This window comes from Granulicella mallensis MP5ACTX8 (assembly GCF_000178955.2).
Lineage (GTDB): Bacteria > Acidobacteriota > Terriglobia > Terriglobales > Acidobacteriaceae > Granulicella > Granulicella mallensis.
In genome coordinates, this window is record NC_016631.1 from 3,273,954 (window position 1) to 3,389,296 (window position 115,343).

At 58.5% G+C, this 115,343-nt stretch carries 94 protein-coding genes and 1 tRNA gene (2 of these 95 cut by a window edge); 46 read left to right on the top strand and 49 right to left on the bottom strand.

The window, feature by feature from the left end; translation table 11 throughout:
- From ACIX8_RS13245 to ACIX8_RS13255, 3 genes are all read right to left on the bottom strand, one after another.
- Nucleotides 1-729: the 5' portion of a CAP domain-containing protein gene (locus ACIX8_RS13245; protein WP_014265852.1), read on the bottom strand. The gene continues 51 nt to the left of window position 1, outside the view; the window shows 729 of its 780 coding nt (coding positions 1-729); it begins with the start codon at nt 727-729; its stop codon lies off the left edge, out of view.
- A gap of 35 nt (nt 730-764) precedes the next feature.
- Complete coding sequence (locus tag ACIX8_RS13250; protein ID WP_223295326.1) at nt 765-1,376, bottom strand: WecB/TagA/CpsF family glycosyltransferase; 612 nt, start codon at nt 1,374-1,376, stop codon at nt 765-767.
- A gap of 201 nt (nt 1,377-1,577) precedes the next feature.
- On the bottom strand, nt 1,578-2,570 hold the full coding sequence (locus ACIX8_RS13255) for an NAD-dependent epimerase/dehydratase family protein (protein ID WP_014265854.1): 993 nt from the start codon (nt 2,568-2,570) through the stop codon (nt 1,578-1,580).
- 273 nt (nt 2,571-2,843) lie between these two features.
- Between ACIX8_RS13255 and ACIX8_RS13260 the strand changes: the two genes are divergently transcribed.
- Together ACIX8_RS13260 and ACIX8_RS13265 are read left to right on the top strand one after the other, a co-directional pair.
- Nucleotides 2,844-3,683 (top strand): ABC transporter permease, encoded by an 840-nt coding sequence (locus ACIX8_RS13260; RefSeq protein WP_014265856.1) that lies wholly within the window; start codon nt 2,844-2,846, stop codon nt 3,681-3,683.
- A gap of 4 nt (nt 3,684-3,687) precedes the next feature.
- Nucleotides 3,688-4,146: a metallophosphoesterase family protein gene (locus tag ACIX8_RS13265; RefSeq protein WP_014265857.1), complete on the top strand. Its 459-nt coding sequence runs from the start codon at nt 3,688-3,690 to the stop codon at nt 4,144-4,146.
- On the opposite strand, the gene ACIX8_RS13270 is transcribed toward ACIX8_RS13265, so the two are convergent.
- On the bottom strand, nt 4,147-5,112 hold the full coding sequence (locus tag ACIX8_RS13270; protein WP_014265858.1) for an ABC transporter permease: 966 nt from the start codon (nt 5,110-5,112) through the stop codon (nt 4,147-4,149).
- Entirely contained in the window at nt 5,109-6,518 is a 1,410-nt protein-coding gene (locus ACIX8_RS13275) for a hemolysin family protein (protein ID WP_014265859.1), read from the bottom strand. The genes ACIX8_RS13270 and ACIX8_RS13275 overlap by 4 nt, the downstream gene beginning before the upstream one ends.
- Before the next feature lie 87 nt (nt 6,519-6,605).
- On the opposite strand from ACIX8_RS13275, the gene ACIX8_RS13280 reads away from it, so the two are divergent.
- On the top strand, nt 6,606-6,848 hold the full coding sequence (locus ACIX8_RS13280) for a DUF433 domain-containing protein (RefSeq protein WP_223295328.1): 243 nt from the start codon (nt 6,606-6,608) through the stop codon (nt 6,846-6,848).
- A gap of 69 nt (nt 6,849-6,917) precedes the next feature.
- Here the strand turns inward: ACIX8_RS13280 and trxA are convergent, their stop codons facing one another.
- The 3 genes from trxA to thrC all read right to left on the bottom strand — a co-directional run bounded on the left by trxA (nt 6,918) and on the right by thrC (nt 9,700).
- Nucleotides 6,918-7,274, bottom strand: coding sequence for a thioredoxin (trxA, locus tag ACIX8_RS13285; RefSeq protein ID WP_014265861.1), 357 nt, complete (start codon nt 7,272-7,274; stop codon nt 6,918-6,920).
- A gap of 102 nt (nt 7,275-7,376) precedes the next feature.
- Nucleotides 7,377-8,300, bottom strand: coding sequence for a homoserine kinase (gene thrB / locus ACIX8_RS13290; RefSeq protein WP_014265862.1), 924 nt, complete (start codon nt 8,298-8,300; stop codon nt 7,377-7,379).
- Complete coding sequence (thrC, locus tag ACIX8_RS13295) at nt 8,297-9,700, bottom strand: threonine synthase (RefSeq protein ID WP_014265863.1); 1,404 nt, start codon at nt 9,698-9,700, stop codon at nt 8,297-8,299. The genes thrB and thrC overlap by 4 nt, the downstream gene beginning before the upstream one ends.
- A gap of 41 nt (nt 9,701-9,741) precedes the next feature.
- Between thrC and modA the strand changes: the two genes are divergently transcribed.
- Genes modA through ACIX8_RS13310 form a run of 3 tightly spaced genes read left to right on the top strand, consistent with a single transcriptional unit; the run spans nt 9,742 to nt 11,935 of the window.
- The gene (modA, locus tag ACIX8_RS13300; RefSeq protein ID WP_014265864.1) at nt 9,742-10,515 is read left to right on the top strand and encodes a molybdate ABC transporter substrate-binding protein; all 774 of its coding nucleotides are present in this window, start codon (nt 9,742-9,744) and stop codon (nt 10,513-10,515) included.
- Nucleotides 10,516-10,527: 12 nt separating this feature from the next.
- Nucleotides 10,528-11,199, top strand: a complete 672-nt coding sequence (gene modB / locus ACIX8_RS13305; RefSeq protein WP_014265865.1) for a molybdate ABC transporter permease subunit — start codon at nt 10,528-10,530, stop codon at nt 11,197-11,199.
- Between the two features lies 1 nt (nt 11,200).
- Nucleotides 11,201-11,935: an ATP-binding cassette domain-containing protein gene (locus ACIX8_RS13310; RefSeq protein ID WP_014265866.1), complete on the top strand. Its 735-nt coding sequence runs from the start codon at nt 11,201-11,203 to the stop codon at nt 11,933-11,935.
- A 171-nt stretch (nt 11,936-12,106) separates the two neighbouring features.
- Here the strand turns inward: ACIX8_RS13310 and ACIX8_RS13315 are convergent, their stop codons facing one another.
- On the bottom strand, nt 12,107-13,156 hold the full coding sequence (locus tag ACIX8_RS13315) for a UDP-N-acetylmuramate dehydrogenase (protein WP_014265867.1): 1,050 nt from the start codon (nt 13,154-13,156) through the stop codon (nt 12,107-12,109).
- Between the two features lie 109 nt (nt 13,157-13,265).
- Between ACIX8_RS13315 and ACIX8_RS13320 the strand changes: the two genes are divergently transcribed.
- From ACIX8_RS13320 to ACIX8_RS13330, 3 genes are all read left to right on the top strand, one after another.
- A complete protein-coding gene (locus ACIX8_RS13320) occupies nt 13,266-13,691 on the top strand; it encodes a BrxA/BrxB family bacilliredoxin (protein ID WP_014265868.1) in 426 nt (141 codons plus the stop codon).
- 116 nt (nt 13,692-13,807) lie between these two features.
- A complete protein-coding gene (gene proC / locus ACIX8_RS13325; protein ID WP_014265869.1) occupies nt 13,808-14,632 on the top strand; it encodes a pyrroline-5-carboxylate reductase in 825 nt (274 codons plus the stop codon).
- Nucleotides 14,633-14,650: 18 nt separating this feature from the next.
- Nucleotides 14,651-15,565, top strand: a complete 915-nt coding sequence (locus tag ACIX8_RS13330) for a COX15/CtaA family protein (protein WP_014265870.1) — start codon at nt 14,651-14,653, stop codon at nt 15,563-15,565.
- A gap of 254 nt (nt 15,566-15,819) precedes the next feature.
- Here the strand turns inward: ACIX8_RS13330 and ACIX8_RS13335 are convergent, their stop codons facing one another.
- From ACIX8_RS13335 to ACIX8_RS13360, 6 genes are all read right to left on the bottom strand, one after another.
- Nucleotides 15,820-17,190, bottom strand: coding sequence for an aminotransferase family protein (locus ACIX8_RS13335; protein WP_014265871.1), 1,371 nt, complete (start codon nt 17,188-17,190; stop codon nt 15,820-15,822).
- On the bottom strand, nt 17,187-18,659 hold the full coding sequence (locus ACIX8_RS13340; RefSeq protein ID WP_014265872.1) for an NCS1 family nucleobase:cation symporter-1: 1,473 nt from the start codon (nt 18,657-18,659) through the stop codon (nt 17,187-17,189). Before ACIX8_RS13340 ends, ACIX8_RS13335 begins: the two co-directional genes overlap by 4 nt.
- Entirely contained in the window at nt 18,656-20,071 is a 1,416-nt protein-coding gene (gene hydA, locus ACIX8_RS13345) for a dihydropyrimidinase (protein ID WP_014265873.1), read from the bottom strand. The genes ACIX8_RS13340 and hydA overlap by 4 nt, the downstream gene beginning before the upstream one ends.
- Nucleotides 20,072-20,122: 51 nt before the next feature.
- The gene (gene preA, locus ACIX8_RS13350; protein ID WP_014265874.1) at nt 20,123-21,538 is read right to left on the bottom strand and encodes an NAD-dependent dihydropyrimidine dehydrogenase subunit PreA; all 1,416 of its coding nucleotides are present in this window, start codon (nt 21,536-21,538) and stop codon (nt 20,123-20,125) included.
- Entirely contained in the window at nt 21,525-22,883 is a 1,359-nt protein-coding gene (locus ACIX8_RS13355; RefSeq protein WP_014265875.1) for an NAD(P)-dependent oxidoreductase, read from the bottom strand. The genes preA and ACIX8_RS13355 overlap by 14 nt, the downstream gene beginning before the upstream one ends.
- 189 nt (nt 22,884-23,072) lie before the next feature.
- Nucleotides 23,073-24,311, bottom strand: a complete 1,239-nt coding sequence (locus ACIX8_RS13360; protein WP_014265876.1) for a Zn-dependent hydrolase — start codon at nt 24,309-24,311, stop codon at nt 23,073-23,075.
- A gap of 163 nt (nt 24,312-24,474) precedes the next feature.
- Between ACIX8_RS13360 and ACIX8_RS13365 the strand changes: the two genes are divergently transcribed.
- On the top strand, nt 24,475-27,042 hold the full coding sequence (locus ACIX8_RS13365) for a beta-glucosidase (protein ID WP_014265877.1): 2,568 nt from the start codon (nt 24,475-24,477) through the stop codon (nt 27,040-27,042).
- A gap of 255 nt (nt 27,043-27,297) precedes the next feature.
- Here the strand turns inward: ACIX8_RS13365 and ACIX8_RS13370 are convergent, their stop codons facing one another.
- From ACIX8_RS13370 to ACIX8_RS13390, 5 genes are all read right to left on the bottom strand, one after another.
- Nucleotides 27,298-27,990 carry an SGNH/GDSL hydrolase family protein gene (locus tag ACIX8_RS13370; protein ID WP_014265878.1) on the bottom strand — a complete coding sequence of 231 codons (693 nt, stop codon included), beginning with the start codon at nt 27,988-27,990 and terminating at the stop codon, nt 27,298-27,300.
- Between the two features lie 24 nt (nt 27,991-28,014).
- Nucleotides 28,015-30,411 carry a glycosyl hydrolase family 95 catalytic domain-containing protein gene (locus tag ACIX8_RS13375; protein WP_223295330.1) on the bottom strand — a complete coding sequence of 799 codons (2,397 nt, stop codon included), beginning with the start codon at nt 30,409-30,411 and terminating at the stop codon, nt 28,015-28,017.
- Between the two features lie 28 nt (nt 30,412-30,439).
- The gene (locus ACIX8_RS13380) at nt 30,440-32,602 is read right to left on the bottom strand and encodes a carbohydrate binding family 6 (protein ID WP_014265880.1); all 2,163 of its coding nucleotides are present in this window, start codon (nt 32,600-32,602) and stop codon (nt 30,440-30,442) included.
- 364 nt (nt 32,603-32,966) lie between these two features.
- Nucleotides 32,967-36,551: a carboxypeptidase regulatory-like domain-containing protein gene (locus ACIX8_RS13385; protein ID WP_014265881.1), complete on the bottom strand. Its 3,585-nt coding sequence runs from the start codon at nt 36,549-36,551 to the stop codon at nt 32,967-32,969.
- 596 nt (nt 36,552-37,147) lie between these two features.
- A complete protein-coding gene (locus ACIX8_RS13390) occupies nt 37,148-40,720 on the bottom strand; it encodes a TonB-dependent receptor (RefSeq protein ID WP_014265882.1) in 3,573 nt (1,190 codons plus the stop codon).
- Nucleotides 40,721-41,000: 280 nt separating this feature from the next.
- On the opposite strand from ACIX8_RS13390, the gene ACIX8_RS13395 reads away from it, so the two are divergent.
- Nucleotides 41,001-42,599 (top strand): sodium:solute symporter family protein, encoded by a 1,599-nt coding sequence (locus ACIX8_RS13395; protein WP_014265883.1) that lies wholly within the window; start codon nt 41,001-41,003, stop codon nt 42,597-42,599.
- A 93-nt stretch (nt 42,600-42,692) separates the two neighbouring features.
- Nucleotides 42,693-44,969: an alpha-galactosidase gene (locus tag ACIX8_RS13400; RefSeq protein ID WP_014265884.1), complete on the top strand. Its 2,277-nt coding sequence runs from the start codon at nt 42,693-42,695 to the stop codon at nt 44,967-44,969.
- 50 nt (nt 44,970-45,019) lie between these two features.
- Here the strand turns inward: ACIX8_RS13400 and ACIX8_RS13405 are convergent, their stop codons facing one another.
- Complete coding sequence (locus ACIX8_RS13405; RefSeq protein ID WP_014265885.1) at nt 45,020-47,560, bottom strand: alpha-galactosidase D; 2,541 nt, start codon at nt 47,558-47,560, stop codon at nt 45,020-45,022.
- Nucleotides 47,561-47,951: 391 nt separating this feature from the next.
- On the opposite strand from ACIX8_RS13405, the gene ACIX8_RS13410 reads away from it, so the two are divergent.
- The 7 genes from ACIX8_RS13410 to ACIX8_RS13440 all read left to right on the top strand — a co-directional run bounded on the left by ACIX8_RS13410 (nt 47,952) and on the right by ACIX8_RS13440 (nt 55,838).
- Nucleotides 47,952-48,962: a LacI family DNA-binding transcriptional regulator gene (locus tag ACIX8_RS13410; protein ID WP_014265886.1), complete on the top strand. Its 1,011-nt coding sequence runs from the start codon at nt 47,952-47,954 to the stop codon at nt 48,960-48,962.
- 437 nt (nt 48,963-49,399) lie between these two features.
- Nucleotides 49,400-50,167 (top strand): SDR family NAD(P)-dependent oxidoreductase, encoded by a 768-nt coding sequence (locus tag ACIX8_RS13415; RefSeq protein ID WP_014265887.1) that lies wholly within the window; start codon nt 49,400-49,402, stop codon nt 50,165-50,167.
- A complete protein-coding gene (locus ACIX8_RS13420) occupies nt 50,164-51,384 on the top strand; it encodes an enolase C-terminal domain-like protein (RefSeq protein ID WP_014265888.1) in 1,221 nt (406 codons plus the stop codon). Before ACIX8_RS13415 ends, ACIX8_RS13420 begins: the two co-directional genes overlap by 4 nt.
- Nucleotides 51,381-52,379 carry an L-rhamnose/proton symporter RhaT gene (locus tag ACIX8_RS13425; protein ID WP_014265889.1) on the top strand — a complete coding sequence of 333 codons (999 nt, stop codon included), beginning with the start codon at nt 51,381-51,383 and terminating at the stop codon, nt 52,377-52,379. Before ACIX8_RS13420 ends, ACIX8_RS13425 begins: the two co-directional genes overlap by 4 nt.
- 61 nt (nt 52,380-52,440) lie before the next feature.
- Nucleotides 52,441-53,112, top strand: a complete 672-nt coding sequence (locus ACIX8_RS13430) for a GntR family transcriptional regulator (RefSeq protein ID WP_014265890.1) — start codon at nt 52,441-52,443, stop codon at nt 53,110-53,112.
- A 382-nt stretch (nt 53,113-53,494) separates the two neighbouring features.
- Nucleotides 53,495-54,508: an ROK family protein gene (locus ACIX8_RS13435; RefSeq protein WP_014265891.1), complete on the top strand. Its 1,014-nt coding sequence runs from the start codon at nt 53,495-53,497 to the stop codon at nt 54,506-54,508.
- A complete protein-coding gene (locus ACIX8_RS13440) occupies nt 54,495-55,838 on the top strand; it encodes a sugar porter family MFS transporter (RefSeq protein WP_014265892.1) in 1,344 nt (447 codons plus the stop codon). Before ACIX8_RS13435 ends, ACIX8_RS13440 begins: the two co-directional genes overlap by 14 nt.
- Before the next feature lie 370 nt (nt 55,839-56,208).
- Here ACIX8_RS13440 and ACIX8_RS13445 read toward each other — a convergent pair whose 3' ends face one another.
- Nucleotides 56,209-57,384, bottom strand: a complete 1,176-nt coding sequence (locus tag ACIX8_RS13445) for a glycoside hydrolase family 88/105 protein (protein ID WP_014265893.1) — start codon at nt 57,382-57,384, stop codon at nt 56,209-56,211.
- 249 nt (nt 57,385-57,633) lie between these two features.
- Between ACIX8_RS13445 and ACIX8_RS13450 the strand changes: the two genes are divergently transcribed.
- Nucleotides 57,634-58,674: a LacI family DNA-binding transcriptional regulator gene (locus ACIX8_RS13450; protein WP_014265894.1), complete on the top strand. Its 1,041-nt coding sequence runs from the start codon at nt 57,634-57,636 to the stop codon at nt 58,672-58,674.
- Nucleotides 58,675-58,749: 75 nt separating this feature from the next.
- Here the strand turns inward: ACIX8_RS13450 and ACIX8_RS13455 are convergent, their stop codons facing one another.
- The gene (locus tag ACIX8_RS13455; protein ID WP_014265895.1) at nt 58,750-59,511 is read right to left on the bottom strand and encodes a LytR/AlgR family response regulator transcription factor; all 762 of its coding nucleotides are present in this window, start codon (nt 59,509-59,511) and stop codon (nt 58,750-58,752) included.
- 3 nt (nt 59,512-59,514) lie between these two features.
- Nucleotides 59,515-60,561: a sensor histidine kinase gene (locus ACIX8_RS13460; protein WP_223295331.1), complete on the bottom strand. Its 1,047-nt coding sequence runs from the start codon at nt 60,559-60,561 to the stop codon at nt 59,515-59,517.
- Between the two features lie 153 nt (nt 60,562-60,714).
- On the opposite strand from ACIX8_RS13460, the gene ACIX8_RS13465 reads away from it, so the two are divergent.
- On the top strand, nt 60,715-61,308 hold the full coding sequence (locus ACIX8_RS13465; protein ID WP_014265897.1) for a cytochrome P460 family protein: 594 nt from the start codon (nt 60,715-60,717) through the stop codon (nt 61,306-61,308).
- A 43-nt stretch (nt 61,309-61,351) separates the two neighbouring features.
- On the opposite strand, the gene ACIX8_RS13470 is transcribed toward ACIX8_RS13465, so the two are convergent.
- The 4 genes from ACIX8_RS13470 to ACIX8_RS13485 all read right to left on the bottom strand — a co-directional run bounded on the left by ACIX8_RS13470 (nt 61,352) and on the right by ACIX8_RS13485 (nt 67,667).
- Complete coding sequence (locus ACIX8_RS13470; protein ID WP_014265898.1) at nt 61,352-62,575, bottom strand: multidrug effflux MFS transporter; 1,224 nt, start codon at nt 62,573-62,575, stop codon at nt 61,352-61,354.
- A 445-nt stretch (nt 62,576-63,020) separates the two neighbouring features.
- A complete protein-coding gene (locus ACIX8_RS13475) occupies nt 63,021-65,279 on the bottom strand; it encodes a Tex family protein (RefSeq protein ID WP_014265899.1) in 2,259 nt (752 codons plus the stop codon).
- Between the two features lie 214 nt (nt 65,280-65,493).
- On the bottom strand, nt 65,494-66,837 hold the full coding sequence (locus tag ACIX8_RS13480) for a replication-associated recombination protein A (RefSeq protein ID WP_014265900.1): 1,344 nt from the start codon (nt 66,835-66,837) through the stop codon (nt 65,494-65,496).
- On the bottom strand, nt 66,837-67,667 hold the full coding sequence (locus ACIX8_RS13485; protein WP_014265901.1) for a TrmH family RNA methyltransferase: 831 nt from the start codon (nt 67,665-67,667) through the stop codon (nt 66,837-66,839). The genes ACIX8_RS13480 and ACIX8_RS13485 overlap by 1 nt, the downstream gene beginning before the upstream one ends.
- A 98-nt stretch (nt 67,668-67,765) precedes the next feature.
- Here ACIX8_RS13485 and ACIX8_RS13490 point away from each other — a divergent pair, with 98 nt between their 5' ends.
- Nucleotides 67,766-68,410, top strand: coding sequence for an L-threonylcarbamoyladenylate synthase (locus tag ACIX8_RS13490; protein ID WP_014265902.1), 645 nt, complete (start codon nt 67,766-67,768; stop codon nt 68,408-68,410).
- A gap of 56 nt (nt 68,411-68,466) precedes the next feature.
- Nucleotides 68,467-69,135, top strand: a complete 669-nt coding sequence (locus tag ACIX8_RS13495; protein WP_014265903.1) for a YdcF family protein — start codon at nt 68,467-68,469, stop codon at nt 69,133-69,135.
- A 114-nt stretch (nt 69,136-69,249) separates the two neighbouring features.
- Here the strand turns inward: ACIX8_RS13495 and ACIX8_RS13500 are convergent, their stop codons facing one another.
- The 3 genes from ACIX8_RS13500 to lnt form a co-directional block, all read right to left on the bottom strand.
- A complete protein-coding gene (locus ACIX8_RS13500) occupies nt 69,250-69,969 on the bottom strand; it encodes a sterol desaturase family protein (protein WP_014265904.1) in 720 nt (239 codons plus the stop codon).
- Nucleotides 69,970-70,421: 452 nt separating this feature from the next.
- A protein-coding gene (prfB, locus tag ACIX8_RS13505) for a peptide chain release factor 2 (RefSeq protein ID WP_014265905.1) occupies nt 70,422-71,556 on the bottom strand; the annotation gives its coding sequence in 2 pieces (ribosomal slippage) (nt 70,422-71,486 and nt 71,488-71,556; 1,134 coding nt in all).
- A 5-nt stretch (nt 71,557-71,561) separates the two neighbouring features.
- On the bottom strand, nt 71,562-73,160 hold the full coding sequence (lnt, locus tag ACIX8_RS13510; protein WP_150110601.1) for an apolipoprotein N-acyltransferase: 1,599 nt from the start codon (nt 73,158-73,160) through the stop codon (nt 71,562-71,564).
- A 236-nt stretch (nt 73,161-73,396) separates the two neighbouring features.
- Between lnt and ACIX8_RS13515 the strand changes: the two genes are divergently transcribed.
- Nucleotides 73,397-73,753 carry a hypothetical protein gene (locus ACIX8_RS13515; RefSeq protein ID WP_223295332.1) on the top strand — a complete coding sequence of 119 codons (357 nt, stop codon included), beginning with the start codon at nt 73,397-73,399 and terminating at the stop codon, nt 73,751-73,753.
- Nucleotides 73,754-74,079: 326 nt separating this feature from the next.
- On the opposite strand, the gene ACIX8_RS13520 is transcribed toward ACIX8_RS13515, so the two are convergent.
- The gene (locus ACIX8_RS13520; RefSeq protein ID WP_014265908.1) at nt 74,080-74,727 is read right to left on the bottom strand and encodes a class I SAM-dependent methyltransferase; all 648 of its coding nucleotides are present in this window, start codon (nt 74,725-74,727) and stop codon (nt 74,080-74,082) included.
- 229 nt (nt 74,728-74,956) lie between these two features.
- Here ACIX8_RS13520 and ACIX8_RS13525 point away from each other — a divergent pair, with 229 nt between their 5' ends.
- Nucleotides 74,957-75,874, top strand: a complete 918-nt coding sequence (locus tag ACIX8_RS13525) for a hypothetical protein (protein WP_150110602.1) — start codon at nt 74,957-74,959, stop codon at nt 75,872-75,874.
- 8 nt (nt 75,875-75,882) lie between these two features.
- On the opposite strand, the gene menC is transcribed toward ACIX8_RS13525, so the two are convergent.
- From menC to mazG, 3 genes are read right to left on the bottom strand one after another with little or no spacing between them, the layout of a single operon-like run.
- Entirely contained in the window at nt 75,883-76,986 is a 1,104-nt protein-coding gene (gene menC, locus ACIX8_RS13530; protein WP_014265910.1) for an o-succinylbenzoate synthase, read from the bottom strand.
- Between the two features lie 27 nt (nt 76,987-77,013).
- Entirely contained in the window at nt 77,014-77,778 is a 765-nt protein-coding gene (locus tag ACIX8_RS13535; protein ID WP_223295558.1) for a GNAT family N-acetyltransferase, read from the bottom strand.
- A 20-nt stretch (nt 77,779-77,798) separates the two neighbouring features.
- Nucleotides 77,799-78,668: a nucleoside triphosphate pyrophosphohydrolase gene (mazG, locus tag ACIX8_RS13540; RefSeq protein WP_014265912.1), complete on the bottom strand. Its 870-nt coding sequence runs from the start codon at nt 78,666-78,668 to the stop codon at nt 77,799-77,801.
- A 7-nt stretch (nt 78,669-78,675) separates the two neighbouring features.
- Here mazG and ACIX8_RS13545 point away from each other — a divergent pair, with 7 nt between their 5' ends.
- Together ACIX8_RS13545 and uvrC are read left to right on the top strand one after the other, a co-directional pair.
- Nucleotides 78,676-78,891: a DUF3311 domain-containing protein gene (locus ACIX8_RS13545; protein ID WP_014265913.1), complete on the top strand. Its 216-nt coding sequence runs from the start codon at nt 78,676-78,678 to the stop codon at nt 78,889-78,891.
- 83 nt (nt 78,892-78,974) lie between these two features.
- Nucleotides 78,975-81,074: an excinuclease ABC subunit UvrC gene (uvrC, locus tag ACIX8_RS13550; protein ID WP_014265914.1), complete on the top strand. Its 2,100-nt coding sequence runs from the start codon at nt 78,975-78,977 to the stop codon at nt 81,072-81,074.
- On the opposite strand, the gene ACIX8_RS13555 is transcribed toward uvrC, so the two are convergent.
- Nucleotides 81,071-81,496, bottom strand: a complete 426-nt coding sequence (locus ACIX8_RS13555; protein WP_014265915.1) for a type II toxin-antitoxin system VapC family toxin — start codon at nt 81,494-81,496, stop codon at nt 81,071-81,073. The genes uvrC and ACIX8_RS13555 overlap by 4 nt on opposite strands.
- Nucleotides 81,493-81,933 carry a hypothetical protein gene (locus ACIX8_RS13560; protein ID WP_014265916.1) on the bottom strand — a complete coding sequence of 147 codons (441 nt, stop codon included), beginning with the start codon at nt 81,931-81,933 and terminating at the stop codon, nt 81,493-81,495. The genes ACIX8_RS13555 and ACIX8_RS13560 overlap by 4 nt, the downstream gene beginning before the upstream one ends.
- Nucleotides 81,934-82,064: 131 nt before the next feature.
- Between ACIX8_RS13560 and bla the strand changes: the two genes are divergently transcribed.
- Entirely contained in the window at nt 82,065-82,946 is an 882-nt protein-coding gene (gene bla, locus ACIX8_RS13565; RefSeq protein ID WP_014265917.1) for a class A beta-lactamase, read from the top strand.
- Nucleotides 82,947-82,948: 2 nt separating this feature from the next.
- Here bla and ypfJ read toward each other — a convergent pair whose 3' ends face one another.
- Nucleotides 82,949-83,851 (bottom strand): KPN_02809 family neutral zinc metallopeptidase, encoded by a 903-nt coding sequence (gene ypfJ, locus ACIX8_RS13570; RefSeq protein ID WP_014265918.1) that lies wholly within the window; start codon nt 83,849-83,851, stop codon nt 82,949-82,951.
- 121 nt (nt 83,852-83,972) lie between these two features.
- Between ypfJ and ACIX8_RS13575 the strand changes: the two genes are divergently transcribed.
- From ACIX8_RS13575 to rsmA, 3 genes are read left to right on the top strand one after another with little or no spacing between them, the layout of a single operon-like run.
- Nucleotides 83,973-85,574, top strand: coding sequence for an ArnT family glycosyltransferase (locus tag ACIX8_RS13575; RefSeq protein WP_044178648.1), 1,602 nt, complete (start codon nt 83,973-83,975; stop codon nt 85,572-85,574).
- A gap of 44 nt (nt 85,575-85,618) precedes the next feature.
- Nucleotides 85,619-86,983: an APC family permease gene (locus ACIX8_RS13580; RefSeq protein ID WP_014265920.1), complete on the top strand. Its 1,365-nt coding sequence runs from the start codon at nt 85,619-85,621 to the stop codon at nt 86,981-86,983.
- Nucleotides 86,984-86,985: 2 nt separating this feature from the next.
- Nucleotides 86,986-87,873 carry a 16S rRNA (adenine(1518)-N(6)/adenine(1519)-N(6))-dimethyltransferase RsmA gene (gene rsmA, locus ACIX8_RS13585; protein WP_014265921.1) on the top strand — a complete coding sequence of 296 codons (888 nt, stop codon included), beginning with the start codon at nt 86,986-86,988 and terminating at the stop codon, nt 87,871-87,873.
- A gap of 283 nt (nt 87,874-88,156) precedes the next feature.
- Here rsmA and ruvC read toward each other — a convergent pair whose 3' ends face one another.
- Nucleotides 88,157-88,660 carry a crossover junction endodeoxyribonuclease RuvC gene (gene ruvC, locus ACIX8_RS13590; RefSeq protein WP_014265922.1) on the bottom strand — a complete coding sequence of 168 codons (504 nt, stop codon included), beginning with the start codon at nt 88,658-88,660 and terminating at the stop codon, nt 88,157-88,159.
- A gap of 103 nt (nt 88,661-88,763) precedes the next feature.
- On the opposite strand from ruvC, the gene ACIX8_RS24605 reads away from it, so the two are divergent.
- From ACIX8_RS24605 to ACIX8_RS13610, 4 genes are all read left to right on the top strand, one after another.
- Complete coding sequence (locus ACIX8_RS24605) at nt 88,764-89,585, top strand: N-acetylmuramoyl-L-alanine amidase family protein (RefSeq protein ID WP_014265923.1); 822 nt, start codon at nt 88,764-88,766, stop codon at nt 89,583-89,585.
- Nucleotides 89,582-90,259: a GerMN domain-containing protein gene (locus tag ACIX8_RS13600; protein ID WP_014265924.1), complete on the top strand. Its 678-nt coding sequence runs from the start codon at nt 89,582-89,584 to the stop codon at nt 90,257-90,259. The genes ACIX8_RS24605 and ACIX8_RS13600 overlap by 4 nt, the downstream gene beginning before the upstream one ends.
- Before the next feature lie 12 nt (nt 90,260-90,271).
- On the top strand, nt 90,272-91,075 hold the full coding sequence (murI, locus tag ACIX8_RS13605) for a glutamate racemase (RefSeq protein ID WP_014265925.1): 804 nt from the start codon (nt 90,272-90,274) through the stop codon (nt 91,073-91,075).
- Nucleotides 91,076-91,163: 88 nt separating this feature from the next.
- The gene (locus ACIX8_RS13610; protein WP_014265926.1) at nt 91,164-91,550 is read left to right on the top strand and encodes an EVE domain-containing protein; all 387 of its coding nucleotides are present in this window, start codon (nt 91,164-91,166) and stop codon (nt 91,548-91,550) included.
- 233 nt (nt 91,551-91,783) lie between these two features.
- On the opposite strand, the gene ACIX8_RS13615 is transcribed toward ACIX8_RS13610, so the two are convergent.
- Complete coding sequence (locus ACIX8_RS13615; protein WP_014265927.1) at nt 91,784-94,099, bottom strand: isoamylase; 2,316 nt, start codon at nt 94,097-94,099, stop codon at nt 91,784-91,786.
- 345 nt (nt 94,100-94,444) lie between these two features.
- Between ACIX8_RS13615 and ACIX8_RS13620 the strand changes: the two genes are divergently transcribed.
- Nucleotides 94,445-95,221 carry an enoyl-ACP reductase FabI gene (locus ACIX8_RS13620; protein ID WP_014265928.1) on the top strand — a complete coding sequence of 259 codons (777 nt, stop codon included), beginning with the start codon at nt 94,445-94,447 and terminating at the stop codon, nt 95,219-95,221.
- 265 nt (nt 95,222-95,486) lie between these two features.
- On the opposite strand, the gene ACIX8_RS13630 is transcribed toward ACIX8_RS13620, so the two are convergent.
- Both ACIX8_RS13630 and ACIX8_RS13635 read right to left on the bottom strand, forming a co-directional pair.
- Nucleotides 95,487-96,575: an IS30 family transposase gene (locus tag ACIX8_RS13630; RefSeq protein ID WP_014263695.1), complete on the bottom strand. Its 1,089-nt coding sequence runs from the start codon at nt 96,573-96,575 to the stop codon at nt 95,487-95,489.
- Between the two features lie 101 nt (nt 96,576-96,676).
- Nucleotides 96,677-98,503 (bottom strand): ABC-F family ATP-binding cassette domain-containing protein, encoded by a 1,827-nt coding sequence (locus tag ACIX8_RS13635; protein ID WP_014265929.1) that lies wholly within the window; start codon nt 98,501-98,503, stop codon nt 96,677-96,679.
- A gap of 147 nt (nt 98,504-98,650) precedes the next feature.
- On the opposite strand from ACIX8_RS13635, the gene ACIX8_RS13640 reads away from it, so the two are divergent.
- Nucleotides 98,651-99,631 carry a phospholipase D-like domain-containing protein gene (locus ACIX8_RS13640; protein ID WP_014265930.1) on the top strand — a complete coding sequence of 327 codons (981 nt, stop codon included), beginning with the start codon at nt 98,651-98,653 and terminating at the stop codon, nt 99,629-99,631.
- Between the two features lie 283 nt (nt 99,632-99,914).
- Here ACIX8_RS13640 and ACIX8_RS13645 read toward each other — a convergent pair whose 3' ends face one another.
- The 3 genes from ACIX8_RS13645 to bshC form a co-directional block, all read right to left on the bottom strand.
- Entirely contained in the window at nt 99,915-100,223 is a 309-nt protein-coding gene (locus ACIX8_RS13645) for a hypothetical protein (protein ID WP_014265931.1), read from the bottom strand.
- 23 nt (nt 100,224-100,246) lie between these two features.
- A complete protein-coding gene (locus ACIX8_RS13650) occupies nt 100,247-100,471 on the bottom strand; it encodes a superinfection immunity protein (RefSeq protein ID WP_014265932.1) in 225 nt (74 codons plus the stop codon).
- Nucleotides 100,472-100,683: 212 nt separating this feature from the next.
- A complete protein-coding gene (gene bshC / locus ACIX8_RS13655; RefSeq protein WP_014265933.1) occupies nt 100,684-102,330 on the bottom strand; it encodes a bacillithiol biosynthesis cysteine-adding enzyme BshC in 1,647 nt (548 codons plus the stop codon).
- Nucleotides 102,331-102,438: 108 nt separating this feature from the next.
- Here bshC and ACIX8_RS13660 point away from each other — a divergent pair, with 108 nt between their 5' ends.
- From ACIX8_RS13660 to ACIX8_RS13675, 4 genes are all read left to right on the top strand, one after another.
- The gene (locus tag ACIX8_RS13660; protein WP_150110604.1) at nt 102,439-103,104 is read left to right on the top strand and encodes an NUDIX hydrolase; all 666 of its coding nucleotides are present in this window, start codon (nt 102,439-102,441) and stop codon (nt 103,102-103,104) included.
- Between the two features lie 237 nt (nt 103,105-103,341).
- On the top strand, nt 103,342-103,557 hold the full coding sequence (locus ACIX8_RS13665) for a cold shock domain-containing protein (RefSeq protein WP_044178653.1): 216 nt from the start codon (nt 103,342-103,344) through the stop codon (nt 103,555-103,557).
- Nucleotides 103,558-103,715: 158 nt separating this feature from the next.
- A complete protein-coding gene (locus ACIX8_RS13670; protein WP_044176743.1) occupies nt 103,716-105,554 on the top strand; it encodes a PHP domain-containing protein in 1,839 nt (612 codons plus the stop codon).
- Between the two features lie 101 nt (nt 105,555-105,655).
- Nucleotides 105,656-106,231 carry a hypothetical protein gene (locus tag ACIX8_RS13675; protein ID WP_014265937.1) on the top strand — a complete coding sequence of 192 codons (576 nt, stop codon included), beginning with the start codon at nt 105,656-105,658 and terminating at the stop codon, nt 106,229-106,231.
- A gap of 57 nt (nt 106,232-106,288) precedes the next feature.
- Here ACIX8_RS13675 and ACIX8_RS13680 read toward each other — a convergent pair whose 3' ends face one another.
- On the bottom strand, nt 106,289-107,134 hold the full coding sequence (locus tag ACIX8_RS13680) for a hypothetical protein (RefSeq protein ID WP_014265938.1): 846 nt from the start codon (nt 107,132-107,134) through the stop codon (nt 106,289-106,291).
- 93 nt (nt 107,135-107,227) lie between these two features.
- Here ACIX8_RS13680 and ACIX8_RS13685 point away from each other — a divergent pair, with 93 nt between their 5' ends.
- Together ACIX8_RS13685 and ACIX8_RS13690 are read left to right on the top strand one after the other, a co-directional pair.
- Nucleotides 107,228-108,223, top strand: a complete 996-nt coding sequence (locus tag ACIX8_RS13685) for an NAD(P)/FAD-dependent oxidoreductase (protein ID WP_014265939.1) — start codon at nt 107,228-107,230, stop codon at nt 108,221-108,223.
- Between the two features lie 103 nt (nt 108,224-108,326).
- Nucleotides 108,327-109,493, top strand: a complete 1,167-nt coding sequence (locus ACIX8_RS13690; RefSeq protein ID WP_014265940.1) for a citrate synthase — start codon at nt 108,327-108,329, stop codon at nt 109,491-109,493.
- A gap of 89 nt (nt 109,494-109,582) precedes the next feature.
- Here ACIX8_RS13690 and ACIX8_RS13695 read toward each other — a convergent pair whose 3' ends face one another.
- On the bottom strand, nt 109,583-110,179 hold the full coding sequence (locus tag ACIX8_RS13695; protein ID WP_014265941.1) for a DinB family protein: 597 nt from the start codon (nt 110,177-110,179) through the stop codon (nt 109,583-109,585).
- Nucleotides 110,180-110,349: 170 nt separating this feature from the next.
- Here ACIX8_RS13695 and ACIX8_RS13700 point away from each other — a divergent pair, with 170 nt between their 5' ends.
- Genes ACIX8_RS13700 through ACIX8_RS13710 form a run of 3 tightly spaced genes read left to right on the top strand, consistent with a single transcriptional unit; the run spans nt 110,350 to nt 113,056 of the window.
- Nucleotides 110,350-111,192, top strand: coding sequence for a hypothetical protein (locus ACIX8_RS13700; RefSeq protein WP_014265942.1), 843 nt, complete (start codon nt 110,350-110,352; stop codon nt 111,190-111,192).
- A 34-nt stretch (nt 111,193-111,226) separates the two neighbouring features.
- Nucleotides 111,227-111,847 carry a hypothetical protein gene (locus ACIX8_RS13705; RefSeq protein WP_014265943.1) on the top strand — a complete coding sequence of 207 codons (621 nt, stop codon included), beginning with the start codon at nt 111,227-111,229 and terminating at the stop codon, nt 111,845-111,847.
- A gap of 9 nt (nt 111,848-111,856) precedes the next feature.
- Nucleotides 111,857-113,056 carry a cysteine desulfurase family protein gene (locus ACIX8_RS13710; RefSeq protein WP_014265944.1) on the top strand — a complete coding sequence of 400 codons (1,200 nt, stop codon included), beginning with the start codon at nt 111,857-111,859 and terminating at the stop codon, nt 113,054-113,056.
- A gap of 138 nt (nt 113,057-113,194) precedes the next feature.
- Here the strand turns inward: ACIX8_RS13710 and ACIX8_RS13715 are convergent.
- Nucleotides 113,195-113,269, bottom strand: a tRNA-Ser gene (locus ACIX8_RS13715).
- A 437-nt stretch (nt 113,270-113,706) separates the two neighbouring features.
- A protein-coding gene (locus ACIX8_RS13720; protein ID WP_014265945.1) for an APC family permease crosses the window boundary here: on the bottom strand, nt 113,707-115,343 show its 3' portion. 244 nt of this gene lie beyond the right edge of the window; the window shows 1,637 of its 1,881 coding nt (coding positions 245-1,881); its start codon lies beyond the right edge, outside the window; it ends in the stop codon at nt 113,707-113,709.

A 115,343-nucleotide genomic window follows, 5' to 3' on the forward strand; every position in this document is an offset into this window, starting at 1 on the left:
CTTAGGCGCACAGGCTCCGACAGCGGCCTCGTGATACAGCCCTGACGCCAGCTTGCGCTGCAACATCTCGGGCAGCACACCCAGATCTCCCGAGGTATAGCGGAACACAAACGATGGGCTCCTGGTACCTGCGTACCCCTGCGCCATGGCGCAGGTGAGGCGCGCATCCTCCTGCATGGTCAGAAGCGTCAATGGGGTAATGGAAGTCAGTAAGGAAGCAACGGTGTGCTCCTGCTCGTCGAAGGTCAGGTCGTCTACTGTACGGCCGAAGTCCTGTACCGCGTAGAGTTGGCCATTGCGGCTCAGCACGCTGATCCCAACGGCATTGCTCTGAGGGTCGAGCAGGTTCTCACGATGACCGGGAGAGTTCATCCAGGCCTCGTGGATTCGAACCGCGGTAGAAGCCTGGGCCACATTTTCGGCGATCGAACTGAATCGGAATCCCGCTTGATGACCTCGAGCCGCAAGCTCCATCTCTCCTGGATACTGATGGGAGATAGAGGCACGTGAGGCCATCTCGCGTGCATGGGCTTGAGCGGCACGATACAGAGCGTCGTCCCAGCGCAGCAAGGTCAGGCCCCGTTGCGCCCGCTCTGAGTTGGCTGCGCTAAAAAGATATTGCTCAGCAACCGAGCCCGGCCCCCGAACGGAGGGAGCTTGCGCATACAGCAAAGCTCCACCAGAGGTGGAGCAGAACACGGCAAGCAACAGAATTCCAAGATGTTTCATAAATCAAGCAAGGTGCCGAAACCTAAAATCCGGCGCTACAGTTCAGGGAGCTCGTCCGCCAGAGGAAGACGGTTGCGATAACGCTTCATCAACGCAAACAGTTTTCGAGCGTCCCAGTAACGAGGAATATATTGCCGAGGCTCCGATATCGATCGGAAGAGCCAGCCAAGATACATCTTGTCGGCCCAGACAGGAATGAAGATCTGATCGCCGCTCAGGAAGGCAATAGCTGCACCAATGCAATGAATTGAAGGGAGATAGCTAAGGTTACGCTTGAGGTATAAACCCAATAGCTCCTGCGTTCCTCCGCCTACGGTGATGATGACGTGCTGAGGCCGCAGATCTTCGAGCATCTGTAGCAAATCGGTATCTTCTACCTCTTTAATCTCTTTACCGTACATCGGTGCCAGGTAAACGCAGTTGGCAGGAACATCAATTCCCTGTCGGCTGAGCCACGTCAGATTATGCTTGGCGCTGACCGGGCTTGCCATCACCCAGACAGTATTTCCAGGCTCTCGAGTATCTGGCTGCAAAATAAGCTCACGGAGATACTCCAAACCGGAAAGCCTTGTAATTGCAGCACGTTGCAGCCAATTCCAAATGAGAACCATGAAGGCAGAGTCTGTGATTGCAAGATCCGCGTTCACCAAAGACTCCCGGTAAGCCGCGTTTGATCCAAGGTCCTTGAGCGCAGGGGCAGCCGGGACCACCAGTAACCCCCCACTACGCATGCGGTCTACAGCCTGGGCCGCCGTTCCATGGAAAAAGTCGATTCCAAGGATCGTTGTGTACTCGTGCACGACGCACTCACGCTCGCCCTGATCCAGTAAATTAGAGAGCATAGCCCGCTATTTGCCCTTCACGCCGGTTGCTATTTGTTCTTCAATCCAACGGTAGGTTTTCTCCATGCCGTCACGCAGACGGATGGAGGGCTCCCATCCAAGCTTTTCCATAATAAGGGTGTTGTCGCTATTGCGCCCGTTCACACCCTTTGGAGCAGTTAGATTGTAGTTGCGCTTCAGTTTGATACCGGCGATATCTTCCACCATATCGACAAGTTGACCAATTGTCACTAACTCACTTGATCCCAAGTTGATCGGCTCATCAATCTCGCTGCCGACGATCATCTGAGTTCCCTTCACGCAATCGTCGATGTACATGAAACTGCGGGTCTGCTTTCCATCGCCCCAGATCTCAATCTCATGCCTGCCTGAGTTTTTCGCCTCAATCACTTTACGACAAATCGCTGCCGGGGCCTTCTCGCGCCCGCCGTCCCAGGTGCCATCCGGGCCATAGACATTGTGATACCGCGCCACGCGGCAGATAAGACCGTAGTCCTCTTCAAAGTGGCGGCACATGCGCTCACTGAAAAGTTTCTCCCAACCGTAACCGTCTTCAGGCAGCGCCGGGTAGGCATCGGACTCTTTGAGAGCCACGACATCGGGGTTCGTCTGCTTTTCGCCGTTGTAGACGCAGGCCGAAGAGGAGTAGAAGAACCGCTTCACCCCCACCTGTTGCGCGGCCATCAGCATGTGGGTGTTGGTCAACACACTCAGCATGCACAAAGCTTTATTGTTTTCGATAAAACCCATGCCGCCCATATCCGCAGCGAGCTGAAAGACCAGCGAACTGCCGTCGGCGGCCGTGATGCAATTCTGTTTATCCTTCAGGTCAAGCGAAAGGTTTTCGACCCCTTCCGTGACCTGATACCACTCGTTCAAAGGCTTAATATCAACTGCTCGAACGATCTTGATCCCATTTGCAATGAGGCTTTTGACAAGATGTCCGCCGATAAATCCGCCTGCACCGCAGACAACTGCCGTTTCCCCGCGTAAATCCATTCAAAACTCCGTTCGGTTCTGGCCCCATGAGACAGCTCAAGCATCTCAACTCGGTGAGTGAATATTACAAGTTGCAGCTAGTGGTTCTGTTTCTAGTCTATGTGCCCCCTTCTGAAAGTCAAGGCACATACCTATTGAACGTCACGACACTCGCAGTTGGATGTATTCATTTTGTCCTTTTATCTCTTTTTTTTATGCGAAACAGGGATCTTATCGTGCCGCAGTTTACGCTCAAGTTTAGACAGTTATGATTAAAAAGCACCACGACAAGGACTGACTCTGGATCGAATTGCACATCACAAGCTGGCCGCTGTCGGGATTGCCATCCTGTTTCTCTTTCTGGCTTGCGCCCTTTTTGCTCCATTTCTGGCCCCCCACGATCCGGCACAACTCAATCTCTCTGCCCGGTTGCTTCCCCCCTCCGCAGCTCACTGGTTCGGCACCGATGAACTTGGCCGCGATGTGCTCTCGAGAACGATCTATGGCGCACGCGTCTCCTTGATTGTCGCCGTAGCGGTGGTCAGCCTCTCTCTTGCCCTGGGACTTCTGCTGGGCTCCCTGGCAGGCTTCTACGGTGGCATCACCGATACCGTTGTGAACGTCTATCTCACCAACGCCTTCCTGGCACTGCCGGGAATCCTGCTGGCCGTCGCCTTCGTGGCATTCCTGGGACCGAGCCTGACCAACCTGATCCTGGCGCTGGCGCTGGCGGGCTGGGTCAACTATGCGCGCCTGGTGCGTGCCCAGGTCATGGCCATGAAGGAGCGCGAGTTCGTGCAGGCCGCCCGATCGCTGGGAGCAAGTGACCTTCGGCTGATGCTTCGGCATATCCTGCCCAACATCGTGCAGCCGCTCATCGTGCAAGCCGCCGTGGGCATGGCCGCAGCCGTGCTCGCAGAGGCCACCCTCAGCTTTCTGGGGCTTGGTGTGCAGCCCCCTACGCCGACCTGGGGAGCCATGTTGAACGATGCACGCTCGCATCTGTTCGAATCGCCTTACTTGGTCTTCTTCCCTGCCGCGGCGGTGGCGCTCTGTGTCTTATCGTTTAACTTCGTAGGCGACGGCCTGCGTGACTTCCTCGATCCCCGCACACGTGTGCGGGAAGGACTCTAACACCATGCTGGTTGGCGTACTCTCCGACACTCACGGTCTTCTGCGACCGCAGGTCCTCGAAGCCCTCGCGGGGGTAGAGCACATTCTTCATGCGGGCGATGTCGGCGACATCCGCATCCTCGACAAGCTGCGAGAGATCGCTCCGGTGACGGCGATTCGTGGCAATGTCGACACCGTTGGCCCCTGTGCTGAACTGCCTGCGACCGAAGCGATTGAACTCGGAGGCCACTTTCTTTACATAGTGCACTCGATCGAGGACCTTGATCTCAATCCTCGTGCCGCAGAGATTCAGGTCGTCATCTCCGGCCACTCTCATAAGCCTTCCATCACTCAGCGTGACGGCGTTCTCTACCTGAATCCCGGCAGCATGGGGCCGCGTAGATTTTCACTGCCTATCTCGCTGGCCCTGCTGCATCTCAAACCCGAAAGCGTGCGAGCAGAGATTGTGGAGTTTGAGGCCTAACTACCGCCGCATCCTCGGGTCCGCAACGGCATAAGCCGCATCGGTGAGCAGATTGACCAGAACATAGGTCAAGCCGACAGCGAGAATGCATCCCTGCACCAGCGCGTAATCGCGATTGGAGATCGCCGAGAGCGTCAGACGTCCCAGGCCGGGCCAGCCGAAGATCGTCTCCGTTACGATGGCCCCTGCCAGCAGCGAACCGAACTGCAATCCAACGACCGTCAGTACAGGGTTTAGCGCATTGCGCAAAGCATGCCGGTAGACCACTGTCCGCTCCGAAAGCCCCTTGGCTCGCGCCGTACGGATGTAGTCCTGGCCAAGCTCTTCGAGCATCGACGTCCGCACCATACGGGTCAGAATCGCAGCCATGCCCAGCCCCAGCGTGATAGCCGGCAGGATCAGGTGCCGCAGGAAATCGCTCGTGCCGTTCCCTGCACCCGAGACCGGCAGCCATCCCAGCCCGATGGAGAAGACGATGATGAGAATCGGCCCCAGCGCAAAGTTGGGGAACGACAGGCCAACAAGGCTGAGAAGGCCCAGAGAGCGGTCGGGCCAACGATCGCGGCGTCTCGCCGAGATCACCCCCGCAGGGATGGCCAGGCCGATCCCAATCAGCATCGCCGCTAAAGTAAGAGCAAGCGTATACGGATAGCGCTGCAACACCAGATGCAAGACCGAATCGTGCAGACGCAGCGACTGCCCGAGATCGGCATGCGCGATTCCTCCCCAGTAATGCGCATACTGCACGCCCAGGGGGGCGTCGAGGCCGTAGGCATGGCGCAGGCCCGCGATATCCGCCGCCGTAGCACCTTCCCCAAGCATCTGCACGATAGGATCGCCCGGAACGATGTGGATCAGCAGGAAGACCACGGTGACGACTAGCCAGAGCACAGGGATCGTCAGAAGAAAACGACGGGCAATGTCCCGCGCCGTCTGGTGAAGTTGCGATCTTTGGGATGCGCTCAACGGGCGTCTCCAGCCGCAACCCCGCGAGGCAGCTTGTCTGTCTTCGAATCGTCTACGCGCTCTTCAATGCGAACGCGCGCAATGCGCTGGCCCTTCATCTCCGCGATGAAAAAGCGCCGACACTCGTAGTCCACGAACTCTCCCACCTCGGGAATATGCCCAAGCTGTGCCAGCAGGAAACCTGCAAGGGTCTCCACCCCGGACTCTCGCGGGAACTTCCAGCGGAGCTGCGTCACTAGATCGCGCAGAGACGCGCTGCCATCGATCATCAGGCCGCCATCGGCTGTGGGGAGGGGGAGGTTCTTGCCGATATCGAACTCGTCATGCACCTCGCCGACGATCTGCTCCAGCGCATCCTCCGCCGTTACCAGGCCAAGCGTGCTGCCAAACTCATCCACCACAATCGCAATCTGGCGGCGGCGCTCCTGAAACTCCTGCAGCAGCTCGACTGCCAGCTTCGTCTCCGGCACGACCAGCACATCGCGCATCACCTGCCGCAGAGTAATGTTCGACGAGCCATGACTACCCAGCCCCTGCGCGACGCTGCGAAAGTGCATCAGGCGCGAGATGTCTTTCGAGAAGACGACTCCGATAATGTGCTCGCGTCCGCGCTCGGGATCGTAGACCGGAACGCGCGAGTGCTGCTCCTCGACGATATGAGCGCTGGCCTGCTCCAGCGGCATATTGGCGGGCAAGGAAAAGATCTTGCCGCGCGGCGTCATGATCTCGCTGGTCACGACATGATTGAGCTCAATTGCGCGATGGATGATCTCCTCCTGGAAGGCCGGCAAAAGGCCCATGCGGCGCGTTGCCGTCGCCATGAGCTTCAGCTCCTCCGGGGAGTGCGCTGCCGACTCTCCGCGCAGAGGCGCACGGAAGACCCTCAGCACCAGGGCGGCCGAAATGTTCATCACCTGGATCGCTGGGCGCGTCATGCGGATAAAGACATCGACCGGCCCAGCCACCGCCAACGCGATGCGCTCCGCACGCTGCAGGGCGAGCGACTTCGGCACCAGCTCCCCGAGCAGTACCTCGAAGTAGGTGATGATCGCAAAGGCCACCACGACCGCAATCGTGTGCGCATAGAGCACCAGGTGGGTATGCCCTCCGGGCAGCCACGTAAGATGCGCCAGGCCGTGCATCAGGGCCTCCGCGATCGCGGGCTCACCGATGCCGCCTAGAGCCAGGCTGGCCAAGGTGACGCCAAACTGAACCGCAGGCAGGAAATCATCGATATTGTTCTTGAGTTGAAGTGCGGTGCGCGCGCCGGGCCGGTTGAGCGCGATGAGCTGCTCGATACGGGTCTCACGAACGCTGACCAGCGCAAACTCTGCGGCCACGAAGAAGCTATTCGCCAAAATGAAGAAGGCGATCAAACTTCCGTGTACAAGCATCCACTCCAGCATTTCGCCTGAGTTTAGCACTGGAGGGATAGCTTTGCCGCAAAGAGAACGTTCTGTAGCGCTGTCTTTTCCATTGGCTCGCTTATAGCTTTGTCCTACACTCGATCCATGGGGTACGCAGGCATCATTACGATAGAGCCAGGCAAACGCGACGGAAAGCCCTGCATACGAGGCTTGCGCGTAACGGTCTACGATGTGCTCGAATACCTGGCGTCAGGAATGACGCATACCCAGATCCTTCAAGACTTCCCTTACCTGACGGAAGACGATCTCCGCGCCTGTCTGGCATTTGCCGCCGACAAAGAACGAAACATAGAAATCCTAACGGCATAACCAGGGATAGCACAGAGAAGGCCTGCGGGTATCCGCAGGCCTTCATCATTCAAAACTAGCGCTTACAACTTACGCGCGAACCTGTGCTGTCTCCTGGACGAGCACACGCTTCAACGACTGGTCGATGGTGTCCTTGGGAACAAAGCCCACGATCTGCTCAGCGACCTTGCCGCCCTTGAAGATCAAGAGCGCGGGGATGCCGCGGATGCCGTAGCGGCCGGGCGTCATGTTGTTACGATCAACGTCCATTTTCATAACCTTGAGCTGGCCTTTGTACTCTTCGGCAACGGCGTCGACTACGGGAGCCAAAGCGCGACAGGGACCACACCATGCGGCCCAGAAGTCCACCAGGACCGGGGTCTCGGATTGCAACACCACCTTCTCAAAGTCGGCGTCGTTTACTTCTGTAACAAACTGACCTGCCATATGACTCTCTCCTTCGCCCCCTTAATTCGGTGGCTTTACATGCACACCCATCATAGATGCGCAGCGGTGGAAAACGATGCAATCGTCCCCGAAACGGGGACTCTAGGGAGTGTCGAGCAATGTTTTTGTGACGCCCCCGGCAATTCGGAGCGAAAGCAGCTCAACTTCCGGCGAAAGCAGCTGACGCAAACGCGTCTCAGCCTCAAGAAAGGTCGTCCCTTCCGCCAGAAACAGCAATACCGAGGGGCCGGCTCCGCTCAACGCGACACCTGCGATCTCCGGCTCTTCGGCCAGCGGAAGCAACTGCTTGAGCAGCGGACAGGCTTCCATCCGGTACGGCTGATGCATCCGGTCCTGCATGGCAGTACGGAGCAGACCTAATCTCCCCTGGGCAAATGCGGCAACTAATAAGGAAGCGCGCTGCACGTTGAAGATCGTGTCAGCCTTTGCATAGCTTTCCGGCAACAGCGCACGGGCCTGCTTCGTTGCAAGGCTGGTGGCCTGAACCGCCAGGACTAACCCCCAGCCGGGATCTCCGGCAAACGTAGCCACCTCTACGTCGTCCCCTTGCTGGGTTGAAACCGTAAAGCCGCCGTACCAGCATGCGGCGACATTGTCCGGGTGGCCTTCAAGGCGGCTTGCTTCAGAGACAATCCCCGCATCGCCAAGCTCAAGGCCGCCAAAGTGGTCAGCCAGTGCGACCCCAGCCAGCAGCGCGGCAGCACTCGAACCACAGCCCATACCCAGCGGAATTTCGTTGTGCAGAGCAAGCCGCAACGGAGCAATTCGCCGTCCTGCGTCGCTTAAGACACTGCGATAGGTATCGAGAATGAGATTGCGATCCAACGCCCCGCAAAGCTCGGCATCGCGGCCCGTGGCATGAATCTCAAAGCTGGACGCAGCATGCGCTTCCACGGAGAGATGCATCGACATTGCCAGTCCTGCGGCATCGAAACCAGGGCCCAGATTCGCTGAGGTCGCCGGCAGTACCAGGCGCACGCCACCTACGGTTGTCGCAGCACTCATGCGGTCTGGCCCGCCGTAGCAGCCACCGCATCCAGCGCCCGCAGAACGTCATCCACATTTGCGTCCAGCACCAGCGGAGCCTTTTGAAAGGCCTTGTGCTGGCCCAGCTCTGCAGGGGTTGCACCTGCAAGTTCCGCCGCATTGAACAGTTGGCCGCGATGGTACTGGATGGTGTACTCGGGATCCTTCAGGGTGTGGCCGGTCAGCAACAGCACCGCCGTCTCTTCCCTGCCAACATGGCCTGCCGCCACCAGCTTCTTCAAGCCCGCCAGCGTAACCGCCGACGCAGGCTCGCAGCCGATACCCTCGGCGCCAATCTCAGCTTTGGCCAACGCAATCTCTCGTTCATTGACCTGTTCGCACCACCCGCCGTTGGCCTTGAGGATGCGCACGGTCTTTCTCCAGGAGGCGGGATTGCCGATACGGATCGCCGTGGCCCGTGTATCAGCGACTACGGGCTCCAGGCTCTCCCCACCGTTCGCCTGCATGGCGCGGTAGAGCGGATTCGCTCCCTCGGCCTGGATGACACTGATCTTCGGCACACGCGAGATGAACCCAAGATGCTTCATCTCCGCGAAGCCCTTGCCCAGGGCGGCACAGTTTGCCAGATTGCCGCCGGGAACGATGACGTGATGCGGCACCTGCCAATCGGTCTGCTCCAGCATCTCGAACGCGGGCGTCTTTTGGCCCTCAAGTCTGTAAGGATTCACCGAGTTCAGCAGATAGATCGGAGCACGCCTCACGAGTTCCGTCAGCACGCGCACGCAGCCATCGAAGTCCGTGCGCAACTGGACGGTCATCGAGCCGTAGTCCATCGACTGCGAGAGCTTACCCCAGGCGATCTTGCCTTCGGGGATCAACACCATGCTGCGCAGACCGGCACGGGCAGCATAGGCTGCCATCGCCGCCGAGGTATTGCCGGTCGAGGCGCAGGCTACCCACTCGAAGCCACGCGAGACTGCTACCGACAGCGCCGCGGTCATCCCCGTGTCCTTGAACGACCCTGTGGGGTTCATGCCCTGGTGCTTGGCCAGCAGCCAGTTCATCCCTAACGCGGCAGCAGACTTCGGCAGCTCGTAGAGCGGCGTATTGCCCTCGCGAAGCGTAATGGCCTGATCGTCGGCGACAATCGGCAGCAGGTCACGAAAACGCCAGACACCGCTCTGGTCCACAGCTAAAGTCGAGGTTCTACGCTCCTGCCACAGATGCCTCAAAGCAAAAGGGTTAGGGCGATTGACCGGTACATCCTTAGCCGTAGTGCCCGAAGCACTTTCACTCCAGGGATACTCAACTTCATACAGATCGCCGCAGTCCGGGCAACGGAAGTCGCTACGAGCCGCTTCACCAGCTATTCTCTGGGCGCAGCCCGTGCATCGAAGCATGTGTGATTGCATACTCATGTGTTTCCATAGATTATCGCAGAGGTATGAACTTGAGACTCATGAGACGTTCTGTTCCCCTCCGTGCACTCCTCACCCTTGCGTTGCTTGTCGTCTTGAGCGCGGTTGCCCAGGGGCAGACCAAAGAACTCCATATCGCCGCCGCTGCCGACCTGCAACCGGTCATGCCGACCCTCGTTCAGGCCTATGAACACGCCACCGGAATCAAGATCGTCGCGTCCTTCGGTTCGACGGCGACGCTAACCCAGCAGTTGATGAACGGCGATCCCCAGGACGTCTTTCTCGCGGCAGACTACACCCACCCGGAACAACTGGTAGCCGCAAACCTCACGGTGGAACACAGCCCAGTCCCGTATGCCAACGGAGTCCTGGTGCTCTGGGCACGCAAAGACTCTCCGGCCCAACCGCTGACCCTCGACGTCCTGACCGAGCCTCGCGTGCAGAAGATTGCCGTCGCCAACGATCAACATGCGCCCTATGGCGTGGCCGCGACCAAGGCGCTCGCAGCGCTGCATCTCACCGACAAGGTCGCCGGCAAGCTCGTAGTCGCGGAGAACATCGCGCAGACGGCTCAGTTCGCCGAGTCCGGCAACGCCCAGGTGGGGCTTATCTCGCTAACCATCGCCAGTTCGCCTCACTTTCGCGAGATCGGCAGCTATATCCGTTTCCCGCGCATCTACCCCGCTATCCGGCAATGCGGCGTTACCCTGAAAGCCTCGAAGAACCAGAGCGAGGCCCAGGATTTCCTGCGCTGGCTGACGAGCAACGACGTCCAATCGAAGCTGCAGACGATGGGGCTCGATCCCGCAAGCTAGACTGAACTCACCATGGACTTCCCCGCGCTTGGCCTCACGCTACGTTTGGCCTGCCTCACGACGCTGCTGCTTCTGCTGCTCGCCATGCCGCTGGCTGCATGGATCGCCAGCGGCCAGAGTGCAGGCCGCCGTGTGGCGCAAGCCGCTGTGGCGCTGCCGCTCATTCTGCCCCCCACCGTGCTCGGCTTCTACATGCTGATGGGGCTGGGGCCCGCAACGGCGCTGGGACGCACGATCATTCGCTGCTTTGGACATCCCCTCGCCTTTACTTTCCCCGGAATCGTCCTTGGCTCCATGGTGTACAGCCTGCCCTTTGCGGTGCAGCCACTGGTGACAGGCTTTGCCGGCGTCGACCGCTCGCTACTGGAGACAGCCAGCGTGCTCGGCGCCGGCCCGTGGACGATCTTCCGCCGGATCGTTCTGCCGCTATCGCGCACCTCGTTCCTGACGGCTGCGGTCCTCACCTTTGCCCATACGGTGGGCGAGTTCGGCGTAGTTCTCATGATCGGCGGCGATATCCCGGGCGTTACGCGCACGCTTTCTATCTCGATCTTCGACCAGGTACAGGAGCTCAACTACGCTGCCGCCAATCGGACGGCGCTCTGGCTGGTGGTCCTTTCCTTCGCCGCGCTCCTGATCGTCTATACGCGTGGCCATCGCAGCCAGGGCGCGGAGCTGGGCTAAGATGGACACCCTGCAGAGTGCACCGCACCATCGGCTTGCCGTACACCGGCAACTCGGACCTCTGCGCTTCGACGTAGACCTTGAGTTCTCTGCCCCCTGGACGCTCATCTTCGGGCCCTCCGGCAGCGGTAAAAGCTCCCTGCTGCGTGCGATCAGCGGGCTGTCGGGACACGCCGGAACGGAGTTTGCGAGACACAATGCAGGAGGCCAGTGGAGCATCCTCTCGCCACGATTGGCGACGAACCTTCGCTCGCTAAGCTACGCCCCGCAAAGCCCGACGCTCTTCCCGCATCTCACCGTGCGCGAGAACGTGGCTTTCCCCTCCCAATCCCTTGCAAAAGCCCCAAACCACACGCTGCTGGTGGAACAGGCATTGGAGCTTTTCGAAGTAACCGGCCATGCCGATCGGTTGCCGAGCAAGCTGTCCGGGGGAGAACGCCAACGCGTCAATCTGGCGCGTGCCTTTGCCGTTCCGGAGGCGAGGCTGATGCTTCTCGACGAGCCCTTCTCCGGCGTCGATCGCGCGATGCGCGATGCCCTGCTTCCCCGCATGCAGGCCTGGCTGCAACAGAACAAGATCCCAGTGATCTCGGTAAGCCACGATGTGGATGAAGCTCTGCTCCTGCGGGCGGAGGTCGTTGTGCTTGCCCAGGGATCGGTCGTGAATCAAGGGCCAGCTGCTGAAGTTCTGAACGAGGAGCGGGTGCGGATGTTGAAGATTCTTGGCTCGGGTTAGATCTGTCCTTGCTTTTCTTGTTGTCATTCCCGTAGGGAATCTGCTTCTGCTCCCGCCCCTTTACGCGGGCGAGACCTCCGTTCTGCAGGCTATGCCTTGTGGTGTGAGTGGCTATCTGGCGGAAAGCAGATTCCCTGCGGGAATGACAACAAGAAAAGCAAAAACGAGCCGCTACCCGAGCACCACCGGTTCCCGTTCCAGTCGAATCCCGAACCGAATCTCTACCCCGGCCACAATCTCTTCTTCCAAATGCTCAACATCCGCAAACGTCGCGCCCCCGCGATTGGTCAGCGCCAACGTATGGCGCGTCGAGATTCCCGCCGGACCGACACCATATCCCTTGACGAAGCCCGCACGTTCCAGCAACCAGGCTGCAGGCAGCTTCACGCAGCCCTCGCCCGCAGGCCAGCTAGGCACGTCTTTAACCTCGCCCCCCACAGCTTTGGCGACCTCTGGAAGCAACGACGCAGCTACCACCGGGTTTTTGAAGAACGACCCCGCACTACGGCAGTCCGGATCACCCTCGACAATCAGCATTCCCTTTGCCCGGCGAATCTCACGCACAGCAGCAGCGACCGCGACCAGCGACGGCGTTGGGTGAGCATCTGCGAAATGCTTCTGAAGATCGGCATAACGCAGCGTAGGCACTCCTCCCGCCCGAAGCTGAAAGCGTACGCGCGTAACGATATAACGGCCGCGAGCGTCCGTATTGAACAAGCTCGCGCGATAGCGGAACCGGCACTCCTGCTTCGAAAGATCGACGAAGGCCTTCGCCTGCCGGTCGAAGGCCCGCACCGACACAATCGTCTCCGAGACCTCCTGCCCGTAGGCCCCCACGTTCTGCACCGGAGTTCCCCCCACGCTGCCCGGAATCCCGGCAAGGCACTCGATACCGGCACACTCCGCCGCGACGGCCCGTGCGACAAATCCGTCCCAGGATTCGCCCGCACCGACCTCGAACACCCCATCGCCCAGCGCCTCGATGCCCGCAATCTTCATCTGGAGCACAAGACCGGCAAAGCCTTCGTCATGCACCAGCAGGTTGCTGCCGCCGCCCAGCAGGAAGAGCTCTACCCCCTGCGCTTCAGCCCAGGCAACGGCAGCCGCAACCTCCTGTTCCGTCGTCGCTTCGGCAAAATATCGTGCGGGGCCGCCGATTCGAAAGGTGGTCAACGGGGCGAGAGGAACGTCTTCACGGAGGGGCAGGCTTGCAGAGGTCACGGCTTCGAGAATACCCCCTTAAAACCCTAACCACAGGTGCCCTTTTTGATGCGACCAAAGCAAGAGCCGTACAATCAAATACAGAACGTAAGGTCCCAGGAGGAAGTAAATGTATCCAGAGTTGATGGTAATTCCGATGCGCGAAGAGTTGACGAAGGCCGGTGTGCAGGAAGCACGCTCCAGCGCGGACGTCGATGCCGCTGTTGCACAGCCCGGAACCACGATGCTCGTCGTCAATTCCATCTGCGGCTGCGCCGCGGGCAAGATGCGCCCAGGCGTACGTCTCGCGCTGCAGCACACCACCAAGCCCGACCATGCCGTAACGGTCTTCGCCGGCCAGGACCGCGAAGCCACCGACCGTGCCCGCAGCTACTTCCAGGGACATCCGCCGACGTCGCCTGCCATCGCCATCCTGCGCGACGGACAGCTCGTCTACCTGATGCAGCGCTCCGCGATCGAAAGCTCGACCGCTCCGGCGATTGCCCAGGAACTGACCCGCGCCTTCGAGACCTACTGCTCGAAAGCAACGGCCTAAAAGCAGGGATTAGGGAACAGGGATTAGGGATTAGGGATTAGAAAACAGGAAACAGCGCACCAGGGCTGTTTCCTGTTTTCTGTTCCCTAATCCCTGCATTTGATAGCCTTGCAAGCATGACCTCTAATAACGCAGAGCTTCGTGTCGCCATTCTTGGCACCGGCAAGATGGGCGGCATTCTGCTGCAAGGCTTTCTGAAAGCCGGGTTCCTCAAACCCGAGCAGATCTTCGCGACCGTTGCGCACGAAGCACGGGCACAAGCTCTTTCCAGCCAGCTTGGCATCACCGTCACAACCGACAATCTTGAGGCCGCGCAAAAGGCTGACGTCATCCTGCTCGGCGTAAAGCCCTTTCAGATCGCGGACGTAGTCCACCAGATCAAGCCCGCGCTCACTCCGGGCAAACTGCTGGTGTCGTTCGCGGCCTCGGTCAAGACCCGCGCCATTGAAGACGCTGCCGGTGCGGAGATCGCGGTGGTACGCGCCATGCCCAATACCCCGTCGATGGTCGGCGCGGGCATTGCCGCTCTCTGCCGGGGCAGGTTTGTCACGGACGAACAACTGCGCATCGCCGAACAGATCTTCGCGACCGTCGGACGTACCGTCGTCGTCGATGAAAAGCACATGGACGCTGTAACGGGCCTCTCCGGCTCCGGACCAGCCTTCCTGTACATCATCATCGAGGCCCTTGCCGAAGCGGGCGTCAACGTCGGTCTGCCCCGCGACATCGCAACCCAACTGGCCGCACAGACCACCTACGGCGCGGCCAAGATGGTGCTCGAGACCGGCTCCCATCCCGCGCTGCTCAAGGATGAGGTCACCACCCCTGCCGGTTGCACCGTCGACGGCATCCTCGAACTGGAAGAGGGTGGCCTGCGCGTGACACTTATCAAGGCCGTTAAACGCGCAACGCAACGAGCTCGTGAGCTCGCGAACAGCTAAGCGCACTATCATCGAAACATGAGCGGAATCGTACGTGCGTTGCGCAACGGGCGCGGCCTCACAGCCTATGCGTGGTGTGTGCTGGCCTTCATGGTCCTCGTCGTCCTGGAGGGCGCCATCGTGCGTGCCACAGGCTCCGGCGCTGGTTGCGGCAATCACTGGCCGCTGTGCAACGGTGACTTCTTTCCCCATCACCCACGGCTGGCTACGATCATCGAATACACGCATCGGTCGATGACCGGCTTCTGCTCTACGATGGTTGCGATCCTGATCGCCTGGGTCTTCTTCGCTCGGTCCAAGGGCGATCGCGCGCGAAGAGCCGCGGTCTGGGTTGGAGTTTTGCTGTTGACCGAAGCCCTGCTGGGCGCGGTGCTGGTGAAAGGCGGCTATGTCGAGACCAATGCCTCGAACGCCCGCGTCTTCATGCAGTGCATCCACTTCACCAATACGATGCTGCTGATCGCCGCACTGACCCTCACGGTCTGGTGGCTACGTGTTAGGTCCGGCTTCGAGTCCAGACTCGCACCGGAGGCCAGAAGCCTGGCGTGGCTCTCTATCGTGGCTACGCTGGTGGTAGGCGCAACGGGCTCTGTGGCCGCACTTGCCGACACGCTCTTTCCCTCCCCCTCCGTCCTCGCGGGTCTGGCCGATGACTTCGCAGCAGCAGCGCCGCTGATGGTGCGTATGCGCTGGCTGCATCCTGCCGCCGCCTTGGTCGGCGTTGTCTGTGTTGCGTGGCTCTACCTGCGAGTTCGATCGAAGGCCGCGCGCTGGGTGATGGCACTGCTCGTATTGCAAATCGTGCTTGGCGTAGGGGACGTACTTCTTCTCGCGCCAACATGGATGCAGGTGTTGCACCTGCTTGGCGCGGACCTTTATTGGATCGCGTTGATCGCGCTGGGTGCGGATATCATCGCGCCACAACGAAGTTAAAGCGGCTGCAACGCTTAGCTTTTGCCTTTCTTGTTTGTCATTCCGAGCGCAGCGAGCGAATCTGCTTCCTCCCGTTCTTTGGTCGTATCACCCAAAAGCCGGTGGCCAGGACCGACGTCGCTTGATCGGGCTAGCCACTGTGGTGGCGCAGGCGAAAAACGGGAGGAAGCAGATTCGCTCGCTACGCTCGGAATGACAAACAAGAAAAGCAAAGGCAAGAGCAAAGATACTGCCACAGCTCTACTCAAACTGGCTCAAACACACTTCTCATCGGCCAGCGAAAGATGCTTGTCCAACGCATCGATCCCCCGATCAAGCTCCTCTTTGGTCACAATCAACGGTGGCGCAATGACAAAGTGGCTCACCCACGCCTGGATCGCAACGCCGTCGGCAAACATCTTGCCCGCAATCTGATCGACGAGCAGCGGCGCACCCGAGACCTTATCGGTATAGGTGTTGAATGGCTCCTTCGTCTCGCGGTTCTTGACGAGATCCACCGCCCAGAACAGGCCCTTACCCCGTACCTCGCCGATGCTGCGATGCTTCTCTTTCAAAGCCCGCAACTTCGATTCGACATAAGGCGCCAGTTCAGCGGCACGGTCGACGAGGTTCAAACGCTGCATCTCGTGGATCGTGGCGACCGCGGGAGCGAGCGTCATCGGATGCGCCTCATAGGTGTGCCCATGCGCAAAGTAGTGGTCGAGGAAGAAATCGCCGATCTTCTCCGAGGTTGCACAGAGTCCCAGAGGTACATACGCAGAGGTGATGCCCTTCGCCGTAACCAGAATGTCCGGGGTCACTCCCCAGTGCTCGACGGCAAACCACTTGCCCGTACGGCCCCAGCCGGTCATTACTTCGTCGGCGATCATTAGCACGCCGTTCTCATCGCAGATCTTCCGCAGCTTCGGGAAGTATTCGTCCGGCGGAACGAGGACGCCGTTCGTTCCCACGATCGGCTCCAGCAACACCGCGGCCACATCCGACTCATTCCGAATCATGTGCTCGATGTAGTCAGCACAGGCGACGCCGCACTGCGGATAGGTATGCTTCATCGGGCACCGATAGCAGTTGACCTCCGGGCCAAAGACGACGCCCGGCCCCTTACCGCCCGGCTCCATCGCCCAGCGGCGCGGATCGCCGGTCGCTGCAATGCTTCCCGACGTCGAGCCATGATAGGAGCGGTAGCGTGCGATGATCTTCGACTTGCCCGTATACATGCGGGCAATCTTGAACGCGGCCTCATTGGCCTCCGTGCCGGAGGTCGTGAAGAAGAACTTGTTGATCCCCTCGGGCAAGACCTCAAGTAACAGCTTCGAGAGTTCGGCCCGCGTCGCGGTTGCATAACCCGGCATGGCGTAGGGCAACTCACGAGCCTGCTGCGCGATGGATTCCACTACCACCGGATTCTTGTGGCCCAGGTTGACGCACATCAACTGCGACGAGAAGTCGAGGTAGCGCTTGCCCGCGCCGTCGATGATGTAGCAGTCCTCAGCGTCGGCGATGTGCACGGGGTTCCAGCTCTTCTGGAAACGCCAGGTGCCATAGTTCAGGCGGCGGGTAAGATCGACGATCTCTTCAGAGGTCATGCCGTGCATGTTTTGCGGAAGCGTATCGGTAGGGCTCATACATTGCCTTTCGTGTCAGTGAGTGCGAGCGGCAGACGCCGGGCATGACCCAGCATCAGTAGATAATAAAGTCCGCCGGACAGGAAAAACCCGACGAACCAGGCGTAGTCATAGAGAAACGCGATCTGAGGAACGAACCGCCCGATCAGCGCCACCGTTACCCCTAAGATAAGCGCGATCAGGGCGACGGGATTGAAACCATTCTTGTACTCGTAGATTCCCCCGCGACGATAGAGCGAGTATGTATCAAGCTGCTTGTGGCGCACGAGAAAGTAATCGACGACCATGATGCCTGCAACCGGGCCAAGCAGTCCCGAATAACCCACCAGCCAGCCGAACACATAACTGCCGAACGTCGCCATCAGCTTCCAGGGCATCATCGCGAGTCCGAGGAACCCCGTAATCAGCCCACCGGTACGAAAGCTGATCAGCCGAGGCGCGAGGTTCGAGAAGTCGTTCGACGGCCCGACCACGTTAGCGCCGATATTCACGTTCATCGTCGCAATCAACAGTCCCACCAGGCCGAGCAGCGCGATCCACGGTTGATGAAACTTGCCCAGCAGCGTCACCGGATTCCATATTGGCTCGCCAAACACCACCGTCGAGGCGGAGGTCACGGCGATCCCCACAAACGAGTACAGGGTCATCGCCACCGGCAACCCGAAGGCTTGCCCCGCAATCTGTGAGTCCTGGCTCTTCGCATACCTTGTGAAGTCCGGGATATTCAGCGACACCGTAGCCCAGTATCCGACCATCGCCGTAAGCGAGGGAAAGAAGAAGTGCCAGAACCCGGCATGCGTCGCAAACTTACTGGGAGCCGCCAGCATTGGCCCAAAGCCGCCCGCGCGATGCAGCATGTATCCCAGCAGCACCAGCGACAGAATCAGCATCAAGGGCGCGGAGAAACTCTGCAGGAACCGGATCGACTCCACCCCCCGCCATACCACCAGCATATTGAGAGCCCAGAACCCTAGAAAGCATAGCCACGTCACGCTCGGCATATGCTCGGCCCGTGGCCACAACACCACGACCATCGCCGCAATCGCCTGTCCGCCGATCCACGATTGAATCCCGAACCAGCCGCACGCGACGATCGCACGCAGCATCGCCGGGATATTCGCCCCCACCGGCCCGAAGGAGGCTCGTACAAAGACCGGGAACGGAATGCCGTACTTCGCTCCCGCATGGGCATTCAGCAGCATAGGAATGAGGACAATCAGATTGCCCAACAGGATCGTACCCACCGCCTGTTTCCAGTTCATCCCGCCGGCGATCAATGACGCCGCCAGCATGTAGGTCGTCACCTCCATCGACATGGAGAACCACAGAGCGATGTAGTTATACGTGCTCCAGGTACGCTGCGAGGGCTCCGTCGGCGCAAGGTCTGCGTTGTACAGGCGTGGATCGGGCGCAAACTCCGCCCCCATCTGATCGCTGTCCAATACGGCCCTCGTAACGGTTGGAATCAAGCAAACCCTCCGGCATTCGCCTCGCGCCGCACAAATCGTCCTCGTCCGGTCGCGCCCAGAAACTTCCCGGGCTGTACGGTATTGTCGACCACGAGCTCTCCACGGGAGAACACCTTTGCGGCGTTGCCCTGCACCTTCCAACCTTCAAACATGGAGTAGTCGGTGGCCATGCACTGCGTCGCCGCCGAGATGGTGTACTCCGCCTTCGGGTCCCAGAGCAGAATGTCAGCGTCCAGCCCCGGAGCGATGGTGCCCTTCTGCTTGCCCATGCCAAAGATACGAGCCGGTGCCGTGCAGCAGAGCTCGACGAACTTCTCCTGCGTGATGCGTCCGGCATTCACGCCAAAATGCCACAGGATCTGCAAGCGGTTTTCGATACCCGGACCGCCGTTTGGAATCTTCGTAAAGTTACCGCGCCCGAGTTCCTTCTGATCGGCAAAGCGGAAGGGACAATGGTCGGTCGAAACAACCGAGAGCGATCCCTCCACAAGCGCCTTCCACAGCGGAGCCTGATGCCGTTTTTCGCGGAGCGGTGGCGTGAAGACGAACTTCGCCTCCTCCCAGCTCTTGCCGGGCATCTGGTCTTCGAGAGAGAGCACCAGGTACTGCGTACAGGTTTCAGCCAGCGCCTTTGCGCCGCGTGCCTGCATGAACTTCAATTCGTCCAGCGCGTACTCGTTCGACAGATGCACGATGTAGACCGCCGCTCCGGCCATATCGGCAAGAGCGATAGCCCGATGCGTTGCTTCTGCCTCAGCCTTCGGCGAACGCGAGAGCGCGTGATAGTGCGGAGCCGTCTTCCCTTCGGCAATCATCTGCGCCACGACGATATCAATCGCGCTGCCGTTCTCCGCATGGATGCAACATAGAGCGTTCAAGGCCGCAGCCTTCTGCATGACCTTGAACATCAGGCCGTCGTCGATCATCAGCACGCCTGGATAAGCCATGAACAGCTTGAAGCTCGAGATACCAGCAGCCAGCATCTCCTCCATCTCGCGCAAACCTTGCGAACCATCCCCAGGCCCAAGGTCGGTTACCGCCATATGCAGCGAGAAGTCCACACACGCCTTGTTGTCGGACTTCTTAAGCCAGGTAGCCAGCGCCTCCTTCATGGTGTGGCCCTGCGACTGCAGGGCAAAGTCGATCACCGTTGTCGTGCCTCCGACTGCGGCGGCCTGCGTGCCCGTAGTGTAGTCATCCGCCGAAGTCGTTCCACCAAAGGGCATGTCGAGATGGGTGTGCACATCAATACCGCCCGGCATCACCAGCAGGCCCGTCGCATCGACAACAGTATGGCCCGCAATATCCAGTCCCGGCCCCACCTTCGCGATCTTCTCGCCTTCCATCAACACATCGAGCAACTGCGAACGATCCGAACTTACCACTGTTCCGTTCTGAATCAGCGTTCCCATGTCCCTCACCCTCCAACTCGCAACTCGAAACTCGAGCCTGAAAGCCGCTTTCTACAGATTCGGATTCCCCGCATCCGCTGCGTTCTGCGGCACAATTCCCGCAGCCACGCGCTCTTCCCAGGTCTGCGGTGGCAGCCCGGTATCGATCCGCTCCATCGTGATGCACTCCGGCACAGGACAGACCAATGAGCATAGATTACAGCCCACGCACTCCACCTCATCGACGCGTGGAATACGCGAGAGCGGCGTGCGATACGGCCCGTCAACACCTGCCCCATCGATATCGAGCTTCGGAATCGGCGTCGTGCTGATACGTCCGCGACTCTCAGCAGCGACCATGTCCGGCGTGCGCGTATGATCCGGCGCGGGCAGCGTGCGGTCGAGATGGATGCACTGATGTGCGCCATCCCAGCAGGCCGTATAGCAGAGGTCGCAGCCGATGCATTTAGACTCGTGAATACGCGCGACAACCTTGTAATTCAGGTTGAGGTGCTTCCACTCGCGAACCTTGGGCAGTGAGAGACCTCGGAAGTCATCAAGCGTCTCATAGCCCTTGCGGCGCATCCACGACTGCAGGCCATCGGCCATATCTTCGACGATGCGATAGCCATAGTGCATCGCGGCAGTGCAGACCTGCACTGTACCGGACCCCAGCAGAATGAACTCCGCGGCATCCTGCCAGGTGCCGATGCCTCCGATACCCGACATCGGCAGCGCGGCATCAGGATCCGACATCACCTGCTGCACCATGTTCAGCGCGATGGGCTTCACCGCAGGGCCGCAGTAGCCGCCATGCGAGCTCTTGCCATCGACCATCGGCCTCGGCTCCAGCGTGTCCAGATCGATGCTGGTAATCGAGTTGATCGTATTGATCGCCGAAAGTGCGTCCGCACCGCCGCGCTTGGCCGCTCGCGCCGGAATGCGGATGTCGCTGATGTTCGGCGTCAACTTGACGATGACCGGCGTGCGAGCCTTCTCCTTCACCCAGCCGGTGATCTGCTCGCAGTACTCCGGCACCTGTCCGACGGCCGAGCCCATGCCGCGCTCGCTCATGCCGTGGGGGCAGCCGAAGTTCAACTCCAGCCCATCGGCACCGGCATCTTCAGCGCGCTGCACGATGTCATGCCACGTCTCGCGTTTGCTCTCGACCATCAACGACGCAATCACTACGTGCTTCGGATAGCGCCGCTTTACCTCGGAGATCTCACGGAGGTTCACCTCGATGGGCCGGTCGGAGATGAGTTCGATGTTATTGAAGCCCATCATCTTCTGGCCGTTCCAGTCGATCGACGAGTAGCGCGAGCTTACATTTGTGATCGGCTCGCCGATGGTCTTCCACACCGCCCCACCCCAGCCTGCATCGAAGGCGCGCATGATCTGCTCGCCGCAGTTGGTCGGCGGCGCAGACGCCAGCCAGAAGGGGTTGAGGCACTTAATTCCCGCGAATGTCGTCTCAAGCGTTGGCATCTTGGCCCTCTAACCACGCAGCGATTCCAATGCCTGCGCGCTTGCCGTCAGCGACGGCGTCCACCACTTCGCGACCGCCGTTCGTGCAGTCGCCCCCCGCGAAGTACTTTGGGTTCGACGTCTGCCCAGTGGCGCGATCGATCAGGATGCGGCCACGCTCGAGCTTTACCGTCGAGGTCTTGCCCTCCGCACCAGCCAGAAATTCCGTGTGCGTCGCTTGCCCAATGGCCAGCACGATCAGGTCAACCGGCAGCGAGAACTCATCCCCCGCCCTTGGAACTAACGATCCATCCGAAGTCATTTCCAGCTTCACGAGCTCCAATGCCTCTACCTTATCCGTGCCCTTCAGACCGACGGGCATCACATGCCACAGGAATTTCACACCCTCCTGCTTTGCATGCTCATACTCAAACGCAAACGCCGACATCTGTTCCGGCCCACGGCGATAGACCATGTGGACCTCGCGAGCTCCGAGCCGCACCGCCGCATTAGCAGCATCGATGGCCGTGTTGCCTGCGCCGATGACCGCAACCCGTTGCGGCGCGGACGTAATCTCTCCGCTCTTATATCCGGCAATATAGTCGAGCGCGTTGGTTACGCCCGCAGTCTCTTCTCCGGCTATGCCAAGTCTGTGGATCGCACCCAGGCCCAGCCCCAGGAACACGGCGTCGTGCGATGCCTCAAGCGCAGCAAGCTGCGCAGCATCGACGGTCGTGTTGAAGCGGAACTCCACACCAAGCTGAGAAAGCAGATCGATCTCACGCAGGCTCTCGGCAAGCGGCAGCTTATACTCGGCGATGCCATAGGTGTTCAAGCCACCCGGCAGAGGCCGCGCATCGAAGATCTCTGCGCGAATCCCACGACGGCGAAGCTCGGCAGCACAAGCCAGCGAGGCCGGGCCGCCGCCGATCAGCGCAACCGACTTGCCAGTGTCTTTTCCGGGAGAAAACGGCAGCGGAGCACCACTCTCGTGCAGAGCGTCCATCGCGAAGCGCTGCAGCCTGCCGATTTCGATTGGCTGCTTGTTATAGCGGTGCATCACGCAAGCGCCTTCGCAGAGCACCTCTACCGGACAGGCTCGCGAGCAGCTCGCGCCGAGGATATTCGCATCGAGGATGGTCTTCGCAGAGCCCTCAAGATTGTCACGGGCAATCTTCTTGATAAACCGTGGCACATCAATATGCGTAGGACAGGCGGCAGTACAGGGCGCGTCGAAGCAGTAGAGACATCGGTGGGCTTCCGTCACCGCAGCCGTCTTGTCAAAGGCCGGATGCAGGTCCGGAAACCGCGACGCGATCTCCGCCGAGCCGGGTGACTGTGAATAGAAGTTGGTCTGCTCGCTCATCGTGTCGATTGCCTCTCCTATCTCCGCGGTGTGACTCGCCAAAATAAAATGCTACGCCACCGCAGCCTTCTTCTGGCGTCGCGTGCCGGACAGATACAAACCTTTTCAGAAGTCACGATTATGCATCATTCTGACGAGAAAGCGTGAATCCAGGATATCGAAGGGAATACTCTTCGCCCTTGCCATACGCTATCGCCCTAATATCCATCCACAAGTCTTCTCGGCAAGCGAGTGAAACCCCGTCACAGCCTGTTCAATATGCTCACGCTTCGTATCCTCAGCCCGGTTATGGCTAAGCCCATTCAAGGACTGCACGAACATCATCACCGCAGGAATGCCCACGCGCGCCACCTCAGCCGCATCATGCAGCGGGCCCGAGGGAAGCCGCTCTGAAACTCCAGCTGTTTCGACGATCGCCTGATCGCAGAAAGCGATCAACTCCGGATGAAATGGAATCGGCTCAATCGACCAGATCTTCGCCCACTCCACCGTGCAGCCCTCTTCCTTCGCAAAACGCTCGCTGGCCTCTCTTGCTTCGCGCAGCATTCCAGCCAGTACCCCGGCATCGAGATCGCGCATATCGAGCGTCGTCTCGCAGCGCCCCACAACCGCCGTCACAATGCCAGGAAAGGTCTTCACACTGCCCATCGTCGCAACAGCTTGAGGGTGCTTGCGCGCGATAGGCCGAATCTCCAGCGCAAGTTTGGCAGCGGCTGCCAGCGCGTCGCGACGGACCTCCATGGGCGTCGAACCGGAGTGCGCCTCCTGGCCGCGAAAGATAATCGCCCATCGCTCCACCCCTTTGGTTCCCTGCACCACACCCAGCGATTTGCCGAGCCTCTCCAGAATCGGCCCCTGCTCGATATGAAGTTCGAGATACGCCGCAAGGTCCTTTTGTTCGACGCTCGCGTCCCCAATCTTCTCGACGGCAACGCCACACTGCTGGAGCGCGGCCTCCAGCGTCAGACCCTCACGATCTGTGCGGACACGATCGGCTTCGATACTGTGCGTCCCCGCAAAGGCGGAGGACCCAAACAGGCTGCGCCCAAAGCGTGCGCCTTCCTCATCGGCCCAGTCAACCAGTTTGATCGTGCAGGGCGGCTTGCCGTTGTACTGCTTGGAGAAGTTCGTCAGAACCTCAAGACCGGCGAGGACACCGAGGCAACCATCGAGCCAGCCGCCATTCGGCACAGAATCCAGATGGCTGCCGAGGACCAGCGCCTTCTCCGACTCGCCCTTCAATGTGACCCAGTGGTTCCCCGCAGCATCGTAGTGATGCTCTACCGGCAAAGCAGCAAGCTTCTGCTCGAACCACGCGCGGGCCTTTAGCCATACCGGCGACCACGCCACGCGCTGGGCCCCGTCCTCGTCGGCGGTCAGAGCACGAAGCTCGTCCAGATTGGTCAGCACTGCCTTGGGATCGATCATGCCAACACCTCAAGATGAAACGTTAGCACCTGGGCTCATTTTAATGCTCGGTAGAGATGAGCTGAGGCGCTCATCCGTTCAGGTTACCGAAGCGAATGGCGCGGACTATTGCAATCATGGCAACAATCGATAGACTTACTGCTGCCAAGGAGAACGTTCCCGAATGAGATCCCTGCTTCCCCTCGCCATACTTCGGTCTGCTGCACGCCATACCCCACAATTGCTGCTCGGCAGCCTTTTCGTCGCGGCAACCTGCATGAACGCGCCTCTGGCCTCTGCACAGCAGACGACTACGGCAGCCCAGGAACAGCAGATCGATCAGATGCTGGCAAAGCTGACCCTCGAAGAAAAGATCGACCTCATCGGCGGTGTCAGCAGCTGGTATACCCACGCGGAACCTTCCATCGGCCTGGCTCCCATTCGCATGTCCGACGGGCCGGCAGGGCTGCGCTCCGGCATTCCGGCGATAGCCTATCCCGCGCCCATCGCCCTCGCAGCCTCCTGGGACCCATCCCTTGCGGAACGCATGGGAGCTTCGCTCGGCCGCGATGCCCACGCACGTGGCGTGGATATCCTGCTGGGACCGGGAGTCAACATCGCCCGCGCGCCCATGGGCGGACGAAACTTCGAGTACATGGGCGAAGACCCCTGGCTGGCCTCGCGGACGGCCGTAGGCTACATCCGTGGCGTGCAATCGCAGGGCGTCGGCGCGACGGTAAAGCATTTCATGCTGAATAACCAGGAGTTCAACCGGCACGATGCAAGCTCCGACGCGGACGAGCGGACCAAGCGCGAGATCTATCTGCCCGCTTTCGAAGCAGCCGTAAAAGAAGCGCATGTCGCCGCCATCATGGACTCTTACAACCTCGTCGACGGAGTACACTCAACGCAAAACGGCTGGATGAACGTCGAGCTCGCCAAGAAAGAGTGGGGCTTCGATGGCGTCATCATGTCCGATTGGGTCGCCGTCTATGACGGTGTCGAGGCGGCAAAGAACGGCCTCGACCTGGAGATGCCGTTTGCGCATTTCATGTCGCGAGACACGTTGCTGCCCGCTGTCCATAACGGCTCCCTCTCCGAAAAACTCATCGACGACAAAGTTCGCCGCATTCTTCGCCTCTCTCTGCGCTTCGGAACGTCCGGCAGACAGGAGGACGATTCGACTTCGCTCTTCTCTGAAGATAGCGACAAGACCGCACTCGACATTGCCAAAGAGAGCATCGTTCTGCTCAAGAACGACGGCGCTGTTCTCCCACTGAATGTCGAGAAGACCTGCACTCTCGCGATCATCGGCCCCAACGCCTCTCCTGCCGTCATGGGCGGGGGCGGAAGCGCCATCGTTGCAACGCACAAGTCTGTCAGCATTCTCGAAGGTATCGCCGATTACGTCTCTGCCCATGCTGCCTCGACTCCCGGCTGTACTCATCGGGTTCTTTACGATGACGGCTTCCCTGCCGGCTACGATGTCTTGTCTCAGAGCCACTTTGAGGGTGGACTGAAGCAGCAGGTCTTCTCGACGAACAACTGGACTGGAGCTGCCACAGAGTCCGTTCGTGACCATCTCGCGGAAGACCGCATCGTTGCTCCGAAGAACGGGTCTATCCGCTGGTCGGGCCGGTTTACGGCGCCGAAGGCAGGCAATTACTTCGTCATCGTGCACGAGGGCCGCGCCCCGGACCATCACACAGTCTTTGTCGATGGCGAGCCGCTTCCGACAAAAAACACCGACCTGCACGGAGAGCTCTACTATCAGCCTCTGCCCCGTCCCCTGATGCAGGGACAAAGCATCGACCTACGCCTGGACTACCTCCCGGGCAACACCGAGGTATCTCCGGGATTTGGGATCCTGCAGGAAGACGATATTCTTTCGGCGCGGGCTCGCTCTATTGCGAAGCACGCCGATGCGGTTCTCTTTACCGCCGGCTTCGATAAGAGTACCGAGCACGAGGGCGCGGATCGCACCTTCGAACTGCCTTTGCTGCAGGACATCTTCATCCGCAATCTTGCAGCCCTCAATCCCAGGACCATCGTCACGCTCAATGCAGGTGGCAACGTCGATATGCGCTCATGGCTCGAGCATGTGCCGGCACTGCTGCATCTCTGGTATCCAGGAGAAGAAGGCGGCACGGCTCTTGCGGACGTTCTCTTTGGCGAGCAGAATCCCGAGGGACATCTTCCGGTTAGCTTCGAATATAAGTGGGAAGATAATCCGACGCTGCACAGCTACTACCCGCAGGACACCTCCAACCCGAATACTCCGCACATCCGCTATACCGAGGGCATCTTCCTGGGTTACAGATATTATGAATCCCCGGCTGTGAACACCCAGCACACAAAGCCGCGTTTCCCCTTTGGCTTCGGGCTTTCCTACACGACCTTCAACTTCAGCAATCTTGCACTAAGCCAGCCCTCGCTTAAAGCTGGCGATCCCCTGACCGTAACGCTGACGGTACAAAATACCGGATCGGTAGAAGGCGCGACGGTGGCACAACTCTACGTAGGAGAACAGTCGCCCAAGGTTGCCAGACCCGCCTATGAACTCAAGGCCTTCCAGAAAGTAAATCTGAAGCCCGGCGAGAGCAAAACCGTCTCACTCACACTGGACAGCCGCTCCTTCGCCTACTGGTCCAACGAGAAAAAGAATTGGCAAGTAGATTCAGGCCGCTTCACGATCTTCGCGGGCGACTCCTCAGAACACCTCCCACTGAAACAGGAAGTAAGTATTCACTAAGCGACGATAGCTACTTTTTGATTAGTCGCGCTTCGTTAAGGGCACGGCTTCAGCCGCGCCGAAAATGCCAATGTTGCAATGCGGCTTTAGCCGCTAAGGGAACGCGCTTCAGCGCGCTACAACCATTTAGCTGCCGCTAAAAGCCCGACCTATCCATGATGCCAGGAATAGGTCGGGCCTTCAGCCCACTACAATTGGGGATCTATCAGCTCTTCAGGACTCAGCCCCGTGCAGACTCCCCGATCTATCGCTAACTTATTTCTTCAGCGCTGACCGAATAAATTGCGCCACCTGCTGGCCCTGAATAGCCGCCCCCGTGGGATTGAAATGCACGTGGTCTTCGTACTGATCCGTGTGATGGGTCATCAATTCATGCTGGTCATCCACAGGAATGTCAGCCTTAGCCATAATCGCTTGAGCAATGTCATTTCTGGCTTCAATGCGAGCGTTGGTAGGCCCCGGAGTATCTTCCGCTTTTACCGGCGTGATATTTGCCCAGATAAACGAAGCTTTGGGAGCGATCTTATGCAGAGTCCGAAGGTAAGAGGGAAAGGCGGCCTTGAACTCCTCCTCCGAATACGTCCAGCCGTGCATACCGTTATTGAAGTGCACCACTTTGAAGGAAACCCCTTCCATTATCGAGAACTCGACAAGCTCACGGGGAAGACGAGGATCTCCCAGGCTGGTCGACGCGGCAAACAGGTAGACATTCGCAACATCGGCTAACTGCTTCTTGACCTCTGGATAGTAGTTTCTCGTGATGGAGTCGCCGACCAATAGAACATTGGGAAGCTTCGGATCGACATGCACCGGACGAACCTCCCAAGTCCACTCCGTCTCTTCTGGTCGCGAGGCGTGATCCTGCGCATGCGCCCTGGCTGGCCCTATCATCGCCACTCCACAGACAAACAGCGCAACGATCGACAGCTTGTACAAATTCAATCTCATGGAACTCTTCCTTTCAGGGCCATCCTACGCACGATGAAACTGCGTGGGACTAACCTTAACCTCGCGACCTATTGGCAACGCCACCTTCACAACGCTGGCCCCGTAACGCACCGAGTGGGTTCCCCCACGCTTGCTCTTAAGGGAAGCAGAGATCAGTTTCCCGTCCGTCCAGGCCATCGAAACTTCAATCCCGCCTCGTGCACATAGTCCCTTGATGCTTCCCTGCGGCCACGCCGAAGGAAGCGCGGGCAGAAGATGAATCTCGTCCGCCTGCGACTGGAGCAGCATCTCCGCCACACCCGCCGCGCCGGCCGTATTGCCGTCGAGCGAGAAGATATTGCTCTCTGCCCCGGCAACGCCGCCCCGCGAGTACGCAAGCAGCGAATCTTCTGCAGCGCTTGAGAGAAGACCGACGAAGTGCTTATGCGCCGACTCTCCATCCAGCAGACGAGCATAGAAGTTGACCAGATTAGCCCGGGTCCACTCGGAGTCTTCCCAGTTCGTCTGGCTGATGCGGCGCTCGATGGTAATCCGTGCCGCCGTTGCGAGCGCGGGCGTCGCCGCAGGTGAGATCTGATGCTCAGGGTAAAGCCCCATGAGATGCGACATGTGCCGGTGACCGGGCACAGCTTCATCGAAATCTTCAAGCCACTCCTGCAACTGTCCGTGTTTCCCGATCTGGAATGGCGGCAGCTGCTTGAGCGCCTCCGTCGCCTTTGCGCGGAACTCCTCATCGATGCCAAGCGTTGTGCTGGCTTCAATACAGCCGCTTAGCAGAGAGTGCACAAACACACGATCGACGGTAGGTCCCATCGACTCCGAACACTGCTTTCCATCAGGTGCGATGAACCAGTTTTCAGGAGAGACCGAAGGCCCGGTAACCAGCCAGCCATGCTGAGGATGCTTGACCATATAGGCCAAAAAGAATTCAGCGGCTCCTTTGTAGACCGGGTAAAGACGCTGCTGAAGAAATTGCTTGTCCCCGGTAAAGCGATAATGCTCCCATAGTTGCAGAGCGAGCCAGACGCCTCCGGTTGAAAATATTCCCCAACCCAGCCCCCAACCAGCCGCTGTAAATCCCCAGGGATTCGTGACAACATGCGCTACCCAGCCGGGTGCGCCATACATATCGCGCGCAGTCGATCTTCCGGCGATAGACAAGCCTTCAACGAAATCGAACAGAGGAGACTGGCACTCCGAAAGATTGCAAACTTCAGCCGCCCAGTAGTTTTGCTCCGTATTGATGTCGAGATGAAAGTCGTCCGTCCAACCCATGCTGGACGCAAGTCCATCGTTCCAGATTCCCTGCAGAGCCAGCGGCAAAGGAGAGTTGACGCGTGAACCCGCAATCGTAAGATACCGGCCATATTGAAAAAAGAGCGATGCCAGCCCGGGATCGTCTGCACCAGCTTCTACAGCCTTGCGTCTCTCATCGGTAGGCTTCGACTCCGCGGAAGAGTTGGTCCCCAAATCAATTGCCACACGGCGAAACAGCGATTGGTGATCCGCAACATGAGCAGCGCGAAGCTGCGCAAAGGTTTTGGGACGGAGCACCTGCAACGTCTGCACGTTGCGCGTAGAGGCATTGGCTCCGCGAAAGTTTGTAGCAATGACAACGTGCAACGTAACGGCATCGGCCCCCTTTAGATGCAGAGCGCCCTCATGAGCAGTAACTTCACCGCCCTTGGCAGACACACGAACTCTCGTTTCAAAGGCCACGCCCTGTTTGCCATTGCTATGCAGATGCTCAAAAGCATTGCCTTTCAGAACAAGCGTGTCGTTCCCTTCTGTCGTAACCTCGCCAGGAAGCGTTAGCTTGGGAAAAGAAATAGAACAGCTAACCGACTTGGGCTGATTGCAACTGATATGAGCAATCAGGGCATTGTCGGGATTAGAAGCAAAAACTTCGCGGTGAAAACTAAGACCCCCGCGCGAGTAGTCGACGTAGGCAATACCTTCGTCGAGATTGAGCGACCGCCGATAATTCTGTGGGTGCTCGTCTTCAGGAAACGCCAGCTCGAGGGTAGCCATCGGCAGGTGAGTTCCGAAGGAGCCAGGATTCCCCAGCAGATGCTCCTTGCAGAGCTCTCCTCCCTCGGCATACTTTCCTGCAAACATGAGTTCGCGAATCTTCCCGAGATTCGCAAGTGCCGTTGGTTTTACGTTCTTGTCATTCGGCGCACCTGACCACGTCGTCGATTCCGTGAGAGCAAAGCTCTCGATAGAAGTCCCGCCATAGATCATTCCACCGATACGGCCATTGCCTATGGGGACAGCTTCCATCCACCGGGTGGCAGGGCGGGAGTACCAGAGTTCTGTCTTGTGAGAGGGGGAGGATTGACCCTCCGCGTGCATGAGCCGTGGAGGATAGAGTGCGAGTGCGGCGGAGCCGATCACAAAATCTCGTCTTGTCGTTGTCACTGAGAATTCCCTTTTGCTAACAAACAAATTACTTCCAACGCAGTTCAACCAGCGTCGAGGCCGAAGGCGATAACTTCACACTGACATCTCCATGAGCGGAATCGAGCTTTGCTCCTGAAGCGACATCGATCACAGCAACAGAGCCCGCTGACGCAAGCGACTTATCGATGCGATCCAAAGGGATCGTGATGGTCTGAGCATGCTTCTCGTCGTAGTTGAAGAACGCAACGTATACACCATGAGAGGAGGCGCGAACGAAGGCATCCGTAGCTTTGTCTCCCGTATTGCCTTCGATAGGACGGAACGTCTTCTCTTCAGCACCAACGGCTAACCACGGGCGATTGTTATAGACAGCCTGAGCCAGTTCGCGGCCTTGAGGATCGTCCGCCAGACGGCTGCTATCGAGCACCATGCCGCCGCTGATGATGGCCGAAAGTAGACGGCTCTTGCCTTCGTCCACATTGCGCGCACCCTGGTCGGCTTTCTCACCAAGGACTACGTGGTCGGGATCGGTGATGTACAGATTCTTGCTCGTCCACCAGCCATAGGTAAGCGAGTTGAGCATGTACTCCGTCGATTGATCGCCACCGCTGATATGCCCCTTGGTGTCACAGGAGAGACGGCGGGCATGTCCATAGCCCGAAGGAAAGAGCGGAGCGATGGAGAGGCTAAGGAACATGCGATTCCCTGTCACATCGACGATCTGCTTCATGCCGAGGTTATAAGCCTGAATGCCTGTCTGGATCACAGGATCGAAGTGAACACCTTCGAGCGCACCGTGAGAGAGAAAATCGATCTTGAGATATTGAAAACCGAGCTTTTGGAACTGCTGAAGATAATAAGCTGCCCGCGCCTTTGCCCCAGGATGCGATGGGTCAATCGCCAGCCCTCCATCTACCTTTGGAAGCAAAGAGCCATCGGGAGCCTTCAACAAAATGTCGCGATAGCGATACTTCATGTTCGTGCCTTCGACATAGGCATCGAGATCGTCAGACCAATAAGCAAACGGGGTCCAGTAGATACCCGGTTCGAAACGAGTGCCATCTGCGCCGTGCATCGCCTTGATCGTGGCAACGGCATCCGTCAGCTGTACCGCATCGAGCTTCGACCAGAAGGCATCGAAATTGATGTAAACGACTTTGTGATTGCCAAATCCCAGCGGCACAAGGGTGTCGCGGACAAACGCGGCGGAGCCAAGGTAACGGCGATCATCGATCTTCTCAGCATACGAAGCCCAGCTATTCCATCCCATCGGGGCGCCCTCAGCCCACTTGAGAGGCGCATGGATAGCGGCATTGGCTGCACCATAGGCCTCAAGCCCATCGCGCCAGTCGGAGAACGATCCTATAAAGATCCGCGGTGAAATCACGTGCGTGCCGTGCACGATGCCATGCGGAACAGTGTCATGCGTATCTGTCCGGACGCCAGTAGGCGACGAGATACCACCATAGATATCGAGGTCGGTCAGTTGGCCGTCCGCGGCGTGAGCTTCAATGGCTGTCTTCCAGGTGTCATGACTAATCGACCCGAGGATCAGGGCCTGCCGACTTGTATTGTCATAGAGCGCTGTCACTTCGTCGCTGGTGACCAGTTGGCTGGGCTTCAGGTCTGCGGCAGAGACGCTGTTGTAGCGAAACCACATGTCGTTATCGAAGGGAACGTGCAGCACGCGCAGTGACTTGCTTTCGCCTATCTGCACCGTATCCGAGCCCTTGAGCATGACCGCATCGAAGTGCCGTGTGCCGACAGCCCCATCCTTCGGATCGAGTTCTGCCTCAATAGCGATCCAGGGCTTGCCGTCGTAGATCCAGATATGCTGCAAAAGCCCCGGCTGGCCGGGAGCCGTGCTGCGAATGGTGTACTCATGCCCCGCTGTAGCGCTCGCAGCGTGCGGCGTCCTATCCAGTTCGTGTTCCGTATAGGTGGCAGTCGAAAGCTGACGGCCATCTTCGAGACGCGCGCCGCTCGTGATGCCAAGAAGCTTGTGCCCATCACGCCACTCGATATCCATCGTGCCCGTCTGGCGGTGATAGTGGATGGTGAGTAATTGATTTTGGAGCTTTATCTCCTGCTGAGAGATAGCAGGGTTCGCTTGTGCAGCCGCCTGCGAGGTTGTGGAACTTACAAGTACTGTAATGGCCGTCATTCCAGCTATAGCCAACACTCGCCGCAAACTTGCATCGCGTTTCATGAGATCCCCAATAGTTTGTGTAAGAAAAATTGAGGAGAGAACGGACTGAACGTCTGTTCTCTCCCCTGGAGGCAGTGCTACGACTACCGCGACCGGATGGTAGAGATGTACACCTCTTACGTTGTAACTACCAGCGTTGTAGCTTCCGGGGTTGAACTTAGAGAATCATCATAAGGGACATTGCTCACGGTATGCACGCTTATGGAATAAGTCTCGGCCACTGTCGGGACTTAGGTAATAGAAAACTCAGGCAGGGCTCTGAGTGCGACAACCCCACCATCATAAAACGATGGTGCGGTTGTCCAACTTAGTGATCTCCATGACTTGCTGAGGTTGCAATGACCTTCCTCATCAAGTCATGAGGTTAGAAGACGTACTTCGCAGAAAGCTGCAGGAATCGAGCATCCGGCGTGTTGGCTTGGAACGACTTAGGCCCGGTGATCTGACCACCGTTCGAACTGTTGTCCGAAGTTGAGGGATTTCCAAGCGTCGGATGATTCAAGAGATTGAAAGCATCCACACGGAACGAAAGGTATTGTTTTCGGAACGTGGCGAAGTCCTTGAAAAGTGACATATTGACACCATAGTAGCCGGGGCCGTAAACGGTGTTCGATCTGCCACCGAGGAACGACAGTGCTGCCCCTTCGCTCGTGACGGGTGAGGCAATCGTGCAGGGAACGCCGTTGACCACGGTACCTGGCGCCGTGTTAAGCGGGCAGATCAAATTACCCGGTAGCGGGTTGGCAAATGCGCAAGGGTTATACCAATTCGCTTTGTTCCTGGTCTGGGTGGGACAAGTGATATTCGGATTGGAACTATTCGGAGATCCCCCAGGAGCAAATGGGTCACGAATCTCTATAGCTCTTGCACTACCACCGTTCGCGGTACTGATGTTAGAAGTGCCTACCGAAAACGGCGTACCGGTCTGAGCCGCAAAAGTGAGGCTCGAGGACCATCCCCCAACGATCTCATCTTCCCAGCGCGATTTATTCAGGAACGCTTTGCCTCTTCCAAAGGGCAGTTGATAGTTGCCGTTCAATGTAAACCGGTGACGAACGTCGTAGGGCGAGTTGGCGTATTCCTCGGTGTAGGGGATGAGCGCCATATTACGGTCGCCCACCGCAGATTCAAGACCACCTGCGTCGCTGTCGTCAGTCAAGCTATGCGACAAGGTATAGGTCGCCAGGAAGCTGAGACCGTGAGACGCACGCTTTTCCAGTTTGGCCTGCATTGAGTTGTAGTTGCTGATACCGCCATAGTGGATGGTACCTGCACCTCCGAAATCGGGAAACGGCTGATACTGTTGCGTGCTGACACCCGAGGCGAAGAGGCCTCGTATCGTATTGGGGTCGAAATAAAGCGGAAGATGACGCGAAACATTGCCGACGTAACTCACCGTCGCAACCATATTGGTGGTGATCGACCGCTCGACCGACAGGTTGTAATTCATGGTGTAAGGCGTTTTGATGAAGGGATCGATGGCATGAAAGCCTGGGGTCGACACGAAGTTCTGCAGTCCATTACCGGTCTTGGCAACCAGTCCCGTCTCCAGGGTGACGCCTTGGGCGCTAAGTGATGGGCAGCTACCAACAGAGCAAGTAGGGGTGAAGAGATTTGCTGAGTTCGACCAGGGGAAGTTTGTCCCCAGGTTTGTATTTCCCTCGCTCTGCAGGCCTCCGTAAAAAATACCGAAGCCGCTGCGAACTACCGTCTTTGCCGTCGGTTGATACGCAAAGCCTATACGAGGCGCAAAGTTGAGTTCTTGTCCTTTCGCCAAACGCTCATTGTCGTTGTACTGGAGTGCGATATTATCTTGGGCTAACAAGGCTAGGAACGGCGCACCGAGATCTACACCCCGTGACCGGCTGGGAAGCTCATAAACAGCAGATCCTGTGCCGATGCCGAGGTTGGTGGCATTGATGAAGTTTGCCTGGCTTCCGCTATTTTCCTTGTAAGGCTGATAGTGGTCATACCTGAGACCAAGGTTGAGGGTAAAGTTATGAGCCACCTTCCAGTCATCCTGGAAATAAGCGGAGTCATACCACTGCACATCGTTGATTGCCGGGGACGTAGAGATATCGGCAGTATTCATCTGATCGACAAGGAAGTCAGCTGACGAAGCGCCTGTATTTCCTACTCCCACGGCTGCCGTATAGGTACCGGTGTAGAAATATTGCCCGGTTGGAGCTGCCGCATAACGGTCGAAGACGCGGATGGACTGGAACGATACGCCAACCTTCAGAGAATGGTTGCCGATGGTTTTGTTGATGTTGTCCAGAATCTGATAGACGTTCTGGGCTTCGTCCTGTGTACCTACGGAGCCCCACTGCTGGATATTCCCATAGGTTCCATTGCTGAAATAACCCAACGGCAGTCCACCCAGACCAGGTCCCGGAAAAGGAACATTCCCCAAGCCCAGCGATGCGGCGAGCGTGCTGCTGTTCGAGTTCGGCTGGTGGTACTGAGAGTGGATCCAGTTATAACCGAAGCGGAACTCGTTGGTGAGCGTCGGCGCAAAGGCATGGGTCTCGCTCAGGATGAAGTTCTCAGCCAGATTCGTATCGTTTTCGCCGCCGAAACCGCTACCATCAAGGATTGGCCCGAGCGGAAGCCCGTTTGTCTTGATCTCGTGCGCATAGCTATAGCGCGCGTAGACCTGGTCTCTCTGGCTGACGTTCCAATCGAGTCTCTGGTCCCACTGGATTGTATTGTCCGTCTGGCCCAGATTTACGTTGTAGTTGTTGTAGGTCTGTCCCGCAACACCAGCATTCGGATTGGGGTACATGTTGAGGATGTTCTGTGCAACCGAGTTGATCTGGGTAGGGCAGAAAACATTGTTCAAACCATTGCAGGATAGCTTCTGCGCACCGCCGGAGTTCGGCTGATAGAGCTGAACCGCCACGCCCTGCTTCACGAGAACGGGATTTAGAAACTCACTGAAGTTTCCCTGGCGCATCAGCGCTGTCGGCACGGTGAGAATATTCGGATTGGCGATCGAAATACGATTTGCCTCGATGTCGCCGAAGTAGAAGAAGTGGTTCTTCCAGATTGGAAGACCGAGAGTCGCTCCAAACTGGTTCTCGTGGTAAGGCGCAACTGACTGGGCATTCCAAGGCTGCGCATCGAGACTGGTATTGCGCACATACTCCCACACATCACCGTGAATCTGGTTCGTACCGGACTTGATGCTGGCACTCAGCACCGCACCAGCCGAGTGACCGAACTCCGCGCTGAAGTTGCTCGTCTGCAAACTGAACTCAGCCAGTGCATCGGGCGGCGGGCGCACCACGTAGCTCGAGCCATTGAGGAAGTCGATCAGGTTCGTGTTGTTGTCGACACCATCCAGGAGAAAGTCGTTCTGCTCAGCGCTCTGCCCGTTGGCAACAAAGTCGCCTGTGCCACTGCCGCGCGTATTGCCGAACGGAGGAGCAACGCCTGCCGTCAACTGGGCGATGTAGACCCAGTTACGCCCGTTCAACGGAGTGTTGTTAATGGTCTCTGAGCTGATGACCTGCCCGACGGCGCTGGTCTGCGTTTCAAGCAACGGAGACTCGGTCGTAACCGTCACCTGCTGCGTCACCTCACCCGGCTTCAAGGCGAGCGTAACGTTCAGGCGCTGCTGGATGTCCAGGTGCAGGTTCTCACGCACCGTGGTCTGGAAGCTTGGGGCTGTCGCTGACAGCTTGTAGTTGCCGATCTTCACAGGCGCGAAGACGAAGACGCCATCGTTATTGGCCGTACGTTCAAGAGAAAAGGCGGTATCCGTGGCGGTGAGAGTGACCTTTGCCCCCGGGATAATTGCGCCCTGATCGTCTTGAACGACTCCTGTAATCGCGCCCTGATCCGTCTGAGCCCATGCCGAGGGCACGACGAACGCGAGCAGGCAAACAGCGAACAATGCGCTGTAGTAGAAGAGCTTATTGCTTCTATCAACTAATTTTCTAAACATATCTAGGCCTTCCTTTTGATTCAACACCCCGCAATGGGGATCTTCGCTACCGTTCCGATGCGATGTGCATTTCCGCTTTGATCATTCCCTTTGCCACGATGTATACGTATACATGAAACCCTGTATACGTATACATGTGCCGCTCAAAATCTATAGTGGAACGAATAGAACGTTGTCAACTGATTTTTTACAGATGCGATAATCGTTTCACGTGCGGCATCTTCACATAAAGAAGCTCGCAACTACGCTTAGGCTCAAATTCATATTTCAGCCATCCACTCGGCCCAACAAGCACCAGGCACAGCCTTGTCTTTTTGCGATCTTTTCACACCAATATGCTGGCCCCTGGCCGTCCTATCGCTCTTCCAGGTTCTATCGTGCAGCCCGCACCTTTGCCCACCGCAGTCATGACGATTGCCTTCGTCACCGCCAGGGGCGAGCGCTTGAGATTGCCGAACTCGTTTCAGCCAGCACCAAATCAATGTCCAGCAAACAGAACGCGCAGCATGTCCCTTGACGTTGAAGCGTCGGGGAACATGCTGCGCGTTGTCAGCAATAGAGGCCATCAGGATTCAACGGCCTTAGAACTGATGAATCTAGAAATAGAAATTCCCAGAGAGTTGTACCGTTCTGCCGCCAAAATTGAGACCAGTAATTTGGCCAAAGGTGCTGCTGCCCGGATAATTATTGGGTTCCCCGTAGCCCGGAACGTTGAATACGTTGAAGATATCTCCGCGGACCTTGAAGCCCATCCCATGATAAAGATTGAATGCCTTGAAGAGGGAGAGGTCGGTTTTGTTGAAGCCCGGGCTATAGACCAGCGTTCGTCCTGCCGGCCCATAAGCCGCTTTTCCGCCATTGTTCGAGACACTTACCTGCCCGGCTGATACAGGCTGGCCTGGATCGATCGCGACAGGAGGATTGATAAAGGCGCAAGGATTAAACCAGCTCTGCAATGTTTTTGTCTTCGTTGCGCAGGGCAGCCCAAATCCAAGCACCGGGTCAGAAACGCCACCCGGCTTGAAGGGATCGGCGATCCTGACGGCGTTTGCTCGCCCGACCCCGCCTGTTGAGTTGTTGCTGGACTGAATGCTGAGTGGGTTACCAGATTGAACGGAGAATGCTATGTTTGCAGACCATCCACCGACAATCGTGTTGGCAATCCCTTTATGATTCATCCACTGCTTACCGGCGCCAAACGGGAGTTCATACCCTCCTGTCAGGGTAGCCCGATGGCGTACGTCCTGATAAGAACTGCCATAGTCGTAGCTAAGTCCAAGCTGGCGCGCGTTGCGATAATCAATGCCGTTGGAGGCATCGCTCAGCGGCTGACGAGAATCATCGAGGGAATGAGAGAGCGTATAGGACGCGGCAAACTGGAGCCCCTTCGAGAATCTACGCTCCAGCTTTGTCTGCAGCGAGTTATAGTTCGCATCGGACCCATAGACAATATAACTTCCGTAATTGAGATCAGGGTAAGGACGTGCTGCCTGTGAATCATCCCCTGGTCCGACTGGCAGCGGCTGGTTATTCGGGTCGACCGGTGTTTGTAAATGATGCGTTGTCGAACCGACATAAGCAACGGTAGCCGTCAGATTAGAACTGAAGGAACGTTGCACGGTTAGATTGTATTGCTGAGAATAAGGCGTCTTTACATCGTCTGAGCCGTTCAAATTTGGCGAGGCCGCATTCTGGATGATGCCTGTAGCCAGAACCTTGGACCATCCCGTTTCAAGCGTCTGACCGTTGGTCGGGCAGTTTCCATAAACGCAGCCTGTGCTATTGAAGTTGCTATTGAATGCAAAAGGTGGGTTTACGCCTAAATTGAGAGAATATCCGATACCCTCGAGCGCACCGTAGAAGATGCCGTACGCTCCACGAACGACAGTCTTATCGTTAACAGAGTAGGCAAATCCAATACGAGGAGCAAAGTTTTTGTAGTCGGGCTTCACCAGATAATGGTTATCTGTGTATTGCACGACCACACCATCTTTAGCAAAGTTTGCCAGCAGGTTGGCGGGCAGTGGATTACTGCGAGTGCTGGTCGGCAGCAGATAGGTTCCACCGGTGATATTTTGCGCCGGGTTATAGTTCAGCACAGGAACGTTCGGACGAAAATTGCCCATCTGATCGTTCCGCTCCCGCGCCGGCGTGGTGTATTCGTAACGAAGCCCGGCATTGATGGTGAGTTGCGAGGTGGCCTTCCAATCGTCCTGGAAATAGCCTGCACGCACCCAATAGATATTGTTGGTCGTTGTGATATTTGAAAGAGCCGAGCTGTTCATCTCGTTCAACAGCATGTCCGCTGCGCCGTAACCGGTTGTTCCCTGATTATTGGGATCCTGGGTGAACTTTCCACTAAAGTTTATTTGCCCAATCCCATTGTTCGGCTGAAGAGTGGCGACGCGGAGACTTTGAATGTTTACGCCAAAGTGCAGCGAATGATTGCCAACGATGCGAGTGACGTTGTCGTTGATCTGCCAAACGTTCTGGTGCTCATTGGAAGGCTCATATCCTGAGGCTCCAAAGTTGCTGATGCCATTGTTATTGTTCACATTGAAGGCAGGTATACCGCCAAGATTGGGCCCTGTAAGCAGTCCACCAAGCCCAAAGGATTCCGCAAGCCCTGTCTGGTTGTAACCAGCCTGGTAAAAGGCTGAATGATTCCAGTTGTAGCCATACCGCAGCTCATTGATGAACTTCTCGCTAAACTCGTGGGTTTCGCTGAAAGCGAAGCTGCGGCTTTGGTTGATGACGGTCGAACCGCCAAAACCGGCCCCATCCAGAACACCGAAGGGTGAAGGCGAGAATTTAGGCTGATTTTCAAAGCTATATCGAGCGAATGCCTGGTCGTGGCTGGAGATATTCCAGTCTGTTCTTACATCGAACTGGTTGGTATTGATCGCCTGGTGCCCATTGAAGATGTAGTTGTTATACGTTTGCCCCGGAATACCAAAGTTTGGCTCAGGAAAGGCAGCTAGTAGTTTTTGGGCCACTGGATCGACCTGTGCCGGGCAGATAACATTGATCTGCCCATTGCACGAAAGATAGTTGGTGGTCCCATTTGTTCCCGGCGCCGGACCTCCCGCGTTATACAACTGCCGGTCATTATGGTTTGTGAGCGCCGGTTGCAGGAGTTCGCTGAAGTTTCCCTGACGCATCAAGTCGGTCGGTACCGTGTATTGTCCAGAGGAGCTCGTGGTGATTTCGCGCAGACCTTGATAGTCACCGAAGAAGAAGAGTTTATTCTTCCAGATTGGGCCGCCGAACGTAGCTCCGAACTGGTTATAGCGCAGCTCCGGAGAGACACGGCTGAAGTAGTTATTTCCGGTAATGGTGTTTAGTGCATCGTTCTGGAAATACTCCCATGCACTACCATGAAACGAGTTTGTTCCTGATTTGATACTGGCATTGATCACGGCTCCAGCAGAGTGCCCTAATTCAGCGCTATAGTCGCTCGTCTGGATCTTGAACTCCTGAAGAGCATCGGGTGGAGGATTGACGATGAAACTTGCTCCATTGAGGAAGTCCGTCAGATTCGAGTTGTTGTCCACACCGTCAAGAATGAAGTTGTTCTGTTCGGTTCGTTGACCATTGGCCGAGAAATCTCCACTTCCCGCATTTCGCGAACCCTGTTGCCCTTGATTGACGCCGGCGGTCAATTGCGCCAGGAACACATAGTTGCGGCTGGCCAGAGGGGTATTGTTGATCGTCTGCGAGTCGAACACGTGCCCGGAAGACCCATCTTCCGTCTGCATCAAGGGGATGCTTGAACCCGAAACATCTACAGTCTGCGTCGCAGCTCCAACTCGCAGGGTCACGTTCATGCCGAGGCGCTGGCTTACCTGCAGTTCAAAATCAGTGATGGATGTTGTTTGAAATCCGGACGCGGCAGCGGTGATCGTATAGTGACCGATCTTCAACGGCGAAAAAACGTACACACCTCGCTGATCGGTTGTCGTCTTCAACTCAAGCGCCGTCCCAAGATCTTTGATCGTCATACTGGCATTTGGAATGGCCGCTCCTTGTTGGTCAGTAACAGTGCCAGTAACCGATCCCTGGTCGACCTGGGCCCATGCTGATGGCATGGTGAACGAGAGCAGACAAATGGCTGAAAGTGCGCTGTAGAGGAGGAGCTTCTTGCTTCTATCCAGGAAATCTTTAAACATATGTTTAGCCTTCCTTCTGATTCGATCTGCAATCGCAACCTGCTCTGCTGCTCATAAGCAACGTACTTTGCGTAGAGGCCTTACCTACTGATTGATGTATACGTATACACGGAGAGTGTCAGAATCTATATTGGAATGCATAAGGAGTTGTCAACTGAATTTTTCATAGATGCGACAATTACTTCCCCTCAGCCTCACTCTCCGCCGATACCTATGATTGCGCACATACTTAGAGGCACGCCTTAACCATCTCTTCAGCACCAGGTAAGACTTTAGACACTTGCAAGCTTTCCCTCCCAATCCGCTCGACCTCACCGTCATCGGGGTCTACTTCGCCGCGACCATCCTGGTCGGGTGGCTCTTTCGTCGTAAGGCCCATTCCTCTTCCGACTTCTTTCATGCGGCCCGCACCTTGCCCACCGCCGTCACGGCGATCGCCTTCGTCGCAGCCAATTGTGGCGCGCTCGAGATTGTCGGGATTGTCTCAGCCAGTGCGAAATATGGCGCAAAGACGCTTCATTTCTACTGGATAGGCGCCATTCCGGCGATGCTCTTTCTCTCCCTCTGCATGCTCCCGATTTACATGCGGAGCCGCGCACTCACCGTACCGGAGTTCCTGAAGCTGCGCTTCAACGGATCGACACGCACGCTGAATATCGTGTGCTGCGGCGTCATGATGATCTTGGTCTCCGGCATCAGCCTGTATGCGCTGGCACAGGTTTTGCGCACTTTTCTTGGATGGAGTTTTACAGAGACCACATTATCCGCCGCAGCGATCGTCTTCCTGTATGTGTCCCTCGGCGGCCTGACAGCAACGATGTACAACGAGGTCATCCAGTTCGTCTTGATCGTCCTCGGGCTTCTGCCGCTCGTGTTCTTCATCCTGCATGATTTCCACGGCATGGCTGGTCTCACAGCGCAACTGGAGCCTGCCATGCGCCATACATGGGTAGGACTGCCCGTAGCAAATCCTCACGCCATCCCGATGGATGTCGTCGGCGTCTCCATGGGACTGGGGTTTGTTCTCAGCTTCGGATACTGGTGCACAGATTTCGTATTGATCCAACGCGCACTGGCCGCACGCACCACGGCCGGAGTACTCAACACTCCCCTCGTGGCGGCCTTCGTCAAGCTCCTGTTCCCTGTTTTGGTCGTTCTTCCCGGCCTGGCGGCGGCGGTTCTCTTCCGATCCGTTCCCGGGTTCCACTACGACCAGGCGTTGCCGGCTCTGATGATGCGTTACTACCGCCACGGCCTGCTCGGGTTCGGAATTACCGCCATCCTGGCAAGCCTGATGTCGGGACTGGCGGGAAATATCAACGCCCTCACCACCATCTGGACGCACGATATCTATCGGGCCTCCCTGTCGCCGAATAAAAGTGACAGCCACTACGTTCGAGTGGGAAGAATCTCCACCCTGTTCGCGATTCTGCTCAGCATCGCGACGGCCTATCTAGCCTTGTCCTTCAACAACATCATGGACTACCTGCAGTTGCTCTTCTCTCTGTTCAATGCCCCATTGCTGGCGACGTTTCTGCTGGGCATGTTCACGATGTGGGCTACCCCCAAGGCTGGCTTCTGGGGGCTCTTGATTGGGACACTCTCGTCGGTCGTGCACAACCTCGCCTACCGCCTGCACTGGATTACGTATGGAAGCGATATGAGCGCCAACTTCTACGGAGCCATTCTTGCCTTCTCCAGTTGTCTTGTCGTCACGGCCCTGCTGAGTGCGTTTACTCCGGCAAAGTCACGCGAGGAACTCGCCGACCTTACCTGTTGGACAGGCACACATCATGGCATTCAAATCCCCAGAGCGGCCGTGGTGCTTGCCGGTGTTGCACTCGTCATCTGCATCTTTTTGAGCATTCTTTTTCGATAGGGTGAAGCCGCAATGCGGTGCTTGAGTTTGCGGCGGCAAGAGAAATAACCAGTTTGTAAGTGGAACGAAGTGATGCTTGGAGCAGGAAGAACTATGAAAAATATTTTGAATACCCTTTTGTCCTCTGATAAAAGCAGCGCCAACGGATTTCATCTTGTGTACAGGATGTTGCTGGCGACAGCGATCTTCATCGCTCCCCTGTGCCTCCGGGCTCAGGCGCAGACATCGTCTATCCACTTCGACAAGCAGACGAAGGTCTTCCGCATCGATGCAGCCGACGTGTCTTATATCTTCGGCGTCAATGAGAACAAGCAGGTTCAAACTCTTTACTGGGGCAAGCGTCTCAGCGCTGCAGACACCTTTGCTGCCTCTAAGTCCGCCCCAGGAGCTTCGTCCTCCGATCCATCCATAGACACGACACGGCAAGAGTTTGTCGCATGGGGTGGAGGACTGTACGTCGAGCCGGATCTGAAGGTCACCTTTCCCGATGGAAACCGAGATTTAGTTCTGCAATACGTCTCGCATACCATTGCCGGTAACCATCTGACCCTGCAGCTCAAGGACGTATCGCGCGACGTCTACGTCGAACTGCAGTATGAGATTGACTCGGAGACCGGCATCCTGCGCCGTTCGGCAGAGGTGCAGAATAAGACCTCCCTGCCGTTGACGATCGAGCAGATAGCCTCCGGCACGTGGACACTACCTCGCGCTCAGGATTATCGACTGCACTACCTTACAGGGCGCTGGGCCGGAGAGTGGAACCTTCGTGAGCAGGCAATCCAACCGGGCAAAATTACTTTGGAGAGCCGGCGCGGATCGACTGGAGCGCAAAATAATCCCTGGTTCGCAATCGACCGCAACAGCTCGAACGATCAGGATCAGGGCGATGTCTGGTTTGGCGCCCTCGGTTGGAGCGGGTCCTGGCAGATCAATATAGAACAGGATCAGATTCAACAGGTACGCGTAACCGGCGGCCCTAATAGCTTTGACTTCGGCTATCGCCTGGCCGCGGGCGAAAGCCTGCAATCGCCCTACTTCTATGCAGGCTACTCGCATGACGGCATTGGTGGAGCTTCTCGCCTGCTGCACCGATTTGAACTCTCCAGCATCCTGCCAGGCGCATCTCACCCCAAGTTGAGGCCTGTGCTTTATAACTCATGGGAAGCTACCGGTTTTAATGTCGACGAAGCGGGCCAGGAAGCCCTTGCAGAGAAGGCCGCCAGCATCGGGGTAGAGCGCTTTGTCGTAGACGATGGCTGGTTTGGACAGCGCGCGGACGATCATGCCGGGCTGGGCGACTGGTATGTGAATCCCGTAAAGTTTCCGCATGGCTTGAAGCCTCTGATCGACAAGGTGCATTCGCTGGGGATGGACTTTGGCCTATGGATTGAGCCGGAGATGGTGAATCCCGATTCAGACCTCTACCGCAAGCATCCCGACTGGATATTGAACTTCACCGGAAGACCGCGCAGCGAGGGACGGCACCAGTTCGTACTGAATCTTGCCAGACCCGATGTCCGTGAGTATGTCTTCAACTTCATCGACAAGTTACTCGATGAGAATGACATTGCCTTTCTCAAGTGGGATTACAACCGTAACTGGTCGGAGCCAGGCTGGCCTGCGGTCTCACCCGACGAGCAAAAGAAGGTGTACGTCACCTACACGCAGAACCTCTATTCCATCCTGGAGGAGTTGCGCAGGAAACACCCGAAGATAGAGATCGAAAGCTGCTCCGGTGGAGGCAGCCGTGTCGATCTCGGCATCATGCGCTACACCGATGAGGTATGGCCCTCCGATAACACCGATGCCTTCGACCGCCTGAAGATACAGGACGGATTTACCTATGCCTACACGCCCGGCGTGATGATGGCCTGGGTAACTGACACGCCAACTCAGATCAATCATCGGACGGTTTCTCTGGACTATCGCTTCCTTTCCTCCATGCAGGGATCGCTGGGCATTGGAGCAAACCTCAACGACTGGAAACCGGAAGACTTTGCCACGGCAAAGAAGATGGTGGCACAGTACAAGCAGATTCGCGAGATCGTGCAGCGCGGCTCTCTGTACCGCCTGATTTCGCCACGAGATGGCAGCGAACAGTCGGTCACAGAAACGGTCTCACAAGACCAGACACGGGCTGTAGCCTTCGCCTTCCTGCATTCGAGCGAAATGCTCTACCCTTTTCCGCGAATCTATCTTCGTGGTCTAAAACCGGATGCCCTCTACCGGATTGAAGCACTGGATGGGAAGCTGGCCGGCGATTCACCGACGGTTGCCAGTGGAGCCTTCTGGATGCAGCAGGGCGTTGATGTAGACCTCAAAGGGGACTTCCAGGCCGCTGCGTTCTCCCTGAAGATCGTCTCCCAATAAATTGAGCCTCCGCTGCATCGTGAAATGCCGCGGAGGCTCAGGCGTTATCACTACCGTGTCGTCATAGCGTCTGTAGCGTTGCCTACAACGGCTCCGTTATTGGACGAGAAGACAAGGCTGGTGGCAAAGCGAGCACTCTCCGAGCATCTCGCAAAGTCGATTGGAACCACGATCGCTTTATGAGCTCCCGGAGCGATATCTCCTACCTCAAGCGGAAGACGCGCCAACACCTTGGGATGGCAGGTACCTTTGCCACTGGATTGTGTCAGTGAGAGAAGGTTCACCTCCGCCTGTCCAGCCTTGATCTTGCTCGTGTTGGTAAGCGAGAGCTGCCAGAGACGAAGTACCGGAAGGCCCAGCTTGGCTGTAACCGCTCCCGAGAGCGTCGCTGTTCCTACGGTTGGAGAGATAGCGATCCTATCGAGGTCCGGCGCAAAGTTCGTCGGATTACCAAACTGGATCGTGTTGACACCCGCCTGCAATGTAATCGGAACTACAGTACTGGTGGGCAGGCTGAAGCTGCTTCCATCAAGATCAAGCTCCGTACCCGTTCCTCCATTGACACTGATGAAGTAAGAGCGAGGACCGCTGGTCAGGTAATCGATCTCCATCTGATAGGTACCGGCCGTCGGAACGCTCACATTCGTGAACGTTACATTGGCGCCAGCGCCACCCAGATTCCCTGCCTTCGAACCGGCGGAGCAGTTACCGCAGTAAGAGACACTGGCAGTGCCGCCGATCGTAGCAACCTCCGCCTCATACCCAGTCCAGTTCGGAGCGGGAGCCGATCCATCTCCACTGATCACGATACGGTCGAGATCGGGAGGATAGCTGGTCGGATTGCCAAATTGAATGCTGTTCATGCCCGCATTCAACTGGACGGGAACGGTGGTGCTGGCAGGGATGTTGAAGCTTCCGCCACTTACATTCAGAGTTGCAGGCAGACCGCCATTGACCTGATAGATCAGTGCTCGTGCACCGACCGTCATCGAGTCGATCTCCATCTCATAGGTGCCAGCCCGTTCGACGCTGATGTTATTGATCGTCAGCGTATTGTTGGGACCTATTCCAAGGTTGCCGACCTTCAAACCACCCGAGCAGTTCGAGCAGGAAGCTACAGAAGCCGATCCGCTTACAACGCCGGCCTCTGCCTCATACACCTGAGAGTGAGGAACCATTGCACGACCGGTTGGAGATACCTTGAGCAGGCGTACGCCGTGGCCAAGCACAACGGCACTGAAGCCGCTATTCACCGGGCCCAGATCAATGTGGCTCCACAGGTCGCGGACAGCAGAGGCTCCCGTAAAGCCCAGCGTGCCCCAGGGAAGCGTCATCGAAGTGGGAAAGGCATTCAGATTGAAGAGAGCAACATAGTAGCTGCCATCGGCCTGCTTCGATGCCCAGATGGGATTGAAGCCACCCGCAACCTCCTGCGCAGGATATCCCGACTGGTCGACAGCAATCACTTCGTCGTTGCTCAGAAGCTGTACGCCCGCGCTGTCCAGGGCAGTCAAATCACCGCCGATAAACATAGGCGCGTTGCCCATAGCCCATAGTGAGATCGCAGACTGCTGCTCCGTGGAGCTCAAACCATCCGTGTTGGAATTACCCACCTCAAGAGAGTCGAGATCGTTCCAGCCAACAGTAGGACCGGAAGCCTTCTCCCAGCCGACGAGATCATAGAAGCGCTGCGTCACCATGTTCCAGTTCGTAAGGGTAGAGCAGTTCCCTTCGCACTCGACATCGCCTTCAATGCGGCGAGCATTCGCATAGGTCTGCCAGGTACTCAGGTAATCCTGATCGAGTGCCCATGAGATGGTGAACCACATAGGATGGCTGTTCTGTTTAATCGCCGTAGCCCATGCCGCAACATCGTCCCGGTTATCGATAGCGGTGTTGTCGTTATAGGATCCTGGTGTGACTGCATCAAGCTTGATAAAGTCGATCCCCCACGAAGCAAACAGGTTGACGACAGAGGTGATGTACTCCTGAGCACCGGGCTTGGTGAAGTCGATCTTGTAGTGAAAGGGAGAAGTCCCCGATCCACCAAAGGCGTTCCCAGCGGTATAAGGAACCGTGAGAATATCCTGGATGTGATACGGCGTGCCCAGGATAGGGTAGTTGGCCTGTACCGCAGGCTGTTCTACGCCGGGAATCCAGTAGATGCCGGCCTTTTGTCCATTTTGATGGATGTGCGTCACAAGGGCCGTGATGTCTGGAAAGTTCGGGGCAGCGGGAATAGGTCTGCCATTCGCATCGAAGGTGGACATCCATCCGGAGTCCATATTGATGTAGTTATAGCCATGGGCCTGCAGGCCCGAAGCCAGCAACGCATCCGACTGGGCTTGAATATTTGCTTGCGTAAGAAAGTTGCTGGTGATCGTCTGCTGGCTGAAGCTACTCCAACCGAGATACGGTTTTTCCGCGACACCGGCTGACTGAGCGAGTGCGGATACAGCAGAGGTGAAAAGCGAAGTCACGACGAGAGCGGCAGTATAGAAGGTACGGCGACGACGATGGTTGCGTACTGGAGGCGCAGTCTGCCTATCAGGGCCGACTAAGGGACGAGGCTGGGGCAATATCAGAGTCACTGTATTTCCTCTCTTGCTATCGAACCAGCTAGCAAGTAGCCGATTGAATTTCACTGGCTTACTCAGTGCGGGGGCAGACCGAAGAAAGTCGCACGAGTTACCGCTCGCAGCTGCGCGCACCCTGCTGCAGGACATCCATGAAGGCACACCTCACCTGAAACGCGGCCACGGTTCATCCGAGCCTCGCGAATTCCCGTGCCCGTTTGAATCCATCTCTTCAGGTCAAGAACTAGCGGTACTATGTATACGTGTACATAAGGAAATTTGGCAAGTCTGGAACAAATTTATTAACCGGACGTCTATTGAATGGACACCCACATTTTTATTCCCTTGCTTGTTCTTCCTCTAACCCCACACACTGCTTATCACGACGAAGGAGTTGAACCGCACGATGGACATGCGCGAGATTGCCAAATTGGCCGGAGTATCGAGTGCCACCGTATCGCGTGTCATTAACGGGTCAAGCCTTGTGCGGCCCGAGACCGTCGAACGCGTTCGCAAGGTCATCGACGAAGTAAAGTTCTTTCCCAACAACAGCGCTACAACGCTGAAGTACGGCAGAAGCGGTACGTATGGCTTGATCATCCCGGACATCACCAATCCGTTCTTTCCCGAGTTCATCAAGAGCTTCGAAGGAATCGTCGTTGAAAACGATCAGGAGATGCTGATGGCAACCACCGACTTTCACTCCGGCCGCATGCAGCAATCGATTCGACGCATGTTGATCCGCAAGGTGGATGGCGTAGCCCTGCTGGCCTCGGAGATCGAAACCGAACCCTTCGAAGACCTCATCCAGAATCGAGTTCCCTTAGTCACCATGGATCGAGGACATATCGGCAATGGGCTAAGCGATGTCGCCATCAACAACAAGAGCGGCATGGATCAAGCCTTGCGCCATCTGAAAGATCTGCGCCATAAAAAGATCGGTTATATCGGCGGCTTTGCCGGTCTCACTATCTCGGACCACCGTGTCGAGGCCTTTATGCGCGCGCTGAAGCGGGTCGACATCGTGCCACGGCCGGAGTTCATCAAGGTCGGCAACTACCGCATCACCGGCGGCATGACGGCCATGACCGAGTTACTGTCACTCAAAGATCGGCCGACCGCAGTATTAGCCGCAAATGACCTGACAGCTATCGGCGGTATGCGCGCGGCGATGAAGATGGGATTCTCCATCCCAGGTGACCTGTCGATCATTGGGTTCGACGATATCGACATGAGCGATATCGTGCATCCGCCGCTCACGACCCTGCGGCTTTCAAGGCATGAATTGGCAAAGGTCTTCTTTGACGCCCTCGAACACCTCAAGTCCAAACCCCACGCCCAGGGAGAGCAACTCAGCGTAAAGACAAGCCTGATCGTACGTGAGTCCACAGGGCCTGCGCCGAAGCGTTCAGTGTAAGCAGGCTACTGTTCTTTGCTTTTGCTTTTGCTTTTCTGGTTTGTCATTCCGACCCTGAACGTAGCCGAAGGGGAGCGAACCTGCTTCCTCCCGTTTTTCGCTCGTATCGCCTAGAAAGCTACAGGCAGAAACCAGAAGGCCAGGGTTCCCGCTGGCACATAACGCTTGGGGCAGTACCGGCAAAAAGCGGGAGACAGCAGGCTCACTCCCCTTCGGCTACGCTCAGGGTCGGAATGACAAGCCAGAAAAGCAAAAGCAAAAACAAAAACGTTTATATTGAGCGCTCAAATACAAAAACCCCACCCAAGCCGAATACGATAAACAGCAAAGTATATCTATAACTTGCCTATCAGACGTTCCACCAAGCCGCACTAGACAATTTTGAGCGCTCATCCATATACTGCGATTCAACGAATAGAAGCTTGAAAGTGACCGCTATGCCTGGCCAGTTACAAGGAAAATGCATTCTGATCACCGGCGGCGCACAAGGGATCGGACTCGAATGCGCCCGCGCCTATGTCCGCGAGGGTGCCCGCGTCGCTATCGCCGACGTCGATCGGAAGCAAACTGAAAAAGCAGTCGAGGAACTCGGAGCCTCCACCCTCGCAGTCGATTGCGACGTAGCAGACGGAGCCTCTGTCACCAGGGCCGTCGCGCAGATCACTGCAGCGTTCGGAGCCATCGACGCTGTCCATAACAACGCCGGTGTCAGCATGCCGTCGAAGCCTCTCCACCTGACAGAAGAAGACGAGTGGGACCGCCTGCTCCGCGTGAACCTGAAGTCTGTCTTCTGGACGACGAAGCTCTGCCACCCTTATCTAAAAGCCTCGCACGGCTCGATCCTGAACACCGCGAGCATGGTGGGCGTCATAGGGCAGTCGAACCATGCGGCCTATGTGGCGACAAAGGGCGGGATGATCTCGCTGACCAAGGCCATGGCCCTGGACTACGCCGCCGACGGCATAAGAGTCAACGCGGTCTGTCCCGCCGGGGTCTGGACTCCGATGCTGCGGCAGTGGGCTACAGAGCAGGAAAATCCCGCGGAGATCGAGTCCTACCTGGATCGCATCCACCCGCTTGGTTATTGCCCTGGAGGCGACGTCATCGCGGACGCCTCCGTCTTTTTACTATCACCCGCGGCGCGCTTCATCACCGGTTGCATCCTGCCCGTGAGCGGCGGCGCTGAACTTGGATACAAGCTATGAACATCACGAAGATTTCAGCAGAAGATCGCCGCTTCAAACTTGAAGCAGGCGCCGGATCAGATGCCGTGCACTCCGATCCGGTCTACTCGTTCGCGGTAACCCGCATCGTGCTCGACTCGGGACTGGCAGGCACCGGCCTGGTATTGACGATGGGCCGAGGAAACGACCTGGTCTGCGGAGCAATCGAGCTTCTGGGACAGCAACTCAAAGGCCGCGACATCGAAGAGTTGATGGCGAACTTCGGAGTGACCTTCCGCAAGCTCGCCGACGACGTACAGCTTCGCTGGCTCGGGCCGCACAAGGGCGTCGTCCACCTTGCACTGGCGTCCATCACCAATGCCTGCTTCGATCTCTGGACCAAGTCTCGTGGCGTGCCGCTATGGAAGCTTCTGCTTTCGCTGTCCCCTGCCGAGGTTGTGCAACTACTCGACCTCAGTTATCTGGAAGACGTACTCAATCACTCTGAAGCGCTCCAACTGCTGACAGCCGAACTGCCCTCACGAGTCTCCAGAGAAGGTGTGCTCACTACCGGATATCCCGGTTACGACACCAGCGTCGGCTGGTATCAGTACGATGCGGCGCAGATCGAAGACAAGGTAAAGCGCAGCCTCGATGAGGGCTTCGGAGCCTTCAAGCTGAAGGTGGGCGGACCGCTCGACCATGATCTGGCACGCGCGCAGGGACTGCGCAAAGTGGCCGGCGAAAAGGTCACCATCATGTTCGACGCCAATCAGCAGTGGAACCTCCCGCAGGCACTCGTTGCGTGCAAGGAACTCGGAGCCTTCCGCCCGCTATGGATCGAAGAGCCCACGCATCCCGACGATATCTTCGCTCATCAGACCCTCGCAAAGGCCATCGCTCCGCTAGCTCTTGCCCTGGGAGAGCACGTTCCGAACCGGGTGATCTTCAAGAACTATCTCCAATCCGGTTGCGTGGGATTCCTGCAGCCTGATTGCACGCGGCTGGGCGGCATCAGCGAGTTCATTACAGTGAGCCTGCTGGCAAAGAAGTTCGGCGTGCCGGTCATTCCCCACGTCGGCGACATGGGACAGATCCACCAGCACCTCGTGCTCTTCAACCGCATCGCCATCGGCCATCCTGAGGAGTTCCTGGAGTACATCCCGCACCTTAGCTCTCACTTCGTACATCCTGTCGACCTGCGAGATGGGCGCTACCAGACACCGCAGGAAGCCGGAAGCAGCACGGACTTGCTATGAGCTCGAACACCCTGGGGATCGTACTGTCGTTGCTGGGCGGAGTGCTGGTCGGCAACTGCATGCTTCCGCTCAAACGTATTCGTACCTGGCCCTGGGAGTGCTCCTGGCTGATCTTCAGCATCATCTCGCTGGTGATCGTGCCTTGCGGGCTGGCCTGGCTCGCGCTGCCCCACTGGCCTACTCTCTATCTTTCGCTAAACGCCTCTGAACTCCTCCCGCCTTTTCTCTTCGGAATAGGCTGGGGGATCGCGCAGGTGCTCTTCGGCCTCGCCGTCGTTCGCCTTGGCATGGCGCTGGGATTCACTCTGGTCGTGGGACTCGGCACCGTCTTCGGGACGCTGATTCCCTTCTTCGCCCGGCATGAGGCCAGCCTCGTCAGCAGGAACAGCCTGATGCTTCTTTCCGGCTGCTTCCTGATGATGCTTGGAGTCGGCCTATCCGGGTGGGCCGGCCGATTGCGCGAGGCACGCGGAGAATCCCAGAAGGGAAAGAACTATGGAGCCGGCCTGCTGATCGCCGTGGTCTCCGGCGTACTTTCCTCCATGCTCAATCTGTCCTTCTCCTTCGGACAACCTCTTACCCAGGCAGCGCTGAAGCATGGCGCGCCACCGGCACTGGCCGTTCTCGCCGTGTGGCCGATTGCACTGGCAGGAGGCCTACTGCCGAACGTGGGATACACGCTCTATCTGCTCAACCGCAACCGTAGCTGGAACAAGCTGCGCTCGGTCTATCCCGACTTCTTTCTCAGCCTGCTCATGGGTCTGCTCTGGATCTTCGCCGTCGCGATCTACGGGTTGGCGGCGCACCAGCTAGGCCGCCTTGGAGATTCTGCCGGATGGGCTATCTACCAGATCACGATGGTACTGACAGCCTGCACAGCGGGCGTGCTCTCCGGTGAATGGAAGAGAGCCTCAGGGCGTTCCATCACGGTCTTCTCGCTCGGCATCGCCGCACTGGCCGTAGCGATCACGATAACGGCCAGCTCCACGCGCTAAGGTACTCCTGCAAGCATCAAAGTCGCTCTAGAATGTGGATAGCACACGCGAGATCAAATCAATGGCTGCATCCACCGATTCGAAGGCGAAGCCTTCTCTTTTACTGAAACAGAGCCTGGCAGCACGACTGAAACAAGAGATCATCCGCGGCACGCTCCCCCAGGGGCAACGGATCGTGGAAAAGTTCTGGGCACGCAAGTTTGAGGTCGCCCAGACGTCGGTGCGCGAGGCGATCAATCTCCTCATCAGTGAAGGTTTTGCCACCAAAAACTCCGGCCGAAGCGCTCGAGTCACCTCCTACTCCGTTCGCGATATCGGCCATATTTACGAGGTGAGAGCTGCGCTGGAAGGCCTCGCGGCCCGGCTGCTCGCACAGGCAAAGGCCGACCTGAGCCCTTTGCATCAGGCTGTCGCAGGCATGACCAAAGCGATCCAGCGAAAGAACATCACCGAGTTGCTGGAAGCCGATCTACTCTTTCATCAGCGTCTCTGCGAACTCACAGGCAACGATTTTCTGGCACAGCAGGCCCGCATGTTGCTGGTGCCGCTCTTCGCCTTCGTCTCCATGCGAACCGGAGCCGATCCCCGCCTTGCGGCATCCTGGACCGAAGATGTTGAACGGCATCGGGCAATCATTCTTGCCATCGAAGACGGAGAACCCATGCTGGCGGAACTATCGGTCCGCAATGCCATTCAGAGATTCGGCGCGCGCGCCAGTGAAATCTGGCAGTGATCACCGCTCTGGATCCCTCGAACGAACCATGCAAAAACTCACCGGGTAACGGCTTGCCGGCATCCAGGTGGCCTTCTTGATAACAATATCAATGCGCCATTCAATCACCCTCATGATAATCCCTGGCATTTCATGCCGTCGCGTGCGATTCGAGGCTTGCAGATTGTATGTTTGACAGTGCATCATGACGGACGCAGGCTAAAAATACTTAATGGGAACGATTATCATTAAACCAACCGAATACACGGCCAAGACAACTCTCCGGAACACAACCATTGGACAGGCATGGCTGGAATAAAGAATCCATGACCGCACGACAAGACCGGCAGCACCCCTGACTGTTCAACCACACACCGGAGTTCTGGAAAGCAGAAAGAATCTGATGGACGAACTATTTTCGATTGGCGTTGACCTGGGCGGCACAAATCTGAGAATTGCCTCTTATACAGACGGCACCGATTTTCTCGATACCATCCTTGTGCCGACACGTCTCGCCGAAGGCCGTGATCGCGTCGTGCGCGACATGTGCGAGGCGATCAACGCGCTCGCGATCAAAGATTATGGAAACCGGCGGCTGGCCGGCGTTGGAATAGGCACACCGGGCCCGCTCGAGCTGCCGGAGGGCATCCTTCGGAATCCACCGAACCTTCCTGGCTGGGATGGATTCGATCTCCGCCAGGCCGTCGAGTCGACCCTGGGACGCCCTGTCGAGATCGAGAGCGACGCCAACATCGCGGCCCTCGCGGAGTTTAAATTTGGGGCAGGCCGCGCCCATAACGTCAAATCCCTCTGCATGCTCACGCTCGGCACAGGCGTCGGCAATGGCCTCATCCTGGGCAAGCACATCTGGCACGGATCAACGGGCATGGGCGGCGAAGGCGGCCACATCGTCGTGCAGGATATTGGCGGCGCTCCGTGCGGCTGCGGCGGCTATGGATGCCTCGAACAATACGCCTCGGCGCCAGCCATCGTACGCATGGCTGGCGAACTCATGGGTCCAGCCGCCCCGTCCACCTCTGAGGAGATCGCGCATCTGGCGATGGCAGGCAATCAACAGTGCCTCCAGGTCTTTGAAAGAGTCGGCCATGCCCTCGCCATCGGGCTCACGGGCCTGATCAACACCCTCAACCTGCCGCTCTACCTCATTGGAGGCGGCGTGTGTGAGGCGTGGGATCTCTTTGCCCCGGCCATGTTCCGCGAGTTACCTGTGCGCAGCTACGTCTACCGGCTTACCGCACCTGATGTTTTGCAGCCCGAGCACCTGGAGCGGCACAAAACCTATATTCTGGGCGCGCAGCTCGGTCCTTCGGCTGGCCTTCTCGGAGCCTGCCTTCTGCCCTTGCATCAAAAATCAGGTTCGTCTCAGATCGCGGAGGATACTCTTGTCCATCAATAGATACATCGTGCGCAGCACCTTCGTCGGAGCGCTTGGCGGACTGCTGTTCGGGTTCGATACCGCCGTGATTTCAGGAACGACCGCCGGGCTGACCCACGCCTATTCTCTCTCGCATAACCAGCTCGGCATCACCGTAGCCATCGCGCTGGTCGGCACGGTAATCGGCGCTGCAACGGCGGGCTCGCTGGGCCAGCGCTATGGATCGCGCGAGATGCTGCGGCTCACGGCGATTCTGTATGTGCTCTCAGCCATTGGATGTGCGTTCGCCCCAAGCTGGGTCTTCCTGCTGGCAGCCCGCTTCCTGGGAGGATTGGGCATCGGCGGCTCGTCCGTACTCGGCCCCGTTTATATCGCGGAACTGGCTCCTCCAAAGCTGCGCGGCCGGCTCGTCGGCACGTTCCAGATCAATATCGTCGTCGGCATTCTGCTTGCCTATCTTTCGAACTATCTGATCAGCCTCTTGAACCTGGGTGCGCGCGAGTGGCGCTTCCAGCTTGGGATTGCTTCGGTTCCTGCCGCGATCTTTTTCGCCCTGCTCTTCGGCATCCCGCGTAGCGCACGCTGGCTCACAACCCAGGACAGGCTCGACGAAGCACGCGAGGTCCTCGAGATGATGGGCTCGCCCAACTCCGAAGCCGAGCTCGCCGATATCCGCGAGTCCCTGCATATGGAGCTCAACCAGAAACAGGCCTCGCTCTTCGAATCCACCGGCAACCGGCTGCGCTACGGCAAGCCGATCTTTCTAGCCATCGCCATCGGCGCGTTCAACCAGCTCAGCGGCATCAATGCGATTCTCTACTACCTGAACGATATCTTTGCCGCAGCAGGCTTCAGCCGCGTCTCCGGCAACATGCAGGCAGTAGCTATCGGTGCGATGAACCTGGTGGCGACGCTCGTCGGCATGACCTTGATCGACCGCGTTGGCCGCAAGATGCTCTTGCTGATCGGCGCGATTGGCACAGCGATCTGTCTCTCCATCGTTGCAGTGATCTTTGCCACGAACCAGCATAAGGTCATGCTGGTCTGGGCTCTTGTCGCCTACATCGCCTTCTTCGCCATCTCGCAGGGAGCAGTCGTCTGGGTTTATATCAGCGAGATCTTTCCAACGCGCGTTCGAGGCAAAGGACAGAGCCTCGGCTCCGGTACGCACTGGGTCCTGAATGCGGCCCTCTCGTGGATCTTTCCAGTGATCGCCGCTCGCTCCGGGGCGTATCCGTTCATCTTCTTCGCGGCGATGATGGTGCTTCAATTCATCGTCGTTCTGGTGTTCTTCCCCGAGACCAAACAGGTCTCTCTGGAAGAGCTGCAACGCAAGCTGAAGATCGCGTAGACGAATGACTTCAAGCACAATGCACTCATAGCTTTTGTTTATGTCTTCCCACAGAATCGTCATCCTGAGCGGAGCGTCCCGGCTTTTGGGGACGCTCAGTCGAAGGACCCCGAGGGTTGTAATCTTGCCCTTTCTCTTCGCTCCTTTTCTACCTCAAGCGCTCGAGCCTGAACCTTCGTGCTGGAAAAGGTCTCGACATCGTGGCGAGATAAAGTCCCTCGGGGTCCTTCGACTCCGCACCTCGCAAAAAACGCGAGGCGCTCCACTCAGGATGACGTTTCCGTGGGGAGACAAAATATGTGATTAGGAGTTATCTCCGATTCACCAGACACTAGCACCCGATAGGCCGGGCCTTCAGCCCTTAATTTCTTTACCTCTTATGCTTCCCCGCATGGTGAAGCGCCCACTGATTCACTTCTGTCCCTGCAAGCAGAAACGCACCTGTGCCAAAGACATAACTGGCACCCAGCGTATAAGCTCCAGGAGCCGCGCCCACCGGCTGAATGCATCCCAACCGTCCATCGGCATAGATGTGACCCACCAATCCCGCCCAGCCTTTGGCCACGACCGGAGCGAACACCTTCTCATCCAGCAGATGGTGATTCAAGCCCCAGGCCATTGAGTAAACAAAGAAGGACGATCCCGACACCTCGGGATAGGGATAATCGGCTGCATCCAGCAGCCCCGGCCGCCACAAGCCATCCTCCCCCTGCAGCTTAGCCACGGAGGCTGCCATCTGCTGCAGCCTGTCGACATAGAACGCGCGGCGCGGATCGTTTGCAGGCAGGCTCTCCAGCACCCGCACCAACCCACCCATCACCCATCCGTTGCCGCGCGACCAGAAGACCTTCTTCCCATTCTTCTCATGCTTGTCGAAGTAGCTCTTATCGCGAAAGAAAAGACGCTCCTGCGGGTCCCACAACAGGTTCGAGGTCACCAGCCACTCCTGATGCATGTAGCCGAGATAGCGTGCATCGTGTGTCGCCGCCGCCAGCCCTGACCATACCGGCGGAGCCATGAATAGAGCGTCGCACCACCACCAGACCGGCTTGGCCGCATCGTCGGGAATCTGCATAATCTCGTCGAACTGGCTGTGGAGAGCCTGGATGCGCTGTGGATCGGGCTTCTCCCGATACAGCCACAGATAGGACTGGCCAATCGCCTGATCGTCGGCGTGTGTCTTCCGCGGCCCCAGAGTCCACTGATAGTGCTTCGCCACCTTCTTGACGGCGTCGCTGTACTGCGGATCGTGAAGCGTCTCGGAGGCGGAGAGCAGCCCCACATACAGGGTCGCAAACGTCCAATCCTGGCTGGGTGAATCTGCAATACGAGGCGTCTGCCAGTCCGCGACCTTCTTCATCGCCGCCAGGATCGCGGTAGATTTCATCTCACCGGAGAGGTTCGTCGCCAGCGGCCCCGGATCAGCAGGGGCATCTCCCACCGAGGCCTGCCGCTCATTCGCCGTCATCTGGGCCTGTCCCGGATGAGTCCCCCCGGCCATAAAAAGGATCGAACCTGCCAGTGCCACAACTAAAATCCGCTTCATCCGTTTCCCTCTCATCTATCCCCGGCGCAGCCGGAAACGATTACCCCTAACGAGGATCGTTATCATTGCTGATTTAACCTGTTGGCAACCATCATGCACGCAAAAACATAGGCTGGGCAAGTGAAATAACCCCTGTGATTCGCAGGAGATCCGGTAACTAGCTCTCATCTCTGAGCGGAGACCTCCTGCCCCGACGAAAGGAACATACCCTATGCCCCTTCCGTTAACGTCATTTATGCTTGGTGCACTATGCGCAAGACAGAACCCCGTATACCAACCATTCGCGAAGTGGCAAAGCTGGCCCGTGTCGGCCTGATGACAGTCTCGCGCGTCATCAACAATCACCCCTCGGTGCGCCCTTCAACCCGCAAGAAGGTGGAAGCAGCCATCGTGCAGCTTGGTTATCGCCAGAACGAGGCCGCCCGCCTGCTCAAGGGCCAGCGCGCCAAGATGATCGGTCTCATCGTTCCGGACCTCTCCGATGCCTTCTTCGCCTCCTGCGCTCACACTGTTCAGCACATCGCACGCGCCCATGGGTACATGACGCTCGTCGTCTCCTCCGAACGCGATGCCGATCTCGAGTTCCAGCAGGCCGAACTCATGGCCAGCAGAAAGGTCTCCGGCCTGCTCATCGTCACCTCCACCCGCCGCGGCGACGACCGCCTGCGCGAGCTGCAGAATACTGGCCTCGCGATCGTGGCCTTTGACCGGCCACTCCCTGGCTCCGATGCCGACTGCGTCCTGGTCGAAAACCGTACTGGTGCCGAAGAGGCAACGCAGCACCTCATCTCCCATGGCCACAAGCGCATTGCCTGCGTGGGCTATGACGAAGAGACCTACACCATCCACGAGCGTGTCCTGGGTTATACCCATCACATGAATGCCGCGGGATTGAAGCCGAATATCGCGCTCGGCCTGCTGACTCTCGATGGCATACGCGAGTGGCTCACCGAGGTTCTCGCTAGTAAGAACAAGCCTACGGCGATCTTCTCACTCAACCATCGCACTTCTATCTACCTGCTACAGGCTCTGGCCGAGCAGAAGCTGCGCATCCCCCAGGACATGGCCATCGTCGGCTTTGATGACTTCGATCTCGCATCCATCATCACGCCGCCGCTCACCACCGTTGCGCAGTCCCCTGTCGAACTGGCGCGCCGCTCCATGGGTCTCCTGCTCGAGCGCATCCAGAAGACCCATGACGGGATCGAATCCTCTCCCGCCAAGATCCTTCTGCCGGTCAAGCTGATGGTGCGAGCCTCCTGTGGTCCGCACGAAGAGCGTCCTGCCTGACATTTTTCAAAACCTTATCGGCTAATGGAAAGTGCCCCACAAAAGAGGGTGGCGGCTTGCTCTATCTCACCGGCTCTAACCTTGTCCAGAAGAAACAGGAGAGTCCGCAGAGCGGAGACCCAGGCGGGATTGAAGTTGGGGGCGGTAGGTTCGGCTTAGGCGGAGAGTGACGCCAGTGTGAAGAAGGACGTCGTAATCTCCAGATTCGTTCAGCTTAAGGCCCTGCACTCTGTCTAAGCGGACGATTGCCGAACGGTGGATGCGACAGAATGCCTCGGGATCCAGTTCGTCTTCGAGATCGGTGATGCTGCGGCGCAGAAGATGCTGTCTGGGACCGGTGTGGAGGCAGGTATAGTAGTCAGCGGCTTCGATCCAGTCGATGTCGGTGAGCTTGAGGAACAGGATCTGGCCGGCGCTCTTGAGGGTGATGTGACTGGGTTTCGCCACATTGGCGCCCCCGGCAGCAATGCGCTCGCGTGCTCGATCCAGGGCGCGGTGGAAGCGGGCGTCGTCGAAGGGTTTGAGGAGATAGTCGAGAGCGCCGGAGTCAAAGGCCCGGACGGCGTACTGATCGTATGCCGTAACAAAGATGATCGCGCGGGGCTGGTCGGCGCCGAGCATCTCGACCACATCGAAGCCGTCGAGTTCAGGCATCTCGATGTCGAGGAAGATGAGGTCGGGTTTGGCGGCTCGGATTATCCGAAGCGCTTCGGCCCCGGAGCCGCACTCACCGAGAATTTCGATTGTGGGATCGTTGCGTAGAAGCGTAAGGATGTTGCTGCGGGCGAGGGGTTCGTCGTCGACGATGAGGGTGCGGATGGCTCTTGCGATTGACATGGCTCAAGCCGCCTCAGGCATCAGGAGCGGGAGGGTCATAGCGACCTCGACACCGCCAGTAGGCTGGTTGTGGAGGTCGAGGGTCGACGCGTCCCCGTAGAAAGATTGCAGGCGAGTGCGAACGTTGGCAATGCCAATGCCGGTAGTCGAGCCCTGCCAGCCGGGCGCGAGACCAGGTCCGTCATCCGTGATGCGGAGAGTAAGTGTTTCTGCCGCACGCGATGCGGTAATGCGAATCATGCCGCCCTGTGCGCGTTGCGCGATGCCGTGCTTCACCGCGTTTTCGACCACGGGCTGCAGAATAAGGCTGGGAACCCGAGCATCGTTGAGTTCACTAGGGACTTCCAACTGAATCTGCAGGCGATCGGCGAAGCGCATTTTCTGTATATCGAGATACTTTCGCACGAATGCCACTTCCTCGTGAAGCGAAACCTGTTGGAGCGGGGCGGTATCGAGCGAGCGACGCAGGAGGTCGCTGAGGCCGGCAACCATGTCGATGGCGTCACTGTTGCGGTGTTCGCGGACAAGTGCAGCGATGGAGTTAAGGGTGTTGAACAGGAAGTGCGGTTCGATCTGACGGCGGAGGGCGTCGAGCTGTGCAAGGGAGAGCTGCTCGTTGAGTCGCGCTGTCTCAGTCTGCTGAGCATGGAGACGGTCGCGGGAGTCGATGACGGAGCTAACAGCGAGGATGGCTCCGTAGAGCACGAGTGCAGAGACGATCTCGTTGAAGAAGTGGCCGGTGAAGGCGGGTGCAAACCGTGGGAGCGTGGCATAGGCGTACGGATTGAAGAGGACTTCGAGCCAGGCGTTCCACGCGGAGTAGGCTGCGCCTATGGTGACGCAAAAGACGAGATGTATGGGCCATGCACGTGCGAGAGGGAAAAGGCGTGCGAGGCGTGAAATAAGGGGCGTTACCAGCGCCCAGGGAAACCACGCGACGGAGGTGATGAGGAAGAGCCGTATCCACGCGTGATGCATGCCTTCGGACTTCATAGAAAAGACAGCCTGGGAGGCAGCAAGGATACCGAAGCCGAGCCATATGGATGCCACCCAGCGAGCTTCTCGAGTGCGGAATGGGGGGTACGCGTCCATAGGGAGAATCGTAGTGCAAGGAGGGGTGCGTCCGCAGGAAATGCAGCGAGCTGCCGGAAGTTTGCAGTGAGCGATCTGGTAAACCACCGCGACGGCAAAGATACTTCACGTATGCAAACCCTAGCGAAAAGCCTCCTCTTACTTGCCACGACACTGCTTCTTTGTGCGATGCCTCAGTCGAAGCCTTCGACTCATGCGCCACAGTTCACCAGCGATGGACAGCTGAAGGCGCCTGAGGACTATCGGACATGGATCTATCTTTCAACGGGCTTTGATATGAGCTACACCGCGAGGGCCAGGAAGCCGGAGCATCATATGTTTGACAACGTGTTTGTCCCCCAGGAGTCCTATGCAGTGTTTCTGAAGACGGGAACGTGGCCAGAGGAGACCATGCTTGCACTGGAAGAACGCGAGGGAAAGAGCAAGGGTTCGATCAATCACGATGGGAACTTTCAGGACACTGAGGTGACGGGCTTCGAGGTGCACGTCAAGGATTCGAAGCGGTTCGCAAATGGATGGGCGTTCTTTCGATTTTCCGGCGAGGGAAAACCAGGCGTGATGATTCCCACGACGACGGATTGCTATAGCTGCCATGCACAGCATGCGGCAGTGGATACAACGTTCGTACAGTTCTATCCGACGCTGCTACCGATTGCGAAGATCAAGGGGACGTTGAGTGCGAACTATAAGAAGGAAACAGAATAGGACTGAGCCAGCTAAAGCTATCGCAACACGTCCGCGTCTCGTCCTAGTGAATCACCACGGCATCCGACTCTTCACTCACGATCAACTCGCGAATCCCCATCCGGCCCACCAGAAGAACGGCCAGGGCCACCAGGGCCGTCGAGGACAGTAGCGACACCACAGAGCTGGCACCAAGCATTCCTATGCCCATCGAGATCAGCGCCCCTGTCCCTGTCTGCAGACAGCCCAGCAGTGCAGAGGCCCGTCCGGCATGGCTCGAAAAGGGAGCCAGCGCCAGCGCGGCCGAGTTCGGATAAGTCAGGCCGATGCAGGAAAGAAACGCAAAGAACAGCACCAGCGTCGCTTTCAGCCCCAGCATATGTCCGAGCATTCCAGCAAAGAAGATGGCTCCGATAGCAACCTGCAGGATCAGCGCGATAAAGAAGATCTGCTGGCTGGTGAACTTTCGCAACAAAACAACATTCAACTGGTTGCCGCCGATAAAGCCCATCACCAGGACAGCGAAGACGATTCCAAACGCTTTCGTCCCCAGGTGAAACCCATCCATGAAGATGATGGGCGACCCCGCCACGTAGGCAAAGAGTCCGGCAAAGGAAAACGCCCCGGCTAGCGTGTAGGTCAAGAACTGCGGCTGCTTCAGAATATTCCAAAAGCTACTGATCATCGGCCCGGGACGTAGCGAGACGGAATGGTCCGGCTGATGCCCTTCCGGCAGCAACAGAAACGTAACCGTCAGGATGACAAACGCAATCGCCGCCAGCAGCACGAAGATCCATCGCCATCCCATGCCGGCCAGCAGCAGGCTGCCGATCGTGGGCGCCAACAGCGGAGAGACACCGATCATCAGGAACAACAGCGAGAAGATCTTGGCGCTCTCTTTCACAGGAAAGAAGTCCCGCACCATGGCAATTGCACCGACCTGCGCCACGCAACCGCCCAGCGCCTCAAGAAATCGCAGAGCCACAAACATCTTCAGGCTATGGGCCGTCGCACAACCGACTGAGGACAGGATGTAAACCGCCAGCCCGACATACAGCGGCCGCTTTCTTCCAAAGCGATCCAGCAGAGGCCCATAGATCATCTGCCCCAGCGAGAAGCCCACAAAGTAGGTGGAAAGCGTGAGCGAGATCGCGGGAGTGGTCGTCCTGTACTCATGGGCGATCGCCGCAAACGCAGGAAGATACATGTCGACCGCAAAAGGGGTCACAACGCAGAGCGCGCCCAACAAAACAATAATCCAGATACTCTGGCGGTGAAGATGCGCCAAGGGACTGTACTCCTCTATCCGAACGATGAGGTTCAGTATGGACCTGCGTTGAGTTGTTCAGGGATTGAACGAAAGACGCGGACTCAGCAGGAGTCGGATAGCTCCATCATATCGTTAGCGGCAACGGGGCAGCAATCATGAGGGCGACAGCTTTCATAGCTTTCACATACCCACAGAATCGTCATCCTGAGCCTAGCGCCTCGCGCTTTTGCGAGGCGCGTCCGTTCGACTACGCTCAGGACCGAAGGACCCCGAAGACCTTGATCTCGCCCTTACTGTCCGGATCTTTTCCACTACGAAAGCCCAGGCTCGAGCGCTCGAAGTAGAAAAGGTGCGAAGGGTATGGGCAAGATTAAACCCTCGGGGTCCTTCGACTCCGCGTTCCCAAAAGCCGGGACGCTCCGCTCAGGATGACGATTCTGTGGCGAGATAAAAACACTACTACTCAGTTGGCACTAACCCGCCACTTCGTAGAAAGCGCCGCCAGCTTATCGTCCATCGAAGCTACCGGCTTCGGCGCCGCCGGCCCCTTGGGCTTTGGAGAGGACGGTGCCTGCAGCGCCTTGATCGACAGCGCAATGCGCTTCGTCTTCGTGTCCGCCGTCAACACCTTCGCCTTGACGATCTGTCCGGCCTTCAAGACCTCCGACGGATCTTTGATAAAGCGATTCGAGATCTCGGAGATGTGCACCAGACCATCCTGGTGAACACCAATATCGATAAAGGCCCCGAACTTCGTCACATTGGTAACGACGCCCTCCAGCACCATCCCCGGCTGCACATCCGACAATTCACGCACCGACTCGTTGAACGCCGCCGCCACAAACTGATCGCGCGGATCGCGGCCCGGCTTCTTCAACTCTTCCAGAATGTCCTGCAGGGTGAACGTGCCCGCGGAAAAGTCGGTTGCCTTTACCTTGGCCAGCAGCTGAGGGCTGCGGATAAGTTCGGCGACCGGCGTATCGAGCGAGCTGGCAATCTGAGCGACCAGAGGATACGACTCCGGGTGCACCGCCGTGCTATCGAGCGGCTCATCGCCATTGCGAATGCGCAGAAATCCCGCCGCCTGCTCAAACGTCTTCGGCCCGATGCCCGGTACCTCATGAAGCTGCGCGCGCGAACGAAAGCGCCCATTCGTATCGCGGAAGCTGACGATATTGAGCGCGATGCGTTCGCTAACGCCCGCGACATAGCGCAACAGCGTCCACGAAGCCGTATTGAGATCGACACCCACACGGTTCACGCAGCTCTCGATCACCGTCTCCAGCGACTGCTGCAACTGGCGCTGATCCACATCATGCTGATACTGCCCCACGCCAATGGACTTGGGATCGACCTTCACCAACTCGGAGAGCGGGTCTTGTAGCCGCCGCGCGATGGAGATTGCGCCACGAACGGTAAGGTCCAGATCCGGGAACTCCTGCCGCGCGATATCGGAGGCAGAGTAGATACTCGCCCCGGACTCCGAGACCGTCACCCGGAAGATGCCGTCGATCTTCTTCTCCTGGAAGAAGTCGCGGACAAAAGCATCGGTCTCACGAGAAGCCGTGCCGTTCCCGATAGCGATGGCGCGAACGTTATGCTTCGCCACCAGCGCCGCCAGCTTCTGCGTGGCCTCGGTCGTCCTGCCAGTGTGGGGATAGATCACATCATGAGCCAGGAACTTGCCCGTCTCGTCCACAATCGCGATTTTGCAGCCTGTACGCAGACCAGGATCGATCCCCAGTACGCCGATAGGACCCGCAGGAGCAGCCAGCAGAAGGTGCTGCAGATTCTCGCGGAAGACCTGGATCGCATCCGTATCGGAACGCCGCTTCAGCTCCAATCGCAGCTCTCCCTGGATCGACGCATTGAGAAGCCGCTTCCAGCAGTCCTCAATCGCAAGATTGAGTTGAGCCGTCCAGTCCCCTTCAACACGCAGAATGCTGGAGCGAAGTACGCCCATAATGCGCGGCTCTTCCAGCTCGATAAGCCAGTACAGAACGCTCTCCGCTTCACCCCGCCGAACCGCAAGCATGCGATGCGAAGGAATCGTCTTCACGGGCTCGCGATACTCGTAGTACATCTTGAACTTTTCCTGCTCGTCCTTCGCATCGAAGCTCTTGCGGCTGACGATCAGGCCCTCTTCGAACATCAAGTGACGCGCCGCCTTGCGAACCGCTGCGTCCTCACTGATGAGTTCCGCCACGATATGGCGCGCGCCCTCAAGCGCATCCTCCACGGTAGCCACTTCTTTCGCAGGATCGACGAGTGACTGCGCCAACTCCATCAAACCCTCTGCAGCAGGCGTCTGCGCCCAGATGTACTGGCCCAGCGGCTCCAGCCCCTTCTCGCGAGCGATGGTCGCCTTCGTGCGACGCTTCGGCCGATAGGGCAGGTAGAGGTCTTCCAGTTCGCTCCGGTCCAATGTCGCGGCGATACGGGCCTTCAGATCGTCGGTTAGCTTTCCCTGCTCCGCGATAGAAGCAAGGATCGTCTCCCTGCGCGACACAAGCTCGCGGAAGTAAGCGAGCTTCTCCTCCGTATCCCGAATCTGGACCTCGTCGAGGTTGCCTGTCGCTTCCTTGCGATAACGGGCGATAAAGGGGACAGTCGAGCCCTCGTCCAACAGCGACATGACGGCGAGAACGCCGTGCAGAGGCAGATTGAGAGTTTGCGCGATGTGAAGGAGAATCTGGGGGTCAAGCGATGTGAGGGCAGCCATGTTCACCCCTATGGTATCGAGTCGGAGCGAGGAAAACCCGGCCTCTCCGTCAAAGCCAATGCCTGCACCGCGTGGTAGCACCCGTATCGATTGCTGTTGCCTGTTTTATGTCGTTGCTTGTTTTGCCGTTGCTTGTTTTTCGTCATCACCCTGAAGCGTAGCTGAAGGCCCCCGCATTTTGCGCAACCCCGGCTCCAGAGGAACCACCACGCAGCTACTTCGCCCGCTTCGCTTCCCGTATCCGCGCGATCTCGTCCATGCGCTGCGAGAGCAGCTTTTCGCGACCCTCCTGCGTGGGCTGATAGTACCGGCGATTAGCCAGCGACGGCGGCAGGCACTCCATATCAGCGACACGCCCCTCAACATCGTGCGCGTACTGATAGTCCTTACCATAATCCAGCTCTTTCATCAGCTTCGTCGGAGCATTCCGCAGGTGCAGCGGCACGGGCTCCGCAGGACGCGACTCAATATCCGAGCGCACCGCACCAAACGCCGTATAGACCGCGTTTGACTTGGGCGCCAGCGCCAGGTACACCACCGCCTGCGCCAGCGCGAGTTCCCCCTCGGGAGACCCCAGAAAGTGCATCGCATCGCGCGCCGAGAGACACAGGTTCAACGCTTCAGGAGCAGCCAGGCCAATATCCTCAACCGCCATGCGAACCACACGCCGCGCGACATACATCGGATCTTCGCCCGCAAACAACATCCGGCCCAGCCAGTAAAGCGCCGCATCCGCATCCGAGTTGCGCACGCTCTTGTGCAGTGCCGAAATAATGTCGTAATGCTGCTCGCCCTTCTTGTCATAGAGCAGCACACGCTGCTGCAGTGCCTCCGCCGCAAGCGCCTTCGTCAACAACTTTTCGCCACGCCCCTCGGTCAGTTTCGCCCCAACTTCGAGCGCGTTCAGAGCATTGCGAGCATCGCCGCTTGAGTAAGACGCAATCGCCTCCAGCGCACCCTCTTCGACCTCAAGCTGCAGCGCTCCCAAACCCCGCTCTGCGTCCTGCAAGGCCCGCTGCAACAGCGCCACCACCTCATCCTGCCCCAGGGCGCGCAGCGTATAGACGCGGCAGCGTGACAGCAGCGCGGCATTGATCTCAAACGAAGGATTCTCTGTCGTCGCTCCGATCAGGCGAATCGTTCCACGCTCGACATAGGGCAAAAACGCATCCTGCTGCGCCTTGTTGAAGCGATGAATCTCGTCCACAAACAGGATCGTGCGCGAGCCGAACTCCGCAGCCTTCTCGGCCTCGACCATCACCTGCTTAATTTCCTTGATACCCGAAAGCACCGCAGAAAACTCGATGAAGCTGGCCTGCGTCTCCCGCGCAATGATCTTCGCCAGCGTCGTCTTACCGACACCCGGAGGCCCCCAGAACAGCAGCGAAGCCGAGTCGTCGCGCTCAATCTGCAACCGCAGCGGCATGCCCGGCCCCAGCAGATGCTGCTGGCCGAAAAACTCATCCAGCGAACGTGGACGCATGCGCTCAGCCAGCGGTGCCGTCTTCACGACTCGCTGGGCACTTCGTTCCGGTAATCCTGTATCGAAGAGGCTCATCACAATCCTTTGCTTAGATGGATGCGCCCGAACGCCTCATGGAGGTTCTGCCGAAACGATTCATACATCAACGTCGATCCGGCGATCGCCGCATTCAACGACTCGACGGAGCAAGGAATATGCACCTGCTCATCCGCCAACTCCAGCGCGGTCATCGACAACCCAGCCCCTTCATTGCCGATCATGAGCGCGCAGGGTGCCAGAAGCTTCGCCTGCATCACGGGCGTCGCACCGGATGACCGCGCCACCGCTGCATAAAGTCGAACGCCTTCCGCCCCGAGCGCAGATTTGATCTCACTCAGAGGTCCACGCACAACAGGCATACGAAACACCGACCCAGCAGAAGCGCGCATCGCCTTGGGGTTCCATTGATTGACGGTTCCCGGTGTCACGTACACTCGGCTGACAGAAAACGCCTCAGCAGAACGAATCAACGTGCCAAAGTTGCCGGGGTCCTGAATATCTTCCAGCACAAGGCACACCTCAGAATTTTTCGGCGCCCCCAGAGGCAGCGGCTGCGCGATCCTGAAGGTCGCCGCAACCCCCTGCGGCGAAGCAGTATCTACCGCGCTCTCGAAGACATCTTTGCTCAACACGGCCCAGCTCTGAGCCTGCAATCCTCTGAGAGATGCCCGCTCCAGCACTCCCTCGCTTCCCTCGCGGACGTACACGGTATCGAAGCCGATCCCCGACCGCAGCGCCTCGCCGATCAGATTCTCCCCTTCAATCCCGAGGAGATCGCCGGGCAAAGAGGACTTTCCGCTGCATGCCGCGCGCAGAGCTTTTACGCGGGCATTCGTGCGGCTTGTAATAGGTGGCGGTAAGGTCATCGCGATTCCAAGTGTATCCTTGGTTCATCTTCACGTGCCGTCGTGCTATAAGCGAAGACAGGGCAAAGACGCTCTCCACGGAAAACAAGGGACCCATCGTGACGGCTGAACTTCTCCGCATCCATCCTGACGAACCGGAATCCGCACACATCGACCGCGTCGTGCAGCACCTTAACAGCGGCGAAGTCGTTGCGCTGCCCACCGACACCTTCTATGGCCTCGCCGTCGATCCCGTAAATCTTCGCGCCGTCGACCGCATCTATGACCTCAAGTCGCGCGCCCGGCACAAACCACTGTCGCTGCTGATCGCCGATGTCGCACAGGCCTACGAGCTTGCTCGCGGCATCGACACCGCCTTCGACCGGCTCGCCGAGCGCTTCTGGCCCGGCCCCCTTACCATCATCGTGAAGGCCGGCAGCAAGCTGCCGCTGCGGGTGACCGCCAACACCGGCAACGTCGCTCTGCGCGTTCCGGAGGCCCCCATCTGCCGCGCTGTCGTGGCCAAGCTGGGGCTTCCCATCACGGCGACCTCCGCCAACCTGCGCGGCCTGCCAGAGTGCTCCTATGCCGGTTGCGTGCGCGACCAGTTCGGCGACAAGATCCCGCTGATCGTCGACGGAGGCCCCACCTCCCGCTCGATGGCCACCACCATCGTCGATCTGAGCGGAGGCGGGAACTCCTGGATGATCCTCCGTGAGGGCGCCATCCCCACCCATGAGATTGCTCTCGCCCTGCAGCGATGAAGACACCCTCCATTGGCGTCTGAGGCCGTCTCGCGGCATACTAGTACTTCCCTACCATGACGAACGCGAACAGTCCCGAGACGAAGAGCCCCGCCGGCCGGAGATTCCTGCGCTGGCTTCTCTTGATCCTGCTGCTGGTGGCTGTCGCCTGGTTCGGCTGGGTCTATCGTGAGATCAAGTTCACTGCGGACATAGACAACGCGCAGACCGCCGATGCGATCGCCGTATTCGGCGCAGCAGAGTACGCCGGACGCCCCTCCCCCGTGCTCCACGCACGACTGGACAAGGCCGTAGCGCTGTATCAGCGCGGCATCGCTCCGGTGGTCGTCACGCTGGGCGGAGGAGGCGACAAAGACTCCGGCAACACCGAGGGCGGCGTCGGACGCGACTATCTGCTTGCCAATGGGGTGCCCTATGACAAGATCATCGCCGAGACGGAGTCCTTCGATACCGAGCAACAGGTAGAGAATCTTGCCCTGATCGCAGAACGAGAGCACTTTCGCCACATCGTCGTCGTGAGCGACGGAACGCACCTGTTCCGCATCGCCCTGCTCTGCCGTCGCGCGGGACTGCAGGTCTACACCTCGCCCCGTGCCCCCCTCGGGCACATCGACGAACTGGACGAAGCCCAGCGAATCATGCACGAGATGCTCAGCTACACGGCCCTGCGGTTCGGCCTGCACGCCAGCTGGATGCATCGCTGGCTGAACGGCAGAGCCGACTAGTCTCCCAAGCCCTTAGCGCGTTTGCTTTTGTTTTAGCCTTTGCCTTTCTTGTTGTCATTCCCGCAGGGAATCTGCTTCCCGTTGCCTCAGAAGCCCGGGCGATCTTTTCTTCCTCTATTCCTCCCGATGCAACGTCCCAAAGACCCGATCCCAGATCGTCGTATAGAAACCAAAGTTATACCGAAGATCGGCATGATGCCGCGCATGAAAGGAGCTGGTTCCTACCTGCTGTATCAGCGGATGCCGCATCCATGTCACAGGAAAAGGTTCCACCCCGGCATGCCCCAAAGTCCCCCAAAGAATATTCAGGCTCAGATAAACCAGGATCGCCACAGCCGATAGGTGAAAAAGTAAAAGCGCGGAGAGAAGCAATGCGCCAAATCCGATCACTTCAAACGGATTCAATACAAACAGGCTGATCGGATTCATCGACTCATGCGTGTGGTGCGTCCTATGAACGATCTTGAAGATCCCCGGATGATGAACGACACGATGAGTCACATACATCCCCGCATCCATGTAGAACAACAGCAGCAGAGTGTCGAAGACGATTCTAGGCCACGACGGAAAAGTGATATGGATCCATCCGGCCTTCCATAGAAACCACCCGGCAATAGAAACACCCGCATTCAGCAAGACGCAGCCAAATGCAAGATAGATATCGTGCGCGATGAGCGGCTGTGACGCAGCAAAGACCGTCCGTTTGCGGAAACAATAACCAAGCAACCAACAGCCGGTAATACTCGCAACGGCAATCCCCAAGTTACTCAGGACGCTGAAGAGCACCCATGATGCCCGACTTTGGAGATAGAACCAGTCATACAGAGTCTTCACAATAGGCTCATCCTACGGAATCGACCTTACTGCCTGCAAAATTTAAACGCCGCACCTAGACACTTGGAACCCTCTCTGAATCGTGCAGAGAGGCAGTTGCTGTTGCTTTTCTGGTTGTCATTCCGAGCACAGCGAGGAACCTGCTGTCTCCCGTTCTTTGTTCGTATCGCCCAGGGACACGTGAGCTGAAACGCAGGATAGGTTTGAACGAACACACAACGCTTGTGGTCGTACTGACAAAAAGCGGGGGCAAAAACAAAGGCAACCTACCTCCACGGTTTAGGAGATGGATCTAACCTCATCTGAGCCTTCGGCGCGTCGATGCCATAGTCGGGCTTTGTTATGGATACGGTGGGAAAGAGATTCCTCCCGCGATGCTTCCTATCCTGGCCCATCACCGAGAAAAGTATTCAGCGTCTTCTCAGCGATGGGCCAGTACCGAATAACCTCTGTCACCCCAAATCGTCGTCCGCCACCGCCGCCGGAACGCCGCCCTCGCGACGCATCTTGAGATACCCCCGAATAAAAGGCTCTAGCTCGCCATCCAGCACCCGATCGACGTCACCGACCTCTACGCGTGTCCGCAGGTCCTTGGCGATGCGATACGGCTGCAACACATAGCTGCGAATCTGCGAGCCAAAATTAATCTCCAGTTTTGAGTCTTCCAGCTTGCGGCTGACAGCCTTCTTTTTATCGAGTTCGTACTCATAGAGGCGAGACCGCAGCATCTTCATCGCCTTCTCTTTGTTCTTATGCTGCGAACGCTCATTCTGGCAGCCCGCAACAATACCCGTCGGAAGATGCGTGATGCGCACGGCAGAGTCCGTCGTATTGACGTGCTGGCCACCCTTGCCGCCCGAACGATAAGTATCGATACGCAGGTCGTCCGGCTTAATGTCGATCACGATGGAATCGTCGATCTCAGGCGAGACAAAGACGCTGGCAAAGCTTGTATGGCGGCGCTTGGCCTGGTCAAACGGAGAAATACGTACCAGCCGATGTACCCCCGTCTCACCCGCAATTAAGCCGAAGGCAAAGTCACCCGTAATGGTAAAGGTCGCGGACTTGATGCCCGCCTCATCCCCATCCTGGAGTTCGTTGATCTCGGTCTTGAAGCCCTGCCGCTCTGCCCAGCGCAGGTACATGCGCATCAGCATCTCGGCCCAGTCCTGGCTCTCCGTTCCTCCGGCTCCCGGATGCACCGTAACAATGGCATTCAGGGTGTCGTTCTCTTCCGAGAGCATGGTGCGCGATTCCAGGGCTTCGGAGAAAGCTACCAGGGAATCGATCTCACGCTTGAGGTCCGGTTCAACCGAGGCTTCGCCCTCACGCATCAGGTCAAAATAAGCGTCGATGTCCTCGCCGCGACGTGCCAACTCCGCATCGTCGGCCAGTTGCGACTCAAGCCGTTTCCGTTCGCGCATCAACGGCTGCGACTTCGCAGCATCGGCCCAGACCGCCGGATCGGCGATCTTTTCTTCTATAACGGCAAGCTCTTTTTTCAGGCGGGGCGAGTCAAAGATACTCCCGCAGGTCGCGTACTTTCTCACGGACCGGGGAGTAAGCAAATTCAAGATCATTCAACATAAGAACTAGTTTACTGCTCTTCGCCCCATAAAACTCATAGCCAGCATCGCGGCGCTTACCAGGGCACATATCCAGGCAAGCCAATCGCCATGCCTGGTATAGAAAGTCAGCCCTTCCCTATAGCCAAAAGCGACCTCGATCGAGCCCCGGATATGGCGTGGCATACTCGCCGTAATACGGCCATAGGGATCGATCGCGCCTGTAAGTCCGGTATTGGTCGCGCGTAAAACCCACCGGTTATTTTCAATCGCCCGCATCCGAACCATATCCAGATGCTCCCAGGGAGCGCTTGTATCGCCATACCAGCCATCATCCGAGATATTCACCAGCACCTGAGAACCGTCACCGACAAAGCGACGGATATCGTCACCAAAGATCGACTCGTAACAGATGAAGACACCATATTTCTTGCCTCCGGTGTCGAATAAGCTCCGCTGCAATCCAGGCACGAACAATAGATCATCCAGCAGATGACCCACGAAGAAAAATAACGGCTTATAAGGCGTGTATTCCCCAAAGGGCACGAGATGCATCTTGTCGTAGCGCCCGGCACGGCTTCCGTCGGCAGCAAAGAACGTCGAAGAGTTATAGACATGCCCAAGGCCATCGCTATCGCGCGGCGCCAGGCTTATATCGTTCACAATCACCGAAGTACCAGAGCGCCTGGCTACCTCGCCCATGGCCTGCAGAAAATAAGGATCACCGTCCCTAAATGCTGTCGGAGCCTCGGGCCAGACAATCATATCCGGCTTTGGAGAAGAATTCGCCGCCCCACCGTGAATTCCCGGAGTGAACTGAGGATGCAGACTTAGATCCGTAAAAGAGGCTAACATCTGCGGTTCCGTCTCTGGAGTCGCAGGTGCTTCCGCTCCGATTCCGAGGTTCTCCTGCAATAAAACAGCTCGCGCAGTCGCCTCTGAACTGGCTGACGGCGACCGATGTCCCGCAACCAATGTTGTCACAATCGTTAACACGGCTGCGAATATTGGTCCGGCATAGGAATTTTTACCCTGCCTCGGGAAGACTCGCGATACCCAGAGAATATTGACCAGCACAATAACAAAGGACAGACCGAAGACGCCTGTCCACGGGGCTAAACGGGTAACCGTAAGATTGTCGACCTGGGTATAACCCAACAGATCCCAGGGAAATCCCGTGATACGAGCCCTGGCAAGTTCCACGCCCACCCATACGAACGGCACGATCCAAAGTACTGTCTGCGGCGAAAATTTGCGGTGCAGAAGACCCACCAGCCATCCAAATAGTCCGTGATAGAGACCGACATATAACGAAAATAAGACCAGAATTCCGAACGCCGCGGCACTGGGAATGCCCCCATAAAGATGCATGGTCCGGTAGACCCAATAGCAATTTCCCATGTACCAGAAGAAGCCACAGATATAACCGAGAAGCGCTGTTTGAGCGGGTCTCAAGCGATTTCCATGAGTATCTTTACCCAGCAGCGCCATGAGCAGAGGCACCAGGCAAAACCAGCAAAAAACTCTACGCCAGGAAGGTACAGGTCCTGAAATAGGAAACGGCAGCACCTGCAATAACGACGATAGAATCGTGAGTGTCCAGAGACGTAGAGGGATAGTCCGCATCGGTTTCGAGTCTAGCACTCAGAGTACGAGCAGACTGTCACGGGATTATTACGGCTTAGCCACACGAAGAAGAGGCGAAATAAGAACCAACTTATATGCGCCTTAGCGCTATCTCATACGTCAAAACAGAAAGAAGATCGTAATTTATCGATTGCAATTGTAGAATCGAAGACTATATGGTGTAAGTCCATCGCAGTTATTTCTAGCAACAGATACGATGGAATTAGAAAGAATGAATGGAGATTTCAAAAATGGACTTCAATCGCATTGTGTCGGAGCTGGACGCTGAGATAGCACGACTGCAACATATTCGCTCTGCCCTTACGGCAGGTGCCGGGACAAGCACCGCTACCTCCAGCGTAGCCCCCACCGCTCTCGCCAAGAAGTCGGGACGTGGCCGTCCCAAGGGCAGCAAAAATGCTCCCAAGCCCGGAGCCGTCAAGGCCGCACAGGTAGCAGCACCGAAGCCCGTTGCCGCAAAGGCCGCCAAGAGCGCAGGCAAGCGCAAGCTGAGCCCCGAGGGCCGCAAGCGCATCGCCGAAGCCATGAAGCGCCGCTGGGCTGAGCGTCGCAAGGAAACCGCGAAGAAGTAGTCTTTCCATCCAGATTGGAACTACAAAGAGAGAATGGAACCTGAAGACTCAGGCTCCATTCTCTCTTTGTAGCGTTGGCGCTATCTCCAATCTCATGGCCACCCAGAGCTAGAAATCGATGTCCGCGAAAACTATAGGGCTGAAGGCCTGATCTGTGAGTCGATCAGGCCTTCAGCCCTAAGTTTGTATTTATTCTCATTCCAGCCCAGACGACATCGCAGCTTCAGCGCTGAGTACGTACTAGCTCCGAAAATGAGTTTCCCTGGAGGACAAGAAAAACGAAATGATCGCACGGCCACGGATTCTGGACACGTCGCAAGCCATTACTAATGGATTGCAATCACTTCGCGCACATTATCCTTGCCCAGAAAGAAGCGCACCCTGCTGTATCCCTCCAGAAACTTCTCGATCTGGCGGGTTTGATAGACCGCCTGCACCGGAAAATTCCCTGAATTCAGCACGATCAGGTTCTCGCTATCCGTGAGCTGATAGCGGGAAAAGGCAGTCCCTGGCCCGTCAAGACGGCCATGAAAGAAAGCCAGCAGGCTACCATCCGGGCGAAGCACCTGGCGCAGCCGCTGAAATAAAGCCGGAACCAACTGTGGTGGCAGGTAGTTTGCGGTATCCCAGAGAAGAATGACATCGAAGTCTCGCTGCGAAAAATCGAGGTTGGCGGCAACAAAGGCGTCCGTATCGAACTCCGGCTGGCTTCCCTTCTTCGCGTCGGCCTCAGCCGGCTTCAACCATTCCGGCCGAGCCGCATCCTGCACGATATTCGACATATAAACGCTATGTCCCAGAGAAGTCAGGTAGTTGATATTGGCTGGCGAGGTCGCGCCAAAATCGAGTACCCGCAGAGCTTCACTCGCCTTCATCAGCGTGAGAATATCGTTCCAGCCCCGAGAATGACGCGTCGAACTTTCTCCAGTCCCATTGCCACCGGAGTCCTTACCTTTTTTGAAGAGGTCAAACATGGCTAGCTTTCCAGAGTCGAAAAGACTCTCAGGCTTTTCCTTCCGTCAGCGTAACAGTGCCTTTCACAAGCCCCGTCGTTTCATTAAACTTTATGGCGTGACCGCTATCCCCTAAGGGTTACAGTAGCACTGAGCCGAACTATACCCAAGCAAATGCGGAAGTACAATCACCTTCCGCCCAAACTTATGCGTCTAAGGTTTACAGCGAGGCTTCTGCAGATTGAGATTTTTGACACGACTTTCATTGCCGCAGGTGGAATCCGGAAGCTTTGCGACAATTTTGCTTCTGTTTTGCAGCGCAACTCTCCCTGCTTGCCTATCAGGCATAGCAACCCAGGCGTTCGCACAAAATCAGACCTCAGTAGCGCTTCCTTCTGAGCCCCCACGGTTCTGGATCGAGCAGGCAGCAGCCAATGAGCAGCACATCATCGAAGCTGACGGCACCTTCCCGCTACGCTACCGTCAACGCAAGGTCGACGCCAAAGGCGACACCACGCGCGAGATCATCGAAAGCCGGGAGGGCGCTGTTGCGCGACTGATCGAGCGGAATGGACAACCCATCACCGCCAGCGAAGACACCGGCGAGCGCCAGAGGCTGACGGACGCGCTGGCCTCTCCAGCCGACTTCATCAAGCATCACAAGCGTGACTCCGGCACACGCTCCGACGTTCTTAGCCTGGTCCGGCTGATCCCGCAGGCCATGACCTTTACCTATGTCCCCGGACAGCCGCAGCCCCAGAACGCAACCTCGCGGCAGATTGTGATCGACTTTCAGCCTGATCCCAAGTTCAAGCCACCGACCATCCTCTCCAGCGCGCTTACCGGCCTTGCGGGCCGGTTCTGGATCGACGAGAGGACCCACCAGCTAACGCGTGGCGAGGCGCATGTTCTCCATACCGTCGACTTTGGCTGGGGAATACTCGGCAGCATCCATCCGGGCGGCACCGTGGAGTTCGAGCAGGCCGATGCCGGCAGCGGCCGCTGGGTCTACTCGCATGTGGATGCGCATCTCGTCTTTCGCGTACTGGTCAAGACCGTACCCGAGAACACGCTGATGACGAACACAAACTTCCGCCAGCTACCGGCACAGATCTCCTATCAGGATGCCATTCACATCCTGCTGGCGATGCCCATTCCCCTGAAGTAGAACAACGCCTACAGGCTGCGCCACCGCACGGTAATGGCCTCGATGCGATCGCGCTGAACTTCAAAGCCGCGGCCCGGCGTCGTGGGCACAGTGATCTCGCCCTTCGCGCTCACCGTCACCTCCGGCTCGATAATGTCCTGCGCCCAGTACCGCTTTGAGGCAGACACATCTCCCGGCAACAAAAAGTTCGGCAACGACGAGAGCGCAATATTGTGCGCGCGGCCGATCCCCGTCTCCAGCATGCCCCCACACCACACCGGGACACCGAACTCCTGGGCCACATCATGCACGGCAATCGCTTCGGTAAATCCGCCGACACGGCCCACCTTGATGTTGATGATCTTTCCGCTGCCCAGCTCCAGCGCCGCACGCGCATCGCGGCCATTGCGAATGCACTCGTCTAAACAAATCTTTGTCTGAATGCGCTTCTGCAAGTTCGCATGAAAGTAGAAGTCGTCATACCAGAGCGGTTGCTCGATCATCAGCAGGTTGAAGCGATCCCACGCGGCAATCTGTTCGGCGTCGCCGAGCCGGTATGCCGAGTTCGCATCGCAGCTCAGCAGAATATCAGGCCAGCGCTTGCGCACCATCTCAAAGATCTTGTCGTCCCAGCCCGGCTTGCACTTCAGCTTGATGCGCTGATAGCCCGCCGCAACCTCGGTCTCGATCTTCTCCATCAGCTTCTCAGGCGTGGGCTGTATCCCGATCGACACACCACAGGGAATCGTCGTCTGAGTACCACCCAGCAGCTTCGCCAGGGGAATGCCCTGCCGCAGCGCATCGAGCTCCCACACCGCGTTCTCCAGCGCCGCCTTGGCCATGCGATGGCCACGCACCTGCTCGAACAACGCCGGACAGTCGCGCCCATTGGAGATCTCCTGGTTCAGCAACCGTGGCGCAAGCTCTGTTTCGGTGATGTGCCAGGCCGTATCGACCATCTCATCGCTAAAGTAGGGATGCTCTCCCGCGACGCACTCACCCCAGGCGCTGAAGCCCTCGGCTTCGATCTCAATCAGCAGAATGCGGCGGCCCGTCGTGACTCCAAAGCTGGTCTCGAACGGAAAAGCGAGGGGCATGTTCACCTCGCGCATATGAATCGCGTCAATCTTCATCGTCTTCTCTCCTGCACATCAAACCGCTCAATACAGATGCTGTTCATTCCAGACACCCAGCAAAAATCGGCCATCGCCTTTTGCCGTGCGCTCATACCCAAGCACGGATAGCCCGCGTGCAAAGGCCGACTCCAGCGCGTCCGCATTACGTGACTGGACCTCACGCGCAGCATCGCGCTCGGTAGTAGAAGCCTTCCAGTCATAGATCTCCGCCGGCACTTCTACGTACTCGGTAGCCTCTATCACCGGCGCTTCCCCCGCCAGGACACGCGTCACACGCTCCGAACGCAACCACCATTCCGCATAGACGCGATCCGTGGGCAGTCCCCCTTGCAACGGCGAACTGGAGGGTCCATAAAAGTCGCGCTTATAGCGCCGCGAGATAGCTCCCAGCTTGGAGATATTCAGGTGCGCATTCTTAATCTCCAGCGGATCGAAGGTCCATTCCATCAACTCAAAGCCACGAGCCAGGGCATCTTCCCGCTGGGCAAGCTTGAGCTGCCGCCCGATCCCCGCATTGCGATACTCCGCCAGCACCCCCACCATGTGTGAGTGCAGATAAGGATGGCCATTGCGATACGCTGGCAGCCCCATCGCAAAGCCCACGATGCGGTCCCCGTCGAACGCTCCCAACACCTGACCGCCAATGCGCGAAGCGATCAGAAACATGCGGCGCGGAATCAGATCGCCTTCACTGTAGTTCCAAACTGCAAGTTGCAACTCTACGCAGCGATCGAACTGCTCTAACTCCGTAAGGGATTCAATATGTATTCGTGCCCCTGTCTGTTTCACTCCGTCCAATCCTTCGTCTCCTATGCTTTCGCTTCAGCAACCTTGGCCTGGGCCCACAGCCGTTCTAACTCGTCCGGCTGCATGGCTTCCAGCACGGCAGCCCCACCGGCCTCACGCTCCATCGCCGCAAAGCGTGCGCGAAACTTCGCATTGCTGCGCCGCAACGCCGACTCCGCATCCACCTTCAGATGCCGCGCCAGGTTCATCGCTGTAAACAACAGGTCGCCAAACTCCGCCTCGACATTCTCGCGATGATTCGCCTCGACCTCGACCATCAGCTCCGCGATCTCCTCGTCCATCTTTGCAAACAGCCCGGAGCTATCCGGCCAGTCGAACCCGACCTTCGCCGCCTTGGAGCCCAGCTTGCTCGCTTCCAGCGTTGCGGGCATCGAACGCGGAACATCGTCGAGCATCGATTCAGCCGCTGGCTTGGACTTCTTCTCTTCGAGCTTGATCTGCTCCCAGTTACGCAATACAGCATTGGAATCCGCAGCTTCAACGTCACCAAAAATATGAGGATGCCGGCGGATCAGCTTCGCATTCAGGTTCTCCGCCACATCGCGCAGATCGAAGTGCCCCGCCTCGCTCGCCATTTGCGCATAGAACAGCACCTGCAGCAGCAGGTCTCCCAGCTCATCCTTCAAGTCAGGCCAGGCACGCCGCTCAATCGCGTCGAAGACCTCGTAGGTCTCCTCCAGCGTGTGCCGCTTGATCGTGTCGAAGGTCTGCTCACGGTCCCAGGGACATCCGTCCGGTCCACGCAACCGTGCCATAATCGCGGCGGCTCTCTGCAGGGCAGCAACCGTCTCCGCCAGGGTCTCTTCTCCGCCAATAGGCTTCAGCTCATCCACATATTCCAGCTTACTTGAGCCGGGACAAAGTGATAGCATCCTGCCCATGTCCCTTCCCACCCCGCAAAAGGCTAAACGCACCGCCTGGTGGGTCGTCGTATTGCTGGCGCTCCCCTACCTCGGACTCTGCTTTCCGAAGCTCTATGCCCGCGCCACGCCCACGCTCTTCGGCTTTCCGTTCTTCTACTGGTACCAGTTCGCGTGGGTTGTGCTGACGTCTTTCCTGCTCTATCTCGTCTACCGTCAACTCAAGTCACGCTAGGCCCGCGCATCCTTCGCTGCCGCCGAGCGTCCAATGAGATTGCGCACGAATCACCGCACGACGCTCTAAACTTGTCATAGCCCATGGACCTCTTCGAAAAAATCCGGACGCTGCCCACCGGCGCGGGCTGCTATCTCTACAAGAACGCCGAAGGCGAGGTCATCTACGTCGGCAAGGCGAAGAACCTGCGCGCCCGGGTGCGCAGCTACTTCCTCGAGGCCAACCAACTCGCCAGCGCCAAGACCGGCTCGCTCATGCGCGAAGCCGTGGACATCGAATACATCCTCGTCGCCAACGAGCGCGAGGCCCTGGCCCTCGAAAACAACCTCATCAAGCAGCGCAAGCCACGCTTCAACATCCTGCTGCGCGACGACAAGACCTACCCCTACATCAAGCTGACGCTCACCGACCGCCACCCCAAGGTCTTCGTCACGCGCAAGCTCCGCAAAGACGGCTCCGCCTACTTCGGCCCCTACTTTCCCGGCAACCTCGCCCACCGGCTCGTCGACGTCATCCATCGCAGCTTCCTCATCCCGAGCTGCAAAGTCGATCTCAACCGCTATCATCCGCGCGCCTGCCTGCAGTACTACATCAAGCGCTGCCTCGGCCCCTGTGTCGAAGGCTTCGTCTCCACCGAGGAGTACCGGCAGGCCATCCGCGACGTACAGCTCTTCCTCGAAGGCAAGCCCAGCGAGCTCGAAGCCCGCCTGACCGAGCGCATGACCGCCGCCGCCGAAAACATGCAGTTCGAGCTCGCCGCACGGCTGCGCGACCAGCTCATCACCGTCAGCCAGGCCCAGGACCGCCAGCGCATCGCCTCCACCGACGACGAGGACGCCGACGTCTTCGGCTTCCACTTCGAAAACGACATGCTCGCCGTCAACCTCTTCCACATGCGCGCAGGCAAGATCGTCGACCGCCGTGATCTCTTCTGGGAAGACCTGCCGGAGCTCGATCTTCCCGCCTCTCTTCGCAGCGAAGAAGTGGAGCCTGAACTCGAACCCGATCCCTCCGTACCAGCACCAGAGATCACCGAAGACAACTCCATCACCGAAGAGCACTCGATCGTCGCCTCTCCCTTTGAAGCCGACCAGCCACATGGCGAAGTCATCGCCGAAGCCTGCGACGAACCCACACTCGCAACTCGCTACTCGCAACTCGCTGCTGGAAGCCCCTCTCAAAGCACCTTCTCCCCAGCCGCCTTTTTCTCCGCGCTGCTCAAACAGCTCTACCTCGACCAGGGCTACGTCCCCAAACACATCTACGTCCCGGTAGACTTCCCAGACCGCGTCCTGCTCGCCGAGATCCTCCGCGAGCGCACCGGGCACAAAATCGAGATTGCCGCACCGCAGCGTGGAGACAAGCGCTCCCTGGTCGATCTCGTCTGCCAGAACGCAAAGCAGTCCTACGACCAGCGCTTCCGCGTCCTGCAGCCGAGCATCAAGAACATGCAGGAGGCCCTGCAGGAAGCCCTCACCCTGGCCGAGCCCCCCGAGCGCATCGAGTGCTTCGACATCTCGCACATCCAGGGTGCAGAGACCGTCGCTTCCATGGTCGTCTGGGAAAAGGGCGTGATGAAGAAGGCGGACTACCGCAAGTTCCAGGTCAAGACCGTCACCGGTGTCGATGACTTCGCCTCCATGCGCGAGATCATCCACCGCCGCTACAAACGGCTGAACGAAAACAAGGAACCTCTCCCCTCCCTCATCCTGATCGACGGCGGCCTGGGCCAACTACACGCCGCCGCGCAGGCTCTCACCGAGATCGGCCTCACCACGCAGCCCCTCGCCTCCATCGCCAAGCGCGAAGAGATCATCTACGTCCACGGCCAGGAAGACGACCCCGTCGTCCTGGATCGCCGCAGCCCCGTGCTGCACGTCATTCAGAAGATCCGCGACGAGAGCCACCGCTTCGCGGTCACCTATCACCGCAAGCGCCGCCAGATGCGCGACCGTACCAGCGAACTCGACGATATCCCCGGCGTAGGCACGATCACCCGCCAGCGCCTGCTGGAACACTTCGGCTCTGTCCGTGCACTCAAGCAGGCCGCCGAAAAAAATCCCGATGCATTGCTGTCCGTAGTCAATAAGGCGACTGCAGAAAAGATCAGACAGTTCTTTACCGAAGAAAGAGAGCTTGAGGCCGGCACGGAGAAGCTGACCCAGATTTCAACGAACTCTTAGAGCATTGTGGTCTGAAAGGCTGCAACGAACTGTATTCCTGGCACATGGATTCCAGCTAACTGCGCATCACCGGTCAGAAATAAATCCATCCCTGCGGATGCGGCACAAGCCAAGTGAATCGAATCAGCAATCTTTAACTTTCGTTTTGCACGTAAATCAGCAAAAGTAGGCACGGCACCGGCATCAAAAGGCAATCCAGTGAAACCCATCTCTTCTGCGACGGCTTGAATAGCTTTGCTCTTCGACGGAAATGGCGATTTCTCCGCACCGGCGAGCACCTCACCCAAGGCAAGATGGCTTGTATAAAGCTTGTCGCCTCGCTCAAAGGAACGCTGCAATAAATACCTGCATCGTTTGAAGTACTGAGGGTGGTTCTCAACGAGATAAATAAACAACATGGCGTCCCAGAATACGCGGCTCATGCAGCCTGCTCTTCATCGGATCGGACCCACTTGATGAAGGCTTCGCCTCCTCCATATTCCGCAAGTTCATCTTTCAAAAGACCTCGTAGCTTCTCCGTCAATCGAAAGGCTCGCTGCTCAGCCGTCTCGACTTTCGGTTTAGCAGGCTTCGGTCCTTTTTTTGCTCCGGCAACACGATAATGAACCACTACTGTTGTGCTTTTTTTTGAAGCAGGACCGTCAACCCTCAGCACTTCCAACCCATTATCGCGAAGAAAACCTTGGGTCTGGATAGAGGTACAGAAGGGTGGAGTGCGCTGAGCAGTAGTAATCCCTTCCGCTTCAGCCTCATCCATGAGATCACGGACTGCAATCGAAAACTGTCGTTGCCCGGCGCGAAGTGCTGGTTCTACGTGCTTCTTTTTCGCAATGCTGCGTATCTTGCTCGCCAAATCCATAGGGCCTCCACAACTGTCACTCTATGACAGTCAATGAAAACTGTCAAAGCTCCAACCATCCACAGGTTCTCCGCAGCAACGTCTCGCTCTAGTTACTGGCCTCACGTTCATCCTTGCAGTACGTCGACGACATGCGCCCGCTATCGTTCCTTGTCCTCTTCACACTCACCGCTCCCCTCATCGCACAGGCACCCCTCCACCAGCAGCTTGCAACGATAGCCAAGGACGCACACGGACAAGTCTTCGTCGCCTGTTCGCTTCCCGGCGTCGCACTCGATTGCAATCTCAACCCGCACGGCCACCCACCGATGCAGTCGACCTTCAAGCTGCCCCTCGCCGTCGCGCTCCTGCAACAAGTGGAGCGCGGCAAACTCAAGCTCGATCAGCCGATTCGCTTCCTTCCCTCGGACCGCTATCCCGGCACCTACAGCCCGCTGCAGGACGCGCATCCCGAGGCCAACGTCGATGTTCCGCTACACGACCTGCTGCAACTCTCCGTCGGAGAATCCGACAACACCGCCACCGACATCCTTCTCCGCCTCATCGGCGGCCCGCAGGCAGTACAGGAGTCGATGAACAAGCTCGCCCTGCCAGCCATCCATGTTCGCGACAGCGAGCGCGGTCTGCACGACGACTTCCAGGCACAATATCGCAACGACGCAGAGCCCGCCGCGATGGTCACCCTCCTGCGCATGCTGGCGGACCACTCGCCCCTCAGCGCGGAGCACACCGCGTTGCTCAACCGTTGGATGACCGAATCCTCAACCGGCCCTCACCGCATCAAGGGACTGCTGCCGGCCGGAACGCCGGTCGCGCACAAGACCGGAACCTCCGGCGAGCACAACGGCCTCGCGCCAGCGACCAACGATGTAGGACTTATCACGCTGCCCAACGGCCAGCGTCTTGCCCTCGCCATCTTTGTCACCGATGCCCACGCCGACGAGACCACGCGCGACGCCGTCATCGCACGCATCGCCAAGGCCATCTACGACAGTGCCCTCGCAAGTCGCTGAGCTTACTCCGAAGCCCCGCCGCCAAACGTATTGCAGCTAGCCGGATCACCACTGCTCAGCCCGGCATTGAACCACTTCTCTCGCTGTGCGCTCGATCCATGCGTCCAGCTCTCCGGGCTCACCGCGCGTCCGCTCATCTTCTGCAGATGGTCGTCACCCACCGCAGCAGCCGCACTTAGAGCTGCTGCAATATCACCGTTCTGCACAATCCCACGCTGCTGCGCCGAGTGCGCCCAGACTCCCGCGTAGCAGTCCGCCTGCAGCTCCGTGTCCACCGAAAGATGTCCCCGCTGGCTCGGCTCCTGCTGCGTAAGACGCTGCACCTTGGCCTCTGTTCCCAGCAGCTTCTGAATGTGATGTCCAAGTTCATGCGCGATCACATACGATTGCGCAAACTCCGCCGTGCTTCCGCCAAAACGCTTCAGGTCGTTCCAGAAGCCGAGGTCGATATAAACCTTCTCGTCCGCCGGGCAGTAAAAGGGCCCAGTCGCAGCCTTCGCCGTCCCACAGCCGGAGTAGGTCGGTCCGCGAAAGAGCACCAGCTTCGCATGCCGATACGGCTTCCCTTCCTTCTGGAAGATCCCCGTCCATGTCTTCTGGACATCGTCGAGCACAAAGGAGATCAGATGGGCGTCACGATCTCCCGCCTCCCGCGTCTGCGGCGCCACAGACTGCGTCGGCTGCATCTGCTGTGTCGGTGGCATACCGCCTCCGCCTCCATGCAGAAACGATCCCAGGAAGTTGCGGCCGGTCACCAGACTTATCACCAGCAGGATGAGGAAACCGACGATTCCGATCCCTCCACCGCCGCCTCCAAAGCCAAACCCACCACCGCCTCCGCCGCCCCCCGAATCGTCCCGGCGGTCCTCAATATCGCTGCTCATTCCTCCCGGCGTCCACTCCATCGTCTCTTCGCTCCCCTGGGTCTTTGCCCCTTAGAATGTCATGCGTAGCTGGAAACCAATGTACTGGAACTTTGTGGCATTTGCTGGCGTACTCTTGTCCAAAGCAAAAACCTGGCCCCCTATGACCTATACAACGCCCGATACAATCATCGTCCGCCCAGCCGACCCCACACTCCGTGAAGCCCTACGCCTTGCAGCAATCTTTGCTGCCATCAAGCTGCTGCTCCATTTTGCGTTGACCCTATGGACACAGCACCTCGGCTACAGCTACTTTCGCGATGAGTTCTACTACATCGTCTGTGGCCGGCATCTTGCCTGGGGCTATGTCGATCAAGGCCCTATCGTCGCGGTACAGGCCCGGCTGGGAGAGCTCCTCTTCGGAGACTCACTCTTTGCCATCCGCATCCTTTCGGCACTGGCGGGTGCGGTCGCCGTCTTTCTCACAGGCCTGCTCACCTGGGCGCTCGGCGGACGACGTTCCGCCCAGGGCCTCGCAATGCTCGGCATCCTCGTCGCGCCGTGCTACCTCGCCATCGACAGCTTCCTCTCCATGAACTCGTTCGAGCCGATGTTCTGGGTCACCTGCATTCTCGCCATCGTGATGATGCTGCGGGGACATTCGCAGCGTACCTGGTGGATCGTGCTCGGCATCTCCGCGGGCCTCGGCTTGCTCAACAAGCCTTCCATGGTCTTCATCCTTGTCTCACTCGGCCTTGGACTGCTCTTAACTCCGCAGCGCCGTCTCCTCTTCACATGGCAGGCCGCGCTCGGCATCGTCCTCATGTTCGTGATCGTGGCCCCCAATGTTCTCTGGCAGGCCCACTATCACTGGCCTCTCCTGGAGTTCCTTCACAACGGTAAAGTTGGACACAAAACTCCCATCCTCGGGCCGCTCGCCTTCTTCGGAACCCAGATCACGACCATGCACCCGCTTACGGTCTTCCTTTGGATTCCCGGCCTCATCGCCCTGCTAAAAAGTCGATCTCTCCCCAACTGCCGCTGGCTCGGCTTCGCCGCAGTCCTCTTTTTTGCCTTGCTCCTGCTCATGCACGCCAAGGACTATTACGTCGTGCCGATCTATCCCGCTCTGTTTGCAGCAGGAGCCATCGCATGGGAGCGCTACTTTGCATCCCGGAGCTTTCGATCTCCGCTCGCCATTCCTCTCTACGAAACCTTACTGCTGATCACCGGCATTCTTATCCTGCCTATGGCGATTCCCGTCCTTGCACCCGACACATGGATTCGCTACACCACGGCAATGCACCTCCACGCCGACAAATTGGAGAGCGCCGAGACCGGCCCGCTGCCCCAGCTGTATGCAGATCGCTTCGGCTGGCAGCAGGAGGCCGATGCCATGGTGCGAGCCTATCGCTCCCTCTCCCCCACGGATCAAAAGAACGTCTGCCTCTTCGGCAACAACTACGGTGAAGCCGGGGCCATTGATTTTCTCGGCAAGCAGGAAGAACCAAATCTACCCCCTGCCATCAGCCCCCATAACAATTACTGGATGTGGGGCCCGCATGGCTGCACGGGACAGCTGCTCATTGCCGTCAGCGACGCTACACCCGAGCAACTGACGCATAAATTCGAGGACGTCACAATCGTCGAACACATGGATAACCCTTTCGCCATGCCCTTCGAACACAAGACCGTCTATCTCCTCCGCAACAGGAAGCCAGGCGTTCCTCCCTTTGATTGGGCAGCGATGAAGTTCTATTTCTAGCCGCTCTTTCAGACCACCGCACGCCTTCTGATACTCTCCCACTCATGACCTCCGAGGCCGCAACAGCCCCTTCGGCGACCGAACTCCCGCGAGTCCTCACCGCCACACACGCCACAGCGATCGTCGTCGGCATCATCATCGGCTCGGGCATCTTCCTGGTCCCACGCGAGATGATGGCCGCCGTCGGTAGTTCGCGCATGGTCTATACCGTGTGGATCGCCGGAGGTCTGCTCTCCCTCTTCGGCGCCATGAGCTACGCCGAAGTCGCCGCGATGAAGCCCCGCGTCGGCGGTGAGTACGCCTTCTTGCGCGATGCCTATGGAGACCTCACCGCGTTCCTCTACACCTGGACCTGGACGCTCATCGCCAAACCCGCATCGATCGCTACGATCTCAGCTGGACTGATGCGTGTGCTCGGAACCTTCTCTCTCTTCGCGTTCCTCCCACGTCCCGCCTTCGCGCATCTCCTCTGGAGCCAGGTCTTCGCCATCGCCGCAACCTGGCTGATCACCTTGCTCAACATCGTCAGTACCCGCAACTCCGCAAACGTGCAGACAGCGCTCACCTGGCTTAAGGTGCTGATGATCGTCGTCATCGCAGGCTTCTGTTTCGCGAGCCTCCAGCATGGCTCATGGCATAACTACACAACGACCTTCCGCGGTGCACGCGGTGGCTTCAGCGGCTTCATGATCGCGCTCATCGCCGCGCTCTGGGCCTACGACGGCTGGTCCGATGTCTCGCAGATGGCCGGCGAGGTAAAGCAGCCCCAACGTTCCCTGCCACTGGCCCTGGTCGGCGGTGTAGCCATCGTGGGCGGCCTTTATATGCTCGCCAACGCAGCCATTCAGTACGTCCTTCCTGCAGCAGCTATCGCCCTCTCCGACCGACCTGCAGCCGATGCTCTCCGCCTGGTGGCCGGCAACGCCGGAGCCGCACTGGTCTCCATCGGAATGGCCGTCAGCATCTGCGCAACGTTCGTCGGAAGCTCACTCTCAGGCGCACGCGTCCCCTTCGCCGCAGCGCGCGATGGCCTCTTCCCCAGTCCCCTGGCAGCCATTCATCCACGCTTCCGTACCCCCGCCGCCAGCCTCATGCTGCAGGCTGTTCTGAGCTCTCTTCTGCTGCTCGCCGTCGGCAGATTTCAAGCACTGTTCTCGCTGGCGATCTTCTCCGAGTGGCTCTTCTACGCGCTCACCGCGGCCACGGTCTTCGTCTTTCGCCATCGCGAACCCGATACACCGCGGCCCTATCGCGTTACAGGCTATCCTGTTGTTCCGGCGTTATTTATCCTTGCAGCAGCCGTCCTGCTGGTCTTCAGCTTCATCGACCAGCCATTCAACTCCATCGCCGGAGCCGCCGTGATCCTCTGCGGCATCCCGGTGCACCTCTTCTTTCAACGCCGCAAATAACCATGTCTAAGAAACCCAAACTAGGCCAGAACTTCCTCGTCGACGAAAGCGCCTGCCTCCGCATCTCAGAATCGCTCGGAGACACCCGCGCCCGCACCGTTGTCGAGATCGGCCCCGGCCACGGAGCCATCACCGACCTGCTCGCTCCGCGCTGCGCCCTTCTTCACTGCATCGAGTTCGACCCCGCACTCGCCCGCGAGCTGGCATTCCGCTTCCGCAACGACCCGCACGTCACCATCCACAACGCCGACATCCTGCAAACCGACCTCTCGCAACTCGAATCTCAAAACTCGAATCTCGAAGCCGAGTCCTCTTCGCTAAACCCCTCATCGCTCTTAGCTGAACCAACCCCTTCTCCAGCCGCCACTCTAGACGTCATCGGCAACCTCCCCTACTACATCACCTCGGACATCCTGCTGCACCTCTTCGTCGCGGCCCGCAAAGGCATCCTGGCCCGCGCCGTGTTGATGATGCAGCGCGAGGTCGCAGAACGCATCGCCTCCGCACCCGGCTCCAGCGACTACGGCGCACTCTCCGCCTTCACCCAGCTCCACGCCCACGTGACGAATCTCTTCACGCTGCCGCCGGAGGCTTTCTCTCCGCCACCGGACGTCTACTCCACCGTCCTGCGCCTGGACTTCGCCCCACGCTTCACGGAACTGGGCGTCGAACCCGAAGGCTTCAACAGCTTCCTGCGCTCCACCTTCGCGCAAAAGCGCAAGACACTCGCCAACAATCTGCGTGTCGCCGGATACAGTTCCGCGCAACTCACGTCAGTCTGGCCCACAAGCATTCCAGCGCAAGCCCGCTCTGAAGCGGTCCCATTGGAAGCGATGGCCGAGCTGTATCGGGCACTTTCAACGAATGCATCGAACAGCTCTGAGCTCTGAGCTTTAGCTTCTGCCTTTGCTTCTGCTTCTGCTTCTGCTTCTGCTTCTGCTTTTGCTTTTGCTTCTGTCTTTGCTTTTCTGGTTGTCATTCCGAGCGCAGCGAGCGAACCTGCTGTCTCCCGTTCTTCGTTCGTATCGCCTAGAAATATGGGCTAGAACTGGCGCCTGGCTTGAGGTGACGCACAACGTTTGTGCTGGCACTGGCAAAAAACGGGAGACAGCAGGTTCGCTCGCTACGCTCGGAATGACAACCAGAAAGGCAAAGACAATTGCCTATGAGCCCTTACCGCCGCACCATCTCCGCCGTCTGCGCATGATGGATATGACAGATCGCAATCGCCAGCGCATCCGCCGCATCCGCGGGCTTCGGAGCCTCATCGAGTTCCAATAACCGCGCCACCATGAACTGCACCTGCTCCTTGGCCGCCAGCCCATAGCCCACCACCGAGCTCTTGATCGATAGCGGAGCGTACTCCGCCACCGTCAGCCCACAGTTCGCGGCTGCCAGCATGGCCACCCCGCGCACCTGGCCGAGCTTCAGCGCGCTCTTCGCATTGGCAGAAAAAAAGACTTCCTCAATCGCCACCATCTCCGGCTGCCAGAGCTGCATCAACGCGATCAACTCGGAGTACACCTGCGCGAGCCGCATCGCCGTCGAGTCCTTCTTGCTCAGCTTCACCGCGCCCGCGCACAGATATCGCAGTTTTGGCGTGCGTGCCGAGTCATCGACCTCGACGACACCATAGCCCGTAAACTCCGTTCCACAATCGACGCCGAACACCCGCATTCCCTGAGTCTAATGCCGAAGCACCCATAGAGCTCAGCCCGCGCATCAAACCCGATACAATCAGACCCATCGCAGCATGGACTGACGAAAGCTACCAGCAACCTTGAACCTCGCTCAAAAATCGACAATCTGCCTCCTGGCACTCGCGACACTCCCCTGCCTGGCGCAGACAGCGGCCCCACCTGCGCAGGCCCCGCCCGCCCCCAAGCAACCAACGAGCACCGCGAAGCCCCTGGCCCCACTTCCTCCCAGTCCGTTCAACCGCACCACCATCCTTCTCGACCCGGCGCACGGAGGGGCGGACAGCGGCTCTCGCATCAGCGACACCCTTCTCGAAAAGGACATCACGCTGTCTCTCGCGTTCAAGCTGCGGTCCCTGCTCGCCGCCCGCGGCTTTACCGTCGTCATGACCCGGGACAGCGACGCCGCCACCCAGGCCGACACCCCCACGCCCCTCACGCTCGACGACCGCGCCGGGATCGCCAACCGTGCCCATCCGGTGGCCTGCCTGCTGCTGCACGCAACCGCCGCAGGCCGTGGAGTCCACCTTTACCGTTCGGAGCTCGACCCCATTCCTTATGAGGTCAATGAAACTCCGTGGCTGACCGCGCAGGCTGCCTGGGTCACGCAGAGCCAGAATCTGCAAAAGCAGTTGGGGATGGCACTCACCCGGGCCCACGTACCGCTGGTCTTCAGCCGCGCCTCCGTGCGCCCGGTCGATTCCTTCGCCTGCCCCGCGCTCGTCGTAGAACTCGCCCCGAAAGGCAGCGATAACTCCACGCTCACGGACGACAGCTACCAGCAGCAGGTAGCCCGAGCCATCGCCGCGGCCCTGGTCTTCTGGCAGAACCAGGCACAGCCGCCACAGCGGCTGCCGGCAGTGCAAACTCCCGCAACAGCCCCGGAGACAGGAGCGCAGCCATGATCTCCCGCCACCAGCGCATCGTCTTCTGGAGCCTCGTCGGCTGCATCCTCGCCATGGGAGCCCTGCTCTTCGGCGAACGGCAGCATGCCCGCGACCGTATCGTCGCGCTCGCTGACGCCACGCCTCTCGATGCCCCCTACTCCACCACCGAGTCCGTCACGCTCGACCTGGCCAACGATGCCGACGGCTCCATCACCGCAACCACACGGCCCATTGCCCTGCCCGGCGAGGTGACCGCACGAGCCCGCGCGCTGCTGGAGCACCTCGTCGCCGAATATTCTCTGCCCGGCTCGTCTCACCCGCTGCAATCAGGGGTAGCCGTCGACGACGTCTTTCTCCTGCCCCTGCCCCTCGTCGGTCGTTCGGCAAACTCCTCGGCCCTGATCGCCTCTACCGATCCGAACGCCCTGCAGCCGCAGACCCCCGGCGGCGAACTCGCCGTCATCAACCTGCGCAGCACCTTCGTCAACGCGCATCCCTCCGGCGTCGAGGTTGAATCTCTGACCCTGCTCTCCATCATCGGGACCCTGCACACCAACCTCCCGCAGATCGAGCAGATCCGCTTCCTGGTCGATGGCCAGCCGCGCGAGACACTCGCCGGCCACGCCGACCTGCTGCGCACCTATCCGTCCAGGGACACCACGGTGCAGGCCCAACCCACCACCGAACCCTGAGTCCTCCTGCTTATGTCCTCTCCCATCATCGGTGTCTTCGACTCCGGCTTCGGCGGCCTCACGGTACTGCGTGCACTCCTGCCACTCGTGCCCGGCGCGCACTACATCTACCTCGGCGACACCGCACGCCTGCCCTACGGCTCGAAGTCGCAGACCACCATCGCTCGTTACGCCGTCGAGAGCGCACGCTTCCTCGAAGAGCGCGGCTCTGATCTCCTGGTCATCGCCTGCAATACCGCCACGGCGCTAGCACTCCCCGAGATCCGTGCTGCTGTCTCGGTCCCCGTCGTCGGAGTCATCGAGCCCGTCGTGCGCGCGGCGAATCTCCAGCATCCCAGCGCGGAAGTTCTCGTCCTCGCCACCACGGCAACCGTTCAATCGCACGCCTATCTGCAGCACTGCGAGGCGCTCGGCCTTCGCGCTACAGAGAAGGCCTGCCCACTGCTGGTGCCGCTGGTAGAAGAGGGTTGGATCGATCACCCCGTCACCCGCGACGTCCTCCGCATTTACCTCGAAGAAGCTCTCGCGACCTGCTCACCAAAAGCAGTGCTCCTCGGTTGCACGCATTATCCACTGCTGGCCCCTCTCGTCGAGACGACGCTCCGCGAACTAGGTTCACAGGCCGTCGTCATCGACTCCGCCCAGGCCACAGCCGCAGAGGTTGAAACACACTTCCCCACCTCCACCCCATCCAGTTCCGACGCTGCGACCTTCGAGTGCTTCGCCACAGACTCCGTCGAAAAGTTCCAACGCCTCGGTAGCCTGTTCCTCCAGCACTCCATCGATCAGGTACAGCACCTCGATCTCGGCGGCTAGATACGCTCATCGCTCTTGCCTTTCTTTCTGTCATTCCCGCAGGGAATCTGCTTCCCGCCCCTGCCACATTTCCTGTTAGCTTTTTCTTATGCCCTACCTCCTCAAATCCGAACCTGATAAGTACTCCTTCGACGACCTGCTGCGCGACGGCGAGACCGTCTGGGACGGCATCAAGAACCCGCAAGCCCTGATCACGCTGCGCAACATGAAGCGCGGCGAAGACTGCATCATCTATCACTCGAACGTCGGCAAGGCCGCAGTGGGCACAGCCAAGGTCGTCTCCGTCACCACCGACCCCGACAATCCGAAGATCCCCATCGTCCGGCTCAAAGCCGGCAAGCGCCTGAAGAGCGAGAAGCCCCTCGCCGAGATTCGCGACGCCTCCGTCTTCCACGGCTCCATCATGTTCCGCCAGTTCCGGCTATCGGTAGTCCCTCTCAGCGACGAGCAGTTCGATTGGCTCGTCCACGGCTAGAACATTTTCATAGCCGGCGTGACGAGCCTTCATTTTTTCTCTTTACCCTCCCTAAATCTTGTCATCTCGACCGGAGCATGACGGCTTTATGTCATGCGTAGTGGAGAGACCTGCATTTTGCTCGGGTCAGCAATGCCGCAACGAGCAAAATGCAGGTCTCTCCACTACGGCGGCAAAGAACGCCACCTTCGGTCAAGATGACACCAGTATGGGCAATCAATACATCCCCAAACCTACTTCGCTATCAGCAACAACAACGACTGCCCACACTGCCCATACGTAGTCCCTCCCCCACCGATCAGGGTTTCACTCCCAGGAGCAACAAAGGTATTCGCCCCATCGTTCCAATCGCACGTATCCGTCACCCGATACCAGTTCGTTCCGGTGGGAGGCGTCGGCAACGTGAAGTTGACGCTACCCGACCATCCATTGAAGGCGATATACATCGAGTTGGCATCGCCAAAAGAAGAACCATTGATCGTATAGGCGATCGCATTATTGCTGGTGTTGTCCCAGTAACTCGTATCGGCCACCGCACCACTCGGCTCGTACCAGACAAGCTGGCTGGAGGTATACCAGTTCGCCGGCCGCAACGCCGGATGCGCCTTGCGAAACCCAATGCTTCTCTGGGCAAAGTTGTAGAAGTTCGACTGATCGCTACTCCAGCCATAGTTCAGCCAGTTCGCGGGCGAGTCGAGATTATAGGCATTGTTATTGCACTGCAGCGTCCGCAGATACTCATCGCCGCCCTGCATCAGGGGCGTTCCCGCCGACAACATCTCGAAGGCCATGCCCGTCCGCGCAGCACGGCGTTGATCCGCCGCCGCCCCTCCCTGATCCCAGCTATAGTTCGTGCTCGTTCCGCCATCGGACGGCCCATAGGGCCACGCCTGGCTATTGCTGGAGCCGTTGCAGGAATAAACATCCTTCAGCGTCAGGCCGTCATGGATATCGATAAAGTTCGTAGAGTTCCAGGGCGCGCGGCCGCTGGCCTGAAACAGGTTGGAAGAACCTGAAAAGTCATTCGCATCCTGGCCAATGGAGATCGTCATATTGCCGAGCTCGTTCTGTGCCTGACGCATACTATCCCGGAACACCCCATTCCACTCCGACCAGCCCTTCGGAAAGCCGCCAAGCTGATAGGAGTTGCCTCCGATCGCCCAGGGCTCGGCAAAGAGATCGACGCCGCTGCCTCCCGCCGCCGGGCGCACCGTCAACTCCCGCAAAATGCGATTGACCGCGACGTTCGAGTCCTGGGCGTCGAAGTTATAACCTCCACTCGGGCAGTTCGGAGCCGCAGCTTCAGCAGCCCCATTCAGGCAGCTATTGGCCAGCACCGAAGCAAGGTCGAAGCGGAAACCGTCCACGCCCATCGTGTTGGTCCAGTAGGCCAGCGAATCGACGATCAGGTTCTGAGCCACGGGGTTATAGGTGTTGTAATTACCGCCAACGCCAGTGTTGTCGTAGTAAAACTGATTGCCCGCACTGAGTTCGTAATAGGTCGTATTGTCCAGTCCACGCCAGGAAAGGATCGTCGCCGTGGTGGGGTCCGTGCTGCTCCAGGTGCCGCCTTCGGCCGTGTGGTTGTAGACCACGTCCATGTACACCTTGATGCCCGCATTGTGGAAGGTCTGCACCATCGCCTGGAACTCGGCCGTCGGTCCGCCCGGAGCCTTGTTGTAGGCATAACGGCGATCCGGCGCAAAGAAATCTTCCGTCGAATATCCCCAGTAGTTCTGGTCTACATCGGAGTTCGGAACGACGTCGTTCTCGTCGTTCTGTGTCTCCTGCACCGGCAGGAACTCAACAGCGGTAACACCAAGACTCGCCAGATAGCTCGCCTTGAGCCCCGCGCCATAATAGGTGCCCTGATAGGCCGTCGCGATGCTGGGGTCCTGCTTAGTCAGCCCCCTGACGTTCACCTCGTAGAGAACATCGTCCTTCTGCGCACGTGTCGGCTTGGTGCCGGTGCTCTGCCCGCTAGCCGCCAGCACAACTCCCTTGGGAGCATAGGTTCCGCTATCCATCGTCCGATACAAAGATCCGGACGCGAAGATATTGCCGTTCTGGTTCGAAGCATTGAGCGGGTCCTGGCTGATCTCCAGCGCATAGGGATCCAGCAGCAGCTTATTCGGATTGAAGCGATTGCCGTTGGCATCGACATCCGAGACAAAACCCGTCGAAGAGCCTTTCGTCCAACTCGAACTGTAGGGCCAGTTCGGTCCCCAGGCGCGATAACCGTAATAGACCATCCCGGTAATTCCGGCGGACTGAATGGCAGAGACCGGAACCGTTACCGCCCAGACTCCACTGCCCGCCGCGCTCAAAACATAGGTCGCCGACTCCTGAACCCCATACCCCGCCGAGTAGAGATAGAGCACCATGCGGGTAGCTTGAGAGGAATAGACGCGAAAGGTAATGTCGGTCTTGGACGAGTTATAGCTTGCACCGAGGCTCATACTATTGATCGCCGCATGAGCAGGCGTCATCAGGACGGCGAGGCTGGCGCAGGCCAGCACCAGGGTCACGAAAATCTTCGGGCATTTCATTTTTATCTATCTCCGTAAGCATGTGGTGGGGACTTCAACCACGCCGCACACACTGGAAGAACGGCCGGCATCAGCGCAATCTTTTCGCTCCCTTTTATGGCTCATTTTTTCATCAACAGACAAATCCCCTGTGTTCAAGCACTTGCAGCTTGTTTACCGCCCGGTGTACGGCTTCAGATAACGGCAAAGAATTCAGCCAAAGAACGTAAAGAAGAAACGCAAACCTTGCCGCGGCTTCATAACGTGAAGCCTGCTTCCTCCCTGGACCTGCCTCCGAACGCTGCTCTCAGGCCGCCAAACTGCTATTCTTAGCCTCGGTTAAGTTCACCAAGGAGTCTGAAGTACATGATCGACATGAAGGGTAAAGTGGCCGTTGTCTTCGGCCTCGCCAACAAACGCAGCATCGCCTATGCCATCGCCGAAAAGCTCGCCGCCGCCGGAGCCACTCTCGTTCTGGGTTACCAGTCGGACCGCCTGAAGAAGGAAGCCGACGAGCTGATCGAGAGCCTCGGCCAGACCGGCACCGGCCGTACCATCCAGTGCGATGTCTCGCGAGATGAAGAGATCGACAAGGCCTTTGCAGAGATCAAAGCTGCCTATCCGGCCGTCCACACCATCATCCACTCGGTCGCCTTCGCCCCCGCGGACGCCATCAAGAACGACTTCCTCGAGACCAAGCGCGAAGACTTCCGCATCGCACACGACGTCAGCGTCTACTCCCTGATCGCCATCGCGCGCAGCGCAGCCCCCCTGATGACCGAGGGCGGCTCGATCCTGACGCTCACCTACTACGGCAGCGAAAAGGTCTTCCCAAACTACAACGTGATGGGCGTCGCCAAGGCCGCGCTCGAAGCCACGGTGCGCTACCTCGCCGCCTCGCTCGGCAACAAGGGCATCCGCGTCAACGCCGTCTCCGCCGGCCCGATCAAGACCCTGGCCGCACGCGGCATCGGCGACTTCAACACCATCCTGGACGCCGTTACCCAGCGTGCTCCTCTGCATCGCAACGTTGAACAAGCCGAGGTAGGCAACACAGCGTTGTTCCTCTCCAGCGACTTGGCCAGCGGCATTACGGGCGAGATCACTTACGTGGATTGCGGCTTCAACATCACCGGAATCTAGAAGCTCTTGCCGTGGGCTTTGGCCGTTGCTTTTGCTGTTGCCTTTCTAGTTGTCATTCCCGCAGGGAATCTGCTTCTGCTTTTGTCGTTGCCTTTGCTTTTGCCGTTGCTCTTGCTTTTCTGGTTGTCATTCCGAGGCGCAGCCGAGGAACCTGCTTCCTCCCGTTCTTCGTTGGTACCCCGAAGAAACACAAGCAAAAGAACCTGCTTTCCCCCGCTTTTCACCTGTACCAACACAGGCAAAAGCGGGAGAAAGCAGCTTGGATTCAAGCCCCAAGTGCAACATTTGTGAACATACCAGGATTTTGCCAGAACTCAACGAAGTCGAAGGCTCCTTCTGGGAGGAAGAGTTCAGCTGGAGCTCGTTTTCCGAGTGATTTTCGGATGCGAGCATTCATGAGCATGGCGATATCGTCGAGCTGCTGTTGTGAGAAGTGACCGAGGTCTTGTCCCTTGGGCAGGAACTGTCGGAGCAGGCCGTTGGTGTTTTCGTTGATGCCGCGCTCCCATGGCGAGTGGGGATGGGCGAAGTAGACCTCGATGCCAGTCTGCTGTTCCAGCCACTTGTGCTGGGCCATCTCTCGTCCCTGATCGTAGGTCATGGAACGGCGCATCTGGGAGGCGAAGCGGTTGAGGATGCGGGCGAAGCCTTCCGCGCAGGTCTTTGCCGAGCCGTCTTCGAGCTTGACCAGGGCGAGGAATAGCGTGGTTCGCTCCACCAGCACTCCGACGCGGGACTGGTTGAGTCTGCCCTTGATCAGGTCTCCTTCCCAGTGTCCCGGGACCAGGCGAAGCCCCACCTCCTCGGGCCGCTGGTCGATGAGCTTGATGGGGTCGATGAAGTGACGGCGGTTGGGGTCCACAGCGGCCTTGGAGCGCGATCTGCGGCTCATCCGGCGGCGGCGCAGCATCGTCATCACGCGGGCGCGGAGTTCTCCCCGTGGCATGGCGTAGAGCGCGGTGTAGATGGTCTCGTGCGACAGACGCACCGGATCGGGCATACGCCTGAGTGTGAACCCAACCTGCTCCGGACTCAAGCCCCGGCCAAGCTCGGCCACGACAAGGTCCCACACGAGGGTGCCTGGAACCAGTTTGCGCGCAACCCGCGGCATGCGCTGCAACCTTCGGGCACGTCGATCTGCCGTCACCGCAGAATAGCCTCCGGCGATAAACCGGCGACCGCCCTTCGGACTAGGCTGCGCAACGTGCCAGCCATTACGACCCATCTCCCGGGTGACCGTGGACCGCGCCCGTTGGAGGCCGGCGGCTATCGCCGCCGGCCTCCAACCCATCGATAACTGCGTCTGCAGAAGACAGCGCTCCTCCATAGAAAACTGCTTGTACGTTCGACCCATGCAACATCTTCCTCCTTAGAAAAGAAAATGTTGCACTTCCAGTTTGAATCCAAGCAGGTTCCTCACTTCGCTCGGAATGACAACTAGAAAAACAACAGCCCTTACCCCAGCTTCTCCGTCAACTCCGCCCACCGCTCATACACCGTATCGTGCTCAGCCTGCGCCGCTTCCATCTCCGCTAACGCAGCCGTAAGCGCCGCGGCATCGGTAGCCACCGCCGGCTCAGCCAGGCGATCATGCGCCGCGGCCATACGAGCATCGGCCGCATCCACCCGCGCCTCGATCCCATCGAACTCGCGCTGCTCCAGGTACGAGAGCTTCTTCTTCCCTCCCGAAGCCGCTCCCCCACGCTTGGACTCAGTACTCGCTGTCTCCTGTTTGCTGTTCCCTTCTTCCTGCTCTTTCCACTCTTCCCACTGCGAGTAGTCGGCAAAGATCCGCGACCTGCCCTTGCCATCCAGGCCCAGCACCGTATTCGACACGCGATCCAGCATGTAGCGATCGTGCGTCACCAGCACCAGCGCACCCTTGAACTCCAGCAACGACTCTTCCAGAATCTCCAGCGTAGGAATATCGAGATCGTTCGTCGGCTCGTCGAGCATCAGGACATCGGCGGGCTGCAGCATCAACCGCGCAATCAACACGCGTGCCCGCTCGCCGCCGCTCAGCCGATCGACCGGCTGATTCAACTGATCGCCCGAGAACAGGAACTTCGCCGCATAACTCGCCACATGCACGACGCGATCCTGGTAGACCACCGAATCGGAGTCCGGCGCGAGCGAGCGCCGCAGCGTCAGCGAAGGGTCGATCTCGCGCATCTGCGAGAAGTAAACGATGCGCAGTGCATTCGCCCGCTTCACCGTACCCGCACTCACCGGCAGCTCGCCCGACATTGCCCGCAGGATCGTCGTCTTGCCGCTGCCGTTCGGGCCCACGAGCCCGAGCTTCATCCCGTTGGTCAGGCCAAAGTTCACCCCGCCGACGATCTCTCGCCCGCCCAGCGTAATCGAAACACCTTCCATCTCGATGAGCCGCTTGGTCTGCCGGTCGGTCGCCGCAAACTCGATGCCCGCCGACGACGTGCGCGTGCGCGCATCCACCTCGGCCAGCTTGCCGATCAGCTCATGAGCGTTGTCGATGCGGGCCTTGGCCTTGGTCGCACGGGCCTTCGGTCCGCGCCGCAGCCAATCGATCTCCGTCTTCACCCGGTTCCGCAGGCCCTCCTGCATCTTCGTCTGCGACTCCATGTACTGCTCCCGGCCCTCCAGGAACTTCGAGTACGTCCCGCGCACGCGCAGCACACCCTCCGCATAGACCCGGCTAAGCTCGACAACCTCGCTCGCGGCATTCTCCAGAAAGTAGCGATCATGCGTCACCACCACGCTGGCGAAGTTCGCCCCGCGCAGCATGGCCTCCAGCCACTCAATTCCTTCGAGATCAAGATGGTTCGTCGGCTCGTCAAGCAGCAGCACATCGGGCTGCGTCACCATGGCCTCGGCGATAGCCAGGCGCTTCTTCCAGCCACCGCTCAGGCTCGCGGCCTCGGCGTCCATACGCACGTGGCTGTCCGCTCCATCGTCGGCAAATCCTGCGCGCCCCAGCGTCTCACGCAGTCGCTGTTCGTGCTCATTGTCCGGCACATGCGCGCGCTGCAGCGCCTTCTCCACCACGCTGCGCACGGTCGCGCCCTTGGCAAACTCGGAGATCTGCCGCACATAACCCACACGCGCGCGCTTGCGCACGGCCAGTTCGCCTGTGTCGGGTTCTATATCCCCCGCCAGCACAGCAAGCAGGGTAGACTTACCAGCCCCATTCGGCCCAATGAGCCCAATGCGGTCGCCGTCGTTTACGGCAAAAGAGATCTTTTCAAAGAGGGGCGTCGCGCCAAAGCGTTTCGACACGCCCTGAGCATTCAAAATCGGCGGCATATCTACCAGTTTACCGGTCGCCGCTCCTGTATTACTTTTCCGTGACGAAACCGTTATCCACAACGACGAAAATCCATTGGACAGTCCGAAACACAGGCTCTACCCTGCTCGCAGTTTCAGGTTTCACCAACCAGAATCGAGGCTCCTGTGAAGTACACGCCTTTCCGCATCGTCCTGCTCTCCCTCGCCGCCACCCTCCTAACCAGCGCAGCCCACTCCCAGACGATCATTACCGAACCCGACCAGGGCTTTACGCCGATCTACAACTTCATCAACACCGCCACCAAGACGCTCGACATGACCATGTACGAGCTCGTCGACACGACGGCAGAGAAAGATCTCGCAGCGCTCGCAAAGAAGGCTGTTACCGTCCGCGTCATTCTCGACCAGAACCTCGAGAAGAGCAGCAACACCACGGCCTATAACTACCTCAACGAAAACGGCGTCTCGGTCCACTGGGCGAACCCGACCTACTCCGCGACCCACCAGAAGACCATCACCGTCGACGGCGATTCTTCGATGATCCTCACGGCAAACCTCACCAGTGAGTACTACTCGACCACCCGCGACTTTGCCGTCATCGACACCAACCAGACCAACGTCGCCGCCATCGAGAAGGTCTTCAATGCCGACTTCACCAACGCCACCGTCACTCCCAGCACGGCCTACAGCCTCATCTGGAGCCCGACCGATTCCAGCACCGATCTGGTGGCCATCATCAATGGCGCCACGCAGAGCCTGACCGTCGAAAACGAAGAGATGAGCGACTCCACCATCGTCACCGCACTGGAAAACGCAGCCAAGCGCGGCGTCGTCGTAAAGATCATCATGACCAATGACGACAACGAGTACGAGAGCGAGTTCAACGCACTCCACAAGGCCGGCGTACAGATCCGCACCTACAAGGACACCTCCACGACGCTCTACATCCACGCCAAGGTCATCCTCGCCGACTACGGCGTTAGCGGCGCGGAAAAGATCTTCGTCGGCTCGGAGAACTTCTCCGTCGCCTCCCTCACGAAGAATCGCGAACTGGGCCTGACGATGGCCACAGCCTCCATCCTCGAAACCTTCAACACCGTGCTCACCAGCGACTTCACCGGCGGCACAGCCTGGACCACAACCTAGAACGATTCTTCCCTGTTGGCTGAAATTTTGTTTTTCTTGTTGTTGCCTTTCTTGTTGTCATTCCCGCAGGGAATCTGCTTTTGCTTTTGTCGTTGCCTTTGCTTTTGTCGTTGCCTTTGCTTTTCTAGTTGTCATTCCGAGCGAAGTGAGGAACCTGCTTTCTTCGGGGTACGAACGAAGAACGGGAGAAAGCAGATTCCTCACTCCGCTCGGAATGACAACAAAAAAACAAAAAATGCCCCAACCAAAACAGCTTGGGGCATTTCTGACTAAAATTACCGCTCTACTCCAGATCGAAATCCCGCATCGGCCTCTCGCCCAGCGGCGACTCCTTGGCTTTCTTCACGGCCTCGGCAAACCGCTTCGCCATCAGGTCGTCCTTGTTCTTCTCCGCCTGCACCGACTGCGCGAAGAGCGATTCCCTGCGGGCATCCGATTCCTTCAGCGCCTTGGCTGCAGCGCCGAAGTCCTCAAATGTCTTCTTGCGCTGGGCTGACGTATGCGCAATCACCGAGCGCGTCACCGGATCGATCTTCAAGATTCCACTGCAGTCCGGACACGTCACTTCAAACGGCTGATCGCTCAATCCCATCACAAAACACCTCGATGGACATTTTAGAACCGGCGCGGCTGCATCGGCGAATAAGCGTAGACATACTTGGGCTCGCTGCGGAACGCCCAAATCAGGGCGACGATCCATCCGATCACCGTCCAGCCAAGAAACAGGTTCAGCAGAAAGATACCGACAACACTCCGGCTACCGCGCAATGCCGCGACGATCGTGGGAAGAAAGTGAATGGCTCCAAACGGAAGAAGACACAACGCGAAAAGAACGTGCATGACGTAAAACCTCTCTGGAAGACATTACGTATTCCCAACGATTGTAGTTCCATCCAGCATCAGCAGATCGTACAGCGAAGTCGTTGCCGTTGCCTGTTTTTCGCCGTCATCCTGAGTCCTGAGCGAAGTCGAATGGACGAAGGACCCCCGCATTCTGCACGATGCCTGAGGAAACGCACGCCCCCAACCACCAAGGCCGCCCGAAGCAACGCCTACAGGTAGATCACCCGATGCCCCGGACACTCCTGCCCGGCATGCTCCACCAGCAACTCCGGCAGCGCATCTTCGTACCGAGCCACAAACCAGACCCCACCCAGCAGCCGCTCCTGCAGGTGTCCATCCGGGAACAGATTCAACATCATAGCCGTCGCATGCTTCTTCAGCGACGCTTCCTTCTGCACCTCGAACGCCGCCGCCATCCGCCGCAGACGATTCATCTGGTAGCGCATCTTGCTCGCCGAAACCCCTGCCGCACGCGCCAGGTCCGCACTCATCGCGCTCATATACTCGGTCAGCGCGGTCAACTCGATATCCATCGCGTTGCCCACCGCCGCGATCTTGCGCTTGCCCTCGATCGGCATCGCCCGAGCCCCCAGCCGCAGCGCAAGCGCGTCCACCGTCTTCGACTCGAACATCTGCGCCAACGAGACCTCATGCGTCGCCATCGCCGTAGCAACCGCGGGCTCGATGAGCGTCGCTGAAAGTCGCGGCAATACCGGAGTCACACGCCCCAGGATCTTCTCGTACACCACCGCCGACTGCGCGAAGTAGGCAATCTCCGCCGGGCCGCCGATATAAGCCGCCGTGGGCAGAATACGGTCCTGAAACACCGGCCGCAGCAACGCATTCGGGCTCAGACGCTCGGGTTCATTCTCAAGAATCGCGAACAGGTCTTCGGTGGAATAGCTCTGCGATCCAGCCTTCCACTGGCCTTCGCCAAGCCGGCGCAACGGCAACCGTGCACCAGTCTCCGCATCGAGCAGGAACAACAACGAATGCCCCCGAGCCACAAGCACCTGGGCGTGGTACCCACCGCTCACCAGCTCCTCACTCCGCTTCAGCAGAGCGTCTTCAATCTCTTCCGCCTGCGCAATCGCCTCACGCAGCACAGGCGTGCCCAGCGCATGAAACTCGCGTATCGAGGCGTCCATGACGATCAGCCCCTGCGCGGCAAAGATCTTGCTGATCAGCCGTCCGAACGCTCCCGCCAGATGGGCATTGGGCGCATAACAGGCCCGCAGCAGTTCACAGACTGGAGCCCACCCCAAAAGCTCGCTGACACGATCCAGCTCGGCCTCCAGCCGTAGCCGCCCCTCTTCATTGCCGCCATCGACGCGCAAGCCGCCCACCGGCACCGGACGTTCCGCCCGCAGTCCCAGCCGCAGCGTCTCCGTCTCGGTCTTCGAAAGCAGAGTCACCTGGTCGACCTCCGCCAGATCGTGGTCCTCGCTCGCCAGCCAGAAGACCGGAACATGGTCCCGTCCACTGGCCTTCGTCGCATCCTGGGCCTTCCTGATTGCTGTCGCGGCCTTCAGCAGCGTCAGCAGCGGTCCGCCGAACAGCGCAACCTGCTGCCCGGTAACAACCGCCGCTGCTCCATTCCGTAATCGTTCGATATTCGCCAGAACCGCGCCGCTCGCGTCAAAGCCGTCGGACTGCCTTAGCAGGGCATCGGCCAGCCGTCCCCGATGCGCGGCCTCCAGCTCCGGCGAGCTCTTCGCCCAGTCCATCGTGAAGGGGTCAGCCGGATACCACCGCCGCAGAGCGGCAGCATGCGCGGACGAGCGTATGTCCGCGTAGTCGCGAAACAGCGCGGTCGTTCCCGGTAGTGTCGAGAGGTCGTGGCACTCAACGTTCATTCAGTTACAGTCTCTCATCCTGATCCTGTTTGGATGGCGGAACAGGGCATACCGATGCAGCAATCTTCATTCATGGTATCTACAGGCTGCTTCATGTACTGTACGGTCATGGCACCGACAAAGACACCCTCCGCGAAGAAGAAAACCCCTGCAAAGAAGCCCCTTGCGGCTTCCTCCAAGCTGGCGACGCCGAAACCGGCCAAGCCCCTCAAGCTCTCCGGCAAGGGTCGCACGCTCTCATCGAAGGTTGTGTATAAGGGCAGAATCTTTTCCATCACCGCCGACGATGTCGCTGAACCAGGCGGCGTCCGCGCCAAGCGTGACGTCATCCGCCACAACGGCTCGGTCGTCGTGCTCGCGGTCGACACCAAGACCAACCCCGCCGATCCCAGCATTCTGCTCATCCGCCAGTATCGCCACGCGGCGGGCCAGTTCCTGCTGGAACTTCCAGCAGGACGCATCGAGCTGGGTGAAAAGCCCATTCCCGCAGGCAAGCGCGAGCTCATCGAAGAGACCGGCTACCGTGCCAGGCGGTGGTCGAAGTACGTCCGCTACTTCGCCAGCCCCGGGTTCCTGTCCGAGGCCATGAACATCCTGCTGGCGGAAGACCTCACGCTCGGCGAAGCGACCCCCGAAGACGACGAGCGGATCGAGATCCACATGACCCCGCTCTCCGAGGTCCTGCGCCTGATCCACGACGGCAAGATCCTCGACGGCAAAACGTTGGTCGGCGTCCTGTTCTACGACTCCCTGCGCCGCACCCAGCAGGCATAAGCTGCAGAAAAACTGCTGCAGAGGTGTGCGGATATCGAGCACGTGATCTATCCGCACACCTCACATTGAAACCACGAAACATTACTTGCCCGATATCCGAAACGTCCTGTTTCCCATCAGTTAGAAATAAAACCCCAACCTCCAGTCAGGCATCCCAAAGGCCCGGTTTTGCATATAAACCAGTACGAGCTTTCCGCTCACGCGGGGAGCCCATTTTCCGTTTTTGGGAAGGGCCTCATGGCACAGTACAAGGGCACGGTTAAGTGGTTTAACAATGCAAAGGGTTTTGGGTTTTTAGCACGGGATAGCGGTCCGGATGTGTTTGTTCACTACAGCGCTATCCAGCTTGACGGTTATAAGAGCCTGAAAGAAGGGGATGAGGTTGAATTCGACGTCATCCAGGGAACAAAAGGTCCGCAGGCGGACCAGGTTGTTCGCACAAAGGCTATCTAACGCGTCGCGTCTAAAACCCGCGTCTTTCTAAAACCTCGTTTAGCTTCTCGTTCTCCGCCCACTTTCCGAGGCTTTTCACACACAATCTATCCGTAACTTCAGAGGCCCGGGTGCAGGCATCTACAATCGATGCGGCCCCCTGGGCCTTTGGATTACTTATGGACAACATCACTCTCGCCCGTCTGCTCGATGAAACCGCCGCTCTGCTCGAAATCGATGCAGCCGACCCCTTTCGCATCCGCTCCTATCGCCGCGCCGCAGAGGCTGTCGAGCAGCAGACCACGCGTCTCGCCACACTAGCGACTCCCGACGCCGACCCCAAAGCCCTGCTCGCCATTCCGGGCATCGGCAAAGGCATGGCCCAGAACATCCGAGACCTGGTCGCCACCGGCAGCATGCCTCTGCGTGAGGAGCTGCTGCAGAAGTATCGTCCCACCATGCTCGAGCTCCTGCGCCTCCCCGGCATGGGCCCCAAGACAGTCGCGATGCTCCACTCTGCCCTGCAGATCGCCGATATCGACGCCCTCGAAGCCGCCGCTAAACGCGGCGACCTGCTCACCCTGCCGCGCATGGGTCAGAAGTTTACCGACAAGCTGATCAAGGGCATCGAAGACCATCGCCGCAACGCCTCGCGCTTCCGCATCGACGTCGCTCGCGAGCACGCCGAACGCATCAGCGAACTCATCCGCCAGTTCCCTGGCATCGACACCATCACCCCCGCCGGCAGCCTGCGGCGCGGCCGTGAGACCTGCGGCGATCTCGACCTGCTCGTCACCGGCCCCGCCTGCGAGGCCGATGTCGTAGCCGCGGCCGTCGAGCACGTCGCCAGCCTGCCTCTCATCGACAAGCTGCTCGCCAAGGGCCAGAACAAGGTCAGCTTCACGCTGCGCAACGGCCTGCAGGTCGACGTGCGCCTACTGCCGCGTGCCAGCTACGGCGCCGCGCTGCAATACTTCACCGGCTCCAAGCATCACAACGTCGCGCTGCGCCAGCGGGCCATCAAGCGCGGCCTCACGCTCAGCGAATACGCCTTGCTGAGATTAGAAGACAACAAGATCATTGCTGCGGAAACAGAACAAGACATCTACAACGCGCTCGATCTCGACTACATCGCACCCGAGCTGCGCGAGAACTGCGGTGAGCTGGAAGCCGCGGAGAAACATACGCTCCCGCACCTCATCGTCCGCTCCGACCTTCGCGGCGATCTGCACATGCACACCACCGAATCCGACGGCGGCAACAGCATCCGCGAGATGGCGGAGGCTGCCATCGGGCGCGGACTCGAGTACATCGCCATCACCGACCACTCGAAGAACCTCGCCATGACCAACGGCATGGACGACACCCGAGCCCTTGCCCACGCCAAACGCATTCGCGAGGTCTCCGCCGAGCTCGCCGAGGAGTTCGCCGCCAGGCGCGGTCCGCAGTGGGCACGCTACGAGCGGCGCTTGAAGGACAAAGAGCCGAATGCCACGGAGCCCACGATTCCCTTCCGCATTCTCACCGGCGTCGAAGTCGACATCCTGCTCGACGGCACTCTCGACCTCGAAGACGCGACGCTCGCACAACTCGACATCGTGATCGCCAGCGTCCACTCCGGCTTCAACCAGACGCAGGAGGAGATGACCGCCCGCGTCCTTCGCTCCACCGAGAATCCCTACGTGCAGATCCTCGGCCATCCCACCGGCCGCAAGGTACTGCAGCGCGAACCCTACAAGATCGACCTCGCCCAGGTGCTCCCGGTCGCGGCCCGGCTCGGCGTCGCCGTCGAACACAACGCCGCACCCGCACGCTCGGACCTCTCCGACCTCCACCTGCGCCAGGCCAAAGAGCTGGGTTGCAAGCTGATCGTGAACACCGACGCTCATTCCATCGGCGACCTCGACCAGATCGACCACGGCATCGTGCAACTTCGCCGCGCGTGGCTGACCGCGCAGGACCTCATCAACACCCAGCCAATCGATCAGTTCCTCTCCACCCTCCGCCCCCGCCCCTAACGCCGTCGTTGTCGTTGCCTTTCTTTCTGTCATCCCCGCAGGGGATCTGCTGTGCCCCTGCGACAATCCTTCGGCACAAGGCACGCTATCCTGTTCACATCATGTCCGACCTCAATCTCGGCCCCGCAGAAAGCAGCAGTCCCGCAAAGTCAATCCTGATCGCAGTGATCGTTCTCGCCATCATCGCGGGCGCCGTCTACTACCTCAACCCCCGCAAGACCGCCGAGCTTAGCGTACCCAAGGTTCAGCTCTACGCCGCACAAACAGCCTTCAAAGCCGAAGACAGCAACAGCGGCATGCACGTCATCGGCCAGAGCGCGCACATCGAAAACGACCTCTACGTCGTCGCGACCCTGCACATCGACGACAAGCTGCGCCTCCCGCTCTTCATCACCACCATAACCGCGACCTATACGTCGCCGAAGGACGAAACGCTCGACACCACCTCGCCCAGCGCCGCGGACCTTGCGCGCATCGAAGAGAGCTTCCCCGCTCTCACGCCGATGATGTCGCAACCGCTCGACGGCCAGACGCAGATTGCTCCCGGAGGCTCTGCCGAAGGCACCGTCCTGCTGCACTTCCCCGGTCTCACGGAAGCAGACTGGAAGGCCCGCAAGTCTGCAATCGTCACCGTCAATCTCGCCCACCAGGCGCCGCAAACCATCACCATCCCCTAAACGCAAAAACGCCGCGTATCCAATGGATACGCGGCGTTCCTTGCAACTTCTCAAAAACTAGGGAACAGAGATCGGAGTCGGCGCACTCTTCGGCGTACTCAGATAGCCCGTTACCTCGTTCTTGCTGATGTTGTTTACGACGATCTCGAACAGCGCAGGCGTCTTGCCTGAATAAAACTGTACGGGCTCGTCGAGATTCTTGTCCTTCTTGTCGATGTTCCTGTCATCCGAGTTCACAGCCAGCGTGTACTTGGAGCGCTTCTGATCGACCTTCTTCAACTGCACCTTGATGGTTCCGACATTCTGTGCGGGAGCACCCTTGTGCAGCGTGAACTCATAGTAATTCCGATCGCCACGATGCTTCAGCTCTTCCAGCTCGTCATGATTGGTCGCAATCAAGCCGCTCATCACACCGGAATCACCCATCACTCGCGTCAACTGTGTCTTGGTCTGCGCGAGATCAGCCTGCGTCGTCGCAACATCGGTCTTCACACCGCCAACATCAGACTTCACAGACGAGACATCTGTCTGCACATCGCCAATCTGCTTGGAAGTAGCGTTCTGTTCTCTCTGCAACCGCGCGGTTGTGGCCGTCACCGTTCGTTGGGCCGCAATCAACTCGTTGGACTTGTCCTCCAATTGCTTTTGCGTCAGGCCTACGCTCTGTCCCAGGGTCTGGGCCTGCGCACGCATCCGTTCGTTGGTCTCATCCAGCCGTTGTGACAAAGCCGTGTTCTGCTGACTGGAAGCATCCAATTTCTGTTGTTCGCCCTTTAAAGTGGCCTGTAGGGAGAAGCTCCAGGCAAGCGCTGCCAGAGCCAGTAAAATACCTGCAACAGCTATGCCCGTCAGCCAACCCGGCGCAGACGGCGTTACAACGTACTCGCGATCGTTATCGTTCATTCGACGCTCCTTTTTTCCCGCGCTTATGTCCTAAGTCTCTCTATCTCAACGCTTGGGAGAGTATGGACGCGCTACAACCACAGTTGGATGCCAATGAACACGAATTCGCTGCCAAGCCCTGACATTCTAATTGTCGGAGCCGGAATTATCGGACTTTCGCTCGCTCTCGAACTCCACTTCCGAGGAGCACAAGTGACTGTGCTGGAACGATCTACAGCACTCCAGCACGCCTCCACCGCAGCCGCCGGCATGCTCGCGGTAGACGATCCGCATAACCCTCCTGCGCTATTACCGCTCTCCCAACTCAGCCGTTCTCTGTATCCAGCGTTCCTGCAGCGAGTCGAATCGCTCTCCGGCCTCGCAGTCCCGTTCCAGACCGATACGACGATCCAGTACCTGCCCGACGGCAGCACCCAAAGGCTCGTGGAGCACTCACTCGATCCACGCCAACTCGCCCCCGCGCTGCTTGCGGCAGTCCGCGCGACCTCCATCGATCTGCGCGAGCACACCGAGCTTCTCTCTCTCACCGAGACGCCTCAAAGCCTGCTGCGTGTGGACACCAGCAACGGCGAACTCTCTCCCGCGAAGCTCATCCGCACCCAGGGCGCATGGGCTCGCCTGCAGGTTCGTCCCGTAAAGGGCCAGATGCTTCGCGTACAGCTTCCTGCCACACTTCCTCTGCGCGAGGTCCACCGCACCGAGCACGTCTACATCGTGCCGCGCACCCAGGGCCCGCAAGCCGGAACAGCACTGATCGGAGCCACCGTTGAGGACGCCGGCTTCGACACAGCCCTCCATCCAGAGAGCCTCGACCACCTCCGCTCACTCGCCGCGGAGCTTCTCCCCTCGCTTGCGAATGAAGCCGCAGCCCCTCAGGTCGAGGCCTGGGCAGGACTGCGCCCCGCAACCACCGACAGCCTTCCGATCCTTGACGCCCACACGCCCAGCCAGTTCCTCGCGATCGGCCACTTCCGCAACGGCATACTCCTCGCTCCCGCGACAGCAGCCGTCATGGCCGACCTCATCGAAGGCAAATCTCCTGCGACAGATCTCGCGCCCTTCGCGGCCTCTCGCTTCACCAATAGATAAAATCGCACACCATTACCGATATTCGCTCAACCTTCGTGACAAGCGAATCCACGCGGTTTGATAATCAGTCACGCTGTTGAATTCCCGCTCGGAGAGCGTTCTCATGTCCACCGCCGCACCCAAAGGTCTACAAGACGTCGTCGCCAATGAATCTTCCATCTGCTTTATCGATGGGGACAAAGGCATCCTCTCCTACCGCGGAATCGATATCCACGAGCTTGCGGAGAAGTCCAGCTTTGAAGAGATCACCTATCTCCTGTGGAACGGCGCACTCCCGACCGCTGCTGAACTCAACGACTTCTCGCACCAACTCGCCGCCGCACGCCAGATTCCCGACGACGTGATCGCGTTCCTGCGCAACGTCCCCAAGACGGCGTCGCCCATGGAAGTCCTGCGCACCACCGTCTCGCTGCTCTCCATCTACGACGCCGACGAGAAGTCCACCCTGCACACCGCGAACATCCGCAAGAGCTTTCGCCTGACCGCGCAGATCGCGATGATCGTCGCCATCTTCGACCGCATCCGCAAGGGCAAGGAGATCGTCAAGCCCGACACCTCGCTCTCGCACGCAGCCAACTTCCTCTGGATGCTCAACGGCGAGAAGCCCTCCGAGACGGCCACCAAGGCGCTCGATGTCGCCCTGATCCTGCACGCCGACCACGAACTCAACGCCAGCACCTTTGCCGCACGCGTGATCGCAGCCACCCTATCCGATCTGCACTCCGCCATTACGGGCGCCATCGGCGCGCTCAAGGGACCTCTGCACGGCGGAGCGAATGAAGCCGTGATGCACCTGCTCTACGACATCGACAAGGCCGGCGAAGATCCCGTCGAGCACGTCCGCAAGATGCTCGCGAACAAGGAGAAGATCTCCGGCTTCGGCCACCGCGTTTACACCACCGAAGACCCGCGCGCCACGCACCTCCGCAAGATGTCCGAAGACCTGGGCAAGGACGCCAATCCCAAGTGGTACACGATGTCGCGCCAGATCGAACTCTTCGTCAAGGAAGAGAAGAAGCTCAACGCCAACGTCGACTTCTACTCCGCCAGCACCTATACGACTCTGGGCATCGACATCGATCTCTTCACGCCGATCTTCGCCATCAGCCGCATCTCCGGCTGGTGCGCCCACGTGATCGAGCAGCACGACGACAACCGGCTCATCCGTCCGCGTGCCGACTACACCGGCCCCGCATGGCCCGCGCCCTACGTCCCCATGGAACAGCGCAGCTCGCAGACCAAGCCCTACCCACCCAAGCCCAGCGCATAAAAACAGAGCGTAGACCAACAGAGGATAGAGCGTAGAGAAGGCGGCACCTTTTTCTCTACACTCTATCCTCTACTGGTCTACACTCTGCCCTACTTCGCGCTTGCTGGCGGCACGATCCCATTCATCCGCAGGTACTCCACGATCTGCCCGTAATGGTCATATCCATGTGCGACTCCAAAGGCCGCTACTGTTGCGCGGGTCTGCATCCCATCGGCGCCCTTGATCGTTACAAAAGCATTCTCCGGAGTGATCGTAGCCAGCGCCTTATGCGCGAACACAAACGACGCAGCCAGTGCAGCGACGATATCGTCCTTCTTCGTCATCTCCCCGATGGCCTTCACGTCGACTTCCGGCTTCATACCGCTTACCGTGCTGTAGAAGTAGTAATTCGCTTCAGCGAGATGCGTCGCCTGCTGCGCAAAGGTACGCACCGTATCGAACTTTACTGTCTGGGAAGGAGCGAAGATCGCCGCACTCGGTGCGAAGCTATACTTCTCCGCCGGCATCGCCTTCACGGCTCCCATCAGTTCCTCTTCAAGAAGGTTCAGCATGTCGTCCAGGGCCTTGGATGGCTCCGCCTTCGCGCCGATAGCGGGTTTTGCCGTCGATCCCATGGGCATCTGCGCCGTCGCTGTCAGACAACACGCACCCAGAACAATTCCTGCTGCCATCATCTTCAATTGCATCTCTTCACCTCGGTTAAATTCTGCTCTTGGAGCGCCACCATGCTAACAAATGCTCTATCAAGTTTGCGTTTATCTTTCACGCAACAACTACAGGCCGCCCGTGTTCTAGCAGAGCGTAGGGCGTTGGCATCTCTACTCCAACGCAAGCACCCTCCCTACAGGTGGACTCTATGCGTCTCGCACTCTCACTGATGTTCACTGCCACTCTTCTCTCCGCTCAAAGCAGCTTCGCAGCACCGCCGCAGAGCACGCCCATCCCATCACAGACCTCGAATGCCGCTCCCACCATCCTCATCCCCGCAGGGACCCAAGTAGGGCTGGAGCTTACACGTCCTGTCTGGGCCGCCAGCGCCAAACCCGGCGACCTCTTCTACGCTGAAACGGTTGTCCCCGTCAGCGTGAATCACCAGACGGTTATTCCCTACGGCACCTATATCGAAGGCACCATCACGTCCTTCACCAAGCCGGCCAGAAAATCGAAGCAGGCACTCTTCCATCTGCAGTTCGACAAGATCATCTTTCCCAACGGCTACACGATCGTTCTGACGAAGCCAGCAATCCGCGCGCTCGTAACCGTGAAGGTCAGCAAGAACAACGATCTCCTGCTGGATAATGGCGCGCAGATCACCATGCCGCTTCGGTCGCCCCTCACACTGAATGCGACCGAGATCACTCAGGCCATCTCGCTCGCCCAGGCTCCCACTCCAGGCGACTTCGTTCCTGCTACCTTGTGCCGTCCCACCCCCGGCGACCCAGGCTCTCCGGGCACATCCGATACCATCATCCCCGGCAGTCCCGCCACGCCCGATACCATCATCCCCGGAGCCGACGGAGCACCCGACATCGTGATCCCCGGTATGCCGGCAACGCCCGATACCATCATTCCAGGCTTGCCCGCCACTCCACCGACTCCTCCAACCGTATGCCCTGATCCGCCGGTAGTGCTCTCCAGTGTCGCGGAACATTCCTCCCACGCCCGAGCGACCTCTTCGTCGTCCACTCTCAAGAAATAACTGCTGTATCTCAGAAGCTCGAAGGGACTCCATCATGCAGCTTCGCTTCCGCACCTTACTCCTGATCGCCAATCTCAGCCTCCTGGCCCTGCCGGCGGCCACCGCACAACAGGCCGCACCGCCTGCAGCATCCTCCAGCCTCACAATTCCCAGCGGTACCGTCGCGCCGCTCACGCTCGTCACTCCGATTGCGAAAAAGGTGATGAAGGCCGGCGACACCGTTACTGCCTCGATCGCCTTTCCGGTCACCGTGGGCAACCAGATTGCCCTCCCTGTCGGAACTCTCGCCGAAGGACAGATCACCGCCATCATCAAGAGGGCAAAGAAGACGAGTCAGCCCTTCGTCCAGGTTCACTTCACGCGCCTGGTCTTCGCCAACGGCTACACCTCGGACCTGGACGCCACCGACGCCTCCGGCTTCTCTCCCAGCAGCATCGTCGCTCCCCTGACTCCGAGCGAGATCGCCATGCAGCCGGCGGCTCCAGCACCTGCGCCCAAACCCAAGGGATTCTTCGCCCGGCTCTTTTCGCACAACAGCTCGAAGCCGCCCAAGATTCTCATCGCCGCTGGTTGGCAGTTCCAGATGACGCTGCAAAGCCCGCTCACACTCGACGCGACCAGCGTTGCCAGTGCAGCCGCCACCCCGCCGAAATAGAATCAAGTTATGCAGCGCATCTATCTCGACGCCAACGCAACAACGCCAGTCCTTCCCGAAGTCGTCGAGGCGATGCGTCCCTTCTGGCTGGAGAGCTTCGGCAACCCCAGCTCCGCGCACCAGTCCGGCCAGCGCACGCGCTCTGCCGTGGAGCACGCTCGCGGCGCAATGGCCAAGCTCCTCCACTGCACCTCGAAGGAGATCATCTTCACCTCCGGCGGCACCGAGAGCGATAACCTCTCGCTCTCGGGCGTCCTGCAGCCCTATCTCGACTCCGGCGAGCCTGCGCACCTCATCACCTCGAACATCGAGCACCACGCCGTCCTCTACACCGCGGAATCGCTCGAACGGCGCGGCATCGAAGTGACCTATCTCGCCCCTGCGCACGATGGTGTCATCGACCCCTCAGCGCTCGAAGCCGCATTGAAGCCGCACACCAAGCTGGTCTCCATCATGCTGGCGAATAACGAGACCGGCGCGGTCCAGCCCGTCGGCAAGCTCGCACGCATCGCCAAGGCCCACGGCACGCTCGTCCACACGGACGCCGTGCAAGCCGCCGCCAAGCTCCCGCTCGACCTCTCCGGCGAGTTCAAGAACGTCGATCTGCTCTCTCTCTCCGGCCACAAAATGTACGCCCCGCAAGGCACCGGCGTCCTCTTCGTGCGCAAGGGAGTCCAGCTCGCACCGCTCTTCCACGGCGGCCCGCACGAACGCCAGCGCCGCGCCGGCACAGAGAACGTCCCCGGCATCGTCGGCCTCGGCCGCGCCGCCGAGCTGGCCCACGAGTGGCTCAACTCGCAACTCGACTCTCGTAACTCGATCCTCGCAGCAGAAACCCCAGCGCCCACGAGTCTCAGCGCCCTCCGCGACCGTCTCGAACAAGGCCTGCTCAGCGCAATCCCCAACGCCATCATCAATGCCTCAGGCGCACCCCGCGTCCCTAACACCACCAACCTGCGCATCGCCGGTATCGACGCCGAAGCCCTGCTCATCGCGCTGGACATCCAGGGCATCGCCGCGAGCTTCGGCGCAGCCTGCCAGTCCGGTGCCACAGAACCCTCGCACGTGCTGCTGGCGATGGGCCTCAGCCCCGCGGAAGCCCGCTCCAGCCTGCGCCTCTCCCTCTCCCGCCTCACCACCGCCGAAGAGATCGACCGCGCACTCGAGATCATTCCAGCGGTAGTCGCACGCCTGCGCTCACTCAGCTAAGCCAGCGTTGCCGTTGCTTTTCTAGTTGTCATTCCCGAAGCGAATCTGCTTCTACTTTTGCTTTGGCTGCTGTCGGCAGTAGGTCAGTTCGAAATCTGATCAAGAGAAAACGCCGAGGTGCAGTCACTCGGCGCTCCACAATGCCAGGGCGGATTCGAACCGCCGACCCCCAGATTAGCAGTCCGATGCTCTATCCAACTGAGCTACTGGCTCAAAGCGGCGCTACCCGCAACATGATTTTAGCAGTCCGACAAGCTCCTCTTCTCTAGCGTGTTCGTTTCGCATCCATGCTTGCATCGTCCTCCGGCTTTGATCCGAGCCGCCCCACAGCAGATTTCAAATTGACCCACTACCCTTTGTCGTTGCTTTTGCCTTTCGGGTTGTCATTCCGAGGCGCAGCCGAGGAACCTGCTTCCTCCCGTTCTTCTCCCGCACCTGCAAGCCCTAAAATCGAAGCCACCAACAAGGGCCAACAGCCCGCTTCATCCCAGCCCTGGGTTACGCACGAAACAGAAGTAGAGGGCTGAAAGCCCGACTCATCGATGCCACCACGATGAATCGGGCTTTCAGCCCTCTAAACCTCTATAGGCTCCGTACCTGGGGCTTCACCCCAGGCTGGTATAAGCCGGGCCGTTGGCCCTGTGTTGACCTCACAGATACCAGGGAATATTCACCACAACGATCCGCTGATTGCCCTTCAACAACAGCATCAGCTTCAGCAACTGCACGCGCTGATTGTGCAGCAGGTTCTCCCACCAGTGCCGCACCACGAGCTCCGGCAGCAGTACCGCAATCTTGCGTCCTGGATTCTCGTCCTCCAGCTTCAGCACATAGTCCATCAGCGGAGACAGGATCGTGCGATAGCTGCTCTTCACCGTAATCAACTCCGGCTCGGCCATATTGTGTTCGCGCACCGGCTTGATCACCATCTTGTCCCAGACACAACCCAAGGCATCCGAATCGTCGCTGTCCACATGGACGACCTTCACGATCGGGCTCATCAGCATGCCGAAGCGCATGGCCTTCTCGGTGATCTTGTCCCACCGTGCCATCGGGATCACAACGATAGGCGGTTCCAGGCCCGTGAGCCGCAACGGCGTCGGGTCTTCCGTCTCCATCTTGACTCGCACATAGTGCCGCTTCACCATCATCATGAGACCGATGAGGAAAGGCACCAGCAGCGCGGTCACCCACGCGCCGGCCATGAACTTCGAGGTCAGAACGACCAGCAGCGTAATGCCCGTCGCCACCGCGCCCAGTCCATTGAGGAACATCTTGATGTGGCGATGCGGAGCGTCCTTCTCCTTCACCCAGTGCCTGACCATGCCCGCCTGGCTAAGAGTGAACGCCAAAAAGGCGCCGATCGCATACAAAGGGATCAACCTGTCCGTCACGCCGTTGAAGATGATCAGGATGATGGCCGTAAAGCCAGTCAACGCATAGATGCCGTGCGAGAACAGCAACCGCCGTCCGCGCAGCAAAAATACATGCGGCAGATAGTCCCTGACGGCAATCGCACGCGCCATGCGCGGAAAGTCAGCAAAGGCCGTGTTCGCGCTAAAGGACAGAGCGGCGAGAACCGCGCCCATCGTAAGGAAGTAGAACCAGCCACGTCCAAACACCGCCGCTACAGCAATGCTCAACACGCTCTGGAAGTTGTGCGCATCGGGATCCATCGCCGTAACCCCATAAGCACGGGCGACGTAAGACAATCCTGCCAGCAGGATGATCAGGATGCCGATAATCACCGTCAACGTGCGATTGGCATTCGTCGAGCGTGGCTCCTTGAACGCCGTGGTGCCGTTCGACACAGCTTCCACACCCGTCATGGCCGCGCACCCGCTCGAAAAAGCCTTCAACAGGAGAGCGAAGAGCAGCCACGTTGAAAGGTGTGGAAGGACCGTCACAATGGGCGGTGGGGGTGCCAGGACCGCCACCGGATGCCCTCCGCTGACCACGCTGCGATACACACCAACACCGATGGTGGCCAAAATCGTGCCGACAAAGAGGAATGTCGGCACCATGAACACAAAACCCGTCTCGCGCACGCCACGCATGTTCACGATCGCGATCGCGGCCAGGATGAAGAGGCAGATCAGCAACTGGTGCGGATGCAGCTCAGGGACGGCGCTGACCAGCGCCGTAACACCGGCGGAAACACCCACCGCCGCCGTCAGAATATAGTCGATCATCAGGGCTGCTGCTGCCAGCAGTCCTGCTCCGTCACCCAGGTTTTCGCTGGCCACGGTATACGATCCGCCACCATTCGGGTAGGCAATGATCGTCT

What these genes read in the sequence shown, in the direction of transcription:
- ACIX8_RS13265 (WP_014265857.1), top strand. Translation starts at nt 3,688, where the DNA reads ATGCTGGTTGGCGTACTCTCCGACACTCACGGTCTTCTGCGACCGCAG.
- ACIX8_RS13515 (WP_223295332.1), top strand. Translation starts at nt 73,397, where the DNA reads ATGGAGATTTCAAAAATGGACTTCAATCGCATTGTGTCGGAGCTGGAC.
- preA (WP_014265874.1), bottom strand. Translation starts at nt 21,538, where the DNA reads ATGCCAACGCTTGAGACGACATTCGCGGGAATTAAGTGCCTCAACCCC.
- hydA (WP_014265873.1), bottom strand. Translation starts at nt 20,071, where the DNA reads ATGGGAACGCTGATTCAGAACGGAACAGTGGTAAGTTCGGATCGTTCG.
- ACIX8_RS13360 (WP_014265876.1), bottom strand. Translation starts at nt 24,311, where the DNA reads ATGATCGATCCCAAGGCAGTGCTGACCAATCTGGACGAGCTTCGTGCT.
- ACIX8_RS13320 (WP_014265868.1), top strand. Translation starts at nt 13,266, where the DNA reads ATGTATCCAGAGTTGATGGTAATTCCGATGCGCGAAGAGTTGACGAAG.
- ACIX8_RS13365 (WP_014265877.1), top strand. Translation starts at nt 24,475, where the DNA reads ATGAGATCCCTGCTTCCCCTCGCCATACTTCGGTCTGCTGCACGCCAT.
- murI (WP_014265925.1), top strand. Translation starts at nt 90,272, where the DNA reads ATGTCCTCTCCCATCATCGGTGTCTTCGACTCCGGCTTCGGCGGCCTC.
- lnt (WP_150110601.1), bottom strand. Translation starts at nt 73,160, where the DNA reads ATGCGGACTATCCCTCTACGTCTCTGGACACTCACGATTCTATCGTCG.
- bla (WP_014265917.1), top strand. Translation starts at nt 82,065, where the DNA reads ATGCGCCCGCTATCGTTCCTTGTCCTCTTCACACTCACCGCTCCCCTC.
- ACIX8_RS13415 (WP_014265887.1), top strand. Translation starts at nt 49,400, where the DNA reads ATGCCTGGCCAGTTACAAGGAAAATGCATTCTGATCACCGGCGGCGCA.
- ACIX8_RS13700 (WP_014265942.1), top strand. Translation starts at nt 110,350, where the DNA reads ATGCGTCTCGCACTCTCACTGATGTTCACTGCCACTCTTCTCTCCGCT.
- ACIX8_RS13275 (WP_014265859.1), bottom strand. Translation starts at nt 6,518, where the DNA reads ATGCTGGAGTGGATGCTTGTACACGGAAGTTTGATCGCCTTCTTCATT.
- ACIX8_RS13430 (WP_014265890.1), top strand. Translation starts at nt 52,441, where the DNA reads ATGGCTGCATCCACCGATTCGAAGGCGAAGCCTTCTCTTTTACTGAAA.
- ACIX8_RS13380 (WP_014265880.1), bottom strand. Translation starts at nt 32,602, where the DNA reads ATGAAACGCGATGCAAGTTTGCGGCGAGTGTTGGCTATAGCTGGAATG.
- ACIX8_RS13650 (WP_014265932.1), bottom strand. Translation starts at nt 100,471, where the DNA reads ATGCACGTTCTTTTCGCGTTGTGTCTTCTTCCGTTTGGAGCCATTCAC.
- ACIX8_RS13450 (WP_014265894.1), top strand. Translation starts at nt 57,634, where the DNA reads ATGCGCAAGACAGAACCCCGTATACCAACCATTCGCGAAGTGGCAAAG.
- ACIX8_RS13665 (WP_044178653.1), top strand. Translation starts at nt 103,342, where the DNA reads ATGGCACAGTACAAGGGCACGGTTAAGTGGTTTAACAATGCAAAGGGT.
- ruvC (WP_014265922.1), bottom strand. Translation starts at nt 88,660, where the DNA reads ATGCGGGTGTTCGGCGTCGATTGTGGAACGGAGTTTACGGGCTATGGT.
- ACIX8_RS13615 (WP_014265927.1), bottom strand. Translation starts at nt 94,099, where the DNA reads ATGAAATGCCCGAAGATTTTCGTGACCCTGGTGCTGGCCTGCGCCAGC.
- ACIX8_RS13645 (WP_014265931.1), bottom strand. Translation starts at nt 100,223, where the DNA reads ATGGGATTGAGCGATCAGCCGTTTGAAGTGACGTGTCCGGACTGCAGT.
- ACIX8_RS13600 (WP_014265924.1), top strand. Translation starts at nt 89,582, where the DNA reads ATGATCTCCCGCCACCAGCGCATCGTCTTCTGGAGCCTCGTCGGCTGC.
- ACIX8_RS13425 (WP_014265889.1), top strand. Translation starts at nt 51,381, where the DNA reads ATGAGCTCGAACACCCTGGGGATCGTACTGTCGTTGCTGGGCGGAGTG.
- uvrC (WP_014265914.1), top strand. Translation starts at nt 78,975, where the DNA reads ATGGACCTCTTCGAAAAAATCCGGACGCTGCCCACCGGCGCGGGCTGC.
- ACIX8_RS13710 (WP_014265944.1), top strand. Translation starts at nt 111,857, where the DNA reads ATGCAGCGCATCTATCTCGACGCCAACGCAACAACGCCAGTCCTTCCC.
- ACIX8_RS13485 (WP_014265901.1), bottom strand. Translation starts at nt 67,667, where the DNA reads ATGACCTTACCGCCACCTATTACAAGCCGCACGAATGCCCGCGTAAAA.
- ACIX8_RS13690 (WP_014265940.1), top strand. Translation starts at nt 108,327, where the DNA reads ATGTCCACCGCCGCACCCAAAGGTCTACAAGACGTCGTCGCCAATGAA.
- ACIX8_RS13390 (WP_014265882.1), bottom strand. Translation starts at nt 40,720, where the DNA reads ATGTTTAAAGATTTCCTGGATAGAAGCAAGAAGCTCCTCCTCTACAGC.
- ACIX8_RS13575 (WP_044178648.1), top strand. Translation starts at nt 83,973, where the DNA reads ATGACCTATACAACGCCCGATACAATCATCGTCCGCCCAGCCGACCCC.
- trxA (WP_014265861.1), bottom strand. Translation starts at nt 7,274, where the DNA reads ATGGCAGGTCAGTTTGTTACAGAAGTAAACGACGCCGACTTTGAGAAG.
- ACIX8_RS13475 (WP_014265899.1), bottom strand. Translation starts at nt 65,279, where the DNA reads ATGGCTGCCCTCACATCGCTTGACCCCCAGATTCTCCTTCACATCGCG.
- ACIX8_RS13660 (WP_150110604.1), top strand. Translation starts at nt 102,439, where the DNA reads ATGGCACCGACAAAGACACCCTCCGCGAAGAAGAAAACCCCTGCAAAG.
- ACIX8_RS13555 (WP_014265915.1), bottom strand. Translation starts at nt 81,496, where the DNA reads ATGAGCCGCGTATTCTGGGACGCCATGTTGTTTATTTATCTCGTTGAG.
- ACIX8_RS13495 (WP_014265903.1), top strand. Translation starts at nt 68,467, where the DNA reads ATGACGAACGCGAACAGTCCCGAGACGAAGAGCCCCGCCGGCCGGAGA.
- ACIX8_RS13560 (WP_014265916.1), bottom strand. Translation starts at nt 81,933, where the DNA reads ATGGATTTGGCGAGCAAGATACGCAGCATTGCGAAAAAGAAGCACGTA.
- ACIX8_RS13620 (WP_014265928.1), top strand. Translation starts at nt 94,445, where the DNA reads ATGATCGACATGAAGGGTAAAGTGGCCGTTGTCTTCGGCCTCGCCAAC.
- ACIX8_RS13330 (WP_014265870.1), top strand. Translation starts at nt 14,651, where the DNA reads ATGAGCGGAATCGTACGTGCGTTGCGCAACGGGCGCGGCCTCACAGCC.
- ACIX8_RS13705 (WP_014265943.1), top strand. Translation starts at nt 111,227, where the DNA reads ATGCAGCTTCGCTTCCGCACCTTACTCCTGATCGCCAATCTCAGCCTC.
- ACIX8_RS13675 (WP_014265937.1), top strand. Translation starts at nt 105,656, where the DNA reads ATGTCCGACCTCAATCTCGGCCCCGCAGAAAGCAGCAGTCCCGCAAAG.
- thrC (WP_014265863.1), bottom strand. Translation starts at nt 9,700, where the DNA reads ATGAGTATGCAATCACACATGCTTCGATGCACGGGCTGCGCCCAGAGA.
- ACIX8_RS13355 (WP_014265875.1), bottom strand. Translation starts at nt 22,883, where the DNA reads ATGAGCGAGCAGACCAACTTCTATTCACAGTCACCCGGCTCGGCGGAG.
- ACIX8_RS13465 (WP_014265897.1), top strand. Translation starts at nt 60,715, where the DNA reads ATGCAAACCCTAGCGAAAAGCCTCCTCTTACTTGCCACGACACTGCTT.
- proC (WP_014265869.1), top strand. Translation starts at nt 13,808, where the DNA reads ATGACCTCTAATAACGCAGAGCTTCGTGTCGCCATTCTTGGCACCGGC.
- ACIX8_RS13445 (WP_014265893.1), bottom strand. Translation starts at nt 57,384, where the DNA reads ATGAAGCGGATTTTAGTTGTGGCACTGGCAGGTTCGATCCTTTTTATG.
- mazG (WP_014265912.1), bottom strand. Translation starts at nt 78,668, where the DNA reads ATGCTATCACTTTGTCCCGGCTCAAGTAAGCTGGAATATGTGGATGAG.
- ACIX8_RS13635 (WP_014265929.1), bottom strand. Translation starts at nt 98,503, where the DNA reads ATGCCGCCGATTTTGAATGCTCAGGGCGTGTCGAAACGCTTTGGCGCG.
- ACIX8_RS13310 (WP_014265866.1), top strand. Translation starts at nt 11,201, where the DNA reads ATGGACACCCTGCAGAGTGCACCGCACCATCGGCTTGCCGTACACCGG.
- ACIX8_RS13370 (WP_014265878.1), bottom strand. Translation starts at nt 27,990, where the DNA reads ATGAGATTGAATTTGTACAAGCTGTCGATCGTTGCGCTGTTTGTCTGT.
- ACIX8_RS13455 (WP_014265895.1), bottom strand. Translation starts at nt 59,511, where the DNA reads ATGTCAATCGCAAGAGCCATCCGCACCCTCATCGTCGACGACGAACCC.
- ACIX8_RS13385 (WP_014265881.1), bottom strand. Translation starts at nt 36,551, where the DNA reads ATGTTTAGAAAATTAGTTGATAGAAGCAATAAGCTCTTCTACTACAGC.
- menC (WP_014265910.1), bottom strand. Translation starts at nt 76,986, where the DNA reads ATGAAGATTGACGCGATTCATATGCGCGAGGTGAACATGCCCCTCGCT.
- ACIX8_RS13670 (WP_044176743.1), top strand. Translation starts at nt 103,716, where the DNA reads ATGGACAACATCACTCTCGCCCGTCTGCTCGATGAAACCGCCGCTCTG.
- ACIX8_RS13420 (WP_014265888.1), top strand. Translation starts at nt 50,164, where the DNA reads ATGAACATCACGAAGATTTCAGCAGAAGATCGCCGCTTCAAACTTGAA.
- modB (WP_014265865.1), top strand. Translation starts at nt 10,528, where the DNA reads ATGGACTTCCCCGCGCTTGGCCTCACGCTACGTTTGGCCTGCCTCACG.
- ACIX8_RS13685 (WP_014265939.1), top strand. Translation starts at nt 107,228, where the DNA reads ATGAACACGAATTCGCTGCCAAGCCCTGACATTCTAATTGTCGGAGCC.
- ACIX8_RS13580 (WP_014265920.1), top strand. Translation starts at nt 85,619, where the DNA reads ATGACCTCCGAGGCCGCAACAGCCCCTTCGGCGACCGAACTCCCGCGA.
- ACIX8_RS13410 (WP_014265886.1), top strand. Translation starts at nt 47,952, where the DNA reads ATGGACATGCGCGAGATTGCCAAATTGGCCGGAGTATCGAGTGCCACC.
- ACIX8_RS13435 (WP_014265891.1), top strand. Translation starts at nt 53,495, where the DNA reads ATGGACGAACTATTTTCGATTGGCGTTGACCTGGGCGGCACAAATCTG.
- modA (WP_014265864.1), top strand. Translation starts at nt 9,742, where the DNA reads ATGAGACGTTCTGTTCCCCTCCGTGCACTCCTCACCCTTGCGTTGCTT.
- ACIX8_RS13520 (WP_014265908.1), bottom strand. Translation starts at nt 74,727, where the DNA reads ATGTTTGACCTCTTCAAAAAAGGTAAGGACTCCGGTGGCAATGGGACT.
- rsmA (WP_014265921.1), top strand. Translation starts at nt 86,986, where the DNA reads ATGTCTAAGAAACCCAAACTAGGCCAGAACTTCCTCGTCGACGAAAGC.
- thrB (WP_014265862.1), bottom strand. Translation starts at nt 8,300, where the DNA reads ATGAGTGCTGCGACAACCGTAGGTGGCGTGCGCCTGGTACTGCCGGCG.
- ACIX8_RS13630 (WP_014263695.1), bottom strand. Translation starts at nt 96,575, where the DNA reads ATGGGTCGAACGTACAAGCAGTTTTCTATGGAGGAGCGCTGTCTTCTG.
- ACIX8_RS13480 (WP_014265900.1), bottom strand. Translation starts at nt 66,837, where the DNA reads ATGAGCCTCTTCGATACAGGATTACCGGAACGAAGTGCCCAGCGAGTC.
- ypfJ (WP_014265918.1), bottom strand. Translation starts at nt 83,851, where the DNA reads ATGGAGTGGACGCCGGGAGGAATGAGCAGCGATATTGAGGACCGCCGG.
- ACIX8_RS13610 (WP_014265926.1), top strand. Translation starts at nt 91,164, where the DNA reads ATGCCCTACCTCCTCAAATCCGAACCTGATAAGTACTCCTTCGACGAC.
- ACIX8_RS13400 (WP_014265884.1), top strand. Translation starts at nt 42,693, where the DNA reads ATGAAAAATATTTTGAATACCCTTTTGTCCTCTGATAAAAGCAGCGCC.
- bshC (WP_014265933.1), bottom strand. Translation starts at nt 102,330, where the DNA reads ATGAACGTTGAGTGCCACGACCTCTCGACACTACCGGGAACGACCGCG.
- ACIX8_RS13335 (WP_014265871.1), bottom strand. Translation starts at nt 17,190, where the DNA reads ATGAGCCCTACCGATACGCTTCCGCAAAACATGCACGGCATGACCTCT.
- ACIX8_RS13255 (WP_014265854.1), bottom strand. Translation starts at nt 2,570, where the DNA reads ATGGATTTACGCGGGGAAACGGCAGTTGTCTGCGGTGCAGGCGGATTT.
- ACIX8_RS13545 (WP_014265913.1), top strand. Translation starts at nt 78,676, where the DNA reads ATGTCCCTTCCCACCCCGCAAAAGGCTAAACGCACCGCCTGGTGGGTC.
- ACIX8_RS13680 (WP_014265938.1), bottom strand. Translation starts at nt 107,134, where the DNA reads ATGAACGATAACGATCGCGAGTACGTTGTAACGCCGTCTGCGCCGGGT.
- ACIX8_RS13695 (WP_014265941.1), bottom strand. Translation starts at nt 110,179, where the DNA reads ATGCAATTGAAGATGATGGCAGCAGGAATTGTTCTGGGTGCGTGTTGT.